Here is a 115343-nt window from a genome sequence, read left to right as displayed (position 1 = left end):
TGTTTTAACAAAAGAGCTTAAACTAGCAAACGCATTATCTATAATATCCATTGGGTAAGTTGCCCAATCAAAAATTCCTTGGAAAATGAAAAGTAGAATTGCAGCAAAAATTAAATACCCAAAAATTTTATGTGTTAATACCCTATCTAAAATACCTCTTAAATCGGTTGCCTTTGACGCATCAATATGAAAGCTTTCATTTAAAACTTCGTTTATTATTTGATACCTAAAAATGGTTTCTTTATGCTGATAGCGTTTAATGCATTCTAAATTTTCTCTAAATTTTAAAACTAATTTTTTTTGCTCATCACTTAAAAAATCAAATTCATTTTGCTGAGTTATTAATAACCATGATTTATATAAAGGAAATTCTTTAAAGGCATTTTTTAAATTCGCGAAATATTCTTTGTCTATTTTCTCCGAAATTTTTCCAACAGGTGTTGTATCAACACTTTTATAATCTAAAATAGCTTCTTTTAATAAATCAACTCCTATTTTTTTTCTAGCACTTGCTAAAACTATTTTAGTTTTTAAACTTTTTTCTAATTTTTCAATATCAATGTTAATACCTTTTCGCTTCATTTGATCAATCATATTGATCACTAAAATTGTTGGTATTTTTAAATCTTTAAGTTGTGTAAATAATAATAAGTTTCGTTTAATATTTTCAATATCAACTACAACTACTATAACATCGGGAAATGCTTCGCTTTTTTCATTTAATAAGGTCTCTAACACCAACGTTTCATCCATTGATGTTGGGTTAATACTATAAGTACCTGGTAAATCGGTAACCTCTGCTTTTACTGTTTCACTTAACTTACAAAACCCTTGTTTTTTTTCAACAGTTATGCCTGGGTAGTTACCTACTTTTTGTTTTAAACCAGTAAGTTGATTAAATAATGATGTTTTTCCTGTATTGGGATTACCTATTAAAGCAACTTTTACGACATTGTCATTACTCATTACTATAAATTACTTAACAAGAGTTATTTTTTCGGCGGTTTCAATTCTTATTGCTAAATGACTTCCATTAACCTTAATATATAATGGATCTTGCATTGGAGCTTTTTGAATAAGTTGCACCTCAATTCCTGGTAAACAACCCATTTCTAAAAGTTTTAAAGGAATATTGTCTAAACAAAGTTTTTCTATAAAAGCTTTTTCTCCAATTTTTAAATTTGCAATAGTTTTAAACATTATTAAGACTGATTATAAATAATACATGGCAAATATACTAAATTAGAATGATTCTAAACAATGACATTTATCATTTATCACTTGAATTGTGTTGAAGTATTTTTATATCGTCAATTAATCGTTGAATATCTTCATTATCGGTTCCATCATAAAAACCCCTAATTTGTTGCTTTTTATCAACTAATACAAAATTTTCTGTATGAATAAAGTCCTGTAATCCTCCATCTCCTTCGTCCAAAACTGCAAAATAACTTTTTCTAGCAAGTTCATAAATATGTGCTTTTGGGCCTGTTGTAATATTCCATTTTTTATCTACAACACCTTTTTTAATGGCGTATTCCTTTAAAACTGATACGCTATCTATAACAGGAGTTACGGAATGTGATAAAAACTTTACATCATCATCGTTTAAAAAAACTTCTTGTAGTTTACCAATATTATTAGTCATTACAGGGCAAATGGTCATACACCGTGTAAAAAAGAAATCTGCTACATAAATTTTATTCTCATAATCTGCCTGTGTAATTGTATCTCCATTTTGATTAATAAGTTTAAAATCAGCAACTTTATGGTTTCTTCTAACGTGCACAATACTTTCATCAACCAATTTTGGATTTACATCTGATGGATTAAAAACTGGTAATCTCTTTTCAGGAGTTAATAATGAATAAATAGCATAAATCATTATTACAGAAAAAACAGCCATCACTAATAGAGTTGGAATCGATTTTTTAAAAAATTTTAAATCCATTTTTTATTTCAAAATTAAATACAAATTTAATATAATATGCAATGATAGTTGCGTAACTATTTTAAAAGTTTGTTAAATAAAACTCAGGCTCTTCATTTGGTTTTTACAAGTATATTAAAAACCGTACATTTGTGCGATTTTAGATTTTTGAAAAAATATTTATGGAGATATTAATTAAAGCTTCCCAATTTATATTAAGCTTATCATTTTTAATTGTTTTACACGAACTAGGGCATTTTATACCTGCTAAGTTGTTTAAAACACGTGTTGAAAAATTTTATTTATTTTTTGATTACAAATTTTCGTTGCTTAAAAAGAAGATTGGTGATACTGAATACGGAATTGGTTGGATTCCTTTAGGTGGATATGTAAAAATATCTGGAATGATTGATGAAAGTATGGATACCGAACAAATGAAACAACCAGCTCAGCCTTGGGAGTTTCGATCCAAACCCGCTTGGCAACGTTTAATAATAATGCTTGGTGGTGTTGTGGTAAATTTTATCTTAGGTATTTTAATTTACATAATGATAACCTTTGTTTGGGGAATTGATTTTGTAAAACCAGAATCTGTAAAAGATGGTTTTGCTGTTCACGAAACTTTTAAAGCCTATGGATTTAAAGATGGTGATAAAATTACCAAATTTAATGGCGAAACTCCTTTAGATGTAACCGATGTTAACAAACACCTATTTTTAAGAGGAATTACCTCATTAGAAGTGATACATGAGGATGGAAATACTGAAACTATTGGAATTCCGGAAGGTATTGGTAGTACTATGTGGGAAAAAGGGGTTATGGAACCTTTCACTGTAAGAACACAACCAGTAATAGATACTGTTGTAGTAGATTCACCTGCAGAAAAATATGGAGTATTAAAAAATGATAAAATAATAGCTGTAAACAATACTCCTGTAAAATATTGGCAAGATTTTTCTCGAATTGCTTCGAATACAAAAGAAGATAAAATAACACTTACAGTTGAACGAAATGGAACAACCGAGATACTTTCAATTGTGCCAAATGAAGATAAAACTATTGGTGTTTCAAATTATAGACAAAGAGGAATTACTATTGACCATAAAGATTTTTCTTTTTTAGAAAGTATTTCCAAAGGAAACTCTTTGGCTATTTGGACCTTAAAAGATTACATAACACAATTTAAATACGTTTTTACTAAAAAAGGAGCAACAAGTATTGGTGGATTTATAGCAATTGGAAATATTTTTCCAGCAACTTGGAGTTGGCAATCATTTTGGGCTATAACAGCATTTTTATCAATAATGCTTGGGTTTATGAATTTACTTCCAATCCCTGCATTGGATGGTGGACACGTGGTATTTACATTATATGAAATAGTAACTGGTAGAAAACCGAATGATAAATTTTTAGAATATGCTCAAATAACTGGTTTTATTCTTTTAATAGCATTACTATTGTTAGCCAACGGAAATGATATTGTAAAACTATTTACAAATTAGAATTAGTTTTAAAATTATATAAATAAAAACACCCCCAAATAGCTAAACTATTTGGGGGTGTTTTTTAAAGTGCGTTTAAAATTTGATTTAAATAAATCCTATTTCACTTCAAAAGTAATTTTAACCGTTACTCTAAATTCATCTATTTCGTTATCTTTTACAACTACACTTTGAGACTGTACAAAAGCAGATTTAATGTGATTTACACTATTAGAAGCGTGAGCCACTGCCTTTTTAGTAGCATCTTCCCAACTTTTGTCAGAATTTGCCATTACTTCAATTACTTTCATTACTGCCATAACATTTTGATTTAAAAATTAATACCAATAAATATACAATTTTTCAATTAAAACTGATAATATTCAGTTGTTCCTTTTTCAATAATTGTATTTTTGCATCTTCAAAATTGAATACCTGATATGAAAAGAGTTTTAATTATATGCTTTCTTATTATTGGAATAAATTCTACAGTTGCTCAAACTGAAGTTTTAAAGGGTAACGGTAGTTGGTTAACTTTTATTAGTAAAATTAAACTTTCAAAAAAGGTTTACCTTACCAATGTTACACAACAACGACGAGCTAGTTTTTTAAAACATACAAAGGCCTATTTAGTTGCTCCAAGTATTAATTATACCGTTTTAAAAAGTTTAAGTTTTGGAGCTGGTTACTTGTTTTACAAAAGTTTTCCAAATGGTGTATCTCACGCTTCAATTCATAAAAATGAAAATCGATTTTTCCAACAGATTTCATTAAATACTAATTCCGGAAAATTTAAAATAGGTCAGCGACTTATGTTCGAAGAACGTTTTATTGAATCCATTAACACTTCAGTAACTCCTAATGTTATTGATGGAAACAAATATGCGAATAGACTTAGATATAGACTTAGGGCTTCAACCAATTTAGTTAAATTGCATAATGGCCATTATATAATGGGAAGGCTTTCCAATGAAGTAAGACTTCGTTTTGGCGGCGGAATGACAGATCCTGATTTTGATCAAAATAATTTTGAAGCATTACTTGGTTATAAACTGTTAAGAAATTCTACTATTTGGACTGGATATGGGCGGTATTATTATAGAAAAAACACAACAAATTATGTTTCGAATGACCTTTTACATGTTACTTTAAGCTATAATATTGATGTGTCTAAAAAGAATTAATTTAAGTTATATCCAAACGAATAAATGTATTACTCGTTTGGATAAAAACTAATAAATTATTCTTCAATAATTGTTAATTTAATAATTGTAAATGACTCATACTCCTCGTTATTATCATCCATTTTTAACTCCATTTTATAAGTTACTTCAAATGATTTTCCTATGTAACTTGAATCTTTAAGATTGTATTTCTCAATTACTTCTTCATCTATAGATTCAAAATAAAAATTAATGTCATCTTCATCTGTAAAATAATAATACCCATCTTCAAAACCATCAAAAGAGGCGGTCATTGTAATTGTTTCTTGTGTGTTTTTACCAAATGCTAATGATGCAACAGTAAAAAGTAATAAAAGTGTTTTCATTTTTTTAAGTTTTTAATTATTGTGTTAAATAATTTTTTTAATCACATTTATTTAGGTAATTACAAGTTTGATAAACAAACTTTATTACAAATAGATCAATTTTAAAAATTGAAATTATTATTTAAAAAATGTGATTTTTAACATTCAATAATAGTTTTAAACTATTTTGAATAATTGCTAGAAGTTAACTTTTGATTCAAGACCTAAGAAGTAGGTCGCTTTTGAATATGACTTCTTAATTTTCAAAAGATTGAATCTAAATTCTATTTTATTTCATCCAATAAAACTAGTTACCTATGTTCTGTAACTACAAACAAATATAATTTAATTTTCAATAGCTTTTTCATAAAATTTTCAAAAAATATTATACAAAAAAAAAGGCTTTTCATTAAATGAAAAGCCTTTTTTAAAACTATTTAATTTGTAAAATTATGCAACTGCTTTTTTAATTCTACTAATTGCTTCTCTAATTTGTTCTTCAGAGGCAGCATAAGAAATTCTTATACAGTCTGGAGCACCAAAAGCCTCACCAGTAACTGTTGCAACATTTGCATACTCTAATAAGTATAATGCAAAATCCGACGCATTATTAATTTTAACGCCATTTAATTCTTTTCCAAAAAATGCAGAAACATCTGGGAATACATAAAATGCTCCTTGAGGTACATTTAATTTAAAACCATCAATTTCGCCTAATAATTCCAAAACAATATCTCTTCTTTTATGGAATTCTTCAACCATATAATCAATTTTAGAAACAGGCGCTTCTAATGCTGCTATTGTAGCACGTTGTGCAATACAATTTGCACCAGAAGTAATTTGACCTTGCATTTTATTACAAGCTCTTGCAATCCACTCAGGTGCTCCAATATAACCAATTCTCCACCCTGTCATAGCAAAAGCTTTTGCAACTCCATTAACAGTAATTGTTCTATCATACATACTAGGTATTGCAGCAAAACTAAAAATTTCAGCTCCATAGTTTATGTGCTCATAAATTTCATCTGAAAGTACATAAATATTAGGATATTTTTCTAAAACAGCAGCAAGTGCTCTATAATCTTCTTCACTGTAAATAGTTCCACTAGGGTTATTTGGTGAATTAAATAAGATTAATTTTGTTTTAGGTGTAATTGCAGCCTCTAATTGCTCTGGAGTAATTTTAAAATCTGTATCAATTGAAGAAGGTATTTCCTTGTAAGTTGCCTCAGATAAAATTGCCAAAGCAGAATAACTTACCCAATATGGTGCAGGTAATAAAACTTCATCTCCAGGATTTAATAAAACTTGTAATGTATTTGCAATAGATTGTTTTGCTCCTGTAGAAACTACAATTTGACTTGGTTTATATTCTAAATTATTATCTCTTTTAAATTTATTGATAATTGCGTCTTTTAAATCTGCGTATCCATCAACAGGACTGTACGAATTATAGTTATCGTCTATTGCTTGTTTAGCTGCATCTTTAATAAAATCAGGAGTATTAAAATCTGGCTCTCCTAAACTTAACCCAATAATGTCTTTCCCTTGTCCTTTTAATTCACGTGCTTTTGCGGCCATTGCCAAAGTTGCTGAAGCAGGTAAATTGTTAATTCTGTCTGATAGTTGGTTGCTCATCTTTTTTAATTTTTACAAATGTACTGGTTTAACTCCCAGTGTTTTAAGTTGATTAAAATGTTCTATTATTGCTGTTCTAAAAGTTTTATACTCGTTATAAGGAAGATTAAATTCCTTTGTTGTCTCTTTTACAATTTTTGCAATTTTTCCATAATGAATATGTGAAATATGTGGAAAAATGTGATGTTCTACTTGGTGGTTTAATCCTCCGGTGTACCAAGATATAAATTTATTGGTTGGCGCAAAGTTAGAAGTTGTATACAATTGATGTACTGCCCAGGTATGTTCTAAATTCCCTTCTTTATCAGGTTGAGGCATTTCTGTATTTGGAACAACATGAGCTAATTGAAAAATAACACTCAATATCATTCCTGCTGTATAATGCATAACAAAAAATCCTAATAACACCTTCCACCAAGCAATGTCTAAAACTACTAATGGTAAAACTATCCAAAGTAAGTAGTAACAAATTTTTGTAATTATTAAAACCGTCCACTCCTTAGTTGGGTTTGGAAATTTCCCATAAGATAATTTACGCTTTAAATACCTACGCATTTGCTTAAAATCAGTAGTAATGGCCCAATTAATAGTTAATAATCCATATAAAAGAAATGAATAGTATTTCTGAAATTTATGAATTCCTAACCATTTTGCGTGTTTTGAAAATCGAATAATTCTACCCGCATCAATATCTTCATCGTGGCCCTTAATATTTGTAAAAGTATGGTGTAGTACATTATGCTGCACCTTCCAATTATAAACATTTCCGGCTAGAATATAAATACTGCTTCCCATAATTTTATTAACCCATTTCTTACTAGAAAAAGATTCGTGATTACTGTCATGCATTACATTCATTCCAACACCTGCCATTCCAATTCCAATAACAACTGTTAATAAAAGTAACACCCATTGTGGCATTGAAACCGTTAAAATTAAAATTAACGGAACTAAAAATACACTAAACATAATAACTGCTTTGGTATATAGCTTCCAATTACCAGTACGTTTAATCTTATTCTCTTTAAAATAAGTATTAACTCTTTTATTTAGGGTTCGAAAAAATTTAGCTTTGTCTATTCTAGAAAAGCTTATGACCTTATTATCCATGATACTAATTATATATTAAAAAATATATGCGCCAAAATTACGCCAATTTAAGTTTCTTAAAGAAATTTTGGGAAAAATATAACAATTTTTGAAAAGATGTTAATTTAATTTTTGAAATAGTAATTTAGCAAATTAATAATTTTAGCAAACTAATGGAAACTATTTTAAGTCATTTTTCTAATTTATCCGATATTCAAATTGAGCAATTTTCGAAGCTTGAAGCTCTTTATAAAGATTGGAATTCACAAATTAATGTAATTTCTAGAAAGGATATAGATGAACTTTACACAAAACACGTATTGCACTCATTAGGCATTGCCAAAGTTCAAGAATTTAAACCAGGGGCAAACATTTTAGATGTTGGTACTGGAGGTGGATTCCCCGGAATTCCTTTGGCAATATTATTTCCAAAATCTAATTTTTATTTAGTTGATTCTATTGGAAAAAAAATAAAAGTGGTTAATGAAATTGTTAATGAGCTAGGTTTAAAAAATGTAAAAGCCGAACAAATTAGAGCGGAAAAAGTTAAAGGTGAATTCGACTTTATAGTTAGCAGAGCAGTGACAAAAATGGATGATTTTATTAAATGGGTGCGAAAAAAAATTGCCAAAAAGCAACTTCACAATATAAAGAATGGTATTTTATATTTAAAAGGAGGTGATTTAACAGAAGAATTGGCAAATTTTAAAAATGCAACTCTTTATAACTTAGCCGATTATTTTGAAGATGATTTTTTTGAAACCAAAAAAGTAGTTCATATTCCTTTAAAGAAACGATAATATGACATTTGTTATTTTTTTATTTAAATTTAAAAGATAATTTTGTCTTAAATAAAAAAATATAATTATGAGTACTACAAAAGAATGTTTGGTTTGTAAAAAACCATCAACCGAAATACCTGTTACTAAATTTTATTATCAAGAAAGTGAATTTTTTATATGTCCACAACATATGCCTACAATTATTCACAACCCACAAGAATTAATAGGATTATTACCAGGTGCTGACAAATTACAAGGAGGATAGAGCATTTATTTTTATGTATTAATTTATCATAAAAACTAGATCTGTTACCTTGGTTACATTTTTATAAAAATTAATGTTTAAATTCGTTCAACATTTTAGTTTATTATAGAAAAGTTTAAAGTATATCATTGTTTCAGAAATATCTTAACCCCAATATAATGAAGTTTTATTGTCCCCGAAATCAAATTTTATTTTAATCCGGAACAATGTTTTAATTTTAATACATAACCCCAAATATTAATTTTAAAATTTTATCGCGATTTCCCAAAATGAAAAATAACGGATAATAAAATAAAAAAAGCGCTCCAGTTGGAGCGCTTTTTCATTTACATGTTTTTTTAAATCAATTTATGCTTTTAACCTAAAAAAGGATATCTATAATCGGTTGGAGGCACAAAAGTTTCTTTAATAGTTCTGTTACTTACCCAACGAATTAAGTTATAAATTGAACCTGCTTTATCGTTAGTTCCTGATCCTCTTGCTCCACCAAATGGTTGCTGCCCAACAACGGCTCCCGTTGGTTTATCATTTATATAAAAATTACCAGCTGCATTTTCTAATTTATCAGTTGCTATATCAATTACATAACGATCTCCACTAAAAATTGCTCCAGTTAAAGCGAATTCTCCCGTTTTATCAACTAAATCTAACGTTTCCATCCAATTTTCATCTTCATAAATATAAATTGTAATAATTGGACCAAACAACTCAGTACACATTGTTTCGTACATAGGGTTTGTAGTAACAATTATTGTTGGCTCAATAAAGTACCCTACAGAATCGTCGTAACCACCACCTACAATAATTTCTGCATCAGCATCTTTTTTAGCTTGTTCTAAATAACCAGATAATTTTTTAAATGCTCTGTTATCAATTACGGCATTAATAAAATTTGATGTATCTTGAGGAGAACCCATTTTAAAAGATTTTACATCTTTTATAACAGATTCTTTAATTGCTGGCCACAAACTTTTTGGCAAATATGCTCTTGATGCTGCAGAACACTTTTGACCTTGGTACTCAAATGCTCCTCTTGAAATTGCAGTTGCAACTTCTTGCGGGTTAGAACTTGGATGTGCCCAAATAAAATCCTTCCCACCTGTTTCTCCAACAATTCTTGGATATGTTTTATAGGTAGACATATTTTTACCAATAGTTTCCCAAAAACTATTAAATACAGGCGTTGAACCTGTAAAATGCACTCCCGAAAAGTCAGGACTATTTAATAAAACATCAGTAATCATTCCTGAGTTTCCTGTAACCATATTTATAACACCATCAGGTAATCCAGCAGCTTTAAATAATTCCATAATTACTTGAGCCGAATATACTTGAGACTGTGCAGGTTTCCAAATAATAACATTACCCATTAAAGCAGGTGCAGCAGGTAAATTACCAGCAATTGCTGTAAAATTAAATGGAGTAATTGCATATACAAAACCTTCTAATGGACGATATTCCGTACGGTTCCATATTCCCGGTGAAGATTGTGGCTGGTTGCTATAAATTTCGGTCATAAACTGTACGTTAAAACGTAAAAAGTCAATTAACTCACAAGCTGAATCAATTTCGGCCTGAAAAACATTTTTAGACTGCGCAATCATAGTTGCCGCATTCATTTTGTATCTAAAAGGTCCGGCCAATAAATCTGCAGCTTTTAAAAATATAGCAGCTCTATGCTCCCAACTTGTTGCTGCCCATTTTACACGCGCTTCTGCAGCTTTTTCAACAGCTAATTCAATATGCTCTTTATCTGCTGTATGGTATTGACCTACACAATGCTTATGGTCATGTGGTGGGTGAATATCTACAGTATTTCCAGTTCTATATTCCTTTCCTCCTATATAAAAAGGGATATCAACCTTTTCATTATACATTTTCTTGTAAGTATCCAATATAAGTTTACGTTCTGGTGATCCCGGAGCGTAAGATTTTACTGGTTCATTTACTACCTTTGGTACATTATAAAATCCTGAAGCCATATTAATATTATTTTATAAATTTTTAGTTTAAATTTGCCTACAAAGTTACAAAATAGTATCGTATTTTTTTTTTGAATACTGATACTGATTAATCAAATTTTGATAGTATGTGCACCGTTACCTTCATTCCATTGCTAAATAAGGGATTTGTTTTAACATCTAATAGAGATGAATCAAAACTGAGAGAAACCCTTCCTCCAGAAAAATATTTAGAAAATGGTGTAGAATTAATATATCCAAAAGATAAAATTGCTGGTGGTACTTGGATTGGAACAAGTTCAAAGCAACGGTTGATTTGTTTATTAAATGGAGCCTTTGTTAAACATTCAAGAAAAGCGCCATACAAAAAAAGTAGAGGTGTTATTGCAAAAGATATTTTAGTTCAAGATAATTTTGAACTATATATTTATAAATTAGATTTAACTAACATTGAACCATTTACCATTGTTATAGTTGATTGGAATGAAGATGATTTAAAGTTGTACGAACTAATTTGGGATGGAAACCAAAAACATATTACGAAACTTAAAAACGAACCTAAAATTTGGTCTTCTTCAACTTTGTATAATTCAGAATCGAAAGCACTCAGAATTACTTGGTTTAATAATTGGCTATTAAAAGGTGATTTTAGCACAACATCTATTTTAAAATTCCATCATTCAAAAATTGGTGATCTGGAACAATCAATTTATATGAAACGTTCCTATGTAGAAACTGTGAGTATTACATCTGTAAAAATGAAAAATAATGCTTTAGAAATTAATTATGAAGACTTAGTTCACTCAACAAAAAAAATAATAAACACTAACCAAAAGTAAAAGAAATAACTGCTACAATTATAAAGCCAATCATTCCTAAAAATAAATAATAACTATTTAATAAAGTTAATTTTATTAAAGTTTTAGCCCTTTCTTGCTCGTAAAAATAGCGCATTGCTTTGTAGAGATAAAAAAGAAACAATAAGGTAAAAACCCAACCAATGTTGTCCATATTTACAAATAAGTTACACAAATAGAATATTGTTAGCAATAAGAAAAATACTGTTTGTGTATTAAAAACAAAAACTAGATGTTCCATATATGTAAACTTTCGTCTTATATAAATTAATCGTAAAAACAGTGTAAATACCGGAAGAAAAATAAATAATGAAACTGAAATATAGGATGTCAATTTTTTAAAATAAGTACGCCCTCCATCTTCTTTAATTGTTTTATAGTTTTTTTCCATATTCAAAACCTGCTGAATATAAAACTTATTCCAAAAAGTTTTTTTATAACCTAAACTGTCTAAAATTTGTAGGCTAGAAAGTTTTGGATTTTTCTTATGAAAATGGTAAAAATCATTCATTCTGTTAAACATGTTTATTTTTTTAACAGTGTCAGAATTTATATTATATATATAATCTTTTTTTCGTTTTTCATTTTTGGTTTCATTTAAATTAATTATGGTTCCTAAAGTTGAGATTACTTTTGCTTTAGCAGAATCTTTTGGCAATTGATCAAGTTCTTTTGTTTTCGCGTCGCTAATTATAGAATCCAATTGCTTCTTATTTACTTCGGACAATGAATCTAAACTTTTTGTTGTTTTTGCAATTTCTTTATTAATTGTATTAGAATCAATTTTATTAGAAATCCCTAACACTAAAAAGAAAACAATTGATACATTTAAATATAATTGAAATGGATTAACAAATCTTGCTCGTTTTCCTTCAATAAAATCTTTAGACACTTTACCTGGTTTTGTTAACAGAGGTATAAATGTTCTCCAAAACCTAGAATCGTACGATAAAAAACCCGAAAAAAGACTATTTAAAAAATTTCCAAAAGATAGTTTATTAGTTGCGTTTTTTTGTCCGCAGTATGAACAAAAATTTTCACTTCCATTTAATGGCATCTCACAATTTAAACACTCCAAACCTTTAACTTGTTTTGTTTTGGGTTTAAATTTTATTAATGAAAATTTCATAATATTAATTACTAATATTTGGAACCATTAATTGAAATGTAGGTATAAAAACTTTAAAATTTTTCGAAGTTGTAAAATTAATCATATTGTAATATCCCTTCATAGAGCCAATGGCAGAAGTTAAAAAACAATTTGAACTGTAGGTGTGAATTTCTGAAGGTTTTATAATTGGTTTTTTACCAATAACTCCTGCTCCCTCAACAATTTCGGTATTGTTTAATGAATCGAATATTTTCCAATGACGTTCTAATAATTGAACCGTTTCATTGCTTTGATTCTCAATTGAAACCTGGTAACTAAAGACATAATACAACTTGTAATTTCGATAACGTGTGCCTTCGAAATTAGAAATAACCGAAACTTTTATTCCATTTGTTACTTGTTGTACCATAACAACTTAGTATTATGTTTATTTCAAAGATACTAAATTTCTTAAATTATTAATTAATTGTTTAGTTTTTTAGAACTTCCAAAGCCAACTCCAATAACTCTAGTGTACCTTGCCCCAAATTTTTTATAATAAACTAGTACGGTATAATCATTTTCAGTTTGATAAAATGACCCATCAATATCACTGTTACTAATTATGCCTTCTTCATTTTTTGTAACATATTGATAATTATAAAAACCTTGCTTTAAAAGCAACTTACCATCATATAAACCCGTTTCGGTATTATAAATTAATTTGTTAGTTTCATTTAACTTCCAATTATTAAAACTTCCATGGATGTAAATATCCTTTCCATCTAAATTTTCTAGGCAACTTAAATTAAAATGAACCCAACCATAATCGGCATCAACATTACTGTTTTGTCCATCTAAGGTTCTAATTACAAAGTTTCCATTAATATCTTCGAATAAGGTATATGGGTTATCAATTCGCTCTTCGTTCGTATACAAATATGCATGGTAAAGCTCTGTACCAAGTTCAACTTTAGCAATGTTTAGTGTTGTATTTCTAATAGATTTTGTATCGAAATAAAGAAATTCGTTTCCTGCTAAAAAATTTGTTTCCTTATTGTATTTGTAAATTAGTTGTGTACCTCTATAAAATTGAGGTTTTAAACCTTCTATTGCAGTTTGCCAATTATTATTTTGCAGTACAACTGGTAGAATTTCAGCCTTTGGATTGTTAATTCTAAAATCGGGATGATTTATGATAAACTCTACAGACTGAGTTGTATTTATTGTTGAAATATCTCTACTTTTATAAACCGATACACCAACAGTAACCTTCGATTCATAAACAACAAATTTTCGTTGAAAAACTACATCTTCATCTTCATTTAAAACCGAAATAATGTAATTACCAGAAATTTTTAATCTTGTATTTTCATTTGGAATAGTTAACGAATAATTTGTATAAGGTTGAAGCGTATTGAAAGAGTTTTCAAAATCTCTAATTCTATCCTCCGCATATCCATCCACAAATTCCGAATCCAGAAGATTAGAAAGGTTCCAATTGTAATCACAATGTTCTATTTTATAGGTATAATTGTGTTCATCAGCATTTAAATCGTCAAAACTAAGTGTTAACCTATCATTTAAACGAACAATTGGTGCATATAAATTTGTTGTTGCAGATCTTAAAATAATTGTTTTAATATTTTCAGAATCAACTACTTCTCTTTGCGAAAAAGCATCAAAAAAAGAACAAAAGAATAAAAGAAAGAGAAAAAAATGTTTCAATTTTAATAAAATTTAGGGTTTATACAATTCAAATTTTATACCAAAAATAGGAATGTAATTCTAATTACAACGTTTTCGTACACAAAAGTAACATACGGTTTCGTAAAAAAAATATAAAAACCTCAAAATTAAGGTAGAAATTCTTACTTTTGCACCGTTTTTAAAGACTTTTAAATAAACTTAAAATATGTCACAGGACATCCGTATTAAAAAAGGTTTAGATATAAAGCTAAAAGGTAAAGCTGAAAAGGTTACCAATGATGCTTCATCTAGTAGTATATATACTATAAAACCTGAAGATTTCCACTCAATTATCCCAAAATTATCAGTTAAAGTTGGCGAAAAAGTAAAAGCTGGAGAAGCCCTTTTTTACAATAAAGCTAATGAAGACATGAAATTTGTTTCACCCGTAAGTGGTGAATTGGTTGATATTATTCGTGGTGAGAAGAGAAAAATTTTAGAACTTAAAGTTAGCGCTGAATCATCTCAACAATTCAAAGATTTTGGAACCAAAAATCCAAATGAAATGAACGGAGAAGAAGTTAAGGCTCATTTGTTAGCAAGTGGCTGTTGGCCATTTATAAAACAAAGACCTTATGATGTAGTAGCTAATGTTGCAAAATCACCAAAAGCAATTTTTATTTCTGGTCATTCAAGTGCTCCTTTAGCCGCCAATTACAATTATGTATTGAACGGTAAAGAAAAAGAGTTACAAGCTGCAATTACAGCAATTAGTAAACTTACAAGTGGATCAGTTCATGTTTCTGTTGGTAAGGAGGGGAAATCTCCACTAGAAGGCTTAAACAATTGTACAGTTCATAAAGTATCGGGGCCACACCCATCTGGTAATGTTGGAACGCAAATTGCTAAAATTGATCCTATTAATAAAGGCGAAGTAGTTTGGATAGTAACACCTCAAGATTTGGTAATTATTGGTGAATTACTTTTAACTGGTAAATTTAATGCAGAACGTATTATTGCATTAGCTGGTTCTTCTGTTAAAGATCCACAGTATTATACCACAAAAATTGGAGCTAGTATTGATTCAATTACAAAAGGTAAATTAAAAGATAAAACAAATAGAATCATTAGCGGAAATATTTTAACTGGTAAAGCACAAACATCTAAAGGAGCTTTAGGTTTTTACGATAATATTGTAACAGTTATTCCTGAAGGAAATGATTACGAATTATTTGGATGGACAACTCCGGTTTTCAAAAAAATATCTACTACAAGAGCATTAACTTTTTCTTGGTTATCTCCAAAGAAAAAATACAATTTAAACACCAACACAAACGGTGAGCATAGAGCATTTGTTGTTACGGGTCAATATGAGGAAGTTTTTCCTTTAGATATATTCCCTATGCAAATTTTAAAAGCTTGTATGTATAGTGATCTTGATGAGATGGAAGCTTTAGGAATGTACGAAGTTGCACCTGAAGATTTTGCCTTAACTGAGTTTGTTTGTATTTCTAAACAACCACATCAAGAAATTATTAGAAAAGGCTTAGACTTAATGTTAAAAGAAATAGGATAAGGTTATGGGATTAAAAGAAAAATTACATAATATTAAAGAAAAGAATAAAGACAAAAAGTGGTTACCTGCTTTTAGTGCTATTCATACTTTTTTATATACACCTAACGAAACTACTCACTCTGGAGGACACGTTAGAGCGGCCGACGATTTAAAAAGAACAATGAATATGGTGGTATTAGCACTAGTTCCTTGTCTAATTTTTGGAATGTTCAATACAGGATTTCAACATTATGCTGCTTTAGGTGAAGCTGTTGAATTTTTATCTTGGGATGCTTTCTTAATAGGTTTAATTAAAATTATTCCATTAGTAATTGTATCATACGTTGTTGGTTTAGGAGTAGAATTTATTTTTGCCATAATAAAAGGACACGAAGTTGAAGAAGGTTATTTAGTAACGGGTATGCTAGTTCCTTTAATTGTTCCTGTTGATATTCCATTATGGATGTTAGCAGTAGCAGTTATTTTTGGTGTTGTAATAGGTAAAGAAGTTTTTGGTGGAACTGGAATGAATATTTTAAACCCTGCTTTAACTATTCGTGCATTTTTATTCTTTGCATATCCTACTTGGATGAGTGGAGATAAAGTTTGGGTACATGGAGCAGTTGCAAAAGCTGGAACTCCAGATGCTATTTCAGGTGAGACAGTTTTAGGTAGTTTAGCTCAAGGAAATGAACTGGCTTATTCAGTATCAGATATGTTCTTTGGATTTATTCCAGGTTCGGTTGGAGAAACATCAACCTTTTTAATTTTGCTGGCTGGTTTATTCTTAATATTTACTAAAATTGGTAGCTGGAGAATTATGTTATCATCTGTTATTGGTGCATTGGTAATGGGATTATTATTTAATGGTGTAGTAAGCTCTGGTTGGATTACCGAAAGTAGCAAGTTTTATGCCTTAATGAATACTGAATTTTGGCATCACCTATTAATTGGTGGTTTTGCTTTTGGTGTTGTATTTATGGCAACTGACCCAGTAACGGCTTCACAAACTAATAAAGGTAAATGGATATATGGTTTCTTAATTGGATTTATCTCAATTATGATTCGTGTATTTAACCCAGCATATCCAGAAGGTGTAATGTTAGCAATTTTATTAATGAACGTATTTGCACCAACAATTGATCACTATGTTGTTCAAGGTAATGTAAAAAGAAGGTTAAAACGTTTAAAAGCAAAAACCGCATAACAATGGCAAAGAATACTGATAGTAATACTTATACAGTTTTGTTCGCAACAGGTATGGTACTTGTTGTAGGAACTTTATTAGCTTTTTTGGCTTCTTCATTAAAAGAAAAAATAGCAGAAAATAAGCGTATTGAAAAACAACAAAACATTTTATACGCTATGGGCGTAAACGAAAATGAGGACGGTGGACTTGCTTTTGTTTCAAAAGAAAATGTTGAAAGTGAATTTTCAAAATACATAACTAAGCAAGTAGTTATTGAGGGTGAAAAAGTTACCGAAAATAACGAAGCTTATTTAATTGATCTTAAAAAAGAAGCAGAAGCTGCAAAAAGCACTTCTTATAAAAGAAAACTACCTTTATTTATTGGAAAAAAAGACGGTAAAGATTTTTACATAGTTCCAATGAGAGGTAAAGGTTTATGGGATGCCATTTGGGGGTATGTAGCTTTAGACAATCAATTAATTGTTCAAGGTGTATTTTTTGATCACGCCGGTGAAACTCCTGGTTTAGGATCAAATATTAAAGAACGTTTTTTTATGGACGATTTTGCTGGTGAGCATATTTTAGATGGCGATACATTTAAAGGAATAACTGCTGCAAAAGGAAATGCAGATCCAAAAAACGAAACTAAAACCGATTTTGAGGTAGACGCAATTGCCGGTGCAACAATTACTGGAGATGGTCTTTCTGCAATGTTAAAGAAAGATTTAAAAATGTATTTACCATATTTAAAAACATTAAAGCAATAATTTATGGGACTTTTATCAAAAAAAGACGCAAAATTAATTTCAGATCCATTAGCGGACAATAATCCAATTACTATTCAAGTACTAGGTATTTGTTCTGCTTTGGCAATTACTGCAGAGTTAAAGGCATCAATTGTAATGTCTGTAGCCGTATTATTTGTATTAGGATTAGGAAATGTTGTAATATCGTTAATGCGAAATATTATTCCTTCAAAAATTAGAATTATTGTTCAACTAATTGTAGTTGCAACTTTAGTAATTATTGTTGATTTAGTGTTAAAAGCATTTGCATACGAACTAAGTAAAACTTTATCCGTTTTCGTAGGATTAATTATTACAAACTGTATAATCATGGGACGTTTTGAAGCATTTGCATTAGCAAATGGACCTTGGAGATCATTCCTTGACGGAATTGGGAACTCATTAGGATACGCCGTAATTTTAATTATAGTAGGTTTTTTCAGAGAATTATTAGGTTCTGGAAGCTTATTAGGTTTTAAAGTTTTAGGTGATCCAATTGAAAAAACAGGTGTTTATGCTTTTGGTTATGAAAACAACGGATTTATGTTGTTAGCTCCAATGGCATTAATAACAGTTGGTATAATTATTTGGGTTCAACGCTCAAGAAATGAAGCATTAATAGAAGATAACTAGAATATGGAACATATAGAATTATTTTTTAAGGCAATATTTGTAGATAACATGGTTTTTGCAACATTCTTAGGAATGTGTTCTTACTTAGCAGTATCTAAAAAAGTATCAACAGCAGTAGGTTTAGGAGCAGCTGTTATTTTTGTAATGGCAATTACAGTTCCTTTAAACTGGTTGTTAGACACATATATATTAAAAGACGGAGCTTTAGTATGGCTAGGCGAAGAATACGCTTCATATGATCTGAGTTTTCTTTCTTTTATTATGTTTATTGCTACCATTGCAACTATGGTACAATTAGTAGAAATAATAGTTGAGAAATTCTCACCTTCTTTATACAATTCACTGGGTATATTTTTACCGTTAATTGCTGTAAACTGTGCTATTTTAGGAGGTTCATTATTTATGCAATCTCGTGAAATTCCAAATTTAGGTTTAGCATTTAACTATGGAATAAGCTCAGGAATTGGTTGGTTTTTAGCAATTTTAGCAATTGCTGCAATTCGTGAAAAAATCAGATATTCAAATGTTCCTGCACCTTTAAGAGGTTTAGGAATTACTTTCATAATAACTGGTTTAATGGCAATTGGGTTTATGAGCTTTGGAGGAATGTTAACCGGTGGTGAAGAAGAAAAACCAGCTGAAGAAACTGCACAGGTTGAAACTATTGAAAAAGCTAATGATTTAGCTAGTAACGAACTTGAAATAAAAGAATAAAGAATGATATTAGCAGTAAATACCGTAGGTACAATTGTTGCAACAGTAGTAGCCTTTTTAGTTATAACACTATTATTAGTAGCTTTATTATTGTATGTAAAACAAAAATTATCACCATCTGGACCTGTAAAGATTAAAATTAATGGTGAAAAAGAAATAGAGGTTGCCTCTGGAAGTTCTTTATTAACAACCTTAGGAAACGAAAAAATATTTTTACCATCAGCTTGTGGTGGAGGTGGAACTTGTATCCAATGTGAATGTCACGTTCTTTCGGGAGGTGGTGAAGCATTACCAACTGAAACACCTCATTTTACACGTAAAGAATTACAGCATGGTGCTCGTTTAGCATGTCAGGTAAAAGTAAAGCAGGATATGGATATTACAATTCCTGAGGAAGTTTTTGGAATTAAAAAATGGGAAGCAACAGTTGTACGTAATTATAACGTAGCATCTTTTATTAAAGAATTTGTTGTTGAAATTCCTGAAGATATGGGCTATAAAGCAGGTGGATATATTCAAATTGAAATTCCTGAATGCGAAATAGACTTTAAAGATATTGATATTACAGCACATCCTGAAGAACATGAGACTCCTGATAAATTCCAAATGGAATGGGATAAATTCGGTTTATGGGATTTAAAAATGAAGAATACAGAATTAGTTGAACGCGCATACTCAATGGCTTCTTATCCTGCAGAAGGAAGAGAAATTATGCTAAATGTTCGTATTGCAACTCCACCATGGGATAGAGCCAAAAACGGATGGATGAGTGTAAATCCTGGTGTTGCTTCTTCATACATTTTTTCTCGTAAAAAAGGTGATAAAGTAGTGATTTCTGGTCCTTATGGAGAATTCTTCATTAATGAGTCTGATGCTGAAATGTTATATGTAGGAGGTGGAGCAGGTATGGCACCAATGCGTTCGCACTTATATCACTTATTCAAAACATTAAAAACAGGAAGAAAAGTTACATATTGGTACGGAGGTCGTTCTAAACGCGAATTGTTCTATTTAGAGCATTTCTATGAGTTAGAAAAAGAGTTCCCTAACTTCAAATTTTACTTAGTACTTTCTGAACCAGCACCAGAAGATAATTGGGTGAATAAAAAAGATGCCAATGATAAAGAAGGTGACGGATTTACTGGTTTTGTTCATCAAGCTGTAATTGATGAATATTTATCTAAACACGAAGCTCCAGAGGATTTAGAATTATATTTCTGTGGACCTCCATTAATGAATAAAGCTGTTCAAAAAATGGGTGAAGACTTTGGTTTAGCCGATGAGAACATTAGATTTGATGACTTTGGTGGATAATTAAAGTTTCATTCAAAATGAATAAAAAACCCGATACGCATGTATCGGGTTTTTTTTTGAACATTTACACCTTTTGTAACATTTTTAAAAATATTTAATAAAATAATACCTCAATTTTAAAAATTTGTAATTTTGTAGCATGAGTAAAAAACGGCTTTCAGAACAAGAATTACACAATTTAGCCATGAATATAGTTGGCAAAGATTTAAAAGCTCAAGGCTTCGAATTTTTGGCCGTTAACAGCCAATTAAAAAGGCATCCGCAATTCGTATGCATTGACAATAAAAATCAACGTTATTTTGTAATTGTAAAAGCCGGAAACATATCCGATTTTTCTATACAATATGATGTTATTTGGATGGAAACAATTAAAGAACACGCAAGAAAAAACCAAGCCAAGGTAATTTTTGCTGGAGTTGGCTTAGGTGATAAAAACAACAAAACTAAACCTCCTCGTTTAAATGAAGAATATCTATTACAGTATGAAGGTTTAAATTATCTCGATATTGAATTAAACTAAAAAACCACGCAAAAGCGTGGTTTTTTTAAAATAAATAATTTATTTAATTATTTTACTTTCTTTTCTAATAAATCAAAGAATTGCTCTAATTGTGGCATTAAAACAATACGTGTTCTTCTGTTTCTAGCTCTTCCTTCAACTGTATCATTCGTTTCTAAAGGCTTATACTCACTTCTACCCGCTGCAATTAAACGTTCAGGTGCAATATTGAAATCATTTTGAAGTACTCTAATTACCGATGTAGAACGTTTAACACTTAAATCCCAGTTATCTTTGATTCCAGCTGTACTAATTGGTTTATTATCTGTGTAACCTTCAACCATTACTTCTAAATTCTCTTGAGCAGAAATAACTTCAGCAACTTTTCCTAACACTCGTTTAGCATCAGCTGAAATTGTAGCACTTCCACTTTTAAATAATAATTTATCCGCAATAGAAATGTAAACTACTGTTTTTTCAACATCAACCTGAATATCAGTATCATTAAATCCATCTTTCAACACACTTTTTAATTGGAAACCTAAAGCCAAGTTAATTGAGTCTTTACGCGTCATTGCTTTTTGAATATGTTGAATATACTCATCCTTTTTACCCATTTGAGCTAAAGTTTCTTTTATATTATCCGATGCAGACTTCGATAACACAGTTAAATTATCAACATATTCCAATGTTTTTTCCTTGTCTTTTCGCAAGTCATCCACTTGTTGTTCTAAAGCCGTAACTTTACTTTCACTTTCAATTCTACATTTCATCAAATCAGCTTTAACATCCACCAATTCTTTACTTTTTAATGTAAAACTATCTTCTAATTCTGTGTATTTTTTTTGAGACACACAGGAGCTCAACACAACTGATATTACTAATATCAATACAAAACTTTTTTTCATAATACTATCTGATTTTAAAGACGTAAAGTTAAAAAAAAACAAATCAAAATCCATGCAAATTATCCCTTTTATGATGATTTTAAGAAATAATTATATTATATCTTTGAACACTTAAAATATTCTGCATAAATTATTTTTAATAATGAAAAATTGTGTATTTAGTATCATTTTTTTATTGCTAATTTCCTGTTCAAATGGTCAATCAGATGTTAATTTAATTAAAGGAAATGCAATTGGGACAACATTTACCATTAAATATCTTGGTAAAGAACATAAAAATTTGAATTCAAAAATTGACAGTCTTATTAAAGCTATCAATAAATCAACCTCCACATATATTTCAACTTCAGATATCTCAAAAATAAATAACGGAGACACAACCATAGTTGTTGACACAATTTTTAAAGAAGTTTTTCAAAAATCTGAAAAAATATATAATGAAACTAATGGCGACTTTGATCCAACTGTTGGTATATTAGTAAACGCTTGGGGATTTGGAGCTGGTCCAAAAATTGAAAATTTAGATTCTACACAAATTAAAGAATTACTAAAATTTGTTGGATTTAATAAAGTGAAGTTAAAAAATGGAAAGATTGCTAAAAAATACCCCGAAATTTATTTCGATTTTAATGCTATTGCAAAAGGATTTTTAGTTGATATGGTTGGTCGGTTGTTTGAAAAAAACAACATTAATAATTATATGGTAGAAATTGGTGGGGAAATTCGAGCAAGAGGTGTAAATAAAAAAGGAATTGCCTGGACAATTGCCATAGAAGATCCAAATTTTGATGGAACACGATCATTTGCTACTACAATTCAACTTAATAATGAATCTATTGCAACCTCAGGTAATTATAGGAAATTTCGAACACTTGAAAATGGTAAGAAATATGTGCATACGATTAATACTAAAACGGGTTATGCAACTGAAAGTAACTTGTTAAGCGCATCTGTAATTTCAAAGTCTGATTGTGCTGATGTGGATGGTTATGCAACAGCATTTATGGCAATGGGATTACAAAAAACAAAACAGTTTTTAGATAATCATAAAGAATTAAAAGCTTTTTTAATTTTTGCCGATGCCAACGGACATCTTCAAACATTTAAATCGGCAAACTTTGAAAATTAATTTTTAGTACAAACAGGTAATATTTCACCTTTAACTAAACAATATTTAGTAATTAAATCTTTCGAAATTGTTTTTGAATAATCGACTTCATCTACAGTAAAACCAACATTTCTTAATCGGTCAAAATAATCTTTACCATAAACTCGTACATGATCATATTGCCCAAAGTGTAATGCTCTTTCTTCTGGACTTACAATTGAAAAATCTTCATAAGTTTCTTCCCTGTTCAAGTCTTGAGGAATTTGAAAAATACCAAAACCTCCCTTTTTTAAAACACGATACAGCTCGTTCATTGCTTTTTTATCATCCTGAATATGTTCTAATACATGATTACAAAAAACCACATCAAAAGAATTATCTTCAAAAGGCAAATCACAAATATCGGCTTTTACATCAGCAATTGGAGAATACAAATCGGCAGTTATATAGTCTAAGTTTTTTTGTTTTTTGAACAGTTTTAAAAAACATTGTTCTGGTGCTATATGCAAAACCTTTTGAGGCGTACTAAAAAATTTTGTCTTTTCTTTTAAATACAACCAAAGTAATCTATGTCGTTCTAATGAAAGCGTACTTGGAGAAAGCACATTTGGACGTTGTTTTCCGTAACCATAGGGCAAAAATTTTCGAAAACTTTTTCCATCAATTGGATCGGTAAATTTTGAGCCTTTATAATAAATTGCAATTAATGGTGCAATCCAATAACTAACTTTTATAAGAATTGGACGAGGAACCGCATTTAAAAAAAATTTAAACAATTTACTTAGCATTGGTTTACACTAAAGTTGTTGTCTAAACTCGTCCTCTTCATTGCTCTCAATACCCAAAGCATCATAAATGTACTTAAATGTTGAAAGTAATTCAGGTTTTCCATTAACTATTGCTACATCATGTTCAAAATGTGCACTTGGCTTATTGTCTTGAGTTAAAATAGTCCAACCATCATTTAATTGATTAATTTTATGAGTTCCTAAATTAACCATAGGTTCAATTGCCACAACAAGACCTTCAACAAACTTCTTACCTCTACCTCTTTTTCCATAATTTGGCATTTCTGGTCCTTCGTGCATTTCTTTTCCTAAACCATGACCTACCAATTCACGTACAATTCCATAACCTCTTTCTTCACAGTATTTTTGAATAGCATACCCAACATCTCCTACTCTATTTCCTGCTTTAAATTCTCTTATTCCAACATACAAACTTTCTTTTGTAGTTTGCAATAATTTTTTAGTTTCTTCGGCTACTTCTCCTACTTCAAAAGTATAAGCGTGATCACCATAAAATCCATTTTTTAAAGCACCACAATCAATTGAAATAATATCGCCGTCCTCTAGTGGCTTATCATTTGGAATTCCATGCACAACCTGAGCGTTTGGGCTCATGCAAAGGGTATTTGGAAAATCATACAAACCTAAAAAACCAGGAATTGCTCCATTATCTCTAATAAATTCTTCAGCAAGCTTATCTAAATATAAAGTTGAGACTCCAGGTTTTACTTCTTTTGCCAGCAAACCTAAAGTTTTTGACACTATTAATGCGCTTTCACGCATTAATTCAATCTCCTCACGTGTTTTAATACGAATCATTTCATTATTTATTAATGCTGCAAAGGTAAATCAAAAAATGAAAACATACATTATTGAATTGAAATATAAAGATTTTATGAATAATATAAATTATACAACTTTTATCATTTGTTTTTTATTATATTGTTACTATTTTTATAAAACAAACAAATATATAATAACATGTATAAGTCGGTAACAGCAGAAGAAGCAGTAAAAGTTATAAAATCTAATGATAGGGTATATATTCAAGCTGCAGCCGCGGCACCTCAAGTTTTAATAAATGCCATGTCTGCCAGACATGAAGAACTTAGAAATGTAGAAGTTTGCCATTTACATATAGAAGGAGAAACTCCATATGCCGACCCTAAATATAGAGATAGTTTTCATGTAAACTCCTTATTTATTGGTAAAAATGTACGTCATACTATTAAAGCTGGTAATGGATCCTATACTCCCGTTTTTTTAAGCGAGGTTCCTAACTTATTTAAAAGAAATGTATTACCTGTAGATGTTGCCTTAATTCAGGTTTCTACACCAGATAAACATGGGTATTGTTCGTTAGGTGTTTCTGTTGAAGCAATTTTAGCCGTAATAACCAACGCAAAACACGTAATTGCACAAATAAATGATAAAATGCCAAGAGTTCATGGTGAAGGATTAATTCATATTTCAGAACTAGATACTTTTGTTGAGGAAAGTGCTCCAATCCACGAATTTCATATTTCCGAACCAACAAAAATTGAAAGCAAAATTGGCGATTATATAGCACAATTAATAGATGATAGAAGCACTTTGCAAATGGGAATTGGCTCTATTCCTAATGCTGTACTGTCTCGTTTAGGAAATCATAAAGATTTAGGGTTACATACCGAAATGTTTTCAGATGGTGTAATTGATTTAATTTTAAAAGATGTAATAAACGGCAACTATAAAGGCGTTAACGCAGGTAGAGCTTTAACAACCTTTTTGGGAGGGTCCAAACGCTTATATGAATATGTGGATGACAATCCTTTTATCGAAATGCGATCTTGCGATTATACAAATAATGTTGTAAACATTAGACAAAATCCAAAAATGGTTGCAATTAATTCTGCAATTCAAGTTGATCTAACCGGTCAGGTTTGTGCAGATTCTATCGGTGCAAGCATGTATTCCGGTGTTGGTGGGCAAATGGATTTTATTAGGGGAGCTTCTTTAAGTGAGGGCGGTAAAGCAATTATAGCTCTACCTTCAGTTACAAATAATGGTATTAGTAGAATTGTTCCTTTTTTGAATAAAGGTGCTGGCGTTGTAACAACCAGAGCACATGTTGAATATATTGTAACAGAATATGGTGTAGCAAATTTATACGGTAAAACAATTAGTCAGCGTGTTACGGAATTAATAAAGATTGCGCACCCAAATCATCAAGAAAAAATAGAAAGAGAATATTTTGAAATACTTAAATAATTTTATTGAAATTGTTTTGATAAAATGATACAATTACGTTAAATTAAAAATCAAAATACCAATTAAACACATCTGTTTTTAAACCCAAAGTAATCCAAGTTGTATTTGAAGCTTTAAAATTTGTTGAAGGATTTACAGGTTCAAAATTCCTGGCAGTAACTCCTGCAAATAATTTTAAATTTGTTGCTGGATTTACCAAATAACCCAATTGTAAATCAGCTATAGCAATAGAAGCTTCATTACCTTGGCCTATTTCATTTCCATAATCAGAAACTCGATTATCATTATCTCTGTAAATATTTCCCCCGTAGCTAAAATTATCGGTGCCATCCGAGAAATCAAATCCTTTTTTACCAATCACAATCTTTGCATTTGCAAACCATCTACCCTTTGTATACTGTGCAATTGCAATAGTTTCATTAAAATTTGAACCCCACAAATGACCTAAGGGCTGATTATTATGTCCATAATTATAATTCAATTCATCATGAGAATAAGTATATGGTTTTACAGCATTATGTTCAACTTGTAAAAATAAATTTTCAACCTTAAAAGCATTATAAAACTTAGCTCCAATTTGAAGTCCATTTTTATTTCCCCACCAACCATTAGAACTAGTTACTTCTGAAATTCTGAATTCATCAATTAGAAACTGAGAATACAGTGACATATTTTTATGCTTATATTTTAAACTTAATCCTAATAATGAATTTCCTGCTCTAGAACCTGTTCCAAATTCCACGGCTGTATAAAAAATTAACGGATTTAAATAGCTCGCATCAAACCCTCTATCGTTGGCATTATCCCAAATTACAGTTTCAAACAAACCTAAATTTAGTTTTTTTGAAACATTCCAACTCAAGTAATGCATTGCCATATATTTTTTTTTATACGCTCCATCAACTGTTAATTCTGGTCTTACATCTTGTAAAGACATAAAAATATTGGTGTATTTAATTTTCCAAAAACTTGTGTTGATTTTAAAATAGGTATAAGGAGAAGCCACGTCAGATAAAAACAAAGATCGGTAACCATCACCAATAAAGTTCTTTCCATTTCCAAGTTGAAAATTAAAATACTTACTTGGAGTATATGATAAATATGCTTCAGCTACTGGATAATCGTAGGCATCTTCTTTAAATCTTTTCGCAATTCCTCTTCCCGGAATTATTGCTGGGTTTCCACCATCTGGTTTAATTGATTCGGCATACTCATTAAAATAACTAGCAAATCTTCCCTGACTCTCATAAAAGCTTGTCGAAAAATTTAGATTTTTTCCTAAACCTCCATTTATTTGTATCCCGCGTGTATTGTTAAATGTTTCTATATCATCACTATCTTTTCCAACTTGTAAATCTACAATAGGATCTACTGTAAACCAATAATCTTTTCCTATTACATTGGCCATATGTTCATTTAATAGCTTTTTACCAAACCACGTTGATTTTGATTTTAAAAGCTGACTCTTTTTAGCATCTAAATTTACATAATTACCCGCTTCAGAATAGGTGTAAGGCTTCATTGAAGTATGTGAATTTTCTGCTTGATCCAAAATATTGGAATATTTAAAATACTCCAATTGAGTTAGTGGAATATTTAAACCACTTTTATGCTCAGGAAATAAGCTTTTTTCTGTTGAAATACTTAATTCTTCTTTATTTCTTAAAATTTCAACTTCTTTTCTATTTTCTTCAACAACTTGTTCCTCTTCTTCAATTAAATTATTTTCTATTGGAATGGTAATAGGAAGTACAAACTGCATTTCAATAGCGTGATTGTTAAATTTTGCAGGAGTAATTTTTGGTAAGGTTTTAAAAACACGTTCAACCTCTGCCTTTAATTCTTTATAAGGAGAATTTACATAAATAACTCTAAAATTTCCTTCAACATCTACTAAAAAAACAACATTTATATTACCCTTAAACTTTTCCTTTAAAATTTTTTCAGGGACCTTAAATTCCTTTGATATTTTCTCTTTTAAGCGACTTTTAAAGCATCCTGGAATTAAAGAAATTTCTTCGGATTCACATTCCTTAAAAACTGGATGTTTTTCAGATTGAGCTAATACTGAAATTGAATATAAAAATAGAAAACAACCAAAAATAATTTTTTTCATACAGCTCAATTTACGATAATTTTAAAACTTTATTATTTTGTAGCTGATACTTATCTCCGCTTTCTTTACAAGTAGCAAAACCCTCATTATTAAATTCCAATCGATGTCCATATTCGCTAATCCAGCCTATCTGCTTTGAAGGGTTTCCAACCACCAATGCAAAAGGTAAAACTTCTTTAGTTACAACAGCACCAGCACCAATAAATGCATATTCACCAATAGTATTACCGCAAACAATTGTAGCGTTTGCTCCAATGCTGGCACCTTTTTTTACGGTTGTTTTTTGGTATTCATCCCTTCTTATTATAGCGCTTCTGGGATTTATTACGTTGGTAAAAACCATTGAAGGACCTAAAAAAACATCATCCTCACAAATTACACCTGAATATATTGAAACATTATTTTGCACTTTAACATTTCGCCCCAAAACTACATTAGGAGAAATAACTACATTTTGCCCAATATTACATTTTTCTCCAATTTTAGAATTTGGCATTATATGGCTAAAATGCCAAATTTTGGTGCCACTTCCTATTTCGCAGCCTTCGTCAATAACTGCTGTTTCATGTGCAAAAAAATCTTTCATATTAATATCCTTCTTTCGCTATGTTTCCATCGGCAATTGCTAATGCAGATGAAGTTCCAATGCGCCTTACACCTATTTCTATCATTTTTAGTGCATCTTTAAAACTCTTAACACCTCCGGCAGCTTTAGTTGGTAAAGGCTTAGCATTTTCTATTATTAATTTCATTCCTTCAAAAGTTGCTCCGTTTGGTTTGTTGCCCTCAGTTTTATAAAAACCTGTTGAAGATTTTACAAAAACCTTTAACGCTTTTTCTTCACCAAAATTATCTAAAACAACATCTCTTATTAATTGGGTAATCTCAATAATTTCTTCATCGTTTAAAGCTGCAATTTCAATAATCCATTTGGCCACTTTATTGTTGTCTAAAACCAATTTAGTGCATTTGAAAATTTCAGATTTAACTAAATTTATTTTCCCATTCTTAAAAGCTTCATAATTTGCAACAAAATCCAATTCATCTACCCCATCCGCAATTGCTTTTTCAGCTTCAGCAATTTTTTCTTCTGTTGAATACGTTCCTTCATGAAAACCAATTACGGTTCCAACGGAAGTGTAAGAATCTAAATTTGCAATCATTTCTTTTGCTAATGACACATAATCCGGACGAATCATTACCAATTTAAATTTATTGTTAACAGCCTCGTGAATAAGCTCTTCCACTATTTTTTTTGTAGCCTCAGGTGAAATTCCTGCCTGAATTGGAGTTTTAAGATATGTAGATTCTAAAAATTGATTGACATTAACTTCGCACATAATTTTTTAATATAGGTTGAAGTAACAAATATAAACTTTTAATTTCCTCAATACCATAAAAAAATCCTGCTTTAACAGGATTTTGGTTTAACCACTAAAATGGTTAATTAACTTTAAAGACTATAGGTAATCCATAACTTACTGTAACTGGCCGACCTCTTTGTTTACCCGGTGTCATTTGAGGTAATGAGCTTACAATATTTATGGCTTCTTCTTGTAATTTTTTATGTGGAGCTCTTGCCTTAACACTTACAACATTTCCTTCGCTATTAATTTTAAACATTACAAATATTCTTTGAATACTACCAGCTTGTAATCCCAAATCACTTGCCAATTCCGGATTAAACTTTTTAAGTACAAATTTTGAAATTTGATTAGAAAAACAATTTCTTAATTGTTCCTTATTTCCTGTACAACCTGGATAAACGGGAACATCTTCAATTATTACAAAAGGAACATCTTCAACAACTACCTCCTCTTCCTCAACGGTCATAATTTCCTTATTTAAATCAACAATAATTGCCTCAGACTCATCGGTTTCGGTACTTTCAATAACTGTTTCTTGAATATCAACCTCATCTTCAACCTTTATAATTCTATCTGGAATAACTGCTTGTGGTGTTTGAGGTGCTTGCACTTCTATTGGTTTAATTTCAACAAGCTCCTCCGAATCATCTTCGCCTAAAACGGTTGCCGACAAAGCTTTTATTGGTTTTGGATATGATTTAATTCTTATAAACTCATATACTATGAATAGTGATAGCACTAAGCCTAAGAGCATTAAAATTTTACTATAATTTTCAAGTACGGCATTAGGATATTTTTTTATTTCCATAACTACCAATTTTAATTTGAACAAAAAGAAATTATAAACTGTTTAACAGCCACTTTTATAATGTAAGAAAATCAGAATATATTTTTGTAAAACTGATTACTCCTACAAGATATTCATCCTATTAAATTTACAAAAATGGCTGCTCAAAAACAAGTATTTGTTTCTCTTTTTTTATTATTGAACTTTAAAAACAATTGGCATTGAGTATCTAACTTTTACTGGGTTACCTTGTTGTTTACCGGGTTTCATTTTTGGTAATAGATTTATAACTCTAATAGCTTCTTCTTTTAGTTTTACATGTGGAGCTCTTGCCTGAATATCTATAATATTTCCGTTTTTATCAATCTTAAACATTGTATGAATTCTTTGAATTCCGGGAGAAAGGCCTAATTGCTCGGCCAAACCTGCATTAAATTTTTTGCTAATAAATTTATTTATTTGCTTTGAAAAACAAGCTTTTAGTTCTTCTTTTGTTCCTTTACATCCTGGAAATAATGGAGCTTCTTCTAAAAAAACCATATCAAAAACTTCATCTTTCGGGTCAATTTCATCATTTTCTTTTACATTTTCTAACTTTGAAATATCAACTGGAGCATCTACATCAACTGTTTCAAATAAAGTTTCATCAATATTCTTGTTATCATCTACTTTTTCAATAATATCAAGGATTACTTTTTTGGGAGGATTGGATGCTGGTTTTGGCTTTTCAATGTTAAACTCAATCAACGAAACATCCTCATCAATTAAATTCCGATCTTCACCAGAAAAAAGGGCTATTTCATTGGTAAAAGTTTTACTCTGAATTAACAGATAAACAACAAACAATGATAATACTAAGGCTAATTGTGCAAATAACTTACTGTAATTCTCTAAATTTGCTTTTGGGTGTTTTTTTCTCATAATAATTAAGTTTTGTATCATCCAATATCTACAATAACAAAAATTGAATCCTATTGAGTGGAATTGAGAAGGTTCAATTAATAAAGTAAGTACTGGATAAATGTTAAAATTATGTTAAAGCAAAAAACATACCAAAAAAAGAAGCTGTCCAGTTGGACAGCTTCTTTCATAACAATTCTCCTTTTTTAAAATATATTTATGGCAATGCATTAATTAAACTCTCTAATGCTGGTTGTGTAATTGGACTTAAACTTGAAATTACTTCAATATGATTATCAACAATTGTAGTTCCTTGCATTGCGTAATGTAATTCACCTTCAATTTCAGCAACCATTATTATGTGAACTTCTAAACCAATTGGAATTAATCCGTAATGTTCTGTAAACATTTGTTCGGTTTCACTCCAAGTATCCATTCGTGCAACAGCAGTATTTTCTCCGTCGTAGTATAAATAAACAGCACAATTATCACCATTATAACCTTCTGGAACATCCACAAAAAGTTGTGTTTTTGGACCAGCAAAACTATACCATCTGTCTAAATTAGACCAACCAAAACTTCCTATACCAAAATTATATGTTACAATTACTCCTGTTGTTCCTTCAGCTTCTTTAAAATTTACATCATCTTGTTCTCCATTATTATCTTCATCAGCTTCTACCCAATCTTCTGTACTTTCTAATGTTTCACCAGCTTTAAAAACTTTCATTCCCCAGTCCACATCATCAGAATTTACATCTTTACTTGTAATAGTTGCCATTTCCAACAATTCTAATTCATTTGCGCCTTGTTTTGCGCCTACAAAAAATTGTCCTGCTGATTTTAAAGCTTCTTTATCTCCATTTGGTTTTTCTCCTAAAGTTGAACGATTTTTAAGAACCATAGATGCTTTATCATAAATTTCAACCATTTGAATAATTACATTTCCAGTAACTGGTGTTCCATTTATTCCAAAAGAATTTGGTGGAAACGTAACTTTTGTTCCTTGAGAACCCGTAATTATACCACCAGTTGCGGCATCTAAAGTAAATTCTTCAACAGCATTAATTCTATTGTTTTCAAATAGTTCTGCTAGTGCTAAACCATTTGGTTGTGGTTGTTGATATGGCTCCGTAATTGGATCGTCAATACAACTTACTATTATAGTCATTAATAATAATCCTAATACACTTTTAAAAATGTTTTTCACAACTTTACTATTTTTTAAGTTTGTGAATTTTTGTCTTTGTGTTTTCATAATATCTTAAATTTTGTTGTTTTTAATTTTGTTTTACATTTATATATCAACACAATTAAAAATTGTTACCCTCTTTTTTTGAAAAAATTTTAAATAAAAAAAAGACTATCATTTTTTGATAGCCTTTCCCCAGTTATTAACCTATTTCTAACTGTTCACCAATTGTAATATTTTAAGGTAATCCGTTAATTAAACTCTCTAACGCAGGTTGTGTAATTGGACTTAAACTTGATATAACTTCTATATGATCTTCAACTATTGTTGTTCCTTGAATTGCGTAATTTAAAACACCATCAATTTCAGCAACCATAATAATATGAACTTCTAATCCAACAGGTATTAATCCGTAGTGCTCTGTAAACATTTCTAAACTTGTGTTGTAAACATCCATTCTTGCTAAAGCTGTTGGCTCTCCATCATAAGATAAGTATATTGCACAATTATCTTGATTAAATTCTGCTGGAACATCAATAAATATCTCAGTTTTTGCTCCTGCATAACTATACCATCTATCAAGGTTTGTCCAACCAAAACTTCCTATATCGTAATTATAGGTTGCAAATGCACCATCGGCACCTTGCGCATCTCTAATTTGAGCATCATCTTGTTCCCCATTTTTATCCTCATCAGCAGGTACCCAATCACAATCATCATCAATACCGTCACAATCTTGATCTGGTCCTCCTCTAAAAATTTGCATTCCACCATCTAAATCCGCAAAATCTATTGGACGACTTTCAACTGAGGCTGCACTTAATAAATCCAACTCATTTGATCCTTGCTTTGCGTTTATAAAAAACTCTCCGGCCGATTTTAATGCTTCTTTATCTCCGTTAGCTCTCATTCCTAATGTTGATCTATTATTTAGCAACATTGAAGCTTTATCGTAAATCTCAATTAATTGTACAGTAACATTTCCAGTGACTGGAGTTCCGTTTATTCCAAAAGAATTTGGTTGAAAAGTTACATTTGTTCCTTGTGATCCTGTTATTATACCACCAGTTGCTGCATCTAATGTAAATTCTTCTAAAGCATTAATTCTATTATTTAAAAATCTATCATTTAAGGCAATTCCATCTGGTAAGGGTTGTTGATCTACAATTACTGGATCGTCAATACAACTTCCTAAAGATGCAATTAATGATAATCCTAATACGCTTTTAAAAATGTTTTTCACTACTTTACTGTTTTTTAAGTTTGTGAATTTTAAGTTTTGTGTTTTCATAATATTGTAATTTTCGTTGTTTTTAAATTTGTTTTACACTAACATATCACCACAACTAATAATTTGTTACCCCTTATTCTGAAAAAAATTTTAAATTAGCCTTATCTAACAATTCTAAATGAGTCAAAAACCACACGCAGATAACATATATATAGAAGCTTTGCTAAAAAACGACAGCAGAGTTCTTTCTAAATTATATGAGCGCTTTTCGCATAAGATAGTTGCTTATGTTAGAAACAATAACGGAAATGCAGATGATGCCCAAGACATTATTCAGGAAACATTAGTTACTATTTATCATCAGGCAAAAGAGAAGAATTTTATCTTAACATGTCCGTTTGATGCTTACTTTTATCTATTATGTAAAAGACGTTGGCTAAATGAACTTAAAAAAAGAGGAAATAATAGGGTAACAATTTTAGAAGATGAAGCATCTATTAAAGACGAGCATTTAGAACAAGTTGAAGAAACTGAAATTTTTGAACAACAAAGTCAGCTTTTTGAATCGAAGTTTAAAGAATTAGGCCAAAAATGCCAAGAATTATTAAAAGCTACATTCAAAATAAAAAAGATGGAAGAAGTTGCTGAATTATTAGGTGTAACTTATGGTTATGCTCGTAAGAAGAAATCGCAATGTATGGGAAAATTAACCCAGCTTGTGAAAGATTCGAATGAATTTCAACAACTAAAAGACTATTAAAATGGAAGAATTAAAATACATAAAATTCGATAACTACCTTAATAAGGAACTTACTGGTGAGGAGTTATTATCTTTCGAAAAAAAATTACAATCTGATGCTGATTTTAAACAAGAGTTTGAAATATATAAAGCGTTAAATTCTTCCTTATCTTCAAAGTATGAAAATGAAGAGGAAGAAACAAAGCTTAGAAATACCTTATCAAATCTTGGTGCGACGTTTATAAAAGAAGAAAAGAAAGAAACCAAAGTAATTTCGTTAATGCGTTATCGAAAGTTAATGGTTGCAGCAAGTATTGCTTTGTTAATTGGTTTTTTTATATTTAAAAATGGGGATCCGGTTTATAGCGATTTTTCAAATCATGGTAATTTAGAATTGGTTGTTAGAGGAGATTCTAATGAAACATTATTAAAAGCGCAAGATGCCTTTAATAACAAAAACTATAAAACTGCCTTTGCCCAACTTATTGTTTTAGAAAAGGAGTTTCCAAATGATATTGAAATAAAATTATATAAAGGAATATCTCTTTTAGAATTAGATAAATTTCAAGAAGCCGAAACTATTTTCGATTCAATTTCTAAAGGAAATTCTGTTTTTAAATATAAAGCCACTTGGTACAAAGCTTTAAACTTGCTTAAACAAAAACAATTTGAAACTTGCGAAGAAGTGTTAAAAACAATTCCAGAAAGTGCTGAAGAATATGATTTAGCCAGTAAATTATTGAGAAAATTATAACTGCTATTTTAATAACAATTATAATTTTTTTGTAATTTCTATTTCTACACGTCGTGCTTTTGATGCATCCTTTGTATTATAATCAACTCCAAAAGAAGCGCTCTTAATAGCTTCGGATTTTACACCTTTTTCAATTAGGTAATTAAATACAGCTTGAGATCTTTTGGTAGATATAATTTTATTGTAGTTAACATTTCCAGAGGCGCTTGCAAATCCTTTAATTGTAAACAAAGCATTTGTAGTTGAACTATTTAAATACAACTCATCTAAAATAGCTTTATTTATTTCGTTTAAATTGAATTCGTTATTAAAAAAATACAGTTTTAAAGCAGTAACTTCAGTTTCCTTTTTAATTTCAACTGGAACAATTTTTTCTTTCTCCAATAATTGGATTTTTAGTGAATCTATTATTAATTGCTGATTTTTTAATTCGTTATTCTTTACCGCCAACAATTTCATATTTAATGAATCTATAGATTTACTTCCATTAAGTTCTTTTAAAACATATATTGTATCTGTTTTTAAAACTGTTTTTTCAATAAATACAGGTGGCGCTTTAACAAACGTTTCAACCACTTTACTTTTAGGAGTAGCATTTAACAACTTTAATTGTTCTTCAAAACCTTTTGAAATTTTCTTTTCTAAAGCAATAATTTCTTGTTCAAGTTTAGCTAATGCCAAAACATTAGTATCTGTTACATTTTCACTTATTTTTTCTTGCCTAGAAGTTGTACTATTTTTTTTAACTTCAATAGGCTCTTTAGGAAATACCAATACCATTTTATGGTTAACTGTATCTCCAACAACTTCCAATAGATTCTTATTACTGTTTAAATTAGATTCTTTATATAAAGAAAGTAATTTAGTTAATTTATTTATTCTTTGGTTTAGAGAATCTAGCACATTATCCCTAACAATTGCATTATTTAAAGCACTTGTTTTACTATACTTTTTCAAGGTTTTTGTAAGCGAAATTATCTCCGACTCAGAAATAACCACTTTACTTTCTTGCTTTTTAATTTGCGCAAAATTAGCAGTTGTAATAAAAAATATTACTACTAAAAAAACTACTTTATTTTCAATTTTCATCTAATATTTTTTTTTCGCAAATGTATATACAATTTATCAAATTTAGCAATAAAAAATAATTGTTAAACCAATAAAAAAATACATTACTTTTACGAGCAATTTTTTAAAAATCAGAAACATAGAAACAATTAAAAAAATAATTAAATGAAAAAAATATCAGTTGTACTAACAATAATTTTGTTGATTACTTCAAAGTTTACAGCTCAAGTAAAGGACATTAGTTTTACACTTTCACCTGCTGCCGAATATACTTGGTGGGATAATCAAGCTGGACTAAAAAATGATGTTTTGGTTGGTGGAAAGCTAGGATTTGGATTTGGAGAGTATATAGAGCTTCGCGCAGTATATTTACGCTCATTAGATTTACAAACAGATTTTTCGAAATTTGGAATTACCAATTTCGATGAAAATTTATTCAACAGTCAAAATGTATTTCTTACTCGTTGGGGTGGTGAATTTAAGGCCAATATTGGAACAAAAAAATTTAAACCTTATTTTACTATTGGCACAGGTATTCAAAATATTGAGGCAAATTCAAAAGATTTTGAACAAATTTACGCAAGTTTAGGCCTAGGATTTAAAGTTAATTTAGCTAAAAGAGCTATTTTATCTATTGAAGCAAAGAACACTACCTACAACTTTAATGCAGCCTCTAACCTATTAAGTGCTACCGATAAAACAATCTATAATATTGATGATGCTACCACAACAACAGACCGTTTGAGTAACTGGGGTTTAATGGGATCGCTTCAATTTTATTTGGGAGGAAGAAAACCTGGTACTCTTACTGAATTAGATGAAGCATATTTAAATAAAATTAAAGGTGGGCTTAGAGGAATTCAGTTAATAATAGAACCAAGTATTGCTCATATATCATTTGACGACAAATCGTTATTCAAAGACACCTACATGTTAGGTGGTTATGCTGGATTTGATTTTAATGAATATATAGGCCTAAGAGGATTTTATTTTAACGCAACAAATAACAACGAAATTTCCTTAGATTTTGATAAATTATCTATGTATGGATTAGAATTTAGAGCACGTTTAAATGATGGTAATGGAGTAACTCCTTATTTAATTTTAGGAGGCGGATACTTAAATTCTGATAATTTATATGTTGGCAAAACAAATTTAGAAGTTCCAAGTGGCGAATTTGCAACTGGTGGTTTAGGTTTAAACATTCCTTTAGGAAGAAGAATCCTTATTTCAGGTGGTTTACGTGCTATGTTTACAACTGGAGAAGATATTGCTAATATTTCTATTCCTAATGAGATTCAAACACATTTAATGTACAATGCTGGAATTAAATTTACAATTGGAAAAAACGCAAAAGAGGCTTCAATAACCAATGAAGAGTCTCATTCAAATAATGTAAATGCTCAAGCAAACACCAACAATATTGAAAAATTTAATGCACTTAAAAAGGAATATCAAAGTACTTTATCTTCATTAGATGATAAATTAAAAAAAGCATACGACACTAAAGATGCTGATACAGCCATATTGTTATTAGAAGAGAAAAAAGATGTATTATTAGCTTTAAAGGAAATTGAAAAATTTTCGGCAATTGAAAGTCAAAAGGATACTGCTTCAACAAATAATACAGTTATCCAAATGAATCCTACTGAATTTGAATCGTTAATTGATAGAATTTTAAAAGGTCTAAGTCAAGAATCAACTTCTCAAAACGCAGTATTAAATGTTTCTGATAGCCTTCACAACAATCAATTAGATTTATTAAACGCACGCATTAAAAGATTAGAAACGTTGCTTTTAGAAAATAAAAATGAGCAAAAAGTAATAGAAACTAACAAAAAGAATCAAAAAGAAGTTAAAATTGAAAAAGCTACAGCTATAGAAACAACTTCTACATCAAAAAAGGAAGTTAAAACTAAAAAGTCTGATAAACCGGAAAAACAGCTTAAGAAATTAAATAAAAAAACCTTAAAAAATATTGAACCTGTTGAGAAAGACAATAACAAAGTTAAGGAGGAAACTAAAATAGTTGATGTTGCTACAATTGACAATTCTGAGGAATTAACATCAGAACGGTTTTTAACATATAAAAATGCTTCAATTGAAGGAGGTTACCAATTTAACAATTCTGGATATCCTGTAATTGGAGCAAAAGCTTATTTTACAATGGGCAATTCTCCTTTTAAATTTGCGCCAGAAGTATTTGTGGGATTTAACGATAATATTCTGTTTGGAGCGTCCGGAAACATAATTTACCCGTTCTTAAAAGAAAATAGAAAAATACAACCATATATTGGAGCTGGACTAGGAGCATTATTAAATAGTGACAACACCAAAGGATTTTATAATGCAGTATTAGGCGCTTATTTACCTTTTATTTCAGAAAATTTATTTATTGATTACACAATGAGAAACACATTTGATTTGAATCAAATTTCTGTGGGATATAAACTACCATTTTAAGACAAATTTAAAAAAATTAATCCAGCTTATAAAGGACCTTTGTTTGTTCTTTATAAGCTGGATTTTCATTTTCAATTTTTTATAAATTAATATAGAAAATTGGATGTTTTATTTATATGAATATTATTTTCTACTCGGATTTATGTACTTCTAGTTCAATTTCAATCATAAATTCTGGTATTGCCAATTCTTTCACTCCAAGCCAAGAACCTGTTGGAAATTGTTTTGTATAAATCGAATTTCGATAACCGGCATTTTCAAGAAACAGCGGCATATTTGTAGTAAAAATATTTTCCACAATTACATCATCAAAAGTACAACCATAATGTTTTAATATTTTATCCAAATCGTCATAACAATTTTTCATTTGTTGCTTAAAATCTCCAATAGCAGTTGGGTTTCCTTCATTGTCCATACTTACGGCTCCTGATATTTTTATATCGTTTCCAATTTTAACGGCATGCGAATACCCATAGGCTTTTTCCACTTCCGGACGAAGCTGAAAATATTCAGGTTTTTCGACCTCAACTATTGGTTCGTGTTCAGGTACATGTGTCGATTCTTTTGCTTTTTCTTCACAACTTTGGAATACAAAAGTGAATGAAATAAAAATTGAAATTAAAGTAAATTGATTGATAATGTTAGTTAGTTTTTTCATAATAATTATTATTTAATGCCTACTTTTTTCGGTTTTCGGCTTTCCCGTTTACTTATAATTTATAGTCATGAGTTATTCAATTTAAGCCACTACTTTATAATAGATAAATAAATATTACTTTTTAATTTTAAGTTATAAAAATTAACTCATTTCGTGTAAAATTTACATTCAATAGCTAAAAAAGGGGTTGTTTAAAAATATTAAGTACTAAACAGTAATTTTAGAAAAGTAATTTTTCTTATTAAAATTAATTTTATTAGTTAGTAATAGCTAAATGTAAGTAAAATAAACGACAAACAACAAATGTAATGTACTGTCTATATAACTGTTAACATATTTTATCCCTAAAAAACAACTTATTTTTTTTGAGCCAAATAATAAGGTAACAGTTTATTCCTTCCGTGAAGAAACCTAGAATGACAATTAGTAATATCACCTTCAAATTCTAACTCCTTTGAAACAGCTAAATTAAATATTCCTTTCCCCTTTGCAATCCTTTCTAACCTATATAGGGCTTTAAATGAAAGTTTATTATATAAGGGTTCTAAAACCTGACATTGCTCAATAGTACCATTTTTAATATCCCAATTTTTAGCTTTTTCGCCTATTAAAATATCTTCAGAAAAATAAATTTCTTTCAACAATGGAAATCCAAATGCTAACACTTTTTTAGAACCTTCATTTGCAAAAAGTACTATTTCTTTATTTCTAACAATAAAAACTTTAATAAATCCATTATCCATATTAGATAATTGTGCAGCAGCTATTGAAGCCACTCCAACTCCATTTATTTCATGTCCTTTTAACTTAATGGCATTATCAAACCAATTATAAAAATCGCAAATCTCACTTATAGAAGTATACTTTAAACTTCCATTTTCTGCTCTCAAATTAAAAACATTAGCATTTTTCCAAACCTCTGTTTTTCTTTTTCTATCTTTTTTTAGCCAACAACCAGATTGTAAAATTTTGTTATTTGTAGTTTTTGTATAAGTTCTCATATTCCTATATTCCTGGGCATAAACACTTTTAAAAATGAATACAAAAAACAATATAAAACCAATCCTACTATACATTCTTAAACATCTTATTTTTACTAAACTAATGTAGGTATTAATTACTTAACAACTCTGTTATTTAAAACAGTTTTTAATTACTTTTGCCCTATGATTTTAACCGATACTCATACGCATTTATATAGCGAACAATTTGATAATGATAGAAATGAAATTGTACAACGAGCAATAGACTCTGGAGTTTCTAGAATGTTTATTCCTGCCATAGATTCTACTTATTTACCTGCAATGTTAGATTTGGAAAAGGCATTTCCAAAAAATACTTTTTTAATGATGGGATTACATCCTACTCATGTAAAAGAAAACGTGGCAGAAGAATTGGCTTTTGTAAAAGAATGGCTGGATAAACGAAATTTTTATGCTGTTGGCGAAATTGGTATTGATTTGTATTGGGATAAAACTTTTTTACAACAGCAACAAGATGCTTTTAAACAACAAATTGTTTGGGCAAAAGAGAAAAATTTACCAATTGTAATTCATTGTAGAGATGCTTTTGATGAGATTTTTGAAGTTTTAGAGGAAGTGAAAGACGATAAACTTTATGGTATTTTTCATTGTTTTACCGGAAATTTAGAACAAGCTAAACAAGCTATATCTTATAATATGAAATTAGGAATTGGTGGAGTTGTTACTTTTAAAAATGGTAAAATAGATAAGTTTTTAAACGAAATTCCGTTAAATCAAGTTGTTTTAGAAACCGATGCTCCTTATTTGGCTCCAACTCCTTATAGAGGTAAACGCAACGAAAGTAGTTATATCTTAAATGTATTGAATAAATTGGTGGATATTTATGGTTTGGCACCAGAAGAAATTGCTAAAATTACTACACAAAACTCTAAAGACATATTTGGAATTTAGTTATTATTCAACCCTATTAAAAGGAAAATCTGAATAATCATTTAGAATTAATTGTTCATTATTAATTGAAATAGACGTTGAAAACACCTCATTAAGTTCTATTAAATTCAAATTATCATTAACAATATTCCAATCAAATGAAATTAATGAAGAAGTAATGTTCGTTTCCTTAGTCCCATTTTTAACAATTTTATAACCTGTGTTGTTTGTATTAAATATAAGTCTAAATTCAAAATCCTCCCTAGAATCAGTTCGCAACCATTCACCTATTAAATGATCTGATGTATTAAATTCTTCGTTACTTTCACAAGAAAATATTGAAGAAATAATTAAAAATAATAGAAAAAACTTGGCTTTATTCATACGTTATAATATGGAATCTGATTTCATAGCTAGGCAAAGATAATTTAAAAAACACTGTTAAACAGCTAATTACAAATGATTTTAACAATTGGCAAGTTTCTTTAATTAAATGTATCTTTAAATTTAACAAATGAATTTATTAATAATTGGAAAATCTTGAAACTACATATTACAAAACCCCTATTGGTACAGCTAAAATTATAGGTTCAGTTCTAGGAATTTCAAATATTTCCGTAATTGATGAAGATATTGAGTCTTCAACTAATATTCCTGAGTGTTTAAAAGATTGTGTTCAACAACTTGATGAATATTTTAATAATAAACGAAATAACTTCTGCTTAAAGCTAAATCCAAAAGGAACAAAATTTCAGCAAAAAGTTTGGGTAAAACTACAAGAAGTACCTTTTGGTAAAACTAGAACCTATTTAGAACAAAGTAAAGCTTTGGGAGATGTTAAAGCAATACGCGCAGTTGCCTCCGCAAATGGAAAAAACCCTATTTGGATTGTTATTCCTTGTCACCGAATTATTGGAAGTGATGGTTCGTTAACGGGTTACGCAGGTGGAATATGGCGTAAAAAATGGTTATTACAACACGAAAGTCCTTCCAAACAACAATCATTATTTTAAACTATTTTTGTTGAAAATACGATTGTTTAAAAAATGAAAAAAGGATTCTTCTTATTGTTTCTTTTAATTAGCTCCATTGCTAATGCTCAATTTCAATCGAAAAATTTACATAAGAAATCCTTTATCGTTAAAAACGACACTGTAAATATAGATTCTGTAAGTATAACTCCTTTTAATTTTAAGGTATTTTCAAATTCAACATCCGAAATTGACTCAACAAAATACACTGTTGATTTTCCAAAATCATTACTGATTTTCAACTCAAATAATACTAAAAAATATAATGAAGTTGTAATACAATACACTTCATATCCAGCATTTTTAACCAAAAAATATTTCGATTTTGATGAAAAAAGAATTGTACCTAATACTTCAACTGAAGGACCTTTATATAGTTTAACAACTAACGAGCAAAAAATACCATTTAAACCTTTTGACGGATTAAAAACAACTGGAGATGTTACCCGAGGACTTACGGTAGGTAATAATCAAAATGGTGTTGTAAATTCTTCCTTAGATTTACAAATTGCAGGAAAATTATCGGATAAAGTAACATTAAAAGCATCAATAATTGATACCAATTTACCAATTCAAGAAAATGGAAATACATATAAAATAAACGAATTTGATCGTGTTTTTATGGAACTTTTTAGTGAAAATTGGAATATAAATGCTGGAGACATTTATTTAAACAACCAGGAAACTTCATTTTTAAGATTTAATAAAAAGGTATCAGGATTGCGTGTGCAGGCTAAAATTAAAAATGAAAATTCAGAAATAAATTTACAAGCATCCGGAGCCATTGTACGTGGTAAATACAACAGAATTCAAATTATTGGGCAAGAAGGAAATCAAGGTCCTTATTTTTTATCTGATTTTAATAATAAGTACATTCTAATTCTTTCGGGAACAGAACAAATTTATGTAAATGGACAGCTTCTAAAACGCGGTGAAAGTAATGATTATACAATAGATTATAATACTGCTGAGGTTACATTTACAACAACATTTCCTATAACAGGAAATATGAGAATTACTGCCGAATACCAATATAACGACCGTGTTTATAACCGATTTACAACCTATAACAACGTAACTTATAAAAGTGATAAATTATCTGTAAGTGGTTATTTTTATAATGAAAACGACCTAAAAAACCAATCTCTCGAACAAGATTTATCCAATGAACAAAAACAACAGCTTTCAAATGCGGGGAACGATAGCAATAAAATGGTATCTCCCTCGGCATATATTGATGCGTATTCTGAAGATAAAATTTTATATAAAAAAGTAAATTTTGGAACTATTGAAATTTTCGAATATTCTACCAACGAGAATGATGAATTATACAATGTTTCGTTTTCATATGTTGGAGAAAATTTAGGAAACTATATATTAAAAGATGTTATAGCTCTTGGAAAAATTTATGAATATGCCGGTGAAAACCTTGGAAATTATAACCCATTAATTCAATTAGTAGCACCAAACAAATTGCAAATTGCAGTTTTTAAAGCAAGTTATAATCCATCTTTTAAAACAACTATAAATACCGAAACTGCATTTAGTGTTTTTGATCAAAATTTATTTTCAAGTATCGACGATTCCAAAAATGATGGTTTGGCTTCAAAATTTAGTTGGGACCAACTAATTTTTCAAAAAAAATGGCAATTAAAAAGTAATGTGAAATTTGATTATATAAATGATCGTTTTAAAAGCGTTGAACGCGTTCAAAACATCGAATTTAATCGCGATTGGAATATTGAAAATACAATAGGAAATCAAAAACTTTTAAGTAGTTCATTAGCATTTTCAAACCAAAAAAATAATGCCATAAATTACCTATTTGAAAAGTTAGAATTTAGCGATTCATTTAAAGGAAACAGACACCATATTTTTGGAGATATTAATTATAAAAACTTTTTGTTAAATTTTAATGGAAGTGTTTTAAATAATGAAAATATAATGGACAAAGGAACTTTTTCTAGATATACTATAAACACTAAATACAATTTATCGAAAAGCTGGTATGGAGTTCTATTTAAAGGAGAACATAATAATCGTGTTGAAATTGAATCGAAATTACCTTTAAATTTAAGTCATAAATTCAATGAATATGAGGCTTTTTTAGGAATTGGAGATTCAACAAACGTATTTACTCAATTTGGAGCTAGTTTTCGATCAACCGATAGTATTCAAAATAACCATTTCGAGCGTGTTAATAATTCGAAAACCTTTTATTTAAAATCTACACTAGTAAATACTAATAACTCTCAACTTAACACTTATATCAATTATAGAACTGTTGAAAACAAAAATTTTAAAAATGAAGAATCGTTAAATTCAAAAATTACCTATAAACAGCAATTATTTAAACAGTTTTTAAACCTAAGTACAGTTTACCAAAACCAATCGGGAACTTTACCTCAGCAAGACTATTCGTATATAAAAACAGAACCTGGACAAGGATTTTATACTTGGATAGATTACAACAATAATGATATAAAAGAATTAAACGAATTCGAAATTGCTCAATTTACCGATCAAGCAACCTATTTAAGAATTATTTTGCCAACAGTAAATTATATTGCAACACATCAAAACAAGTTTTCACAAAGTGTTTCAATAAATCCGCAACAATGGAATTCTAAAAATGGGTTAAAAAAAATTATTTCTCAGTTTTATAACAACACTTATATAATGGTTGATAGTAAACAGAAAAAAGACGGAAACTCATTTAATTTAAACCCATTTAATACATCGAGTAATAACTTATTAGGATTAAATTATAACTTAAACAATAGCTTCTTTTTTAATAAAGGAAGAAAGAAATATTCAACTACCTACAGTTATATTCAATCTAAGAACAAAAACACTACAACTATTGATAATTTAGAAAATGATTTAGAATTACATAAAGTACAATTTGAACATAAAATTGGATCGTTTTGGCAATTTAACTTTACATTAAGTAATTCTTTAAATAACACAAATTCATTAAACTTTAACAATAGAAATTATAAACTAAAAAATAATTCAATACTTCCAAAAATCTCATATTACTATAATAGTAACACGTACTTTTCTATTTTTTATGAAGCCGAAAACAAAAAAAATAGAATTGGTGATTTAGAGGCTCTAGATTTACAAAAAATTGGTTTTGAAATAAATTATGCATCCCACAATAAAAACCTCTTAAAAGCCGATTTAAATTTGTTCAATAACAATTTTAAAGGCAATAGTAATTCTCCTATTGCATATCAAATGCTTGAAGGGTTGCAACCTGGAAAAAACTACACATGGAGCTTATTATTTTACAGAAAAATAAATTCGTTCCTAAATTTAAACATCAATTATTTAGGTCGAAAAAGCAAAAATTCAAAAACAATTCATACCGGAACTATTCAATTAAAAGCACTATTTTAAGGCTTTTAAAATTATGGTTCGGTTTTTGTAAACAGTTATTTAATTAATTAAAACATTATGAAAAACATTGCATTTACAATAATACTCTTATTTAGTTTAACGGTATTTTCACAAGGTTATAAAGGTTCATATCGAATTAATAAAAACCAACTACAAAACAACTATAGTAACCCTCCTTCTAATTTAAGTGAAATAAAAATAGATGGTGCCAAGTTAGCAATAGGAGGAATTATTGAAGCTAGTTACGAATTTGTAGGAAACGACTCGTCAGGTTATGGAGTTTCTGTTTTAATAAATCCAAGAGAAAACGACGCCTATTTCGAAAAGCTTTCTATAACTCCTTTTTACAGAATGTACTTTTTAAATCGTCAAGATTTTGGGGCTAGAGGCTTATTTATAGAGGGGTTTTCCAAATTTTCATTTGGAACACATGATGATTATTTTTATGACAATTTTGAAGATAATGACTATTTTGATACAGCACTAGGATTGTCTATTGGTAAAAAATGGGTAAATCACAATGGATTTGTTCTCGAAATTTTTGCCGGTGGAGGAAGAACCCTAGGTTTAAGTGATGTCTCTCCTGAAGGTTTTTTTAGAGGCGGAATATTTATAGGGAAACGATTTTAAAATAAAAAACGCCCAGCAAAATAGCTAGGCGTTTTTTATTTTTATTTTATTTGAAATTAATCAACAAGAATAATAATCTTGTTTTCTTTCATTTCAATTGTTCCACTTTTTATTGGTAATGAAAACTCACCTTTAGTATCAGTAAATTTATTTTCAAAACCTTCTTCAAGTTTAATGTTTGCACCTTTAAATTTTACATTTCCTTCAACTAACAAAGAAACAACAGGCGCGTGATTATTTAACATTTGAAACTCTCCATTAACACCAGGAACTGAAACTAATTCAACTTCTGAATGTAATAATGTTGCTTCTGGAGAAACTATTTCTAAAATCATATTTTTTAGTTTTAAGTTTAAGCCTCAGCTAACATTTTCTCACCAGCATCAATAGCATCTTGGATTGATCCTCTTAAGTTAAATGCTGCTTCAGGATATTTATCTAACTCACCATCCATAATCATATTAAATCCTTTAATAGTGTCTTTAATATCAACTAATACACCTGGTATACCTGTAAATTGTTCTGCTACGTGGAAAGGTTGAGACAAGAAACGTTGCGCTCTACGAGCTCTATGTACAACTAATTTATCTTCTTCAGATAACTCTTCCATACCAAGAATTGCAATAATATCTTGTAATTCTTTATAACGTTGTAATAACTCTTTTACATTTTGAGCACAATCATAATGTTCTTTTCCTAAAATATCAGCTGTTAAAATTCTTGATGTAGAATCTAATGGATCTACCGCAGGATAAATACCTAACTCAGCAATTTTACGAGATAATACTGTAGTTGCATCTAAATGCGCAAACGTTGTTGCTGGCGCTGGATCTGTTAAATCATCCGCAGGTACGTATACCGCTTGTACTGATGTAATAGAACCATTTTTAGTTGAAGTAATACGTTCTTGCATTGCTCCCATCTCTGTTGCTAATGTTGGTTGGTAACCTACCGCAGATGGCATACGACCTAACAATGCCGATACCTCAGAACCTGCTTGTGTAAAACGGAAAATATTATCCACGAAGAATAATACATCTTTTCCTTGCCCTTCACCTGCACCATCACGGAAATATTCAGCAATTGTTAAACCAGATAAAGCAACACGTGCACGTGCTCCAGGTGGCTCATTCATTTGTCCGAATACGAAAGTAGCTTTAGACTCTTTCATTCCAGCTTTATCTACCTTTGTTAAATCCCATCCTCCATCTTCCATAGAGTGCATAAAGTCATCTCCATATTTGATAATTCCAGATTCTAACATCTCTCTTAAAAGGTCATTCCCTTCACGAGTTCTTTCACCTACACCAGCAAATACTGATAATCCACCGTGACCTTTTGCAATATTATTAATTAACTCCTGAATTAATACGGTTTTACCTACTCCGGCTCCACCAAATAATCCAATTTTACCACCTTTTGCGTATGGTTCAATAAGATCAATTACTTTAATTCCTGTAAATAACACTTCTGTAGAAGTTGATAAATCTTCAAATTTTGGAGCTTGACGGTGAATTGGTAATCCATTTTCTCCTGCTTTTGGTAAATTTCCTAAACCATCAATTGCATCACCAATTACGTTGAATAAACGACCATAAATATCAGCTCCAACAGGCATTTGAATAGCACTCCCAGTTCCAACAACCTCAGTCCCTCTACTTAATCCATCCGTTGAATCCATTGATATAGTTCTTACAGTGTCTTCTCCAATATGAGACTGAACTTCTAATACTAAAATAGAACCATCTTCTCTATTAATTTCTAATGAATCGTATAATTTTGGAAGTTCTGCTCCAGAGTCAAATTCAACATCTATAACTGGACCAATAATTTGTGCAACTTTACCTGTAACCTTTGTCATTACTTTAAGTGTTTATATTTTAGATAATTAATCTTTTTAGTTTAACCGCATTTCGCAGGTTGCAAAGATAGTTTTTTGATTTTATTTTGAAAATAATTATATATATTTTTTAAAAAAGAAGCGCCCTAACATAATTAGAGCGCTTTAAAATCTTTTTATTATTTAGAATTATTATGGATTAATAGTCCATGATACAAAGTATTGCGAACCAATTTTCCCATTACCTGGCGCACTAAAATATTCTTTTCCTCCAAGGTTGGCTCCACCAATTTTAAAAGTAGATTTCCATTTTGGAATAGTATAGTTAACCTGAGCATCTACCACCGTTCTTGCATCTATTACAGCATCAACAAATGAAGATTGCCAAAAGTATTCATCACTCCAACGAACATTAACATTAAATCCTAAATTTTCTATTACCTCAGTATTTCCAATTGAAAATTTCACTTTATGTTCAGGTGTGTTGAATCCTGCTTCATAATCTGGGTCACTTGCCTGATCAAAATCAAATTTAGCAAAAGTATAACTTAAACCTAAACTATAATTTCCAGAAACTTTAGTCGACATTCCAATACTACCACCATATGATGCTATATCTGCTGTTGAATTTGTATACACTTGGAATGGTTGCCAATCTCCATTACCAATTGCAATTAATGCAGCCGGTGTTGGTCCTCCTAATTGTGGTGGAAGTGCAACTATATCCGAAAAATCAACATTTCCATAATGTGGTACTACCACTGTTTTATTTCCAATAAAATCTTCGTACTTATTATAATAAGCACTCGCATCTAAAGACAACCTTCCAAATCCTGCTCTATAACCAATTTCATAGGCAGTAACTTTTTCTGGTTTCACATAATCAAAATTACCAACTTTTAACAATGCTGGGTTAACAGTTCCTTGTGCAGCACTTGCTCCAAATTCACGAAGCGAAGCTAAAGTAAAAGCGTTTTCATAAGCAGCTCTACCTGTTAATTGTACTGCTTCAGGAAAACCTAATTGTTGTGCTGCTGCACTATTACCAATAGGATTAGACGTATATCTATCTAAGTTATCTGGTGCCGAACCCACCAAAATTGCTTGTGATGCATCTAAGCCAATATATTGATCTTGTGTTGTTGGATTTCTAAATCCAGTTTGAAATGACGCACGTAAATTTCTTGTTTTTCCTTGTCCTAATGAATAAGAAAGTGAGATTCTTGGTGAAACATTTCCATCAAAATTTTTAGCTTTATCATAACGGATGGATCCCGTAAATTTAAGACGATCATCTAAATATTTCTTTTGTATTTGTGTATAAGCACCGTATTCGTTATAATGAATTGGACCATCATAATCTGTAAAAATGGTTCCGCTAGAATTTAAAGAATATTGTCTCCATGAACCTCCCACTTGAATGTTTGCAAAATCAATTAACTTATGAAAGTTATAGTTTGCATCTGCATGATAAAGTTTTGTTTGGTCTTGAAATTTAGCTCCAGTTGCTAAATCTGGGTCGGAAGCTGTTGCATCTAAAGCTGCTTTAAATTCTGGTGTTCCCGGTTGCAAGGTCACAGTTGCATCTGCAAATTCTCTTGCTCCAGCATGTAATTGTGAAGAAGCTGCAGCAACATCTGTTGGTGAACCTCCTCCGTCTAAAATTTGCTTCGCTCCAAGTGCATATGCCCCTGCATAGGTTCCAAACCATTGTTGGGCATCTGCTTTATTCATATTAATACCAGCAAAACGCATATCATAAGAGTCTCCTGCATCTTCATCTGTCATATATGCTCTTACAAAAAAGTTATCGTTTTTAACTTCAATTTTATGCTGCTGCATAAAAAAGTTTTTTATGTTATATCTATTAGCTCCTTGGTAAATAGTATTTCCTTTACCAAATTTAGCATTATAAATAAGTTCTAAATCGTCTCCGTTTGGTCTATAATGGAAAGCTACATCAACTTTAGCACTTTCTGCTTCATAATCTGTTAAATCTCTCTCTTTATAACCTGTACGAGATACATTATCCTTAGGGATTAAAGAAACCAAAGGAGCTAGTTCAGGATTGGTAGTTGAGGCTAAAAAACCAGCCACACCTTGTAAATCTCCAAAAGGAGTTTCTGATAATTGTACTTCATCTCCATATACATTTAATCTATCAAATGACGTTTGTCCTGTTTCAGGAACCAATTTTGAAGGCTCACCAGATACACTATTAAGGTGGTCAAAATCTCTATAATCTGTTGCATACCATTCTGTTCCTTTTAAGAATGAAAAAGATGCTTTAGCTGCAAATTTATCACTAAATTTATGAGCTACTCTAATTCCAGCATCCACAAAATTATTATCTCCGGCTTCTTTTGAAGAAGTGATTCCTGTTTTACCATAAACACTAATTCCTGCAGAATCGAAAGGATTTCTACTGGTCATAAATAAAATTCCGTTAAAAGCATTTGCACCGTATAATGCTGAAGATGCTCCAGGCAATAATTCTACTGTATTTACATCTAATTCAGACATACCTAAAAGATTCCCTAAATTAAAATTAAGAGCTGGCGATGAATTGTCCATACCATCAACTAATTGCATAAAACGGGTATTTGCAAAAGTTGCAAAACCTCTAGTATTAATTGATTTAAACGTTAAACTATTTGTATTAACATCAACACCCTTTAAATTTTCTAACCCATCATAAAAAGTTGGAGAGGATGTATTTTTTATCTCTCTAATATCCATTCTTTCGATAGTTACTGGAGATTCTAAAACTCTTTCTGGAGTTCTTGATGCTGAAACAACAACTTCATCTAAAGCAGTTGCAGATTCTTCCAATAAAATATTTAATGATTGATTGTTTTCTGAAACTTCCACTGTTGTTGAAGAGAAGCCAATTAATGAAACCTCTAAAGAAAAAGGTGGATTTTGGGCTATTTTTAATGTAAAATTCCCATCGAAGTCGGTTGTTGTTCCTATTGATTTTCCTACTACTTTAATATTAGCACCTGGAATAGGCTCACCAGTTTTTGCTTCCTTTACAGATCCTGAAATTGATGTCTGGGCGACCATCACAAAACCCGTAAAAAGTGCAAAAAAAACACTTATTACTGTTTTCATAATTACGTATTATTAAAATTGATTAACTATTAACTTAATTGCAAAGTACAATTTTTTTCGATTTATCCTAAAAAATGCATTATAATTTTTGAATTTAGTTTAATATTACCCCTAAAAAGGTGAATAATTTTCATATTCGCAGTAAGACCTTATTTTTAACATTCTTGCATTTCCAAAAATAAAATCAATTTTATTTACCTAAATTTGTCGGAACTAAAAAAACAAACAATTATGATTAAAACAATTCATTCTTATTGGGCTTACGTTGTTTTGGCAATTTTAATTATTGCTACCATAAACGCAATAATTGGTTTAACTTCTAAGAAAAAATTTGAAGCAAAAGATTTACGAATTTCATTATTTGCCCTTATTACGTCTCATATTCAACTTATAATAGGGTTTATTGCATTTTACACTTCTTCATTTTATGAAACCATGAGAGGAATTGGAATGGGAGAGGTTATGAAAAATAGTGAGTTGAGAAAAATTTTAGTAGAACACCCTATAGTAGGTATTATTGCAATTACTTTAATTACTATGGGTTTCTCTAAACACAAAAAGAAAACAACTGATAATTCTAAATTTAAAACAATTGCAGTATTTTATGCAATTGCATTAATTTTAATATTAAGTCGCATTCCTTGGTCTCAATGGTTTTCAAATTAAAATAATACAATCCTAAGCTTATTGCTTGGGATTTTTTTTAGAGAATTAGCATGAAAAAAATTATATCTTATATACTATCAGTAATATTCTATCTTTTTTACGGAATTTTTTTAGTGTTTTTTCATGGTCTACAATGGTTAGGTTTTAATATTGGAAAATATAAAGGGCATAAAGCAATTGTAGATATTATGAATTGCACACTAACCTATCTACTTTATGTATTAGGTACAAAAATCAAATTTATAAGCAATTATCCTATACCCAAAAACGTTCCTTTAATAATAGTATCAAATCACCAAAGCATGCATGATATTTGTCCGCTTGCTTGTTTTTTAAAAGATTATCACCCTAAATTTGTTTCAAAAATAGAACTAGGAAAAGGAATTCCAAGTGTATCTTATAATTTAACTCATGGTGGATCTGTATTAATTGACCGAAAAGATCCTCGCCAATCACTTGCTGCTTTAAAAGATTTTGGAAAATATATTGAAGCAAACAACTATGCAGCTGTAATTTTTCCTGAGGGCACTAGAAGTAAAAATGGTGAACCAAGACGATTTTCGGAAAACGGATTAAAAATGTTAACCAAATTTGCACCTTCAGCTTATGTAGTTCCTGTAACAATTAATAATTGCTGGAAACTAAATAAATATGGAATGTTTCCTTTAGAAGTTGGCGTAAATGTTACTTTAGAATTTCACGAAGCAATTGAAGCAAAATCAATGAAATTTGAAGAGCTATTTCAAAAAGTTGAAAGTACTATAAAAAATTCCGTAGTTTAGTAGCCTACTAAACTAAAAAAAACGAACATGTCATTACACAATATCCGGTTAGAGGTAATGCTAACCCTTGAAAAAAATATAGATACTTTTGTAGAAAAGTTTTTAATTACACCTGAAAAAATTTGGCAACCTACAGATTTTTTACCCAATTCTCAAAGTGAAAACTTTTTAGAAGAAGTTAAAGAGATTCGAGAATTATCAAAAGAAATGGATGATGATTTTTGGGTTGTTTTAGTTGGCGACACTATAACCGAAGAAGCTCTACCCACTTATGAATCTTGGCTTTTAGACGTAGAAGGAATTTCTCAACACAGCAATGAACAAGGAGATAATGGATGGGCAAAATGGATTAGAGCCTGGACAGGTGAAGAAAATAGACACGGAGATGTTTTAAACAAATACTTATATCTTTCTGGAAGAGTTAATATGCGCGAAGTGGAAATTACCACTCAACATTTAATAAGCGATGGTTTTGACATTGGAACATCTCGTGATCCATATAAGAATTTTGTGTATACCAGTTTTCAAGAATTGGCAACTTATGTATCGCATAATAATGTCGCTAAAATAGCTCGAAAAAATGGTCACAAATTATTAGCTAAAATGTCTAAAATAATTGCCGGAGATGAAATGCGTCACCATTTAGCTTACACAGAATTTGTGCGTCAAATATTTCAACATGACCCAAGCGAAATGATGCTAGCTTTTCAACATATGATGAAACATAAAATTGTAATGCCTGCAGTGCATTTACGTCATTCTGGGGAAGCAAAAGGAACATTGTTCGATCAATTTTCGACCGTAGCACAAAGAGCTGGAGTTTATACTGGTTTTGATTATGTAGATATTATTAAAAAACTAAACTCTACTTGGGAAATTGACAAAATCACAGGTTTAACCTCTGAAGGAGAAAAAGCTAGAGATTATTTAATGAAATTACCGGATAGAATGTACAGAATAACAGAACGAATAGTTGTACCCGACACAAAATATAACTTTAAATGGATGAATCCATTAACCTAAAAAGTTTATTCATTCAAAAGCTCAAGTGCATATTTAATTTTCACTTGAGCTTTTTTTTAATTTCTAAAGTACATTTCTAAAATATACTTGTACTTTTTTATTTTTCTATAATGAAAATTGTACTTCTTAAAATAAAACTAATTAATTTGAAAAGAGTCTCTGTCGTTTAAAAAATTTAATTTCTTTCGTGTATCGATAATATGGCTTTTGTTCAATTCAATTTGTTGAACTAAACTTTTCTCTTCATCTAAATTACTTTGAATTTCACCTAAACAATTGTACACTGCTGAATGACCATTGTATTCTAAATTATTTGCATCAGCGCCTATCCTATTAACTCCAATAGTATAACACATATTTTCAATGGCACGTGCTTTTAATAAAGTATCCCACGCTAAAATTCTTAATTTAGGCCAATTTGCAACATATAGTAACACATCATATTCTTCAATGTTTCTGGAAAACACCGGAAAACGTAAATCGTAACAAACTTGCGGGCAAATTTTCCAACCTTTATAATTTATAATTACTTTTTCTTCTCCTGCAGTATATACTTTCTCCTCGCCAGCCAATGTAAATAAATGCCTTTTGTTATAAAATTCTATTTTTCCTGATGGGTGCACAAATAAAAACCTATTATAAAATTTACTTTCATCTTTTATAATAACACTTCCTGCAACAGCTGCTTGCTTTTTTAAAGCTAATTTTTGCATCCATTGAACCGTTTTACCATCCATAGATTCTGCAATTGCATTTGGCTGCATACTAAACCCAGTGGTAAACATTTCAGGAAAAACAATTAAATCAACGTCTTTAGAAATGTTTTTTATCATTTCTATAAAGTTAATTCTATTAAGTTCTGCATTTTGCCAAACTATTTCAGATTGAATTAAAGCTATTTTTAAATGTTGCATAATATTTCTGCTGCTTGTTTTAAGGTATCATTTGTTTTAGCAAAACAAAAACGTAATACTTTTGTATCTAAGTTATTTTCGTTAAAAACCGAAATTGGAATTGAAGCAACTCCATATTCTTTTATTAATCTTATCGCAAAATCAACATCGGCTTCGTCTGTTATATTTTTATAATTCATTAATTGAAAATATGTACCATTTGATGGCGCAAAACTAAAACGAGAATCTTTCATTAAACTTAAAAAAAGGTCTCTTTTTTCTTGATAAAAATCACCTAATTTTAAATAAGTTTGCGGATTTTGTATATATTTTGCCAACCCAACTTGCATTGGATGATTAACGCTAAACACATTAAACTGATGCACTTTTTGAAATTCTTTCATTAATTCTTTCGGAGCCATACAATACCCTACTTTCCAACCTGTGTTATGAAAAGTTTTTCCAAATGAGGCTGTTATAAACGTTCTTTCTGCTAAACCTGGAAATAAGGCAGCCGATTGGTGTTGAGTTCCATCAAAAATAATATGTTCGTAAACCTCATCGCTTAACAAAATAATGTTAGTTCCAACTAACAATTTTTCAAGAGCTATCATATCTTCTTTAGAAAATACCTTTCCCGAAGGATTATGAGGCGTATTAATTAAAATCATTTTGGTTTTGGGAGTAATTAACATCCTCACCTCATCCCAATTCACTTTAAACGTTTCTGGATTTAATTGATAGGAAACAACTTTTCCTCCAAACAATTCAATAGTTGGCTCATAACTGTCATAAGCTGGCTTAAATATAATTACCTCATCAGCCCTATTTATTGTTGCCGCAATAGCTGTAAATATGGCTTGAGTTGCTCCGGCTGTTATGGTTATTTCATTTTCTGGATTATAATGTATTCCATATAAATTTTCTGTTTTCTCAGAAATAGTTCTTCGCAAACTAAATATGCCTGCCATTGGAGCATATTGATTTTTCCCATTTAACATGGCATTATTTACCATTTTTTTAAGTTCTAAAGAACTTTCAAAATTTGGAAATCCCTGGGATAAATTAATGGCTTTGTGTTTAAAAGCCAAACCACTCATTACTGAAAAAATGGAGCTTTCAACATTTTGTAATTTAGACTGAATACTCGATTTATAAGTTGGCATTTATATATTTTAATTTTTATTCTAGTTAACTAGTTCATATTGTTTTTTCAATGGAACTCCATAATGAGATTCTAATTCAGATTTAATTTTTCTAAAAAACTCAGTATCTGGTGGTACATTAAAATTCTTCCAAAATTCTGCATTGTAGGGAACTTTCATATCTCCCATATCCATTACCTGGTTATAATGTTTTCCAAATTTTATTTTTTTTCTATCAGTTTCAATATTCATAACAAAAGCCTCGTGTCTATAAGCAACTTTAACTTTTGTACCTTCTGGTTTTTTGGCTAGCTTTCGTTGAAATTCTGGCAGCAACTCCTCAGATTCCCATACACGATTATGATAACTTAAATATAGTTTTCCATCTTTATTCTTTTTATAAACATACACAGCATCCAAATCGGAAGTCTCAATTTTATATATACCATAGGTATCAACCCCTATATACAATCTAATAAAATTCCATTTACCTTTTCGACCTTCCATTATAACTACATCTTCGCCATCATAGGATGTATCCCCTTTTTTTGTCCATTTATACTGTTTAAGATTAATTCCATTTCTTATCGGGTTTCTAGTAGCCATCACCTTAATATTATGAATTGGAAACTTCTTTTTTATAAAACGATAATCGGCTGATTTTCTACCTTCAACAATTTCAATATTATTAAACCCACTTGTTCCGGGTCCATAATCAATTACATTTAAGTAGTGTTCTACAAAAAATCTTGATTTACCCTCTTCTTCTGAAGCTCTTCGATAAAGAATTTTTAATTGATGTCTAGAGCTTACACTATTTTGACGTACATTTTTAATTGCTCTTTTTACGTAATCTATATTTTTAATGATTTCTACTGTACTTAAAGAAGTTACGTGCTCTTTAATAATAATATTTTTATTTTTATTATTGATAAAATCTTGAATTTTAAGCTTTAAAGATTCAAATCCAATACTTGATATTAATAAAGAATCTTTTAAGTTTTCTTTTGAAACGGATAGACTAAAACCACCTTCTTCTGTACTTGAAGTACCATTATTTTTATTGATAATAGTAATTGAAGCATAAGGAATTGTCATATTATTTTCATCTATTATAACACCTTCTAATATAATTTTCTCCTGCTGTGCATTTATTGATACAACTCCAATAAAAAAAACAATAAATAAGGTCCAATTTTTAAATAATTTCATTTCAGGTCTTTTATATAATCTTTTAAATATACATAATTTTCTTATTTACATAAATTACCTTGTCTATTTAGAATATTTGTGGCACAAAAAAACCTGTTTCTTGTAAGAAACAGGTTTTATATATTATTTCTAAAATAAATTTAGATAATGCTAGCTTTTAAATATTCACGATTCATTCGTGCTATATTTTCTAATGAAATTCCTTTTGGACATTCAACTTCACAAGCACCAGTGTTAGTACAGTTACCAAAACCTTCTTCATCCATTTGTTTTACCATATTTCTTACACGGTCTGCAGCTTCAACCTTACCTTGAGGTAATAAAGCAAACTGAGATACTTTTGCAGAAACAAATAACATTGCACTTGAGTTTTTACAACTAGCAACACAAGCTCCACAACCAATACAAGCAGCGGCATCCATAGATAAATCTGCATCTTTCTTTGGAATTGGAATTGCGTTTGCGTCTTGCGTATTTCCTGAAGTATTAACCGAAATATACCCTCCCGCTTGTTGAATACGTTCAAAAGCCATTCGATCTACAATTAAATCTTTTATTACAGGGAATGCTTTAGCTCTCCATGGCTCAATATAAATAGTATCACCATCTTTAAACATACGCATATGTAACTGACAAGTTGTTATTCCTCTATCCGGACCGTGTGGTTCACCATTGATATGTAAAGAACACATACCACAAATACCTTCTCTACAGTCGTGATCAAAAGCTATTGGCTCTTCGTCTTTCGCAACTAAACTTTCGTTTAATATATCCATCATTTCTAAGAAAGACATATGTTCTGAAATATCAGTTACTTTATATTCGACCATTTGACCTTTATCTTGAGGCCCTTTTTGTCTCCAAATTTTTAACGTTAAATTCATAATCTTTCTTATTTGTATGAACGAGTTTTTAATTCAATATCTTTAAATTCTAATTCTTCTTTATGCAAAATAGCTTCACTTGGTTTTCCTGTGTATTCCCAAGCAGCAACATAAGCATAATTTTTATCATCACGAAGTGCTTCTCCATCTTCAGTAACATACTCTTCACGGAAATGACCTCCACAAGATTCGTTTCTTTCTAAAGCATCTTTAGCAAATAATTCTCCTAATTCTAAGAAATCTGCAACTCTACCCGCTTTTTCCAGTTCAACATTCATTTCATTTAAACTTCCTGGAACTTTTACATTTTTCCAGAAATCTTCACGAATATCTTGAATTTCTTTGATAGCTTCTTTTAATCCTTTTTCATTACGAGCCATTCCTACTTTATTCCACATTACTAAACCTAGTTTTTTATGGAAATAATCTACAGAATGTGATCCTTTATTACTAACGAAGAATTCTAATTTATCCTTAATCTCTTTTTCAGCTGCATCAAACTCAGGAGAATTAGTTGAAATTTTTCCAGTTCTAATATCATCTGCTAAGTATTCACCAATAGTGTAAGGTAATACAAAATATCCGTCAGCCAATCCTTGCATCAAAGCAGAAGCTCCAAGCCTGTTTGCTCCGTGATCTGAAAAGTTAGCTTCACCAATACAGTATAAACCAGGTACTGTTGTCATTAAGTTGTAATCAACCCAAATACCACCCATTGTATAGTGTGTAGCTGGATAAATCATCATAGGTGTTTTATACGGATTCTCATCAACGATCTTCTCGTACATTTGGAACAAGTTACCGTATTTAGCTTCAATAATAGCTTCTCCTAATTCTGTAATAACTTCTTTTGAAGGATTAGAGATTCCTTGAACTTTAGCTTTTTCACTTCCATAACGAGCAATGGCCGATGCAAAATCTAAATATACCGCTTCACCCGTAGCATTTACTCCATAACCAGCGTCACAACGTTCTTTTGCGGCTCTAGATGCAACATCACGAGGCACTAAGTTACCAAATGCAGGGTATCTTCTTTCTAAGTAATAATCTCTATTTTCTTCTGCAATTTGTGTAGGTTTTAATTTACCTTCTTGAATTGCTTTTGCATCTTCAATTTTTGCAGGAACCCAAATTCTACCATCATTACGTAATGATTCTGACATTAACGTTAATTTAGATTGGTAATCACCTGAACGTGGAATACACGTTGGGTGAATTTGTGTAAAACAAGGATTTGCAAAATATGCTCCTTTTTTATGAATTTTCCAAGCTGCAGTCGCATTAGATCCCATTGCATTAGTAGATAAGAAATATACATTTCCATAACCACCTGTTGCAATAACTACTGCGTGAGCTGAATGACGCTCAATTTCACCAGTAATTAAATCACGTGCAATAATACCTCTTGCTTTTCCGTCAACTTTTACAACGTCTAACATTTCGTGACGATTGAACATTTCAATCTTTCCACGAGCAATTTGACGGTTCATTGCAGAATAACAACCTAATAATAATTGTTGTCCTGTTTGTCCTTTAGCGTAAAAAGTACGAGATACTAATACACCACCAAATGAACGGTTATCAAGTAATCCACCATAATCACGTGCAAAAGGTACACCTTGTGCAACACATTGATCTATAATAGCTCCTGATACTTCAGCCAAACGAAAAACGTTAGCTTCACGTGAACGGTAATCTCCTCCTTTTACAGTATCGTAAAATAAACGATAGTTAGAATCTCCATCATTTTGATAATTTTTTGCTGCGTTGATACCTCCTTGTGCTGCAATTGAATGCGCTCTACGCGGAGAATCTTGGTAAGCAAAAGCTTTTACGTTATATCCTAATTCTGCCAGCGATGCCGCCGCAGAACCTCCTGCTAATCCAGTTCCAACTACAATAACATCTATATTACGTTTGTTTGCTGGGTTAACAAGATTTACATTTTCTTTATAAGTTGTCCATTTATCTTTTATTGGACCCTGTGGTACTTTTGAATTTAAAGTCGTCATAGTTTTCTAAGATTAATGGTTTAAGTGGTGAAATAATGCTACAATAATAAAACCTAAAGGAATTACAACAGAATAAATTTTTCCAAATGTTTTTACACAACCAGAATATTTGTTGTTAAAGCCCATTGATTGAAATGCAGATTGAAAACCATGCATTAAATGCAATCCTAATAATACAAACGCTACAATATATGCAGCAACTCTCCAAATAGGAACAAATTTGTGTTGTAACTCTTCAAAATACCTGAATTCTCCATTGTGTAAACCAGACATATCCCCAAGAACATATTTAGTGTTTAATTCTGGAATCCAGAAATCTAAAAAGTGAATAACAATAAATGCTAAAATTACACCTCCAGAAATAATCATATTTCTAGATGCCCAAGAAGAACTTGCAGCTCCATTAAATTTAGCATACTTTACATTTCTCGCTCCCTTATTCCTTAGCTCTAAAATAAAACCCATAACAAAGTGAAATACAACTCCAAAAATTAATACTGGCTGCATTGCAAACTGTATTAATGGATTTGTACCCATAAAATGAGACGCCTCATTAAAAACGTCTGCACTAAATAAGGATGTTAAATTAACTGCTAAATGAATAATTAAGAAAATGATAAGGAAAAGTGCTGACAAAGCCATTGCTACTTTCCTTGCAATTGATGATGATAAAACGCTCATTTTTTATTATTTTTTTTGAAGCCACAAAGATACTCAATTCTCCTTTTTAATTAAAGAATATTTATTCTTATTCCGCTATTTAGAATGATTATAAAATAAATGTATGAAAAAATTAATAAATCAACAATAAATACAGCAAATTCAACAATTTTACACATAAAAAAAGCTCTTTTATTTTCAATTTTCCACCTTTTTTTACGGATTAACATTTTATTGAGAAAAATTCAAAAATAGGATAATTAGCCTATAGAAATATGGCTAGAAACTTTAATTAGAAATTAATGAGCAGCAAACCAATAAATTTTCCTAAAAAAACTAATTTTTAAAGGTACAAGTTTAAAAACTAAACCTAGGATTTACAATGGTATTGTACATAGAACCAAAAGAATAATTTAACCCAAATCTAAGTGCATATTGAAAACCCGATTGAGACTGTTTTTGTGCTAATAAAAGCTCTTCAATAGTTAAATCTCCTCCAGCTAAGTTAATTTGATTATCTGTAATATCATAACTTCCATTTACACTTAACGAAAATCCTTTAAACAATCGAAAGTTTGTACCTAAATCAAATGTAAATGCCCTTAGTGAGGTGTCATGCAAATAACTTTCGTAAGATATTTCCCCTGAAATATTTCCCCATTTTTGTTGAACCGCGGCCCCAAGATTTAAGCCATGCTCCCACAATAATTCTTTATCCTTATTAAATAATGTAGTTTCTATATAATCGTTTTGAATTCCACCAATTCTATAAGAAAGGATTAATTGCTTTTTTGAAGATTCCTTATAATCGAAAAAATTATATTCAATTCCTGGTTTTAGCCAAGCCGAATAATCATAATTTCTATAAGTTGATTCATGAAATGCTCCAAAAAAACCCGCAGACCAATGACTATTTAAACTAAAAACATCAGAAAAATAAAATGTGGTTGCTTCCTGATTTGTAACCGTATTACCATCTTCTTTTTTAAATGTTTTTTTATCCTTACTTCTGCTAATTCTTAAAAATAATTTATTTTTTTCAGTCACTCTTTTTGCTGAAGCATTGTAATTTAAATACTTGGTTTCTTTCACTTCTTCACCGCTAAAATTTCCTCTAAAACCAATATTAAACACCCATTTATTCCATAGGTCAATTACTTCTTCTGCCTCAATTTTATTATCATCTTCTTTTAATTGAATAGAAATAACATCATCGTTACCACTTCTAATCCAAAATTTTACCAACCCTAATTTTAAATACTCAAAAACTAAATCTCTTACTTCATTTCGAGTATCATCTGTTTTTGTAGAGAAACTCAATCTATTTCTCATTTTTTTATATTTGTGTTGGCCTTGAAACTCAAATTCATATTTTACTCCTCCACTTCCATTTCTTTGAGTTCTAACTAAAATATATACATCTGCAAATTTTTGATCTCTAACAAAGTTTACATGGCTAAGGTTTTGCTTAATGTATGCGTGATCACATTTACTACAATCCAAATAAACATTTAATTCCGCTGGTCTTTTATCGTTTGCTGATACCTGAAAACAAAGCAATAATAATAGAATTGTAAATAATTTTTTCATTTTTTTAAAATATTTTTAACCAGATGCCACAATCATTATACCGAACAACAAAGATAAGCGTTAAAAATACATTTATGAAAATTATTTATATCCAATTATTTACCAAATTAGTTACAAAAAATACTATTTATTTGAAGAAACAAGACACTTGTCATTTCTCCAACCTTTAACTTCAATTAAATTTAAGCGTTGCCCTTTACAATTTAAAAAATTACCAAATGAATCCTTTTTTAAAATTTTAAGTTTCCCGTTTTTAATTGCTTGTACAATAATAATTATCAACTCATTTTTATTAATAATTTGATTTCTTTTTACTAAACTCAAACCTACTTTATTATTGAACAAATCCATCTTTTTTGAAGGTTTATCATAAAATGATGTTGTTCCTTTTCTATTACTTCGTTTAAATGTTCTTTTATTACTTCTTTCGTAAGCTTTTCCTAAACTTTGAGCAGCACACTTGCCAATTTGCTGACGAAGTGTTGCCATCCAAAAAGCATGTCTAAAGGCATCAACACTTCCGCCAAATTTGTCGTTACTAAATAAATTTGTAGCTGCAATTGAGTCTGAAATTTTTAATGCTTTTTTCGATAAAATTTCAGCCTTTTTTGCTTTCAAAGGATGAAAAATAATCCACTTTTTAATGGGAAAATCTTGCGACTTAAATTTTTGATAATTTGTTTGAGAAAATAGTTGAGCTCCTAAAAATAAAATAGTTAGTGTTATAATTATTTTCATTTAAACTGTTTGCTAAATTTATCAAAAATTGGATTGGTGCAAAGCTAAGAAAGGTGTTTTTGAGTAATAATCTAAACGTTCGGTTTTTGGCCTAAATAAAATTTGTTCAAATAAATTTAGGTTTTTAGCCGCTAAAACAACAATATCTATTTTCTTTTCTTCAATAAATTTTTGCATTGAAATTTCTAAGTTTGGATTTACTTCAGAATGAAAAGAATGTTCTTTATTAATATAATAATCGTGCAATGTTTCTTTGTTCCAACTTTGCTCTTTATTTAATTTATCATTTTCTTTACTAAGGTATAGAAAACGCAGGGCCGAATTGCTATAACTACCTCTATTTGTTAAGTCTTGTAATAATTTAGCTTCATAAAAATTAGTAAAATCTGTTGGAACTCCAATTTGAAATAACCCCGTAAACCTTGCTTCTTCTGGAACCACCAGTACAGAACATTTAACTTTTGTAATTACATCTTCGGAAATAGAGTTTTTATTAATTTTACCTTTTAGCGTCATATCATCTGCGCCAATAACAATTAAATCTATTTTATTATTTTTTATTTGATTTCTTGCCGCTTCAACTATATTATTATTGTCTAAAACAGACACAAATTTATGATTTCCTTTTAGCGAAAGAGTTTTTAACTTTTGCAATAACACGTCAAAAGCCCTTTTGGTGTCTCGCTTATTAAAAACTTTAACCATTTGAAATTGGTCATAAATTTCATTCTCAACTTCATTTTCGTTTCTCTTACCAGCATGTAACAAATGAAAGGTACATTGTGTGTTTTGAAATAAACCAAGAGCATACTCAATAGAGTTCCATGATTTATCAGAAAAATCAGTTAAAATTAATACGTTCTTCATGTTTCCTAATATTACTGCAAACATATAGAATGCAGTATTAATAAGAAATGACATAAATCAGTGAAATTATGATTTGAAAACTTATGATTTTGAAATGAATAAATCAGAAATTAATAGATAGCTTCCAATTTTTCTAAATCGATAATTCTAATATTTCTTCCTTCAATTTCAATAACTCCTTCTTTTTTAAGATCGGTCAAAGTTCTAATAAGACTTTCGGTTGCAATTCCGGCAACACTTGCTAAGTCTCTTCTGGAAATATTAATACTATTTGTGGTTTTTTGCCTCATTTTATGGGCAAATTTAATAATTGTTTTAGCTGTTTTTCTTCGCATTGAACCATAGGCCATTTGAAGTAACTGATCTTTTATTTCTGTTAAATTTTCATTTATCAATTGAAAAATATCTAACGAAAGTTGATAATTATTTTTTAATATTGATTGAATAGTGTTTTTAGAAACACTCATAATTTCCACTTTCTCCATGGCAATTGCAGATTCATAATTTCTTGCCCCTTCAAATAATGCCGAAAATCCAAAAAGGTCATCATCTTTGTTGACAGTAATTATTAATTCTTTTCCAAATTCATCAATTTTTACTCCTTTTACTTTTCCTTTATATACTAAATAAACGTAATTCGAATTTTCTTGCTCCTTGTATATATATTCTCCTTTTTTATATGTTCTTGCTGTACCATAATCGCAAAAATAATTTTTTAAATCGTCCAAATTTAAAATATTCTCAAGCGTTTCATCTACCTCTTCCTCAGCCTCTTCTTCAATAATTTCAGCCTCGTTTAACAATTCAGATTTCGCAAGTCGACTTTCTATTGCGCTTAAAAGCAATTCTTCTTCAACTGGTTTAGTTAAATAGTCATCTGCTCCTAAATCCATTCCCTTTCTTACATCTTTCATTTCAGTTTTGGCCGACATAAAAATAAAAGGTATTTTTTTTGTTTTGGAATCTTCTGAAAGTAATTTAAACACATCATAACCATCAAGCTCTGGCATCATTATATCACAAATTATCAAATCTGGTAACATTATTCGAGCTTGTTCTACACCTCTTTTTCCATTGGCAGCAGTAACTACTTTATAATTTTCTAATTCTAAAATTTCGGCCGTGGTTTCTCTTAAAACTGAGTCGTCTTCAATTATTAATATTTTTTTCATTCTTTGCTAATTAATGGTAGTTGAATTGTAAATGTAGTACCTTCATTAAATATACTTCTAAATTCTATTTTTCCTCCTAAACTTTCTAAATGTCCTTTTACAATGTTTAAACCTATACCTGTTCCTTGATTTGTTAAAGCATTCTCAGCTCTAAAATAACGATTGAAAATATATTTTTGATCTTTTGGAGGAATGCCTATTCCTTGATCTGATATTTGAAATAAAATTTTATCGGTTGTTTCTTTAATTTGAAAATCGATATTTGTGTTTTCTGGTGAATATTTTATAGCGTTGCTTAATACATTTGATAAAATAAGTTCTAGTATTTTTTCATCCTGATAAAGATCTATGTTGTCTATATTTTTAGGGTAATTAATATGTTGCCCACTTTTTAACATTAGATTTGCATTGTAAATAACTTCATTTACTACTTTGCTAAGTTTAAAATTTCCATATTTATATGTAACTTTCCCCGACTCCATCCTTTCTACCGATAAAAAATCATTTAAAATACCGTCTAAATAATGCACTTTATTTTTAATTGTTAATAAATGTTTTTCTCTTTTGTCTTGCATTTCGGTGAGCTTGTATTTCCCAATTAATACGGCTGCATTTAAAACTCCGCTTAATGGTGTTTTAAACTCGTGAGAAACAAGCGACAAAAACTTTGTTTTTAATTCATTTAACTCTTTCTCTTTTTTAAGGGCCTTCCTTAATTTAGATTCAGCTTTTACCCTTTTTTCAATCTCCTCTTTTAGGTTGGTTACTGTATTATTTAACTCTATTGTTCTTTTGGAAATTTTCCCTTCTAATAGGCTATTTAATTCTAAAATTTTAGCTTCTGATTTTTTTCTAATTGTAATATCAATAACTATAGACATTACATACTTTTTCCCTTCAATTTCAAATGGATTCAACCCAACTTCTACTGGTATATTTGCTCCGTTTTTATGTGCTCCATATAAATCGGTATTCTGACCCATTTGACGTGTTTCAGATTTTTTATAAAATGATTTAAAATGGCCACCATGATTTTTATGATACCTTGTTGGAATTAATAATTGTAAATGCTGGTTTACTAATTCATCTTTAGAATATCCAAACATTTTTTCTGCAGCAGCATTTGTTACAACAATTGTCTGATTTTCATCAACAACTATTACTCCTTCTGAAACTGCTTCAAATAAAACATTGAAAACATTAAGGTTTTCATGAAATAGAATAGGCAATGCGGTGTCTTTTTTTAGTTTTAGTGTTTCGAAAATAACAAAAAATATTAACTGTATTGTTAAATTTAACACTATTTAATTATTACTTAATTTGGAAAACAGGTCTTAACTAGTATGTTTTAGTCATATTAACAGGAACTATAATTATAAAATCGGCCTTAAATTTATAATCTTTATTAAACTTTTTAATTTTTTCTTGCTCTACAACACTAATAGTTACAATAGATAATGATTGGTTTTGCTGTTTTAAATACCAAAAAATTCCTTCATAATTATCTGAATGATATGAGCCGTTATAATGCACAAATAATTTATTTAACGGTTTATTTTTTAAAATAAAATAAGCCATTGTTGCATCTTTTATGGCTTGTGCTTTTGGTAAATTATCTCCACCATGACCGCCCATCATTTTTTTCATATTAACATATCCTGGCAATGTTGCATCATATTTAATTGGCAATGGGGCAATCCATTCTTTTTCTTTTGAAGGTAATTTATCTAAAACTTCAAAACCGCCTCTAAAAACTTTACTAGCGTAGCGCCTTGGAATGTTTGTAGCAATAAAGTTTAATTTTTTTTCTTTTGCAAAATCAACCAACGGTTTGTAATCTGTTGAATAATTATTCCATAACCTGGCTAAAGTATCAAGTGCACGCTGGGAAATTTCTCCAGCTAAATATTTATTTAACTCCTGCTGATTGTCCGTCTCAATCATTTCAGCTCCTAAAACTAAATTTCGCTTATTTTCCAAATCTTTAGTAGCTTCAAGTTGCAACCAATGTACAATAGGATTGTTATGATGTTCTCCAAATAAAATAACATCAGCTTTTTCCATTTTACCAAGCATTTTTTTATAGGATACTTTTTTTCCTTTTGCTGTATATAATTTGTAAGCTGGTTTATTTTGAGAAAGAATACTTGCTGAAAATGAGATTACAAGTAGAAATACTATTAGTTTTCGCATAAATAATATTGAATTTTTAAGGTTTCAGTCCGAACAAATTTATAACTTTGTTACTAATTATTTCCATTATTTATTAATAATGAAAAATGAATCCTTTTTATTTTAAATAATTAAGACTTTTATAACCTAAAAAACATTTAAAAATGAAATACGCTCCCATAAATAATCAACTTTTTATAAAAAACAGAGCAAAATTCACAGCTCAAATGAAACCAAAATCAATAGCAGTTTTTAATTCTAACGACACTTTTACAACTGGCGCAGATAGCACAATGCCTTTTGAACAAAGTCGTGATTTGTTTTATTTAAGTGGCGCTGATCAAGAAGAAAGCATTTTAGTACTTTTTCCTGATGCAATTGATCCAAATCATAGAGAAATATTGTTTTTAACTGAAACAAACGAACATATTGCAATTTGGTACGGAGCAAAATATTCAAAAAAAGAAGGAGCCGAAGTGTCTGGAATTAAAACAATTTATTGGTTATCAGAATTTGATAAAGTTTTTTATGATTTAATGACTGAAGCCGAAACAGTTTATTTTAATACAAATGAACATTATAGACAAGCTGTTAAAATTGAAACACGAGAAGATAGATTTATTAAAAAATGTAAAAAAGATTTTCCTGCTCACAAATGGGAAAAAAGTGGGCAAATAATGCAAGCTATTAGAGGTGTAAAAGAACCTGAAGAAATTGAACAAATGCAAACTGCCTGTGAAATTACTAATAAAGGATTTCGTAGAATATTGCCTTTTGTAAAACCTGGCATTATGGAATATGAATTAGAGGCTGAATATATGCACGAATTTTTAAGAGCTCGCTCAAAAGGTTTTGCATATACACCAATTATTGCTTCTGGGTATAGCGCTTGTGTTTTGCATTATATTGAAAATAACAAAATGTGTAAAGACGGAGATATGTTGTTAATGGATGTGGGCGCCGAGTATGCAAATTACTCAAGTGATATGACTAGAACTATTCCAGTTAATGGACGTTTTTCTGACCGTCAAAAAGCAGTTTATAATGCAGTTTTAAGAGTTAAAAATGAAGCTACAAAAATGCTAACTCCAGGAACTCTTTGGGGAGAGTACCACAAAGAAGTTGGTAAACTAATGACATCGGAACTGTTAGGTTTAGGATTGATTGATAAAAATGATATTAAAAATGAAGATCCTAATTGGCCAGCATACAAAAAATACTTTATGCATGGTACTTCCCATCATTTAGGTTTGGATACGCACGATTATGGAGCGTTAAAAACTCCTATGAAGGCTAATATGGTTTTTACAGTTGAACCTGGAATTTATATTCCAGATGAAAATATGGGAATAAGAATAGAAGACGATGTTGTTATTCAAGAAAAAGGAGAACCGTTTAACTTAATGAGAAATATTCCTATTGAAGTTGAAGAAATTGAAGATTTAATGAATAGTTAATCTACAAAATACATTACATAAAAAAACCTCGAATTAAGTAATTCGAGGTTTTTTTTTAACCAATAAATTTATTCGTAAAACTTATTTTGAAACTGCCGTATCAAACACATATGTGTTTAACTTTTTTAAGGCAGTAATTTTGTCGTCGGTATTTACCAATAATGATATATTATTATTACTTCCTCCATAAGATATCATCCTTACCGAAATATCTTTCAATACTTCAAATAATCTATGCGTATCTGCATGTTTAACTATTGAATGACCTGCTAAACAAATAATCGTTTGTTTACTATCAACCTCAACAGTTGAGAATTTCTCCAATTCTTCAGTAATTGAATCTAAATTTGAAGCATCATCAATAGTTAATGATACTGCAATCTCTGAGGTAGTAATCATGTCTATTGAAGTTTCATATTTTTCGAAAATTTCAAATACTTTTTTCAAAAATCCATGAGCTTGAAGCATTCTTGCAGATTTAATTTTAATTGCAGTAATACCATCTTTTGCCGCTATCGCTTTAATTCCATCTCCTTCTGTTTCTTGAGAAATTAATGTTCCATACGATTCTGGATCCATAGTGTTTTTTAAACGAACAGGAATGTTTGCTTCGCGCGCAGGCATTACCGTTTGTGGATGCAAAATTTTAGCTCCAAAATAAGCTAACTCAGCAGCTTCATCAAAACTTAAATTTGAAATTGCGTGAGTATTTTCAACAAATCTCGGGTCATTATTATGCATTCCGTCAATATCCGTCCAAATTTCAACTTCATCAGCTTCAACAACTGCACCTATAATTGTAGCCGTATAATCACTACCTCCACGTTGTAAATTGGCAACATTTCCGTAAGCATCTAAACAAATAAAACCTTGAGTAATGTAAATATCTGCTGGTAAAGCTTCATCTATAATACGTTGTAAATTTTGTTTGATATAAAAATCGTCTGGATCGTTAGATTTGTCAATACGCATAAATCCTAAAGCTGGAAGCAAACGTGCATTAACTCCTTCTTGATTTAGGTATTTTGTAAACATATATGTAGACATTAATTCTCCCTGAGAAACAATTTTATTATATAAAAATTCATTGTGTTTTTCAGAAGTTAAAGATTTTAAATAATCAAAAACCTGATCAATATAATTACTTACTTCTTGCTTTAATTCAGAAGCTTCAAATAATTCATCAATTACAACCTGATATTTGGCATATAAAGTGTCTATGTTTTTTAAAGCCTCATCAACTAAAGCTTCTTTTATATTTTCAGAAACTTCGACCAATGCATTTGTTGTACCTGACATTGCCGATAAAACAACTATTTTTTTGTCTCCATCAGTAATAATCTCTTTAACACGCTTAATATTTTCTATTGAACCAACCGATGTTCCACCGAATTTTAAAACTTTCATTTTCTTAATTTTAGAACTACAAATTTAAAATGATTTTAAACTTTGCGTGCATATTTAAAAATTATAAACTAATTTTGCACAAACTGTTAACTATTTAACATAGATGAGAACAATAGCCACTTGTGTAGAAGAAATTTTAGTTTCCCAACCTTTTTTAGAAGATGCTTTAACACGAAATATTTTAAATTATAGTGCTTTAGCTGAAGAACTTAGAGATCCTATATCTAAAATGTTACGTAAACCTGTAAAATCTGGAGCCATAATGATGGCTTTGAGACGATATAGCCCGCCAAAAGAAATGGCTAATAAAATTAAATTGAATAAAGCTCTTCAAAATTTAGGAGATATTACAGTTCGATCGGATTTATCTGATTACACGTTTAAAAATTCACCAACTTTAATTCAAGCTCATTTAAAAACTTTAGAAATTATTAAAGATGATTCTCATATTTTTTACACTTTTACACGCGGTGTTCATGAGAGTAATGTTTTAATAACTACAGCTTTAAAAGAAAAAATTGAAGAATTTTATAAAAATGAAGTTTGTACAGCCGTACAAGATCATTTATCGGCTATAACAATTGGCTTACCAAAAGACAACACTAAAATTGCCGGTTTATATTATCAATTTTTTAAGCGTTTAGCTTGGGAAGGAATTTCATTATACGAAGTAGTTTCTACAACCAATGAATTTACAATATTAGTAGAAGAAGATGTTGTTGACAAGGCTTTTTCAGCAATAAAAGGTTTAAAAAACTAAACAAAATATTTTCTATTTTTTAAAATTGAGATATGCCTATATTTCATAAAAACATAAAAGTTTATTTTTCTGAAACTGGAAAAGGAAGTTCCATTGTATTATTACATGGTTTTCTCGAAAACAAAACAATGTGGAACTCCACAGTGAGCATTCTTTCAAAAAATTATAGGGTTATTTGCATTGATTTATTGGGTCATGGAAAAACTGAAAGCCTTGGATACATTCATACAATGGAAGACCAAGCAAAAATGGTAAAAGCAGTTTTAGATAGCTTAAGATTGCGCAAATATATTCTTGTTGGACACAGTATGGGTGGCTATATTGCTTTAAGTTTTTCAAAACTTTTTCCTTCAAACATAAAAGGTTTATGTTTAATGAACTCAACTGCATTACCAGATTCGGAAGAGAAAAAGAAAAACAGAGATCGCGGTGTAATTGCTGTAAAACAAAATCATAAAACATTTATTCGAATTGCAATTCCAATGCTTTTTTCGGAAAAAAACAGAACAATTTTTACTGAACAAATTAAGGACATAACCAACCAAGCTTTACAAATTTCACCACAAGGTATTGTTGCTGCTTTGGAAGGAATGAAAATTAGAAAAGATCAAACTTCAATATTAAAAAATGCACAATTCCCAATTTTATTGATAATTGGTAAACAAGATCCAGCATTAGAATATACTACATTAATAAATCAAACCAAAAATACACCTGTGCAGATTGTTGAATTTCCAGACGGGCATATGAGTTATATTGAGAATAAAAACGATCTTATTCAAACGCTTTTAAAATTTGGAAAACAATGTTTTTGAAAATTTTATCCCTTCTTCTCTTGTGTTTATTGTTTATATCTTGTAACATAAATAAATTTAAATTAAAAGAAGGCGACATACTTTTTCAAGATCTAGATAAAGAAAATATTGATGATGCTATAAAAAAAGTAACAAAAACAAACCTAAATTACAATTTTACTCATGTTGGAATTGTGGTTAAAGATTCCAATGAATTAAAAGTTTTAGAAGCTATTACTACAGGCGTTCAATTAACTTCTATTGAAACATTTTTAAATAGAAACCAAATAAATGGCAAATCCAAAGTTGTTGCGGCAGAATTAAATACGCAATATAAACATCTTATTAAACCTGCTATTGAATATGGAAAAACGTTAGTTGGTTTGCCTTACGACAAAATTTATATTATTGGTGATGATAATTATTATTGCTCCGAATTACTTTATGTAATGTTTCATAAAATTAACTCAGAAACAAATCCTTTTCAATTAAATCCAATGACTTTTAAAGATCCTAAAACTAATAAAACATTAGAATTTTGGGATAATTATTATAAAGAATTAAACCATACTATACCCGAAGGCGAGCTTGGTTTAAACCCAAATGGCATGTCAGTTTCGTCAAATATTACTTTGTTATATGATTATTATAGAAAGAAACATTTAAATTAAGATTCGTTTTTCAAAGGATTCCAACCTTGAGCGGTAAGTTCAATTTTTTGCCCAGCTCTTGTAACTAAATTTGCACCAAAAGATTCATCTGTTATATGGCCAATAACGGTTAAATGTGGATTTGCTTTAATTTTTGGAAAATCTTCTTGAGAAATTGTAAACAACAATTCATAATCTTCACCTCCACTTAATGCAATAGTTGTGCTATTTAATTCAAACTCTTCACAAGTTGAAATAACCTGAGGATCTAAAGGAATTTTTTCTTCATACAAATCGCATCCAACTTTAGATTGCGAGCAAATGTGTAAAATTTCAGAAGAAAGACCGTCCGAAATATCAATCATTGATGTTGGTTTAACATCCAAATCTTTCAACAATTTAACAATATCTTTTCTTGCTTCTGGTTTTAATTGTCTTTCAATTAAATACGAATAATTAGTTAAATCTGGTTGTGAGTTTGGGTTCACTTCAAAAACTTTCTTTTCGCGCTCCAAAACTTGCAATCCTAAATAAGCCGCACCTAAATCACCCGAAACAACAAGTAAATCATTAGGTTTTGCCGTATTTCTTTTTACAACATCATCATTATTTATTTCTCCAATAGCTGTAATACTAATTACCAATCCGGTTACTGATGAAGTTGTGTCTCCACCAACCAAATCAATATTATAACCGTTACAAGCCAAATATATTCCCTCGTACAATTCTTCAACTGCTTCCAGCGGAAAACGATTTGATACGGCAATAGAAACCGTAATCTGAGACGCAGTTCCATTCATAGCATAAACATCCGATAAGTTAACCATAACAGCCTTGTAACCCAAGTGTTTTAAAGGCATATAACTTAAATCAAAATGTACACCTTCAATTAATAAATCGGTTGTTACCAATGCTTTTTTATCATTAAAATCAATAACTGCAGCATCATCACCAACACCAATTAATGTAGATTTTTGCTGAATTTTAAAGTTTTGAGTTAAGTGTTTTATCAATCCGAATTCTCCTAATTCTGATATACTTGTACGAGATTGGTTCTTATCTTCTATCATTTTGCAAAGATAAATTATAAATTTTGAATAGGTAACATCAATGACACTATCAATATTATTCATCTTAAATTAGTGTAAAAACTCGTTTTTTGTCCTATATTTGCACTAATTTAGAATTAATCTATATAAGGAATTATGATAAAAGTTTCGGAACTAGCAAAAAAGAAAGTAGTTGAGCTTATGAAAGATGATGGGTTTAACCCAGAAGTTGATTTTGTGCGAGTTGGGGTAAAAAGTGGCGGATGCTCTGGACTTTCATACGATTTAAAATTTGACAAAGAAAACCAAAATGATGATAAAGTTTTTGAAGATAATGGCATAAAAATTATTGTCGACAAAAAAAGCTTTTTATATTTGGTGGGCACAACATTAGAGTATTCTGGTGGATTAAACGGAACCGGATTTGTATTTAACAATCCTAACGCTCAACGCACTTGTGGATGTGGCGAAAGTTTTTCACTTTAAAAATTTGTAATGAATAAATTTACTGAAGACGATTTAAAAAAAGAACTCGAAACTAAAGAGTACGAATACGGTTTTTACACCGATATCGAGGCTGATAAGTTTCCTGTAGGTTTAAATGAAGAAGTTGTAATAGCAATTTCAAAAAAGAAAAATGAACCTGAATGGATGACAGAATGGCGATTAAATGCTTTTAAAGTTTGGAAAGAAATGACAGAGCCAGATTGGGCAAATGTTAATTACGAAAAACCAAATTTTCAAGACATAAGCTATTACTCAGCGCCAGTTCAAAAACCAAAATTAGATAGTTTAGACCAGGTGGATCCTGAATTATTAAAAACTTTTGAAAAACTTGGAATTTCTATTGATGAACAAAAACGTTTATCGAATGTTGCGGTAGATATTGTTGTAGATTCGGTTTCAGTTGCAACAACATTTAAAAAGACATTAAACGAAAAAGGTATTATTTTTATGCCAATTTCTGAAGCAATTCAAGAACATCCTGAACTTGTTAAAAAATATCTAGGTACTATTGTTCCAACAACAGATAATTTTTACGCTGCATTAAATTCAGCTGTATTTTCAGATGGATCTTTCTGTTACATACCAAAAGGTGTAACTTGCCCAATGGAACTTTCAACTTATTTTAGAATAAATGAAGGTGGAACAGGACAGTTTGAACGTACACTTGTAATTGCTGATAAAGGAAGTTATGTAAGTTACTTAGAAGGTTGTACAGCTCCAGCTCGTGATGAAAATCAATTACACGCAGCGGTTGTAGAACTAATTGCATTAGATGATGCAGAAATTAAATATTCTACTGTACAAAACTGGTTCCCTGGAGATGCTGAAGGAAAAGGTGGTGTGTACAATTTTGTAACTAAAAGAGGTTTATGCGAAAAAAACGCAAAAATTTCTTGGACACAAGTTGAAACCGGAAGTGCCGTTACTTGGAAATATCCAAGTTGTATTTTAAAAGGCGATAACTCGGTAGGTGAATTTTATTCAATAGCAGTAACTAATCACTTTCAACAAGCAGATACCGGAACAAAAATGATACACTTAGGCAAAAACACCAAAAGTACCATTATTTCAAAAGGTGTTTCTGCAGGAAAATCGCAAAACTCATATAGAGGTTTAGTTCATATAGGAGCACGAGCAGAAAATGCACGTAATTTTTCTCAATGTGACTCTTTACTAATGGGTAATCAATGTGGCGCACATACATTTCCATATATTGAAGCAAAAAATAAAACTGCTCAAATTGAGCATGAAGCTACTACAAGTAAAATTGGTGAAGATCAGTTATTTTATTGTAATCAAAGAGGTATTGATACTGAAAAAGCAATTGCACTTATTGTAAATGGATTTAGTAAAGAAGTACTAAATAAATTACCAATGGAATTTGCTGTTGAAGCACAAAAATTATTAGAAATAAGTTTAGAAGGGTCCGTAGGATAAAAAATATAAAAATGTTAGAAGTAAAAAATTTACACGCAAGTATCAACGATAAAGAGATTTTAAAAGGAATTAATCTTGAAATTAAACCTGGTGAAGTTCATGCTATTATGGGACCAAACGGTTCGGGAAAAAGTACTTTATCTGCAGTAATTGCAGGAAAAGAAGAATATGAAGTTACGGAAGGAGCTGTATTTTTAAATAATGAAGATTTAGAAGATTTAGCACCAGAAGAAAGAGCACACAAAGGCGTTTTTCTATCTTTTCAATACCCTGTTGAAATTCCAGGTGTTACCGTAACAAATTTCATTAAAACTGCCATTAACGAAACTAGAAAAGCTAAAGGCTTAGAAGAACTTCCAGCAAAAGAAATGCTGAAACTTATTCGTGAAAAAGCAGATTTATTAGAAATTGATCGCAAGTTTTTATCACGTTCTTTAAACGAAGGTTTTTCGGGTGGTGAAAAGAAACGTAATGAAATTTTTCAAATGGCAATGCTTGAACCTAAATTAGCTATTTTAGATGAAACAGATTCAGGATTAGATATTGACGCTTTAAAAATTGTGGCTAATGGAGTAAACAAACTAAAAAACAAAGACAATGCTGTTTTAGTTATTACACACTACCAACGTTTGTTAGATTACATAGTACCCGATTATGTACATGTTCTATATAATGGAAAAATTGTAAAATCTGGAGGAAAAGAATTAGCTTTAGAATTAGAAGAAAAAGGTTACGACTGGTTGAAATAATAAACTATGGAATTAAAAGAAAAATTAGTTTCTTCATTTTTAGCTTTTGAAAACAAAGGTGGTTTGGACTTAGATTCAAATGTACACTCAATACGCTCAAAGGCAATGCAAAATTTTGAAAAGGAAGGATTTCCTACAAAAAAAGATGAGGAGTGGAAGTATACAAGTTTAAGATCTATTCTAAAAAAAGATTTAGGTTTATTTCCTTCAACAGATAAATCTATTGGATTTAAGGATATTAAGGAGTATTTAATGAATGATATTGAATCGTACACATTAATTTTTATTGATGGTGTATTTAATTCGTTTCTTTCAGATACCACACATGATGATTGTGATGTTTGTGTTTTATCTTCGGCCTTATCTCGTCCAAAATATAAAATGATTGTTGACAATTATTTTAATACAATAGCAAAAGATAATAATAGTTTAGCCGATTTAAATACTGCTTTTACTAAAGAAGGTGCTTTTATTAATATCCCAAAAAATACTATTGTTCAAAAACCAATTCAAATATTGAATTTTTCAACAGGTAATGAAAGTAATGTTATGCTTCAGCCTAGAAATTTAGTAATTGTAGGTGAAAATTCACATGTACAAATTATTGAGCGTCATCAAAATCTTTCTAAAAATACTACTTTAACTAATTCTGTTACAGAAATTTTCGTTCATAAAAGAGCTATTGTAGATTTTTATAAGATACAAGATGACACTAAAAATTCATCTTTAATTGACAGCACTTTTGTTTCTCAAAAGCAACAAAGTGTAGCTTCAGTGCATACATATTCTTTTGGGGGAAAAATTATCCGAAATAATTTAGAATTTTACCATGAAGGAGAACATATTACTTCTAACCTAAATGGAATCTCTATTTTAAACGAGAAGCAGCACGTAGACAACCACACGTTAGTAAATCATAAATATCCTAATTGCGAAAGTCATGAGCTTTACAAAGGTATTTACGATGATAAATCAACTGGTGTTTTTAATGGAAAGGTTATGGTACAACAAGAAGCTCAAAAAACCAATGCTTTTCAACAAAATAATAATATTTTAATAAGTGATGGAGCTACAATTAATGCTAAACCACAATTAGAAATATTTGCTGATGATGTAAAATGTTCGCACGGTTGTACCATTGGGCAATTAGATGAAAGTGCTTTATTTTACATGCAAACTAGAGGAATTCCTAAAAAAGAAGCCAAAGCGTTATTGTTATTTGCATTTGGAAATGATGTTGTAGAAAAAATTAAAATTCCAAAATTAAAATCTAAAATAACTAAACTTATTGCCCAAAACTTAGGTGTAGAATTAGGATTTGATTTATAATTAATTATTCTTTAAAATAAAAAAGCCGCATTTAAAATGTGGCTTTTTTATTTTATAACTTCAGGGTTTAAAACAACAAATTCCGTTCTTCTATTTAATTGATGCGCTTCTTCCGAACAATTTACACCGTTTGAACAATTGTTTACCAATTTTGTTTCACCATAACCTTTTCCCGATAATTGATTTGGAGATACACCTTTATTAAACAACCAAGACAGCACCGAATTTGTTCTTTTTTCAGACAATTCTAAATTATAATCGTCATTTTCCCTAGAATCTGTATGTGATCCTATTTCTATCTTAAGTTTTGGATACATTTTTAATAAAGATTGTATTTTAGTCAACTCTAAAACTGCATCGTTTCTAATATCAAATTTATCTCTATTAAAATAAATTGGGTTGGTGTTAACTTTTAAAACCCCTCTAGATTTATTTAAAACTTCTTTAGACCAAGATATGATAGTATCTTCTTTAAAATCAATTTGCTCTACTTTTTTACACTTTGTGTAAATTGGCTGAGCAATTGGGTAATCATCATTTAAATCAAAATCTTTTAAATATCCTTCATTTGCATAATTTTCAAATTCGACATAAGTTACATTTATAAAATCAAACATAACTCTGCTAGTGGGACCTTCGTTCTCTTCTAAAGAACCTACCGCATCAATTGTTGGAGGGTTTATATTTAAAATTAAATTAGTTTCAACTGAAGTACCAATAGCCTCTAAACATTCATTACAATATGTAGACAGCGCCTCATTATTTGGCCCGTCAATATCATTAATAATAAATCTAAAATTTGATGGTGGAATTACTGATACAGCATCAGTTTGCAAAAAGGTAAAACGAATTTTACTTAAATTATTTGGAATACCTTTTATTTTTGATAGCGAAACATATCTTATATTATCTTCATGAATTGTAAATATTCCATTTTGAGGACCTTTAACTTTTTGAGCTCTAATGTAAGACAACGAGGGAATTTGGGTTGATTGCGCTTTAAATAAAACATTGTTAGTATCGTTTCCAGAAATAACTTCTGTAACCGTCACTAATTGATGATTTTGTGCAACACTTGAAACTATAAAAACAAGAAGCGAAAAAGCAGGTAAGTATACTTTTATTTTCCCCATGATATTGCAATTTACAATTAATATAGAAGAATAAAATATTTTGTAAACAATAAATATTTAATTTGTTGCAACGGAGTTGCATACTTCTTTCAAAAATTTATCTGTGTTAAAAATCGGATTCTCTGCCAAACCAAAACGAACAATAACCAGTTCTTTTGATGGAATAATAAAAACATATTGCCCTTGGTAGCCATTACACGAATACAAATCTTTAGGCGCATTTGGATAAATACCACCTGCATTTAACCAAAATTGCGCTCCATATTCTCCATTTGAAGTATTTGTAGGGGATTTAGTATAATTTATCCAATTTTCAGATAAAATTTCTTCTCCATTCCAATTTCCATTGTTTAAATACAACAATCCAAATTTAGCCCAATCGCGTGCAGTTGCCCAACCATAACTAGAACCTATATAATTCCCAGATACATCTGTTTCAATTAGCATAGAATTCATTCCAATTTTATCAATTAATTCATTATACCAAAAATCTAGATAATCCTGATGTGAATTAAATTGATTTCTAATAAATTTCGAAATTAAATTGGTAGTCCCTGAAGAATAATTCCAACTATTATTTGGTTTACTTATTAAAGATTTTTCCAATTGAACCTTACCCATATCTTTTTCTAAAAACAACATTTTAGTAACATCTGAAATGGTATTGTAATCTTCTACCCATTCCAATCCACTATTCATTTGCAATAAGTTATTTAAAGTAATTTTTGAACGCTCATCCTGTTCCCATTCAGGGAATAGATTGGTTTGATTTATATTTATTTTACCTTGTTTTTCCAAAACACCCAAAACAGCACTTGTAATGCTTTTAGTCATAGACCAACCCAATAATTTTGAGTCTTTTGAAAAATCTTCAGCATATTTTTCACCAACAATAACCCCTTTATATAGCACTAAAACAGCTCTAGTTTTCTTAATGGAATCACCGGCTTTATCAAATGCATTTTCAACAGCCTGTTGTAAGGATCTATAATTTATATTGCCGAAAATTGTATCTTTTTGAGGAAGATTTCCATAGGGGTAAGGAAGCTTATTATTACTAAATTTACGTTTTGGCTTAAATAAAATTTCATCATTAAAATTTTCGGGAACCAAAACACACCCTATTCCTTCTTTGTAGATAGCTGTTCTTTTTTTCAATCCAAAAATTGATGATGTTACCGATTTGTGTTCGTAATCAATTTCATTCTTTGCAGTATTTATTGGGCTAAAACCATTATCTCCTTTTTCAATAGATTCCAAACTTCTATTTGCTTCAAACGTGCAAGAACAGACACTTTTAGCTGAAAAACCAGTAATAATATTTAATCTGGGATAATTATAAATTACAATTCCAACAATAATTATCAGCAAAGGAATTACCCCAAATTTTACTATTTTTTTCATTTCAATTATATTAAATATTAGGCTAAAATTACTATTTATTTTGTCAGTTCAAAAAAAGATTTTACATTTGTTAACCATTTGGTTAAACCATATAGTTAAATAAAATGAAAAAAACTAAAGACGATTCAACAGAATCTAATATTTTAAATGCTGCCAAAACTATTTTTCAACGCAAAGGAATGGACGGTGCACGTATGCAAGAAATTGCTGATGAAGCTGGCATAAACAAAGCGCTACTACATTATTATTACAGAAGCAAACAACTACTTTTTGAAGCTGTTTTTAAAAGTGTTTTTTCATTACTTGCTCCACAATTAAACAAAGCATTAAATAACGATGATTCGTTAATGGATAAAATTAAAAATTTTACAAAAAACTACATTTCATTTATAATTAAACATCCGTATTTACCAAGTTTTATAATAAACGAACTGAATAGAAATCCAGAATTTGTTCAAAAATTAATTACTGAAAAACATTTTCCAAATATTGAAAAATTTAAAAATCAAATAAATGAAAATATTGAAAAAGGGAAAATAACATCTATTAAACCAGAACAACTTTTTATTAATATTATGGCTCTAAATATTTTTCCTTTTATAGCATCACCACTTTTAAAAGGATTTTTAAAAATTAGTGATGAAGATTATAATAAATTATTAGAAGAACGAGCCACTGAAGTTTCAAACTTTATAATTAACGCTTTAAAAGTTTAGTATAAATTCCTGTTTACACAAGAACTACACAACACTATGTTTAACCTACAAAAGTTAGGTATTTAAAAAAGAATAAAAATGAAAAAAATACAAACTTTACTGCTCCTATTTCTTTCTATAACACTTTTTTCACAAGAAAAATTAAGCTTAGAAACCTGTTATTCTTTACTGAATAAAAATTACCCTTTAGCAAAACAAAACGCTTTACTTGCAAACCAGAATGAACTAGATTTAGCTTCCATTGCAACAAAAAAATTACCTAAAATTGAATTAGCTGCACAAACAACATATCAATCAGATGTTACGCAAATGCCTATTTCCATTCCTAATTTAACAGTAGAACCGCCAAATAAAGACCAATACAAAGCAACACTTTCAATAAATCAACTAATTTACAACGGAGGATTAATTGATGCAACTACTAAAGTAAGTGAAGCCAATTTAAAAGCACAACAAAAACAAGTTGAAGTAAACTTATACCAACTTAAAAAGCAGGTAAATTCATACTATTTTTCAATTTTACTATTTAATGAAAAATTAGATTTATTAACTTCTAAAGAAACATTGCTTAAAGCAAAATTAAAAGAAGTACATGCAGGTATAAAATTCGGTGTTTTATTACCAACTTCAGACAGTGTTTTAGAAGCCGAATTATTAAAAATTAAACAACAATTTGAAGAAATAAATCTAACAAAAAATAGTTTAATTAAATCTTTATCTCAACTTATTGGGGCTCCAATTTCAACAACTTCTGAATTTGAAACACCGATAGTTTTAACCGACTTTAATAGCAACATAACAAGACCTGAACTTGAATTATTTGAACTTAAAAAAGAATCAATTAAAACCTCAGAAAATCTTATTTCAAAACAAAATGTACCAAATTTAATGGGTTTTGCAACAGGTGGCTATGGAAATCCAGGTTTAAATATGTTAGACAATTCGTTTCAAACATTTTATCAAGTTGGGATAAAATTAAACTGGAATATTTTTGATTGGAATTCCAATAAAAAGCAACGAGAATCTTTACTAATTAATAAAGATATTGTAACCAATGAACAAGAAGTTTTCCAGTTAAATACTACAATTGAACTTCAACAAAAACAAACTGACATTAATAAATTTTCAAGCTTAATTAATTCGGACAAAGAAATTATTGAGTTAAGAAAAAAAATACTAAAATCTGCTGAATCTCAGCTAAAAAACGGGGTTATTACTTCCTCTGCATATATTACCGAAATCACTAATTTATTTGAAGCTGAAAATAGCTTAAGTACTCATAAAATTGAAATGCTTTTAGCAAAAGCAAATTACAACATTATAAAAGGAATTTAACAATGAAAATTACGAATCAATTTATTGCAATAATCATACTCACAAGTGCTTTAATTTCTTGTAAAAACAACGAAAAAGCCGATGGTTATGGAAATTTTGAAGCTACAGAAATTACAATTTCAGCAGAAAATAATGGCAAGCTTTTACAATTTGAAGTTGAAGAAGGAAAGCATTTAAAAACAGGTGAATTTGTTGGATATATAGATACTATTCAACTAGCTTTAAAAAAACATCAATTACAAACTTCAAAAGAAATAATTTTTTCTAAATCTAAAGGAGTTTTATCGCAAATAAGCGTTTTAAAAGCTGAATTAAAAACTGCTAATATTTCAAAAAATAGAATTGAAAACTTACTTAAAGAAAATGCAGGAACACAACAACAATTAGATGCTATTAATGGTAAAATTGATGTATTAAACCAGCAAATTAGAAGTATTGAAATACAAAATGCACCTGTTGTAAATGAAATAAAAAGTTTAGATATTCAATTAAAACAATTGGAAGATCAACTATACAAAAGCAATATTATAAATCCAGTTCCAGGAACAGTTTTAGTAAAATATGCAGAACCTAATGAAGTAGTTTCTTTTGGAAAACCACTTTATAAAATAGCAGATTTAACTACTATGGAATTGCGTGTTTATGTAAGCGAACCTCAATTGGCAACCATTAAAATAGGACAAGAAGTAACTGTAAAAATTGACGAGGGCGAAACTATGAAAAATTATTCAGGAATAATTTCTTGGATAGCTTCCGAAGCAGAATTTACACCTAAAATAATACAAACAAAAGAAGAACGCGTAAACTTGGTTTATGCCGTAAAAATTAATGTAAAAAATGATGGTAGTTTAAAAATTGGAATGCCTGCTGAAATGTGGATTTCAGAAAATTAATAATTATGAAAAATGTGTTTAAAATAGCTTCAATACTTGCATTTATAATAGGAATAATGTCTATAGTTGCAGGTTCAAAAGTTTTGTTGGGAATTGATACAAAAAACTATACAGTACTCAATTGGTTAGTAACTTACAATGTAATATATGGGTTTATTTCAATAATTGTAGCTTATCTTATTTGGACAACAAATAAATTTACTAAAAAAGCCATTATTTTTATTTTAGCATCACACATTACGCTGCTTTTTTATCTATCCTTTTTTAATGAAAATGTTGCTTCAGAAAGTATAAAAGCTATGGTTTTTAGAATAAGTATCTGGAGTATAATTGCTCTTCTAACTTTAAATTTAAAAACTCAATCCAAATGAAAAATTTTAAACAACTTTTATTAGTAATTACACTATTATTTTTAGCAATTTCTTGCAAAAATACTGCTGAAAAAAAGTCAGATTCAGAGCAAATTCAACAAACTGAAAAACAACACCATAACAAAGCCGAAAAACTACAATTAAACAACGGTAAACTTTGGAAAGCGAATCCTGAAACTACTAATGGAATTAACGCTATGCTTCAAATAATGTCTAATTTTTCCGAAAAAGAAAATGCTGATGCATACAAAACTTTAAAACTAAATTTAGAAGGCGAGTTTAATTCTATTATTCAAAAATGTACTATGACAGGGGAAGCACATGAAAATCTACATGTATTTTTAATTCCTATGAATAATTTATTTAAAGGTTTAACAGCTTCAAATATTGAAACTAGCAAAGAAAATTTCAACAAATTAAACATTCATTTAAAAGAATATAAAAACTATTTTGAATAATTACTAATGAGTATTTCTCTTAAAAATATTAGCAAATCTTATAATAAAGTTAGCGCTTTACAAAACATTACTTTTAATGTTGAAAAAGGTGAATTATTTGGTTTAATTGGACCAGATGGCGCAGGAAAAACAACATTATTTAGAATTTTAACAACCCTTTTAATCGCTAATAAAGGAACAGCTTCTGTTGCCGGTTTTGATGTTTTTAAAGATTATAAACAAATTAGAAATAATGTAGGTTATATGCCTGGTAAATTTTCACTGTATCAAGATTTAACGGTTGAAGAAAACTTAAACTTTTTTGCTACTATTTTTGGGACAACAATTGAAGAAAACTACGATTTAATTAAAGATATTTACGTTCAAATTGAACCTTTTAAAAATAGAAGAGCTGGAAAATTATCTGGCGGAATGAAACAAAAATTAGCTTTGTGTTGTGCTTTAATTCACAAACCAAAAGTGTTGTTTTTAGATGAGCCAACCACTGGAGTTGATCCTGTTTCTAGAAAGGAATTTTGGGAAATGTTAAAACGGCTTCAAAAAAAGGGAATTACTATACTAGTATCTACTCCGTATATGGATGAAGCCGCATTATGCGATAGAATTGCATTGATTCAGGATGGTGAAATTTTAGAAATTGACACTCCTAAAGAAATTGTAAAACATTACCCTAAAGCAATTTATAATGTAAGCGCTAATAATATGTACAAACTTATAAAATGCTTAAAAAATTACGAATTTATGTACAGCGTTTATCCTTTTGGTGAATTTGTACATTATACCGATAAAAGAGACCTTTTTAAACCTAATGATTTAATTGAGTTTTTAAAACAAAATGAATTACAAAACATTGAAATAAGCGAAACGCAACCCACCATTGAAGATACTTTTATGGAATTGGCTAAGTAAGTTAAACTAATATAATGGTTAATTTTCGTCAACCTGAACTTGTTTCAGGTTCTTATAATAATTGAAAATCAACACAATAAAATTCCGAATCAAGTTCGGAATAACGGATTTAATAATAAAATAAATGAAAGAAGAAACTGTAATAAAAGTTGAAAATTTAACCAAACAATTTGGTGATTTTACCGCAGTAAATGCAATTTCTTTTGAAGTTAAAAAAGGGGAAATTTTTGGTTTTTTAGGTGCCAATGGTGCAGGAAAAACAACCGCAATGAAAATGTTGATTGGTATTTCTAATCCAACTTCAGGAGAGGCAGAAGTTGCAAGTTTTAATGTATATAAAAACCCTAACAGTATTAAAAAAAACATAGGATATATGAGTCAAAAATTTGCCTTATATGATGATTTAACTGTTAAAGAAAATATTACTTTTTTTGGAGGAATTTACGGCTTAACTCGCAAACAGATTAATGAAAAAAGACAGCTGTTAGTTGAAGAATTAGGTTTACAGGAAATTGTAAATAATCTGGTAAGTTCACTGCCATTAGGTTGGAAACAAAAAATAGCTTTTTCAGTTGCTTTGCTACACAACCCTAAAATTGTTTTTTTAGACGAACCCACTGGTGGCGTAGATCCAATTACACGACGCCAATTTTGGGAAATGATTTATAAAACAGCCAACCAAGGAACTACAATTTTTGTAACAACGCATTATATGGATGAGGCAGAATATTGCGACAGAGTTTCAATTATGGTTAATGGTAAAATTGAAGCATTAGATACTCCAAAAAATCTTAAAGAAAAATACAAAGCTAAAAGTATGAATGATGTGTTTTTAAAATTAGCTAGAGGTTAAAAAATAGTTAGACAATAAATGGAAAAAAGTTAGAAATCAGAAGAGCAAAACTTAATCACAATTAATAATGAAAAATTAACTGTGATTACAAAATTTTAGTCACAAAATTGTGGCAATCGCTCCTCTTTTTAACAACAATATATATGAAACGATTTATAGGATTTATAGAAAAAGAGTTTTACCATATCTTTAGAGATAAACGCTCATTATTCATTTTATTTGGAATGCCAATAGTACAAATAATGCTTTTTGGTTTTGCAATTACAAATGAAATTAATAATGTAGATATTGCTATTTTAAATAATTCAAAAGATACAAAAACAGAAGAAATTATAAATAAAATAGCTTCTTCAAAGTATTTTAGTGTAGAAGATTTTATTCAAAATGAAAATGAAATAGAAGCTATATTTAAAAAAGGTAAAGTAAAAGCTGTTTTAAATTTTGAAACTGATTTTAGTAAAAAATTAATTACAGAAAATAACGCTACAGTTCAAATAATAACAGATGCCACAGATCCAAATACAGCAAATACAATAAGTAATTATGTGAGCGCAATTTTACAAAACTATTCAAAAACCAATAACAAAAATATAAAATTAGCTTACCAAATTGTACCAAAAACACGTATGGTTTACAATCAGGAATTAAAAAGTGTTTTTATGTTTGTTCCAGGGGTTATGACTATTATTTTAATGTTAGTTTCGGCCATGATGACTTCCATTTCAATAACGCGAGAAAAAGAATTAGGCACTATGGAAATTCTATTGGTTTCGCCATTAAAACCATTTCAGGTTATTATTGGTAAAGTGGTTCCATATATTTTCTTATCCATTATAAATGCAATTGTAATTATTGTACTAAGCATGTTTGTTTTTAAAATGCCAGTAGAAGGAAGTTTGTTTTTGCTAGGTGCCGAAAGTATTTTATTTATAATTACATCCTTGTCTTTAGGAATTTTAATTTCAACAGTTTCAGCAACACAACAAACCGCAATGATGATTTCTTTAATGGCTTTAATGCTGCCTGTAATTTTACTTTCGGGGTTTATTTTTCCAATTACAAGTATGCCTGTACCGCTTCAAATTTTAAGTAATATTATTCCTGCAAAATGGTTTATTATAATTATAAAAGGAATAATGTTAAAAGGAATTGGACTCACTTTTATTTGGAAAGAAACACTCATTTTAGTTGCAATGACACTGTTTTTTATTGTAGTTAGTATTAAAAAATATAAAATTAGATTGGAATAATTTAGTTAGCAAGAAAATTAAAAAATGAATACAATTCTATACATAATTCAAAAGGAATTTAGACAAATCTTTAGAAATAAAGGAATGCTTCCTATTATATTTGTGCTACCAATAGTCCAACTAGTAATTCTTTCAAATGCAGCTACGTTTGAAGTTAAAAACATTAAATTCTCTTATATAGATACTGATAATTCTTCATTTTCTAGAGAGCTTATCTCAAAATTTGATGCTTCAACATATTTTAATGTACTTGCCAAATATCCTTCAAACAAAATAGCAAATTCAGCAATGCTAAAAGGTGATGTTGATGTAATTTTAGAAATTCCTTCAAACTTTGAACGCAATTTACTAAAAGATAAAAAAACAGACGTAGGTGTAACCATAAATGCTATTGATGGCGCTGCAGCTGGCGTTACAAATGTGTATATTAATCAAATATTGCAATCATTTAATAAAAATGCACAATCAAATTTAATTCAACCCTCAAACACATCTATAAAATACCAAAACATAACAAGCATACCTTCTTTTTGGTTCAATAAAACATTAAATTATAAAACTTTTATGGTGCCTGGAATTTTAGTTTTATTAGTAACAATGATTACGCTTTTCCTATCTGGAATGAACATTGTTAGAGAAAAAGAAATAGGCACTTTAGAACAAATAAACGTTACTCCAATTAAAAAACACGAATTAATTATTGGTAAATTATTTCCATTTTGGTTACTGGGATTAGTGCTTTTATCTGTCGGTTTATTAATTGCTAAATTACTTTTTAATGTACCTATTGTTGGTAGTTTATTATTAATGTATTTATACACTTCCATTTATATTTTAGTAATTTTAGGAATAGGATTATTTATTTCAAACTTTACAGATACACAACAACAAGCAATGTTTATTTCGTGGTTTTTTATGGTAATTTTTATTTTAATGAGTGGTCTTTTTACACCTATTGAAAGTATGCCAAATTGGGCGCAATTAATTACAGAATTAAATCCTATAAAATATTTTGTTGAAGTAATGCGTATGGTAATGTTAAAAGGCGCAGGTTTTAATGAAATTTTACCACAATTAACAAAAACACTAATTTATGCCATTGCTATGAACGGATTAGCCGTTTTAAGTTATAAAAAAACCACTTAAAATTAACTTTTACTTATTTAGAAGTATTTAATAATCTCAATTTTGTAATTTTGTATTTAGAATGATTCTAAAAAGCACATATGATTGATATTGAAAAAATTCGAGCCGATTTTCCAATTTTAAAAGAAAAAGTTAATGGAAAACCACTCGTTTATTTAGATAATGCCGCTACAAGTCAAAAACCTCAGATTGTAATTGACAGCATTGTAAATTACTACTCAACTATAAATTCAAATATTCATAGAGGTGTTCATACTTTAAGTCAGCTTGCAACTGACGCTTATGAAGAAGCACGTATAAAATTACAACATCATTTCAACGCTAAAAACAGCTACGAAATTATACTAACAGCTGGCACAACACACAGTATTAATATTGTAGCAACAGGATTTACTTCCCTTTTAAAAGAAGGAGATGAAATTATTGTTTCAACAATGGAACATCACTCTAACATAGTTCCTTGGCAAATGTTATGCGAACGCACTGGAGCTATATTAAAAGTAATTCCAATGAATTTTGAAGGAGAGTTATTAATGGATAAATATGACCAACTTCTTTCAAATAAAACAAAACTAGTATTTGTAAATCATGTTTCAAATGCTTTAGGAACCATAAACCCAATACAAGAAATTATTAATAAAGCGCATAAATTTGGAGCAGCAGTATTAATTGATGGCGCTCAAAGCTGTCCACATATTAAACCTGATGTTCAGGCTTTAGATGTCGATTTTTATGTGGCATCTGCTCATAAATTATGCGGTCCTACAGGTGTAGGTATATTGTATGGAAAAGAAGAATGGTTAAATAAGTTACCTCCATATCAAGGTGGTGGTGAAATGATAAAACAAGTAACCTTTGAAAAAACAACATACGCCGATTTACCTCATAAATTTGAAGCAGGAACACCTAATATAGCGGGAGGAATTGCTTTTGGAACTGCCATTGACTATATGAATAGTATTGGTTTTGATGAAATTGAAGCTTATGAAAATGAGTTATTAAAATATGCCACTAAAAAATTATTGCAAATTGAAGGCTTAAAAATTTATGGTACCGCTAAAAATAAAACTGCAGTAATTTCATTTAACATAGGAGATATTCATCCTTTTGATATTGGAAGTATTATAGATAAATTAGGAATTGCTGTAAGAACAGGTCACCATTGTGCGCAACCAATTATGGCATTTTATAACATTCCTGGTACAGTTAGAGCTTCATTTGCTTTCTACAACACTTTTGAGGAAATTGATATTTTATATGACGCTTTGATAAAAGCAAAAACAATGTTGAGTTAACTTTTATTTAATCAATTACGGTTTTCCCTTTCATAAGTAAGTTTTTTCATTTTTTCTTTAATATCTATTTGATAATAATTATCAAATAGATGCTTTTTAACATTTTTTTAATATATTCGACCATCTTATTTAAGATAAACATCAATTTTTTAACAAAATTTTTAAACTAACATGAAAAAATTAATTTTATTTTTTGCAATTCTAGCCTTAGCAATAGTAGCCTGTCAAGATAATACTGATGAAGTATCTCCAAACCAAGAAATAACGGAAATTGACATGAGTGATTTTTACGTATACACTGATGATGATGTTGCTGCTAAAAGCTCTCAAGGTTCTCATGGTGATAAATGCCACAGTATGAAAGTATTGAATAGGCAATTAAATGAAAATCCGGGATTGTATAAAAAATTATATAATGTAGAAAAACATACTAGAACATATATTGCTTTTAAGGGGAAACCAACTAAACCAGGTAATGGTAATGGTAATGGTGGAGGAACAACTCCTACTCCTTATACTGGAACAATTACAATTCCTGTGGTAGTAAACATTCTTGAAGACCCTGCGCATCCAGTAACTGCAGCTCATATAAATTCTCAAATCGCAATTTTAAATGAAGATTTTAATAACAATAATCCATTAACATCTCAAGTTCCAGCTGAATTTGCTGGTTTAGTTGCCGATACCGATATTACGTTTGTATTAGATCAAGTTATAAGAAAAGAATCAACTAAAAGTTCTTGGGGAACTAATGACGCAATGAAAGATTCTGAACAAGGAGGAATTGATGCCTCAGATCCTGCCAACAAATTAAACTTTTGGGTTTGTGAAATAGGCGGTGGAATTTTAGGGTACGCACAATTTCCTGGAGGAAGTCCAGCTACAGACGGTGTTGTTATTGGATCTGATTTCTTTGGAGAAAATACAGCCGGAGGACAATATGGGCACGGTAGAACAGCAACTCACGAAGTTGGTCACTGGTTAAATTTACGTCATATTTGGGGAGACGGAAGATGTAAACAAGATGATTTTGTATCGGATACTCCAAGTTCAGATGGACCAAACTATGGTTGCCCTTCTTATCCAACAGTTAATTGTAGATCTAATGATATGACTATGAATTATATGGACTATGTTAATGACAATTGTATGTATATGTTTAGTGAAGGTCAAAATGATAGAATGAGAGCAATATTTGCCACAGGAGGAACAAGAGAAAGTTTTGTACAATAAAAAATATATAAACTAGGGATTAAAAAAAGGAGCTATTAGCTCCTTTTTTTAGTATTTTTAATTTAAACTAATTATAAATGAAACCTTTAAACTTTCTAATTTTAGCAACCATATTAACAATTTCATGTTCTAGCCAAAAAGTTTCAGATGAAATAATTATAACATACAATGCATCTACACGTGGAAAAACCATTCAAGTTAAAATCAGCTCAAAAATTATAGAAAAAAATGAAAATGAGAATAAAATTAGAAGAGAAACACCTACTACTTATTGGAATGAAATTAAACGTTTAATAAATAAGTTAAATCTAGAAGATATAAATTCGTTTAAACCCTCTTCAGATAAAAGATTATATGATGGGGCTTTGCACGCCACTCTTAATATTAATTTAAAATCAAAGGTTTATGAATCACAAACATTTGACCATGGTAACCCACCGAAAGAACTAAAGGAAATTGTAGAAAAAGTACTGAACTTAAACATTGAATAACCAAAAGTTAATTTTTAATATTTATTTTCTTCCAAAATCAGCCGGAATTTCACCCCAAACTTTAGTTTCCCATTTTAATATTTTTGTTGTGTAGGTATTTTCTTTCAACCACTTCTCTGCGCGTTTTACAAAATCGAACAATTCCTTGTTTTTAGATGTAATAGGTAAATTCGTTCTACATTGACCTTTTTTAACCCAACTAATTGCAATTCGAGAGTCGGAATATATGGGAATATTTAAATTTCGCTGTTTTAAAAAGCCCAAACCATGCACCAATGCTAAAAATTCACCAATATTATTTGTGCCTTCTTCAAAAGGACCTTGAATAAAAAATTGTTTTTTTGTTTTAGCATCTACTCCTCTGTATTCCATTTTTCCTGGATTTCCAGAACACGCAGCATCTACGGCTAAAGATGGAAATAAAGGATTACCTATTTTTTTAAGCTCGTCTGAAGACAACTGAACTTTCTTGGTATCTTTACCTTTATAGTCCTCATATTTACCTTTAAATGCTTCCTCTGCATCCTTTTTTGATGCAAAAGATTTGTATTGAGCACCCTTAAAATTGGCAATATATTTTTTACAAGTATTCCACGAACTGAAAATACCCGTTTTTTCACCTTTCCATATTACATAGAATTTTTTCTTAGCCATTTTCTGAAATAACTTGCTCTATAACTTTAGGAAAATATTCATATTCCAATTTATGCACTTTATTTGCTACATCATCTGCAGTATCTGAAGGTAGAACTTTAAACTTTTCTTGAAAAATAATTGCACCTTCATCATAATTTTCATTAACATAATGAATTGTTATACCAGATTCTTTTTCTTCATTTTCTACAACTGCGTTATGAACATGCATTCCATACATCCCTTTTCCTCCAAATTTTGGCAAAAGTGCAGGATGAATATTAATTATTTTATTAGGAAAAGCATTAATAATTGATTCTGGAATTTTCCATAAAAAACCTGCTAAAATTACATAATCAGCATGTTCTTTTAGTAATTCTAATATTTTATCCGACTTTGAAAAGTCATCTCTATTGAAATATGAATTGCTGATTTTTAACCTTTTAGCACGCTCTAAAACTTTGGCATCTTTCTTGTTAGAAAGCACTTGAGTAACAGAAACAGATTTATTATTATTAAAGTACTTTATAATGTTCTCGGCATTTGACCCAGAACCTGAAGCCAGTATTACTATACGATTCATAATTAAAACTTGTTGTTCACAAATAAAATAAATAATTAGCAACAATTACTTAAAAAAAGATAAAAAAACATATTTATTATGCGTGCTTAGCATCTTTTATGGTTTAAAAGATTTTGAATTCATAAAAGTTTTATATTTTTGCCGAGTAATTAAATTTAAAAATTAAAAAATTATGTCAGACATTGCATCAAGAGTAAAGGCCATTATCGTAGATAAATTAGGCGTTGACGAAAATGAAGTAACAACAGAAGCTAGCTTTACTAACGATTTAGGAGCAGACTCACTTGATACTGTTGAGTTAATCATGGAATTTGAAAAAGAATTCGATATTCAAATACCAGACGATCAAGCAGAAAACATTGGAACTGTAGGTCAAGCAATTAGCTATATCGAAGAAGCTAAAAAGTAATCTTTATATGGAATTAAAACGAGTAGTAGTTACTGGACTTGGAGCATTGACTCCAATAGGAAATAATATTGAAGAATATTGGAATGGGCTTGTTAACGGTGTTAGCGGGGCAGCTCCAATTACACATTTTGATGCATCCAAGTTCAAAACTCGTTTTGCTTGCGAGGTTAAAAATTTCGATGTTCGAGATTTTATAGACCGAAAAGAGGCTCGTAAAATGGATAAGTTTTCTCAATATGCTATGGTAGCATCTGATGAAGCCATAAACGACGCCAATTTTGATTTAGAAAACATTGATAAAGATAGGGTTGGTGTAATTTGGGGTGCAGGTATTGGAGGTTTAGAAACTTTCCAAAACGAATGTATCAATTTTGCCAATGGTGACGGAACACCAAGATTTAATCCTTTCTTTATCCCAAAAATGATTGCAGATATTGCACCTGGTCAAATTTCTATTAAATATGGATTTAGAGGACCAAACTTTGCAACTGTATCAGCATGTGCATCATCATCTAATGCTATAATAGATGCTTTAAACTATATTCGTTTAGGGTATTCAGATGTAATGGTAACCGGAGGTTCGGAAGCAGCTGTTGCAATAGCAGGTATGGGTGGTTTTAATGCACTACAAGCACTTTCAACAAGAAATGATGATCCGGCAACTGCATCGAGACCTTTTGATAAGGATCGCGATGGATTTGTTTTAGGAGAAGGTGCAGGCGCTCTTATTTTAGAAGAATACGAACATGCAATAGCTCGTGGAGCAAAAATATATGCAGAAGTTGGTGGTGGAGGTCTTTCGGCTGACGCACACCACATTACTGCTCCTCATCCAGAAGGATTAGGCGCAAGAAATGTAATGTTAAATTGTTTAAGAGATGCTAATATGAAACCAGAAGACATTGATGCAATTAATATGCACGGTACTTCTACTCCACTTGGAGATATAGCTGAATCGAAAGCAATTTTAGAAGTTTTTGGCGAACACGCTTATAACTTAAATATAAATTCAACTAAGTCAATGACTGGTCACTTATTAGGTGCTGCCGGAGCTATTGAAGCTATTGCTTCAATTTTAGCTATAAAAAATGGCATTGTACCTCCTACAATAAATCATTCTACTAGTGACGATCAAATTGACAGTAAATTAAATTTCACGTTTAACAAAGCACAAAAACGTGATGTAAAAGTTGCAATGAGCAACACATTTGGCTTTGGAGGACACAATGCTTGTGTACTCTTTAAAAAATTTGAATAAAACAACTGAATGAACTTCATTCGAAAAATTATTGAAACTCGTTCTGAAAAGGATGAGGTATTTTATGTTGATTTAAAAAAAATTATTGGTTTTAAACCAAAAAATTTACATTTTTATAAAAAAGCATTTATTCATCGTTCAATAAAAGAATTTGACAAAAATACTGGACTTCCAATAAATTATGAACGTTTAGAATTTTTGGGAGATGCTATGCTTAGTGCAGTAATCGCATCGTACTTATTTCAAGAAGTTCCATCTGGAGACGAAGGTTATTTAACTCAAATGAGATCTAAAATTGTTAGCCGAGAACACTTAAATGAACTTGGTAAAGATTTAGATTTATTTCGTTTTGTTCGCAGTAATGTTTCAAAATCTAAATTTGGAGAAAATATTCATGGTAATATTTTTGAGGCACTAATTGGCGCAATTTATCTAGACAGAGGTTATAATTATTGTAAAAAATTTATTTTTAAAAGAGTTATTTACCCTTATGTTGATGTTCCAAAACTTGAAGGTAAAATAACCAGCTACAAAAGTATTTTTATTGAGTGGTGTCAAAAAGTTAAAAAAGATTTTGTTTTTGAAGTTTATGAAGATACCGGAAAAGACACTTTAAAACACTTTAGTGTTAAACTCTTTTTAGATGGAAAAATAATTTCAAAGGGAAGAGCCACTTCTAAAAAGAAAGCTGAAGAAACGGCTGCAAAAAGGGCTTATTATTCTTTTCAACAAGAGATTTCAAATATTTAGAAATGTATTATCGAATACGATTTCGTAAAATAATTAGTTACTGTAATTAAACAATAGTATTTTTGCAACTTTAATTTTCATCGATATATGCAACATTTAACGTTTGACTTGGAAGATGATTATTTATTAATTGGAATTCATTCAACTGAAGACGATTATAGATTGGCATATTTAATTAATAAAAATTTAAATTCTCAATTTAAAAGATATAATGAGAGTTTAGATTTTAAAGATTCGGATGCCGAATTTCCTCTATTTGAATGGAAAGATGAAAAAACATTCATGAATTATTATCTAATTAATAACAAATTCTTAAATGTTATTAATGAACAATATGCAGATGGATTATTTGGAGGCAACTATAGTACAACTTCCTATTTAATACCTGAAAAAAAGAAAGTTGATTTCTTGTTAAAAATTGAGGGATGTAATGAGTATTTTTTAATGAATATAATTGAAAAATTAAACAATATTGATCAAATTATAACTTCATACCAAATAGAAACTAACAGTTTAAAATCAAAAAATAACCTAATTTTTTAATTATGGCACAAAACAGAAAACGCACCAAGATAGTAGCAACTTTAGGTCCAGCATGTGACACTAAGGAAGTTATAGAAACAATGATAGACGCCGGTGTAAATGTATTTAGAATAAACTTTTCGCACGCGGAATATCCAGATGTTGAACGACGTGTTAATATTATAAGAGAAATTAATAAGCGCCGCAATTTTAATGTAGCAGTTTTAGCCGATTTACAAGGACCAAAACTACGAGTTGGAATGATGCAAGATGGAGTTGAACTAAATATTGGAGATACTTTTACTTATACTACCGAAAAATGTGAGGGAACCAAAGATAAGGCATATATGACTTATACTAACTTCCCTAAAGATGTACAAGTTGGTGAACATATTTTAGTTGATGATGGAAAATTACTTTTTGAGGTAACTGCAACAAATAGAATTGATTCAGTAACTACAAAAGTATTAAGAGGTGGACCATTAAAATCTAAAAAAGGAGTTAATTTACCTAACACAAAAATATCTTTACCTGCTTTAACAGAAAAAGATCAAAAAGATGTTGTTTTTGCCATTGGTTTAGATGTAGACTGGATTGCACTATCATTTGTTAGAACTCCAGAAGATATTATTCAATTACAAGATGTAATTAAGGAATTATCAGATCATAAAATTCCAATTATTGCTAAAATTGAAAAACCTGAAGCAGTTCATAATATTGATAAAATTACGCCAGTTTGTGATGCTTTAATGGTTGCTCGTGGAGATTTAGGTGTTGAAGTACCTATGGAAAAAGTACCACTAATTCAAAAAAGATTGGTATTAGCTGCTAAAAAGGCTCATATACCAGTAATTATTGCTACTCAAATGATGGAAACTATGATTGAAAATCAGGTTCCAACTAGAGCTGAAGTTAATGATGTTGCAAACTCAATAATGGATGGTGCCGATGCCGTAATGCTTTCTGGTGAAACATCTGTTGGTAAATTTCCATTACAAGTAATTCAACAAATGAGAAGAATTATTGAAAATGTTGAGAATTCACCACTAATTTCAATTCCAGAAAAATATATTCAATGTGTTAATGAGCGTTTTATTTCAAAAACTATTTGTCATCAGGCTTCTCTTATGGCAAACTCTATTAATGCAGAAGTTATAACTACATTAACCGATTCTGGTTATACAGCTTTTCAAATATCTTCTTGGAGACCGAAATCTAATATTTTAGTATTTTCATCAAATAGAAGAATTTTAGCAATGCTAAATTTATTGTGGGGTGTTAAAGGTGTTTATTACGATCGTTTTGTAAGCACAGACCAAACAATTGAAGATATTAATAATTTAGCAGCCGAAAGAGGTTATTTACAAGAAGGAGATTTTGCAATTAATATTACCTCAATGCCTGTTAAGGAAAGAGGTATGGCAAATACAATGAAAATTACCCAATATCAAAAATCTTAATTACTTTTAAGTATAGCATATAGCGCAAAAGACGCTAACCAATGGGCTCCGGCATATTCGCCAGAGTCCATTTTTTTATAGCTATATTCAAAATGCTTCGTTGCTAAATTTAGCATTTTTGCATTGTCTAATTCTAAGCCAATTTCGTATAAACACCAAGCTCTACTAAAATTTAAACCATCTAAATGAGCTAGTTTACCATCCGATCTATCAGTAACTTCTGCAACTTCTAGATAACTATCTGGGTTTTCTCTAAAATCAGGTAAAAATTGATCTAACCAAATTACAAAGTCTTCTTTTGGAAGCACTTTTAACATAAGTGAAGCTTCTTGTAAACATGGTGATAAAAAATCGAATCCTCCAGGTTCCCAAGTTATAGGACACCCTTTATCGTTTAAATAATATTCTTTTGCTTTTTCATTAATAATTTGCGCTAACTCTGGCGAATATTTTTTTGCATAGTCTAACGCAAACGACATTCCAAAAGCGGTGTTTGGATGCTCACCTACCCTAATTGGGTACTTTAATTTTGGTAAAAATTCAATATATTTTTGTTCAATTAATTTTACAAGTGGTTCTAAATTTTGATATAGTTCGTTGGTTTCTGGAGTATTCCAATCTTGTAAAGTTTCAGCAACTTTTAACAACCAGGCCCAACCATAAGTTCTTTCAAAAGTTTTATTATGTTCGTCATCAAAATACAATACCTCTTTTAAAATATTTTCTTGAGTAATATTCTTTTGAATTTTTTTAAAAATTTCATCCTTCTTTTCAAAATTAGGAATATTACGAATAATATTTAGCAAAGTCCAATGTCCATGAACTGAGGAATGCCAATCAAAGCATCCATAAAACGCCGGATGTAATTCTGAAGGCTCTTTTAAATAGGTAGCATCGCCTAAAACTTGACCCAATTTATTTGGATATTCTTGATCAATACAGTCGAAAGCAAAATGGTATAAATAAGTGGCGCTTTTATTAGTTAATTGAGGTTTTGAATAAACAACTTCTTTTTCAACAACCTGTTTCTGTTCTACTTTTTTACATGAATAAATAACTAATAATGGTAAAATAATTAAAAATACATTTCTCATAACTAAAATTTCATTGTTGTTTTTATTAAGGTAGCATCATTTACTACAAATGGCATTGGCATCATAATTTCTGATCTTGGTTGAAATTTAAATAGTGAATTTGAAAGTAAATCATATTTAGTTTCTAAAATGTCTATATCAAATTTCTGATCCTTGTCTACAATCATCTCAATATTAATAATTTCATTTTTACTAGTTCTATAATAAGTTATTATAGTTCCAGTATTTACTTCAAATTTAAAATTATTCTGCATATTATTTGCAATAGATTCATTATTAATTATCAAGTCTTTAAACTTAATTGGTTTATTAGCCATTAGACTAATTCTATTGGCATTTCTATTTGATTTAACACTTAAACAAATGCTTCGATTATTGTTTACTATTGTATCAGAAATTATTGATATTTCTGGTTTTTGAAGATTTCGAATATTTGTTTTTGTGTATAATTGAATTTTTGTTTTATACTTACTTGCATAAGTACTGGTATCATAGCTTCCAACTATTGGTTTAGTTCCTATATATTGTTCTGTAAAATTATCTGTTTTAGTATTGTATGTTGCAAAATATGCTTCATTTTTAAGAACATCATGCACATAAATTATACTGTTTGGTTGTTTTCGATCTTCAGAATAAGAAGCCTTTAAACTTGCCGAAACATAAGCCATTAAACCAATTAGTAAAAACAGCCTCATTAACTTGTTATTTTTAGTATACTTTTTAAATATTGGAACTAAAAAACCAAAAAGTAATACTGTAAAAATTGAAGCAACGCTCAACATTTTTAATCCCAACCCAACGGGAAACATTTTTATAAAAGGCACAAATAGTATTAATACAGGTATTGACAATATGGTAAACACTAATGTATGGTCTTTATTTAAGCTAGAAAAAATTAAAATCGCCAGCATTACTAGTAATAATAGCACGGGAATAATAAAAAAACCAGCTCCTTTTAAATAAAAAACAATTAACCCATTTATTAACAACCAAATAATTAGCGGAGCTACTAATAAATCTTGTCCGGTTCTTTTTTTAAAAAAACCTTTATAAAACCAAAAACAAATTGCCAAACTAAAAGATACAAACATGGCAATATAATAATATCCGTTATATGTAAAACCGTGTAAAACATCATTGTACTGTGGATGAATTTTTAGCAATAGTTGCCATCCATAATAAGTAAAAAACACAGAAAACAACATTGAAAAAACCAAAGGAATAAATCCTTTTAGCATCCCAATAATAGTGAGCTTCTTTTTTAATATTCCAATAGTAATTAAAACTATAAAAAAAAGTACACAAATTACAAACATTGGCAATACCCAAGCAAATGGGTAATAAACCATTCCTAAATAAGGAAAGTTAAAAAACACAAAATCTTCTTTAGCCTTTAAATTACTTAAATTGCTATTTGCAAAATAATTTAAACAAGCAACCAAATAAGTAGCTTGGTGGTTAAGAGATTTTAAATCCATTCTTTCAAAAGAATCTTGTGCGGTGTGATAATCAAAATGATCGCCAATAAAAGCAAAATTAAACCCATCAATATTTCCATCTTCTCTAAAAACGGTTAAATCGGTATCATTAGGCAACATTTTATAAATACTATACATTAACGAATTTCCAACAGGAAAAGGAGTTTTTGCTTCTTGGAAAGCTTCTATCAGTTTTTTATTTCCGCTATTGGTTTCGAGCAGCATATAACTTGGGCCACCACTACCACGTGCCTCAAAATTTAAAACCAAACCTACGTCTTTTGCCCAAGGGTGATGGTTTACAAAAGCATTTGCGCCCAATAACCCAAGTTCTTCAGCATCGGATATACAAATAATTATGTCATTTTTTGGGGTTTGGTTTTTAGCCAAAAAAGCACTAACACCTTCTAATATGGTAACAACTCCACTTGCCGCGTCACTTACACCTAAAGAAGAATGCGGATTAGAATCGTAATGCGAAAGCAACAGTAACGCCTTTCCATTTTCACTTCCTTTAATTTTAGCAACAATGTTTCTACAGTTTGTTGCTGACTTCCATTTTTTATTAACAGCTACTTGTTCTTGAATTTCAACCTGAAGTCCTAATTTTTTAAATTCTGAAACTAAATAGTTCCGCACATTATTATGCGCTATAGAACCTGTATAATGTGGTTCTTTTGAAATTTCTTTTAAATGATGAACCGCATTTGAAGTTGAAAACTTAGAATTAGTTAAATTTAAATTTTCATCGGTAGGAGTTAAAGAATAAAAACTAAAATAAACGGTGGCAACTATAATTAATAAGGAAACAACTTGAAGGTATTTTTTTGGAATCATTTTTTAAAATATTGTGCTGTATTAATTTTTGCTTGCTTTTTATTTTGGTTTTATAAACTAAAAGCAACGATTGTTCAAGTAATTTTTCATAAAAAAGTGTATCAAAACTATTGTTCTTTAATAATAGCAATCATTTAAACAGTATATCATTCTTTTTTTATTAATAAGTAATAATCATTATCCAAAGCCAAATAACCTTGGTTATATATATAATAATAGGTGTTCCCTGTTTTGGTTGTATATATTGAAGTAAAAAAATTAAAATCGAAATTTCCGTCTAATAATTTTGTTCTAGTAACTTTTGTTTTTCCTGTGGTATTTAGATCGGAAAGTAATTTGTGATTTTTTCGAAGTCTGTTATTTACATTCCTTATTAAATTTTTACTGTCTTTGTTAATTTTATTGTTGTAAGAATTTCTGCAATAATCCGAACAGAATTTTTTATCTATTCTTCCATTGAGTACTTCACCGCACTCCAAACAATTTTTTTTCATATTTATAAGCTATTCTTTTTTATCATCAATTTTTACATTACCCCAATTTTCTCCCGATTTTATTCTATACAATTGCATTTCTGAAATGCCAAATTGTTTTGCAATCATTTTTAATCTAGTTTTTCTATTAGGATCAAAAATTTTCTTTTTTATTAACCGAACTCTTCCTTCAGTTAATTTAGAATAAGTTCTCTTTCCAAATCGCTCTAATTTTTTTGGATTTTTTTTATGATGCAAAAACATTTCAGATTTTGTTACCCATTTTAAATTACTTGCCTCATTATTAAGCTTATCAAAATTTAAATGGATAACATATAATTGATTTTCTTCTTTTTCACAAAACAATTCTGCAACAACTCTATGTGTATAGCAATAACTAGAACGGTCTTTACCTTTTTTACGCACCCAAAATGTGTCGTAACCACTAACTAATGACGATTTTGAAAATTCCCAAACATCATTAAAACTCTTTTTACGTTGAACCCTTCCATAATTAGAAATTAAATATTCATCTTCTTCAACAAATAAATCATTTATATACCGCTTCCAAATTTCATTTCTAAAATTAATCATCTCGTCACATTTTAATTAGTAGTTACGTAAATATACAAAAAAATAATCGTTTACAAACGACTACACATAACCAAACTCATTAATTAGCAGAACATTAACTACTAAATAACAGCTAATAACATCATTATTCTATCTTGTAAACTAATTTAAACTTTATATAGTTAAAAAGTACGGTATTGTTATTTATAAAATTCCGTTATAACATTATACTAATTAATAAAGCAATACTCTAAAAAATAGTTTAATGCTTAATAATAATTAAAAAACACTAAATGCATTAAATTACAACCTATATTAATAGGAGTATTATTACACTACTAAATGTTATAATTAAAAAATAACTAAAAACTATAATTTTGCTATCCCAATAAACATTAATTAAAAAGCAACTTTATGATAATCAGCACTAATAACTTAAAAACTAAAGTTAAACATATAATTTAGTTTAATATATAGTAATACTTATTACTAATTAAATTTAACCATATTTGGTTGTACTTTAACTTATATTGCATCAACTTTTAGTATTTTTTTAATTAAATGCAAAATTACCTTTGTCCCTAGTTAATTTCTCTCATAAAAAATCATTTCTTGCTCTTTAACAAGACAAACAAGTAGATTTCTATTACCTTTTTAGGTTAAAACTACCAATAATCAACATTTTTTTTAACCAAATAACACAAAATATCCCAAAATTATTTTCAAAATTATTTTGTTATACTTAAATTTAATCTATTGTTTTTTAACATATTATACCACTTTAATAATAAAATAATGATATATACATCAAAAAAACATTAGTTTTAGCAAATCAATTATTGCATAATAAAATTTTTTATGTAGTTTTGTTAACTAATTGTAATAACACAAGTTTATTAACCTATTTAAATTTTAAAGAATATTAATTAAAAAGTTACAAAATGAAACATTTAAAAAAATTGTCGGTAGTTCTGTTGGCAACTACCTTATTTAGTGCCAGTTTTACGTCTTGTATTGAGAACGAAGTTTCTCCAGTCGTAGAAGCTATTTACGAAGCACAAGCAGACTTAATTGCTGCACAAGCTGCAGTACAAGATGCTGAGGCTACCTTATTACTTGCAGAAGCAAATGCACAAGATGCTCAAGCGGCTGTATTAGAAGCTCAAGCAGCTCAGTACACTGCATTGGCTGCACAAATTGATGCTAATACTGAAACTGTCAGTATTGCAAACGCAAACCAATTATTAGTTAACGAGCAAAATTTATTAAAATTAGCTGCTGAAACTGCATTAGCAGTTCAAAACGCTCAAAATGAATTAGCTGTTGCAAACGCTAACTTTAACATTGAAATGGCTGAATTAGCTGCTGACTTAGAAGCTTTAGGAGCGCAAATTGCTACTGAATATGCTTATGCTTACAGAAATGCTATGAATGCTGCTAACTCAATTCTTAGTGAAAAATTAACTGCTGAAGCTGATTTAGCTGAAGCTGAGTTAATGTTAACTGACTATGGAATGGACACTTTTTCTTGGGCTTACGTTATTGCTAAGTTAGAAGCAAATATTGCTACTGCTGAAGCTGAGAAAGCTGCTTTAGAAGCTGAAATTGCAGATTTAGAAGCTGTTATGGCTGATCCTACTTCTATGGAAGCTATCCGTTCTCAATTAGATGCTGACGAAGATGCTATTGATGACATGATTGATGCTAAAGAAATTGAAATCGCTGAGCAATACAACAAAATTATGGCTATCTACGCTGAAAATGATGTAGCTGACGAGTTTGTTGATAGATACGAAGAAGCTTTAGGTGACTTAGAAGATGCTCAAGATGAAAAAGAAGGTTTAGAAGAAGACATCGCTGACGCAACTGCTGATATCGCTGATTGGACTGCTGATTGGACTACTTATGACGCTGATGAAGCTGCATTAGAAACTGCTGTAGCTGATGCTGAAACTGCTTTAGAAGCTGCTGAAGATGCTGCTGTTGCTGCTCAAGAAGTTGAAGATGATGCTTTAGTTTTAAAAGATGAAAAAGAAGCTGCTTTAATTCTTATTCAAGATGATATCGCTGATTTATACGCTAACTTACAAGCTGCTATTACATTGCTTGCTACTTTAGAAGCTGGAGAAGCTCCTTTATTAGCTGATTTAGCTGCTGCTGAAGCTGCTTTAGCGGTTGAAGTTGCTGCAGAAGTTGTAGTTCAGGCTGAATATGATTTAAGACAAACAAATTTCGAAGCTTCACCTGCTGGTGTAACTTGGTTTGCTGGTCCTGATATGCTTATGGGTAACCATGCTGATGCATTAACTACTTACATTTATGTTGCTACTCCAGTTCCTGGAGGTCCTAACACTACAGGTAATGTAGATATGGATCCTGTTGATGCTGGTACTAGTTCTCCATTAACTGGTGCTGCTGTACCTTTAATCCAAGTTACTAATACTGATGGTAATGATGTTGCTGCTGCTGGTGACTACTATGACTTAGAAGTTGATGATACATCTGAAACTAACGAAGATTTATACAATGATGCTGTTGCTGCTTTAGATGCTCAAAAAGCTCTTACTGCTGCTGCACAAGCTGATGTTGATGCTGCAAATGCTGCTCTTGATACTTATGCTGATGATTTATTAGCTGCTCAAGAAGATTACGAGTACAAAAAAGGATTATACGAAGATGGTGCAACTGTAGAAGCTGCTGCTCAAGCTGAATTTGATGCTGCTGAAACTGCTTACAATGATGCAGTAGATGCTTCTGATGCTGCTGATGACGCTGAAGTTGATGCTTCTGATGATTTAGATGAGGCTGAAGATGATTTAGCTGATTTCCAAGCTACTACTAAAGAAGATTTAGAAGATTGGATTGCTGATGCTGAAGCTGATATTATTGTATGGGAAGCTGCAATTGTTGCTATCCAACCTATTATAGATGCTAAACAAGCTGTTGTTGATGCAATGGTAGCTGAATACGATGCTTATATTGCATCTGAAGGTTACTTAAGTTCTTTACAAGCTGATTTACACGCAATGATTATTGCTGAATGGCAAGTATACTGGGTTCTTGAGCAAGAATTAGCTGCTTTAGAAGTTGAAGAAGAATTAGCAATTAACTTAATCAACGCTTACGGTGGTTGGGGAGCTGATAACTTAGAAGATATAGCTGATTACATTGAAGATTTACAAGAAGATGTAGCTGACGCAATGGATGATATTGAAGCTGCTACAGTTGCTTTAGCTGAAGCTCAAGTTGAAGAAGCTGCTGATACTGCTTACTTAGCATACCTTCAAGCTTTAATTGACACTTTAACTGCAAGACATGCAAACGCAGTAGCAATTGCTGCTGAATACAAAGCGTTAATGGATGCTGCATTAGCATCTTAAGATCTTTAGGAATAAAAACAATAAAGGGCTGTTTAACGGCAGCCCTTTATAAAAACAAATTTTAACTCTTAAAGAACTAAAACATATGAAAAAATATTTAATTTTATGCTTTATTTTTGTATTAACACTTAGTGTTAATGCACAGGATAAAGATTCAGACCATGTCTGCACAGTTAACTGTTGTGATGATGCTGCAAGTAAATTTGCGCCACAAAAAGGAGACTTTACAGCGGCAATGGTTTTTGGACGAGGAGCATATCTAAATGGTGGTTTAGTTGTACCTAGTACTCTTGTTGTTGATGGAACTGCGGCGTATGATAATACCGTAAACAATAACAGCAATAGTATTACAAATATGATAGGAGCTGAAGGTAGATATTATGTGGGTAAAAAATTCGCTTTAACCTTAGCTGGTGGAGCAATTTTAAGAAATACCCCTGGAGTATTACCTGTTCCTGGAGTAACAAACACTAACGTACCTGCTTATGCTGGAGTTGATGCTTCTGAAGATGTAACAGTTAATGCTACAATTGGAGCTCAATGGATGTTTACAACAAAAAATGATAGATTATTTCCTTATTTAGGATTTGCTTTACCATTTGATTATGCTAGACAATCTTACTATACTGAAATGACACTTGATAACAATAATAATTTAGTTTCACCTGCTTTATTAGGTACTCGTCAAGCTGATATTACAGCTTTTGGTGTACAAGCAGTTGCTGGAGTTGATTATTATGTTGCCAAAGATGTTTTCTTCGGTTTTGATATCAAACCAGTTTCGTATACTTATATAGCAAGTGTAAAAACACCAGGTTCTGGATTATTAAATCTACAATCTGAAAACAATACTGTTTCTTTCTTTGCTCAATTTTCTTTCAAACTTGGGTTTAAATTTTAACTTGTAGATTATTATAAGAAACTAAAAAGAGGCTATTTTATAGCCTCTTTTTTTTATATAATATGTTTGTTACTTTACAACATCAATTATTAATACCTTTTAAACTAAGTTGAATACGTTTTCTTGCCACATCAACTTCTAAAACTCGTACAATTACTTGTTCGTGCAAGCTAACAATAGATCTTACATCACTTACAAATTTATCGGCTAAATTAGAAACGTGCACCAAACCACTTTCTTTAATTCCAATGTCTACAAAGCAGCCAAAATTGGTTATATTATTAACAATTCCTGGTAATAACTGACCTTCATGTAAATCGGTAATAGTTCTAATATTTTGGTTGAAGGTAAACACCTTGGCTTTTTCACGAGGATCTAAGCCTGGTTTTTCAAGTTCGGCAACAATATCTTTTAAAGTAGGTAAACCTACACTCGAAGAAATATATTTTTCTAAATTTATTTGTTGAAGTACCACTTTATTTCCAATTAAATTTTCAACTGTTGTTTTCTCATCCTTTGCCATTTGTTCAACAATTTTATAACTTTCAGGATGCACAGCCGAATCATCTAACGGGTTTTTAGCGTTTTTAATTCTCAAAAAACCTACACCTTGTTCAAATGCTTTATTACCTAAACGAGCAACTTTTTTAATGTCATTTCTACACAAAAAAGCTCCGTTTTCATCTCTATGTTTTACAATATTTTCAGCTAATTTTGGACCAATCCCCGAAACATAACTTAGCAAAGATGTACTTGCCGTATTTATATTTACACCTACCGAATTTACACAACTTTCTACAACAACATCTAACGAATTTTGTAGCTTAGTTTGATCCACATCGTGTTGATATTGTCCAACTCCAATAGATTTTGCATCAATTTTTACCAATTCTGCCAACGGATCGGCTAATCTTCTACCAATTGAAACTGCTCCACGAACAGTAACATCGTAGTTTGGAAACTCGTCTCTTGCAATTTTTGAAGCCGAATAAATACTTGCACCAGCCTCACTTACAACAAAAACTTCTACATCTTTATTAAATCGCATTTTTCTAATTAATTGTTCCGTTTCTCTAGATGCCGTTCCATTTCCAATAGCTATAGCATCAATTTTATAAGCATCAACCAACGAATTAATTTTTTTCATAGCGCCAATTGAATCGTTTTTTGGAGCGTGCGGATAAATTGTTTCGTTATATTCCAATCCTCCTTGGGCATTTAAACAAACTACCTTACAACCAGTTCTAAAACCTGGATCAATAGCTAAAATGTTTTTTTCACCTAAAGGAGCACCCAACAATAATTGTTTTAAGTTTTTAGCAAAAACTTGTATTGCATTATCGTCTGCTTTTTCCTTTGCATTATTAAGAGCTTCATTTGATAAAGAAGGAAACAACAAACGTTTATACGAATCTTGAATTGCCAACCTAATTTGTTGGCTACATTCATTATTTGAACGAATAATTCTATCTTCGATTTTAGTCAATGCGCGTTCATTATCTATTTCAATCTTAACTCGAATAAAGCCTTCTTTTTCGGCTCTTAAAATAGCTAATAACCTGTGAGAAGGACAGCGGTTTAAACTTTCGGACCAATCGAAATAATCTCTAAATTTTTGCGCTTTTTCTTCTTCTTTTTTTGCCTTAACAATTTTGGTGCTAATAGTTGCAAAACGTTCTAACTGATAACGAATGTTATTTCTAATATCTGTACGTTCATTAATCCATTCCGCAATTATAAATCGTGCACCTTCTATTGCTTTATCTTCATTTTCTACCTCTTCACTAATATATTTTGAGGCGGTATATTCCAAATCATTCACACGCTGGCTCATTATCATTTTAGCAAGCGGTTCTAATCCGTTTTTTCGAGCAGTTTCAGCCTTTGTCTTGCGTTTTTTCTTAAAAGGAAGGTAAATATCTTCTAAAACCGTTAAATCCGTTGTAGCCTCAATTTTTAGTTTTAATTCACCCGTTAAAACTTCTTGTTCAGCTAAAGCTTTTAAAATAGCACCTTTTCTTTTCTCCAATTCTTCAAATTGACTTTTATATTTTACTATATCACCAATTTGAACTTCGTCTAAATTTCCTGTTCGTTCTTTTCTATAACGAGAAATAAATGGAATGGTACAATCTTCATTTAATAATTGAACCGTGTTTTCAATTCCTTTTATTGGAAGATTTGTGTTGTTTTGTATGAAGTTTAAGATTTGCATTTGTTGGTAAGCTTATTTTTTACAAATTTAAACTTTCAAATTGAATGTTTACTGTAAATTTGAAGTGTCTTATTCTAAAATTTTTATATGAAAAATTTAATTGTTATAATATTATTTTGCTTTTTTAGTACAAATTCATTCTCTCAAATTATACTTCTTGGAGATAATGCTCCACACGCAAATGTAAATGATGGCGATTTTGAAGCTGTTCGTGGTAATTGGCGTCAGTCTAAACAATCTCCATTTTGGAAAACGTATAATGTAAAAGGACTTGGAGAGTATAAAATGGGATTGCATTATGGAACTATGTTTAGCATTAACGACATTGGAATTGCAGAATCTAAAATTTTAGATACAAATCCAGATTATCAAAACCCAAAAGCTGGAGATATTATTAACTGGAGTTTTGGAGCAGATTTAGAATACATAAGTAGCGGAAGTATATCGTTAAGTCTTGTCTTTGGAAAAAATGAACATATTGTTGCCGAAAAGGTAAAGTTAATTGGCTCTGATAAAGTTGTAGAACATTTTAAAGGAACTTATAATGTTACTGAAGAAGATGCTAAAGCTGGTTTACCTTTTGTTAGAGCTACATTTTATAGCGAAGATGAAATTAAAGTATTTTTACATTATGTAAATATTAGTGTTGTTGACAACAATAAAACTGGACCAAATATTTCTGCTGAAGTACAAAACGATGGTATTAATTTAACTTGGAAAGATAATTTAGCCAATGAACATAGTACATTTTACATATACCGACAATTTAATGAAAAGCAACCTTATGAAAAGCTTGGAGAAACTTTAGAAAAAAACTTTTTAGATACTACTTTAATTAACGGCGTAAAATACACATATGTTGTTACACGATTTAATCAATTAGAATCTGGTGCTTCTAACAAAATAAGCATTGCTAAAAAAGATACTATTGCTCCTGCTCCTCCAACCAATTTAAAAGCCGAAATATATGATTCTGAAATTAAAATTTATTGGGAAAAAAGTATAGATAAGGATGTTAAAAATTATTCGATTTACAGAGGTGATGAGTATGGAAATAATTTACAAGAAATTGCACACAACATTACCAGAAACTTTTATTTAGATTTTACGCCTTCTAAAGATATTAAAAACACCTATGTAGTTTTTGCCGAAGATTTTAGCGGAAATAAAAGTATAGCATCAAAACCATTAAAAGCAAAAGTGAAAATGGTCTCGGGAGCATCATTTAGCGATTTAATTTTACCAATGTCAATTCATAAAAAACTGACTTCAAATGTTTGGGGAGCCAATGGTGTTTTACCTCGTGATGCTGAAAATGGAATTGAAGATCCTGAATGGAGTTATTGGGGAGGACGCCCAGTAAAAGATACGGATGGAAAATTTCATATGAATGTAACGCGTTGGCCTGCAAATGCAACAAAAGGTCATTGGGAATGGCCAAGGTCAACAGTTACTCATGCAGTTTCAGAAAAACCAGAAGGACCTTATATAGTTGAAAAAGATATTGCCTATGAATTCAATAATGGACTTGGTCATAATCCTGATATCATTATTTTAAATAATGGAACTTATTTAATGTATTCTCTTATTAATTGGGAACCAACTTTGTTTTCATCAAAATCTATGAATGGACCATGGAAACGATTAGGAATTATGCAAGTTGATACAAATACAACTTTAGAAAAACCAGAACGTTTTTATCGTTTTGAAAGAAATCTATCAGGTGTTCAATTAGATGATGGCCGTTTTTTGTTTGTAACCAAAGGAGGTGCAATGATGCTTAGCGAAGGAACAAACCCTTTAGGAATCTATAAAATAATGACAGCTCCTTTGCAAGGAAATTCTATAATTCCAGAAAAGTATAGAAATTCAAATTTTGAAGATCCAGTACTTTGGAAAGATGAAATTCAGTTTCATATGATGATTAACGCGTTTATAGATTACCGAGCTATCTATTTACGTTCACCAGATGGAATTTACTGGAAATTTAATCCAGGAACAGCCTATACACCTAATAATACGTTTTATGAAGATGGAACGCAAACACACTGGTACAAATTAGAACGTCCACATGTTTTAACCGATAAATTTGGACGTGCAACTCATTTATCATTGGCCGTTATTGATGTTCCAAAAGCTGATGATTTAGCAAAAGACAAGCACAGTTCTAAAAACATAGTGATGCCACTTACAGTTCATAAACGTTTAAAAATGTTGAATAAAAAACCAGTTACTAAGAATACAAAATCTATTAAAATTTTAATTCTTTCTGAAAATGGTTTTGATGCTCAAAAAGATTTAGACATTAAAAGTCTACGTTTTGGAGCTGCAGAAGAAGTTGATTACGGACGCGGTTGTAAAGCTGTTAAAACTAAGAAAAAAGGCGCAAATTTATTAGTTGAATTTAACGGCTTAGGAAATGGTATTACATCAAAAAACTTTGCTTGTAAATTATTGGGGAAAACCAAAAAAGGTAAATTAATTATTGGGTTTTCTAAGTTGCAAGCAGAATAAAATAGTGATTACCTTTATAGAATTTTAAAAAAAAACTAAAAAAAAATTTAGGTTTTTTTATGTATAGTTAATTGTGTTTACATCCTATTTCTAGCACAGTTTAGAATTTAATTGCTCGCGTTTAACAAATTATTTAATCAGTAAACTTACGTAAAATGTATGTTTTATCTTTGGTTATGTAATTTCCTAATATAAAGTAATCCTTATAACTAAAAACAGTTTCACCATTATTAGAAACATGTTCTTTTTCTTCAAAATTGTTTATTTTGTCAAAAGCATTCATTTCAATCTCACCTTTAATATGATTAAAATTTAAATCAAATAACCCTTTTATATGCGTTGATTTTGTAGCTGTATAAGAATTATAAGCAAAATATGTAGGACTAAAAAAAACTGATACCGAGCCCACAGATGCTATAGGCATTCCAAAACCTCCCATGGGCATCATCATACCACTACTTCTTTTGATATCTTTTTTTCCTCCTAAAGTTACTTGAAATGTATTGTTTTTTCTGTAAACAGAAACTCCAATATCTCCACTTGTAATTTTTCTTAAAAACTTTTTAGTTTTCTCCATTTCTCGATATTTTTCAAAAGTCCCGCCTTCTTGAATGATTGGTGTATTTTTAAAAGTAATTGAATCGTTATTAGAAACCGTATACTCTTTAATCATTTGGTGAGTATTAAAATTTTTAACTGCAAAAGAAAAATCGTTATGGGTAGAACTGATTATAAATAAGTTATCACCATTTAAATAAGAATTGGTTGATTTTGAAATTCCATCGCTGATGATTGTTCTTTCAACCGGCTTTTCAAGATCACTTTTAAAGCTTGGTTTTTCTATATGTTCTACCTTTTTTTCAAAAGTATTTAAATTTATGGTTAGTATTTGTGTAAATTGTTTATTCTCATCAAATGTAAATACCACCTTGTTATCTCTTAAATATAGTTTTGATAATTCTGAAGTTACTTCGATAGAATTAGGGATATTTCCATTAATTTTTTTTAAATTAATCATTTTCTTAAAACCATATGCTCCCGTACCTTCAGTAATTAAACTAAATATTGAAGTGTTTTTATCGTATCGATTAATAAAATTGTTTGAAGTGAAGTCCAATTCTGTTCTAGTGTAATTCCCATCAACATCAAATTTATACACATTTAATTTGGAAGTATTTTTAAGAATGGAAATCAAATAGAACTGATTATTAAAAGTTACTGTTTGAACCAACATTTCTTTTTTAGAAGTTAATTCAAACTCTTTATAATCAATATTTTTTGTGTCAAATGAAAATTTTACAGAAGCAAATTTATTTTCCCTATTGTTTGTAAAATAAATTCTATAATCATTATTATCTGAAATACCCTTGCCAATTAAAACTTTGTATTTCCGATTTTTATCATCTGAGGAAAGACTTTTTACTAGTTTAAATTCATCATTTAACAAATAACCATAAACTTTAGTAGCATCCATTAGAAAAAGTGCTATATCACCAGTTTTATCATTAACAATTGGGATTACATCCTTTAATGAAGATGACGATTCTAAAAGACTATTTTCAAATATGGCTATTTCTTTTTGTGAATATGAGTTTAATGCAAATATTAACATTAAACTCATTAAACTTTTTTTTATCATTTATTTTTGCATTTAAAACTTTAACTCACCTGTTCACCATTTTTTACAGAATCGTTTCCTGGCTCAATAAATGCCAATTTTCCATCGGGAGTATCAGTCATTAAAATCATACCTTGACTTTCAACTCCACGTAATTTTCTTGGTGCTAAATTCACTAAAACAGTTACTTTTTGACCAATAATATCTTCTGGTTTAAAGCTTTCTGCAATACCAGAAACTATAGTGCGTGTATCAATACCAACATCAACTTTAAGTTGCAATAACTTTTTTGTTTTTGGTACTTTTACAGCTTCAATAATAGTTCCAACACGCATATCTAATTTGGTGAAATCATCAAATTCGATGGTGTCTTTTTGTGGCTCTACCACTTTATTTTCTGCTTCGTTAGCTAATTTTGTTGCCTCTAATTTATCTAATTGCGCTTGAATTTCAGCATCTTCAATTTTAGCGAATAATAATTCAGCTTTACCAATTTTATGATTTGCTTCAATTAACACTTCTTTTTCTTCAACATCATTCCAAGTAAGAGATTTTTCACTATCGTTCAAAATGACATCTTGATTGTCATTCTGAGCAAGGCGAAGAATCTGTTTTAATTTTTCAGCGGAAAAAGGCAAAAATGGCTCTGCAACAACCGATAATCCCGCAGCTATTTGCAGTGCTACATACATAATTGTTTTTACACGTTCTGGATCCGTTTTTACTTGTTTCCAAGGTTCTTCATCAGCTAAATATTTATTTCCTAAACGCGCTAAATTCATTAATTCTTGCGATGCTTCTCTAAAACGGTAACGCTCAATAGAATTTGCTATAATGCCAGGATATTTTTGAAGTTTTTCTAGTGTTTCTTCATCAACATCAGAAAACTCATTAGGTTCTGGAATTATACCTTCATAATATTTATTTGTAAGTACAACTACTCTATTAATAAAGTTGCCAAAAATGGCAACCAACTCGTTGTTATTTCTAGCTTGGTAATCTTTCCATGTAAAGTCGTTATCCTTAGTTTCAGGTGCATTTGCCGTTAAAGCATAACGTAATACATCTTGCTTTCCTGGAAAATCTTCTAAATATTCGTGTAACCAAACTGCCCAGTTTTTAGAGGTTGAAATTTTATTTCCTTCTAAATTTAAAAACTCGTTTGCAGGTACGTTTTCAGGTAAAATATAACTTCCTTCAGCTTTTAACATTGCAGGGAAAATAATGCAATGAAAAACAATATTATCTTTTCCAATAAAGTGAACTAACTTGGTGTTTTCATCTTTCCAATATGGTTCCCAATCTTTACCTTCACGAGCTGCCCATTCTTTTGTTGATGAAATATAACCAATAGGCGCATCAAACCAAACGTATAACACTTTTCCTTCTCCACCTTCAACTGGTACTGGAATTCCCCAATCTAAATCTCGTGTAACAGCTCTTGGTTTTAAACCATCATCTAACCACGATTTTACTTGACCTAATACATTTGTTTTCCAATCGTTTTTATGACCTTCAACAATCCATTCGCGCAGCCATTTTTCGTATTTATCTAAAGGCAAATACCAGTGCTTTGTTAATTTGGTTGTTGGTACGTTTCCTGTAATTGCAGATTTTGGGTTGATTAAATCGGTTGCATTATGACTTGTTCCACAGTTTTCACATTGATCTCCATAACTTTCTTCATTTCCACATTTTGGACAAGTTCCAATTACAAATCTATCTGCTAAAAATTGCTTAGCCTCTTCGTCATATAATTGTTCTGTAGCCTCTTCAATAAACTTACCTTCATCGTATAATTTTTTAAAGAATTCTGAAGCTGTATCGTGATGAATTTTTGCTGAAGTACGAGAATAATTATCAAAAGAAATACCAAAATCGCTAAACGATTGCTTAATAATAGCGTGGTATTTATCTACAATATCTTGTGGCGTAACACCTTCCTTCTTCGCCTTTAAAGTAATTGGCACACCGTGCTCGTCAGATCCACAAATGTATAGCACATCGTTTCCTGTATTTCTTAAATAACGTGCGTAAATATCAGCTGGCACATAAACACCTGCTAAATGCCCAATATGAACTGGTCCATTTGTGTATGGTAAAGCAGCTGTAATGGTATATCTTTTTGAATTGCTCATCAACATAAAATTTTGAAAGTGCAAAAATACGGATTGTTTGTTAGAAAAATGAATAGTTCAATGGCTTTTCGTAATTTGCAATTAGATTTAAAAAGAAAAAAATTGATTCAACCAACTTTTTTACAAAAAAACGACACTGTTGCTATTGTTTCAACTGCTAGAAAAATAAGTTTAGAAGACATTAAACCAGCTATTAATTTACTTGAAAGTTGGGGGTTAACTGTTGAAATTGGAAAAACAATTGGATTAGAAGACCATCAGTTTGCAGGAAGTGATGAAGAACGTGCAAATGATTTTCAGAAAATGCTAGATGATCCAAAAATTAAAGCCATTTGGTGTGCTCGTGGCGGTTATGGAACTGTTAAAATTATTGATAAATTAGATTTTAACAATTTTAAAAAGAATCCGAAATGGATTATTGGCTACTCAGATGTTACTGTGTTACATAGCCATTTACATAATTTAGGTTTTCAAACATTACATGCTACTATGCCGTTAGATATTTTAAAAAACACTGTTGAAGCAAAAAATACTCTAAAAGCTAGTTTGTTTGGACAAGCCTTTTCTTTTAAAATAGCTACTTCCAAAGAAAACAAAATTGGTATCGCTGAAGGTGTTTTAGTTGGTGGAAATTTATCTATGTTTTATAGTTTATTAGGAAGTAAAACATCGATTAATACTGATGGAAAAATTTTATTTATTGAAGATTTAGATGAGTATTTATATCATATAGACAGAATGTTAATGAACCTTAAACGAAATGGTTATTTCAATAATTTAAAAGGGTTAATTGTAGGTGGAATGACTAGTATGCACGATAACGCCATTCCGTTTGGAAAAAACGCGAAAGAAATTATTTTAGACATTATTTCAGAAAAAAAATTCCCAGTTGTTTTTGATTTTCCTGCTGGACATTTAAATGATAATAGAGCTTTGGTTTTAGGGAAGAAGGTTGAGTTGGAGGTTGGAAAAAAAGACACTTCATTGTCATTCTGAATGAAGAGCAACGGAATGAAGAATCTTTAGCCAATCAAAACTTGAGATTCTTCACTATTGATCAGAATGACACTCGCAACTTGTCATTCTGAATGAAGAGCAACGTAATGAAGAATCTGTTCTCAATCAAAACGTGAGATTCTTCACTATTGTTCAGAATGACAATTGAAATCTGTCCTTCTGAATGAAGAGCAACGTAATGAAGAATCTGTTTTCAATCAAAACGTGAGATTCTTAACTATTGTTCATAATGACAATTAAATAAAACGCTATGAAAACTATTGGAACACATAATTACTACGTTTATATTCTAACAAATAAAAATAAAACGGTTTTATATATTGGTGTTACAAATAATTTGAAAGATAGAATAGAATATCACAAAACATCAAAATCATCATTTACTTCAAAATATAATTGCTTTAATTTGATTTATTATGAACGTTTTGAAGATGTAAATTTTGCGATTAAAAGAGAAAAAGAACTCAAAGGTTGGAATAGAAACAAAAAAGAAGAATTAATAAATAGTTTTAATGCTGAATGGAAATTTTTAAACAATGAAATATAGTTTAGCAATAAAACGTGAGATTCTTCCTATTGATCAGAATGACACTCGAACTGTCATTCTGAATGGAGAGAAACGAAATGAAGAATCTTCTGCTAAGCAATACATGAGATTCTTCGCTACCGCTCAGAATGACACTTGTAATCTGTCATTCTGAATAAAGAGCAACGAAATGAAGAATCTTCTGCTAAGCAATACATGAGATTCTTCGCTACCGCTCAGAATGACACTTGTAATCTGTCA

107 protein-coding genes (1 of these 107 running past the window's edge) are annotated in these 115343 nt (G+C 29.9%); 54 read left to right on the top strand and 53 right to left on the bottom strand.

Translation table 11 applies throughout. The annotated features are described in order from the left end of the window. From feoB to Q0776_RS04190, 3 genes are all read right to left on the bottom strand, one after another. Window positions 1-966, bottom strand: the start of a protein-coding gene (gene feoB / locus Q0776_RS04200) for a ferrous iron transport protein B (RefSeq protein WP_298365345.1). Its footprint begins 1146 nt before the window's first position; the window shows 966 of its 2112 coding nt (coding positions 1-966); its start codon is at window positions 964-966; its stop codon lies off the left edge, out of view. Between the two features lie 9 nt (window positions 967-975). Continuing rightward, a complete protein-coding gene (locus Q0776_RS04195) occupies window positions 976-1200 on the bottom strand; it encodes a FeoA family protein (RefSeq protein ID WP_298365343.1) in 225 nt (74 codons plus the stop codon). Window positions 1201-1270: 70 nt separating this feature from the next. Further along, window positions 1271-1951, bottom strand: a complete 681-nt coding sequence (locus Q0776_RS04190; protein ID WP_298365341.1) for an SCO family protein — start codon at window positions 1949-1951, stop codon at window positions 1271-1273. Window positions 1952-2112: 161 nt separating this feature from the next. Here Q0776_RS04190 and rseP point away from each other — a divergent pair, with 161 nt between their 5' ends. Continuing rightward, entirely contained in the window at window positions 2113-3432 is a 1320-nt protein-coding gene (gene rseP / locus Q0776_RS04185) for an RIP metalloprotease RseP (RefSeq protein ID WP_298365340.1), read from the top strand. A 98-nt stretch (window positions 3433-3530) separates the two neighbouring features. Here rseP and Q0776_RS04180 read toward each other — a convergent pair whose 3' ends face one another. Further along, the gene (locus Q0776_RS04180; RefSeq protein ID WP_298365338.1) at window positions 3531-3731 is read right to left on the bottom strand and encodes a dodecin family protein; all 201 of its coding nucleotides are present in this window, start codon (window positions 3729-3731) and stop codon (window positions 3531-3533) included. A 120-nt stretch (window positions 3732-3851) separates the two neighbouring features. On the opposite strand from Q0776_RS04180, the gene Q0776_RS04175 reads away from it, so the two are divergent. After that, complete coding sequence (locus Q0776_RS04175) at window positions 3852-4595, top strand: DUF2490 domain-containing protein (protein ID WP_298365336.1); 744 nt, start codon at window positions 3852-3854, stop codon at window positions 4593-4595. A 56-nt stretch (window positions 4596-4651) separates the two neighbouring features. Here the strand turns inward: Q0776_RS04175 and Q0776_RS04170 are convergent, their stop codons facing one another. From Q0776_RS04170 to Q0776_RS04160, 3 genes are all read right to left on the bottom strand, one after another. Continuing rightward, on the bottom strand, window positions 4652-4960 hold the full coding sequence (locus tag Q0776_RS04170) for a hypothetical protein (protein WP_298365333.1): 309 nt from the start codon (window positions 4958-4960) through the stop codon (window positions 4652-4654). A 429-nt stretch (window positions 4961-5389) separates the two neighbouring features. After that, window positions 5390-6577 (bottom strand): pyridoxal phosphate-dependent aminotransferase, encoded by a 1188-nt coding sequence (locus Q0776_RS04165; RefSeq protein ID WP_298365331.1) that lies wholly within the window; start codon window positions 6575-6577, stop codon window positions 5390-5392. A gap of 12 nt (window positions 6578-6589) precedes the next feature. Continuing rightward, window positions 6590-7687: an acyl-CoA desaturase gene (locus tag Q0776_RS04160; protein WP_298365329.1), complete on the bottom strand. Its 1098-nt coding sequence runs from the start codon at window positions 7685-7687 to the stop codon at window positions 6590-6592. Between the two features lie 152 nt (window positions 7688-7839). Between Q0776_RS04160 and rsmG the strand changes: the two genes are divergently transcribed. Together rsmG and Q0776_RS04150 are read left to right on the top strand one after the other, a co-directional pair. Beyond that, window positions 7840-8466 (top strand): 16S rRNA (guanine(527)-N(7))-methyltransferase RsmG, encoded by a 627-nt coding sequence (rsmG, locus tag Q0776_RS04155; protein WP_298365327.1) that lies wholly within the window; start codon window positions 7840-7842, stop codon window positions 8464-8466. Between the two features lie 67 nt (window positions 8467-8533). Then, window positions 8534-8713 carry a hypothetical protein gene (locus Q0776_RS04150; RefSeq protein ID WP_298365325.1) on the top strand — a complete coding sequence of 60 codons (180 nt, stop codon included), beginning with the start codon at window positions 8534-8536 and terminating at the stop codon, window positions 8711-8713. 356 nt (window positions 8714-9069) lie between these two features. On the opposite strand, the gene pruA is transcribed toward Q0776_RS04150, so the two are convergent. Beyond that, window positions 9070-10695: an L-glutamate gamma-semialdehyde dehydrogenase gene (gene pruA, locus Q0776_RS04145; protein WP_298365322.1), complete on the bottom strand. Its 1626-nt coding sequence runs from the start codon at window positions 10693-10695 to the stop codon at window positions 9070-9072. Window positions 10696-10802: 107 nt separating this feature from the next. Here pruA and Q0776_RS04140 point away from each other — a divergent pair, with 107 nt between their 5' ends. Further along, window positions 10803-11513, top strand: a complete 711-nt coding sequence (locus tag Q0776_RS04140) for an NRDE family protein (RefSeq protein WP_298365320.1) — start codon at window positions 10803-10805, stop codon at window positions 11511-11513. Here Q0776_RS04140 and Q0776_RS04135 read toward each other — a convergent pair. The 3 genes from Q0776_RS04135 to Q0776_RS04125 are packed head-to-tail and all read right to left on the bottom strand — an operon-like array spanning window position 11500 to window position 14349. Then, window positions 11500-12660, bottom strand: a complete 1161-nt coding sequence (locus tag Q0776_RS04135) for a DUF3667 domain-containing protein (protein WP_298365318.1) — start codon at window positions 12658-12660, stop codon at window positions 11500-11502. The genes Q0776_RS04140 and Q0776_RS04135 overlap by 14 nt on opposite strands. Window positions 12661-12664: 4 nt before the next feature. Beyond that, the gene (apaG, locus tag Q0776_RS04130; protein ID WP_298365316.1) at window positions 12665-13051 is read right to left on the bottom strand and encodes a Co2+/Mg2+ efflux protein ApaG; all 387 of its coding nucleotides are present in this window, start codon (window positions 13049-13051) and stop codon (window positions 12665-12667) included. Between the two features lie 53 nt (window positions 13052-13104). After that, window positions 13105-14349 (bottom strand): DUF5103 domain-containing protein, encoded by a 1245-nt coding sequence (locus Q0776_RS04125; RefSeq protein ID WP_298365314.1) that lies wholly within the window; start codon window positions 14347-14349, stop codon window positions 13105-13107. A gap of 187 nt (window positions 14350-14536) precedes the next feature. Between Q0776_RS04125 and Q0776_RS04120 the strand changes: the two genes are divergently transcribed. The 7 genes from Q0776_RS04120 (at window position 14537) to Q0776_RS04090 (ending at window position 21020) form a co-directional block, all read left to right on the top strand. Next, window positions 14537-15886: a Na(+)-translocating NADH-quinone reductase subunit A gene (locus Q0776_RS04120; protein WP_298365313.1), complete on the top strand. Its 1350-nt coding sequence runs from the start codon at window positions 14537-14539 to the stop codon at window positions 15884-15886. A gap of 4 nt (window positions 15887-15890) precedes the next feature. Continuing rightward, window positions 15891-17072 carry an NADH:ubiquinone reductase (Na(+)-transporting) subunit B gene (locus Q0776_RS04115; RefSeq protein ID WP_298365310.1) on the top strand — a complete coding sequence of 394 codons (1182 nt, stop codon included), beginning with the start codon at window positions 15891-15893 and terminating at the stop codon, window positions 17070-17072. Between the two features lie 2 nt (window positions 17073-17074). After that, entirely contained in the window at window positions 17075-17821 is a 747-nt protein-coding gene (locus tag Q0776_RS04110; protein ID WP_298365308.1) for a Na(+)-translocating NADH-quinone reductase subunit C, read from the top strand. A gap of 3 nt (window positions 17822-17824) precedes the next feature. Beyond that, on the top strand, window positions 17825-18472 hold the full coding sequence (locus Q0776_RS04105) for an NADH:ubiquinone reductase (Na(+)-transporting) subunit D (RefSeq protein WP_298365306.1): 648 nt from the start codon (window positions 17825-17827) through the stop codon (window positions 18470-18472). A gap of 3 nt (window positions 18473-18475) precedes the next feature. Further along, window positions 18476-19186 carry an NADH:ubiquinone reductase (Na(+)-transporting) subunit E gene (nqrE, locus tag Q0776_RS04100; protein WP_298365304.1) on the top strand — a complete coding sequence of 237 codons (711 nt, stop codon included), beginning with the start codon at window positions 18476-18478 and terminating at the stop codon, window positions 19184-19186. A 3-nt stretch (window positions 19187-19189) separates the two neighbouring features. Further along, the gene (gene nqrF, locus Q0776_RS04095) at window positions 19190-20500 is read left to right on the top strand and encodes an NADH:ubiquinone reductase (Na(+)-transporting) subunit F (protein ID WP_298365302.1); all 1311 of its coding nucleotides are present in this window, start codon (window positions 19190-19192) and stop codon (window positions 20498-20500) included. Window positions 20501-20639: 139 nt separating this feature from the next. After that, window positions 20640-21020 (top strand): Na(+)-translocating NADH-quinone reductase subunit F, encoded by a 381-nt coding sequence (locus Q0776_RS04090; RefSeq protein ID WP_298365300.1) that lies wholly within the window; start codon window positions 20640-20642, stop codon window positions 21018-21020. Between the two features lie 47 nt (window positions 21021-21067). On the opposite strand, the gene Q0776_RS04085 is transcribed toward Q0776_RS04090, so the two are convergent. Next, entirely contained in the window at window positions 21068-21907 is an 840-nt protein-coding gene (locus Q0776_RS04085; protein ID WP_298365298.1) for an OmpA family protein, read from the bottom strand. 142 nt (window positions 21908-22049) lie between these two features. Here Q0776_RS04085 and Q0776_RS04080 point away from each other — a divergent pair, with 142 nt between their 5' ends. Further along, window positions 22050-23036, top strand: coding sequence for an FAD:protein FMN transferase (locus Q0776_RS04080; protein WP_298365296.1), 987 nt, complete (start codon window positions 22050-22052; stop codon window positions 23034-23036). Here Q0776_RS04080 and Q0776_RS04075 read toward each other — a convergent pair. Next, the gene (locus tag Q0776_RS04075; protein WP_298365294.1) at window positions 23033-23803 is read right to left on the bottom strand and encodes a class I SAM-dependent methyltransferase; all 771 of its coding nucleotides are present in this window, start codon (window positions 23801-23803) and stop codon (window positions 23033-23035) included. The genes Q0776_RS04080 and Q0776_RS04075 overlap by 4 nt on opposite strands. 9 nt (window positions 23804-23812) lie before the next feature. After that, a complete protein-coding gene (gene map, locus Q0776_RS04070; protein WP_298365292.1) occupies window positions 23813-24622 on the bottom strand; it encodes a type I methionyl aminopeptidase in 810 nt (269 codons plus the stop codon). A 162-nt stretch (window positions 24623-24784) separates the two neighbouring features. Here map and Q0776_RS04065 point away from each other — a divergent pair, with 162 nt between their 5' ends. Beyond that, a complete protein-coding gene (locus Q0776_RS04065; RefSeq protein ID WP_298365290.1) occupies window positions 24785-26053 on the top strand; it encodes an acetyl-CoA hydrolase/transferase C-terminal domain-containing protein in 1269 nt (422 codons plus the stop codon). Window positions 26054-26096: 43 nt separating this feature from the next. On the opposite strand, the gene Q0776_RS04060 is transcribed toward Q0776_RS04065, so the two are convergent. The 7 genes from Q0776_RS04060 to Q0776_RS04030 form a co-directional block, all read right to left on the bottom strand. After that, window positions 26097-28169 (bottom strand): gliding motility protein RemB, encoded by a 2073-nt coding sequence (locus Q0776_RS04060; RefSeq protein WP_298365288.1) that lies wholly within the window; start codon window positions 28167-28169, stop codon window positions 26097-26099. A gap of 10 nt (window positions 28170-28179) precedes the next feature. Then, the gene (locus Q0776_RS04055) at window positions 28180-28755 is read right to left on the bottom strand and encodes an acyltransferase (RefSeq protein ID WP_298365285.1); all 576 of its coding nucleotides are present in this window, start codon (window positions 28753-28755) and stop codon (window positions 28180-28182) included. Window position 28756: 1 nt separating this feature from the next. After that, window positions 28757-29509, bottom strand: coding sequence for a deoxyribose-phosphate aldolase (gene deoC, locus Q0776_RS04050; protein ID WP_298365282.1), 753 nt, complete (start codon window positions 29507-29509; stop codon window positions 28757-28759). 103 nt (window positions 29510-29612) lie between these two features. Continuing rightward, window positions 29613-30344, bottom strand: coding sequence for an energy transducer TonB (locus Q0776_RS04045; RefSeq protein ID WP_298365280.1), 732 nt, complete (start codon window positions 30342-30344; stop codon window positions 29613-29615). 174 nt (window positions 30345-30518) lie between these two features. Then, window positions 30519-31244: an energy transducer TonB gene (locus tag Q0776_RS04040; protein WP_298365277.1), complete on the bottom strand. Its 726-nt coding sequence runs from the start codon at window positions 31242-31244 to the stop codon at window positions 30519-30521. A 196-nt stretch (window positions 31245-31440) separates the two neighbouring features. Then, on the bottom strand, window positions 31441-32481 hold the full coding sequence (locus tag Q0776_RS04035) for a hypothetical protein (protein WP_298365275.1): 1041 nt from the start codon (window positions 32479-32481) through the stop codon (window positions 31441-31443). Window positions 32482-32653: 172 nt separating this feature from the next. Next, the gene (locus Q0776_RS04030) at window positions 32654-33706 is read right to left on the bottom strand and encodes a hypothetical protein (protein ID WP_298365273.1); all 1053 of its coding nucleotides are present in this window, start codon (window positions 33704-33706) and stop codon (window positions 32654-32656) included. A gap of 118 nt (window positions 33707-33824) precedes the next feature. Between Q0776_RS04030 and Q0776_RS04025 the strand changes: the two genes are divergently transcribed. After that, window positions 33825-34406 carry a sigma-70 family RNA polymerase sigma factor gene (locus Q0776_RS04025; RefSeq protein WP_298365271.1) on the top strand — a complete coding sequence of 194 codons (582 nt, stop codon included), beginning with the start codon at window positions 33825-33827 and terminating at the stop codon, window positions 34404-34406. A gap of 1 nt (window position 34407) precedes the next feature. Next, complete coding sequence (locus Q0776_RS04020) at window positions 34408-35139, top strand: CDC27 family protein (protein ID WP_298365269.1); 732 nt, start codon at window positions 34408-34410, stop codon at window positions 35137-35139. Window positions 35140-35157: 18 nt separating this feature from the next. On the opposite strand, the gene Q0776_RS04015 is transcribed toward Q0776_RS04020, so the two are convergent. Next, window positions 35158-36228 carry an OmpA family protein gene (locus tag Q0776_RS04015; protein ID WP_298365267.1) on the bottom strand — a complete coding sequence of 357 codons (1071 nt, stop codon included), beginning with the start codon at window positions 36226-36228 and terminating at the stop codon, window positions 35158-35160. A 144-nt stretch (window positions 36229-36372) separates the two neighbouring features. On the opposite strand from Q0776_RS04015, the gene Q0776_RS04010 reads away from it, so the two are divergent. Then, complete coding sequence (locus Q0776_RS04010) at window positions 36373-38670, top strand: hypothetical protein (protein WP_298365265.1); 2298 nt, start codon at window positions 36373-36375, stop codon at window positions 38668-38670. 130 nt (window positions 38671-38800) lie between these two features. Here Q0776_RS04010 and Q0776_RS04005 read toward each other — a convergent pair whose 3' ends face one another. Both Q0776_RS04005 and Q0776_RS04000 read right to left on the bottom strand, forming a co-directional pair. Beyond that, entirely contained in the window at window positions 38801-39328 is a 528-nt protein-coding gene (locus tag Q0776_RS04005; protein ID WP_298365262.1) for a RidA family protein, read from the bottom strand. Between the two features lie 356 nt (window positions 39329-39684). Beyond that, window positions 39685-40329 carry a hypothetical protein gene (locus tag Q0776_RS04000; protein WP_298365260.1) on the bottom strand — a complete coding sequence of 215 codons (645 nt, stop codon included), beginning with the start codon at window positions 40327-40329 and terminating at the stop codon, window positions 39685-39687. Between the two features lie 165 nt (window positions 40330-40494). Between Q0776_RS04000 and Q0776_RS03995 the strand changes: the two genes are divergently transcribed. Then, on the top strand, window positions 40495-41262 hold the full coding sequence (locus Q0776_RS03995; protein WP_298365258.1) for a TatD family hydrolase: 768 nt from the start codon (window positions 40495-40497) through the stop codon (window positions 41260-41262). A 3-nt stretch (window positions 41263-41265) separates the two neighbouring features. Here the strand turns inward: Q0776_RS03995 and Q0776_RS03990 are convergent, their stop codons facing one another. Beyond that, entirely contained in the window at window positions 41266-41625 is a 360-nt protein-coding gene (locus Q0776_RS03990) for a hypothetical protein (RefSeq protein ID WP_298365256.1), read from the bottom strand. Window positions 41626-41771: 146 nt separating this feature from the next. Here Q0776_RS03990 and Q0776_RS03985 point away from each other — a divergent pair, with 146 nt between their 5' ends. The 3 genes from Q0776_RS03985 to Q0776_RS03975 are packed head-to-tail and all read left to right on the top strand — an operon-like array spanning window position 41772 to window position 46307. Continuing rightward, window positions 41772-42254: a methylated-DNA--[protein]-cysteine S-methyltransferase gene (locus Q0776_RS03985; RefSeq protein ID WP_298365253.1), complete on the top strand. Its 483-nt coding sequence runs from the start codon at window positions 41772-41774 to the stop codon at window positions 42252-42254. A gap of 33 nt (window positions 42255-42287) precedes the next feature. Further along, entirely contained in the window at window positions 42288-45677 is a 3390-nt protein-coding gene (locus Q0776_RS03980) for a hypothetical protein (protein WP_298365251.1), read from the top strand. A 57-nt stretch (window positions 45678-45734) separates the two neighbouring features. Continuing rightward, on the top strand, window positions 45735-46307 hold the full coding sequence (locus Q0776_RS03975) for a hypothetical protein (RefSeq protein ID WP_298365249.1): 573 nt from the start codon (window positions 45735-45737) through the stop codon (window positions 46305-46307). Between the two features lie 56 nt (window positions 46308-46363). Here the strand turns inward: Q0776_RS03975 and Q0776_RS03970 are convergent, their stop codons facing one another. The 3 genes from Q0776_RS03970 to Q0776_RS03960 form a co-directional block, all read right to left on the bottom strand. Next, complete coding sequence (locus tag Q0776_RS03970) at window positions 46364-46642, bottom strand: F0F1 ATP synthase subunit epsilon (protein WP_298365248.1); 279 nt, start codon at window positions 46640-46642, stop codon at window positions 46364-46366. 17 nt (window positions 46643-46659) lie between these two features. Further along, window positions 46660-48168: a F0F1 ATP synthase subunit beta gene (atpD, locus tag Q0776_RS03965; RefSeq protein WP_298365247.1), complete on the bottom strand. Its 1509-nt coding sequence runs from the start codon at window positions 48166-48168 to the stop codon at window positions 46660-46662. A gap of 171 nt (window positions 48169-48339) precedes the next feature. Continuing rightward, a complete protein-coding gene (locus Q0776_RS03960) occupies window positions 48340-51261 on the bottom strand; it encodes a TonB-dependent receptor (protein WP_298365245.1) in 2922 nt (973 codons plus the stop codon). A gap of 231 nt (window positions 51262-51492) precedes the next feature. On the opposite strand from Q0776_RS03960, the gene Q0776_RS03955 reads away from it, so the two are divergent. Genes Q0776_RS03955 through Q0776_RS03945 form a run of 3 tightly spaced genes read left to right on the top strand, consistent with a single transcriptional unit; the run spans window position 51493 to window position 53732 of the window. Beyond that, window positions 51493-51927 carry a hypothetical protein gene (locus tag Q0776_RS03955; protein WP_298365244.1) on the top strand — a complete coding sequence of 145 codons (435 nt, stop codon included), beginning with the start codon at window positions 51493-51495 and terminating at the stop codon, window positions 51925-51927. A 50-nt stretch (window positions 51928-51977) separates the two neighbouring features. Then, complete coding sequence (locus tag Q0776_RS03950) at window positions 51978-52709, top strand: lysophospholipid acyltransferase family protein (protein ID WP_298365243.1); 732 nt, start codon at window positions 51978-51980, stop codon at window positions 52707-52709. Between the two features lie 27 nt (window positions 52710-52736). Next, window positions 52737-53732 (top strand): acyl-ACP desaturase, encoded by a 996-nt coding sequence (locus tag Q0776_RS03945; protein ID WP_298365242.1) that lies wholly within the window; start codon window positions 52737-52739, stop codon window positions 53730-53732. A 137-nt stretch (window positions 53733-53869) separates the two neighbouring features. Here Q0776_RS03945 and Q0776_RS03940 read toward each other — a convergent pair whose 3' ends face one another. From Q0776_RS03940 to Q0776_RS03885, 12 genes are all read right to left on the bottom strand, one after another. Continuing rightward, the gene (locus Q0776_RS03940) at window positions 53870-54646 is read right to left on the bottom strand and encodes an amidohydrolase (protein ID WP_298365241.1); all 777 of its coding nucleotides are present in this window, start codon (window positions 54644-54646) and stop codon (window positions 53870-53872) included. Beyond that, window positions 54634-55791, bottom strand: a complete 1158-nt coding sequence (locus tag Q0776_RS03935) for a methionine aminotransferase (protein WP_298365239.1) — start codon at window positions 55789-55791, stop codon at window positions 54634-54636. The genes Q0776_RS03940 and Q0776_RS03935 overlap by 13 nt, the downstream gene beginning before the upstream one ends. Window positions 55792-55812: 21 nt before the next feature. Next, window positions 55813-56982 carry a carboxypeptidase-like regulatory domain-containing protein gene (locus Q0776_RS03930; protein ID WP_298365238.1) on the bottom strand — a complete coding sequence of 390 codons (1170 nt, stop codon included), beginning with the start codon at window positions 56980-56982 and terminating at the stop codon, window positions 55813-55815. A 140-nt stretch (window positions 56983-57122) separates the two neighbouring features. Next, complete coding sequence (locus tag Q0776_RS03925; protein WP_298365236.1) at window positions 57123-57866, bottom strand: succinate dehydrogenase/fumarate reductase iron-sulfur subunit; 744 nt, start codon at window positions 57864-57866, stop codon at window positions 57123-57125. An 8-nt stretch (window positions 57867-57874) separates the two neighbouring features. Further along, window positions 57875-59878, bottom strand: coding sequence for a fumarate reductase/succinate dehydrogenase flavoprotein subunit (locus Q0776_RS03920; RefSeq protein ID WP_298365235.1), 2004 nt, complete (start codon window positions 59876-59878; stop codon window positions 57875-57877). A 12-nt stretch (window positions 59879-59890) separates the two neighbouring features. Next, a complete protein-coding gene (locus tag Q0776_RS03915; RefSeq protein WP_298365233.1) occupies window positions 59891-60559 on the bottom strand; it encodes a succinate dehydrogenase cytochrome b subunit in 669 nt (222 codons plus the stop codon). A 336-nt stretch (window positions 60560-60895) separates the two neighbouring features. Further along, a complete protein-coding gene (locus Q0776_RS03910; protein ID WP_298365231.1) occupies window positions 60896-62128 on the bottom strand; it encodes a DUF481 domain-containing protein in 1233 nt (410 codons plus the stop codon). A gap of 123 nt (window positions 62129-62251) precedes the next feature. Next, window positions 62252-62866 carry a hypothetical protein gene (locus tag Q0776_RS03905; protein WP_298365229.1) on the bottom strand — a complete coding sequence of 205 codons (615 nt, stop codon included), beginning with the start codon at window positions 62864-62866 and terminating at the stop codon, window positions 62252-62254. A gap of 21 nt (window positions 62867-62887) precedes the next feature. Beyond that, the gene (locus tag Q0776_RS03900) at window positions 62888-63733 is read right to left on the bottom strand and encodes a universal stress protein (protein WP_298365228.1); all 846 of its coding nucleotides are present in this window, start codon (window positions 63731-63733) and stop codon (window positions 62888-62890) included. 110 nt (window positions 63734-63843) lie between these two features. Then, window positions 63844-64905, bottom strand: a complete 1062-nt coding sequence (locus tag Q0776_RS03895; protein WP_298365225.1) for a response regulator — start codon at window positions 64903-64905, stop codon at window positions 63844-63846. Next, window positions 64902-66206, bottom strand: coding sequence for a PAS domain-containing sensor histidine kinase (locus tag Q0776_RS03890; RefSeq protein ID WP_366138758.1), 1305 nt, complete (start codon window positions 66204-66206; stop codon window positions 64902-64904). Before Q0776_RS03890 ends, Q0776_RS03895 begins: the two co-directional genes overlap by 4 nt. A gap of 37 nt (window positions 66207-66243) precedes the next feature. Beyond that, on the bottom strand, window positions 66244-67098 hold the full coding sequence (locus tag Q0776_RS03885; RefSeq protein WP_298365223.1) for a ChaN family lipoprotein: 855 nt from the start codon (window positions 67096-67098) through the stop codon (window positions 66244-66246). Window positions 67099-67241: 143 nt separating this feature from the next. Here Q0776_RS03885 and Q0776_RS03880 point away from each other — a divergent pair, with 143 nt between their 5' ends. Beyond that, window positions 67242-68534: an aminopeptidase P family protein gene (locus tag Q0776_RS03880; RefSeq protein ID WP_298365221.1), complete on the top strand. Its 1293-nt coding sequence runs from the start codon at window positions 67242-67244 to the stop codon at window positions 68532-68534. A gap of 81 nt (window positions 68535-68615) precedes the next feature. Here Q0776_RS03880 and Q0776_RS03875 read toward each other — a convergent pair whose 3' ends face one another. Beyond that, complete coding sequence (locus tag Q0776_RS03875; RefSeq protein ID WP_298365219.1) at window positions 68616-69941, bottom strand: aspartate kinase; 1326 nt, start codon at window positions 69939-69941, stop codon at window positions 68616-68618. Between the two features lie 103 nt (window positions 69942-70044). Between Q0776_RS03875 and Q0776_RS03870 the strand changes: the two genes are divergently transcribed. Genes Q0776_RS03870 through Q0776_RS03860 form a run of 3 tightly spaced genes read left to right on the top strand, consistent with a single transcriptional unit; the run spans window position 70045 to window position 72166 of the window. After that, window positions 70045-70701 (top strand): hypothetical protein, encoded by a 657-nt coding sequence (locus tag Q0776_RS03870; protein ID WP_298365218.1) that lies wholly within the window; start codon window positions 70045-70047, stop codon window positions 70699-70701. Between the two features lie 32 nt (window positions 70702-70733). After that, the gene (locus Q0776_RS03865) at window positions 70734-71516 is read left to right on the top strand and encodes an alpha/beta fold hydrolase (RefSeq protein ID WP_298365217.1); all 783 of its coding nucleotides are present in this window, start codon (window positions 70734-70736) and stop codon (window positions 71514-71516) included. After that, complete coding sequence (locus tag Q0776_RS03860; protein WP_298365216.1) at window positions 71513-72166, top strand: YiiX/YebB-like N1pC/P60 family cysteine hydrolase; 654 nt, start codon at window positions 71513-71515, stop codon at window positions 72164-72166. Before Q0776_RS03865 ends, Q0776_RS03860 begins: the two co-directional genes overlap by 4 nt. Here Q0776_RS03860 and thiL read toward each other — a convergent pair. Then, window positions 72163-73215, bottom strand: a complete 1053-nt coding sequence (gene thiL, locus Q0776_RS03855; RefSeq protein WP_298365214.1) for a thiamine-phosphate kinase — start codon at window positions 73213-73215, stop codon at window positions 72163-72165. The two genes, Q0776_RS03860 and thiL, sit on opposite strands and share 4 nt — an antisense overlap. Before the next feature lie 135 nt (window positions 73216-73350). Here thiL and Q0776_RS03850 point away from each other — a divergent pair, with 135 nt between their 5' ends. From Q0776_RS03850 to sufD, 4 genes are read left to right on the top strand one after another with little or no spacing between them, the layout of a single operon-like run. Further along, window positions 73351-73680 (top strand): iron-sulfur cluster assembly accessory protein, encoded by a 330-nt coding sequence (locus Q0776_RS03850; RefSeq protein ID WP_298365212.1) that lies wholly within the window; start codon window positions 73351-73353, stop codon window positions 73678-73680. Between the two features lie 9 nt (window positions 73681-73689). Then, window positions 73690-75138, top strand: a complete 1449-nt coding sequence (gene sufB, locus Q0776_RS03845) for a Fe-S cluster assembly protein SufB (RefSeq protein WP_298365210.1) — start codon at window positions 73690-73692, stop codon at window positions 75136-75138. A gap of 11 nt (window positions 75139-75149) precedes the next feature. Beyond that, the gene (sufC, locus tag Q0776_RS03840) at window positions 75150-75887 is read left to right on the top strand and encodes a Fe-S cluster assembly ATPase SufC (RefSeq protein ID WP_298365208.1); all 738 of its coding nucleotides are present in this window, start codon (window positions 75150-75152) and stop codon (window positions 75885-75887) included. A 6-nt stretch (window positions 75888-75893) separates the two neighbouring features. Continuing rightward, on the top strand, window positions 75894-77216 hold the full coding sequence (gene sufD / locus Q0776_RS03835) for a Fe-S cluster assembly protein SufD (protein ID WP_298365206.1): 1323 nt from the start codon (window positions 75894-75896) through the stop codon (window positions 77214-77216). Between the two features lie 47 nt (window positions 77217-77263). On the opposite strand, the gene Q0776_RS03830 is transcribed toward sufD, so the two are convergent. Both Q0776_RS03830 and Q0776_RS03825 read right to left on the bottom strand, forming a co-directional pair. Further along, window positions 77264-78349 carry an OmpA family protein gene (locus Q0776_RS03830; protein ID WP_298365204.1) on the bottom strand — a complete coding sequence of 362 codons (1086 nt, stop codon included), beginning with the start codon at window positions 78347-78349 and terminating at the stop codon, window positions 77264-77266. A 57-nt stretch (window positions 78350-78406) separates the two neighbouring features. Further along, window positions 78407-79753 (bottom strand): serine hydrolase, encoded by a 1347-nt coding sequence (locus Q0776_RS03825; RefSeq protein ID WP_298365203.1) that lies wholly within the window; start codon window positions 79751-79753, stop codon window positions 78407-78409. Window positions 79754-79857: 104 nt separating this feature from the next. Here Q0776_RS03825 and Q0776_RS03820 point away from each other — a divergent pair, with 104 nt between their 5' ends. The 12 genes from Q0776_RS03820 (at window position 79858) to Q0776_RS03765 (ending at window position 90703) form a co-directional block, all read left to right on the top strand. Next, window positions 79858-80469 (top strand): TetR/AcrR family transcriptional regulator, encoded by a 612-nt coding sequence (locus tag Q0776_RS03820; RefSeq protein WP_298365202.1) that lies wholly within the window; start codon window positions 79858-79860, stop codon window positions 80467-80469. A 78-nt stretch (window positions 80470-80547) separates the two neighbouring features. Further along, window positions 80548-81804, top strand: a complete 1257-nt coding sequence (locus Q0776_RS03815) for a TolC family protein (RefSeq protein WP_298365201.1) — start codon at window positions 80548-80550, stop codon at window positions 81802-81804. 2 nt (window positions 81805-81806) lie between these two features. After that, a complete protein-coding gene (locus Q0776_RS03810; protein WP_298365199.1) occupies window positions 81807-82697 on the top strand; it encodes an HlyD family efflux transporter periplasmic adaptor subunit in 891 nt (296 codons plus the stop codon). A 5-nt stretch (window positions 82698-82702) separates the two neighbouring features. Further along, window positions 82703-83068, top strand: a complete 366-nt coding sequence (locus tag Q0776_RS03805; protein ID WP_298365197.1) for a hypothetical protein — start codon at window positions 82703-82705, stop codon at window positions 83066-83068. After that, window positions 83065-83526, top strand: a complete 462-nt coding sequence (locus tag Q0776_RS03800) for a hypothetical protein (protein ID WP_298365195.1) — start codon at window positions 83065-83067, stop codon at window positions 83524-83526. The genes Q0776_RS03805 and Q0776_RS03800 overlap by 4 nt, the downstream gene beginning before the upstream one ends. Window positions 83527-83532: 6 nt before the next feature. Next, on the top strand, window positions 83533-84435 hold the full coding sequence (locus tag Q0776_RS03795) for an ABC transporter ATP-binding protein (protein ID WP_298365193.1): 903 nt from the start codon (window positions 83533-83535) through the stop codon (window positions 84433-84435). A gap of 124 nt (window positions 84436-84559) precedes the next feature. Further along, on the top strand, window positions 84560-85288 hold the full coding sequence (locus tag Q0776_RS03790) for an ABC transporter ATP-binding protein (protein WP_298365191.1): 729 nt from the start codon (window positions 84560-84562) through the stop codon (window positions 85286-85288). Between the two features lie 143 nt (window positions 85289-85431). Continuing rightward, complete coding sequence (locus tag Q0776_RS03785; RefSeq protein ID WP_298365189.1) at window positions 85432-86538, top strand: ABC transporter permease; 1107 nt, start codon at window positions 85432-85434, stop codon at window positions 86536-86538. 24 nt (window positions 86539-86562) lie between these two features. Next, the gene (locus Q0776_RS03780) at window positions 86563-87684 is read left to right on the top strand and encodes an ABC transporter permease (protein ID WP_298365187.1); all 1122 of its coding nucleotides are present in this window, start codon (window positions 86563-86565) and stop codon (window positions 87682-87684) included. Window positions 87685-87764: 80 nt separating this feature from the next. After that, on the top strand, window positions 87765-88979 hold the full coding sequence (locus tag Q0776_RS03775) for a cysteine desulfurase (protein WP_298365184.1): 1215 nt from the start codon (window positions 87765-87767) through the stop codon (window positions 88977-88979). Between the two features lie 171 nt (window positions 88980-89150). After that, a complete protein-coding gene (locus Q0776_RS03770) occupies window positions 89151-90212 on the top strand; it encodes a zinc metalloprotease (RefSeq protein WP_298365182.1) in 1062 nt (353 codons plus the stop codon). A 77-nt stretch (window positions 90213-90289) separates the two neighbouring features. Continuing rightward, window positions 90290-90703: a hypothetical protein gene (locus Q0776_RS03765; protein WP_298365180.1), complete on the top strand. Its 414-nt coding sequence runs from the start codon at window positions 90290-90292 to the stop codon at window positions 90701-90703. 21 nt (window positions 90704-90724) lie between these two features. Here the strand turns inward: Q0776_RS03765 and Q0776_RS03760 are convergent, their stop codons facing one another. After that, window positions 90725-91357 carry a ribonuclease H family protein gene (locus tag Q0776_RS03760; RefSeq protein ID WP_298365178.1) on the bottom strand — a complete coding sequence of 211 codons (633 nt, stop codon included), beginning with the start codon at window positions 91355-91357 and terminating at the stop codon, window positions 90725-90727. Beyond that, entirely contained in the window at window positions 91350-91919 is a 570-nt protein-coding gene (purN, locus tag Q0776_RS03755) for a phosphoribosylglycinamide formyltransferase (RefSeq protein ID WP_298365176.1), read from the bottom strand. Before purN ends, Q0776_RS03760 begins: the two co-directional genes overlap by 8 nt. 172 nt (window positions 91920-92091) lie before the next feature. Between purN and Q0776_RS03750 the strand changes: the two genes are divergently transcribed. The 5 genes from Q0776_RS03750 (at window position 92092) to pyk (ending at window position 96318) form a co-directional block, all read left to right on the top strand. Then, window positions 92092-92328, top strand: coding sequence for an acyl carrier protein (locus tag Q0776_RS03750; protein ID WP_068209181.1), 237 nt, complete (start codon window positions 92092-92094; stop codon window positions 92326-92328). A gap of 7 nt (window positions 92329-92335) precedes the next feature. Then, window positions 92336-93586, top strand: a complete 1251-nt coding sequence (fabF, locus tag Q0776_RS03745) for a beta-ketoacyl-ACP synthase II (protein WP_298365170.1) — start codon at window positions 92336-92338, stop codon at window positions 93584-93586. 9 nt (window positions 93587-93595) lie between these two features. Then, window positions 93596-94336, top strand: coding sequence for a ribonuclease III (rnc, locus tag Q0776_RS03740; RefSeq protein ID WP_298365166.1), 741 nt, complete (start codon window positions 93596-93598; stop codon window positions 94334-94336). An 87-nt stretch (window positions 94337-94423) separates the two neighbouring features. After that, the gene (locus Q0776_RS03735) at window positions 94424-94879 is read left to right on the top strand and encodes an IPExxxVDY family protein (RefSeq protein ID WP_298365164.1); all 456 of its coding nucleotides are present in this window, start codon (window positions 94424-94426) and stop codon (window positions 94877-94879) included. A 2-nt stretch (window positions 94880-94881) separates the two neighbouring features. Beyond that, entirely contained in the window at window positions 94882-96318 is a 1437-nt protein-coding gene (gene pyk / locus Q0776_RS03730) for a pyruvate kinase (protein WP_298365162.1), read from the top strand. On the opposite strand, the gene Q0776_RS03725 is transcribed toward pyk, so the two are convergent. The 4 genes from Q0776_RS03725 to Q0776_RS03710 all read right to left on the bottom strand — a co-directional run bounded on the left by Q0776_RS03725 (window position 96315) and on the right by Q0776_RS03710 (window position 100794). Continuing rightward, on the bottom strand, window positions 96315-97412 hold the full coding sequence (locus Q0776_RS03725; protein WP_298365160.1) for a DUF2891 domain-containing protein: 1098 nt from the start codon (window positions 97410-97412) through the stop codon (window positions 96315-96317). The genes pyk and Q0776_RS03725 overlap by 4 nt on opposite strands. A gap of 2 nt (window positions 97413-97414) precedes the next feature. Beyond that, entirely contained in the window at window positions 97415-99727 is a 2313-nt protein-coding gene (locus Q0776_RS03720; RefSeq protein WP_298365157.1) for a M28 family peptidase, read from the bottom strand. 146 nt (window positions 99728-99873) lie between these two features. Continuing rightward, a complete protein-coding gene (locus Q0776_RS03715; RefSeq protein WP_298365155.1) occupies window positions 99874-100221 on the bottom strand; it encodes a hypothetical protein in 348 nt (115 codons plus the stop codon). A gap of 9 nt (window positions 100222-100230) precedes the next feature. Then, the gene (locus tag Q0776_RS03710; RefSeq protein WP_298365153.1) at window positions 100231-100794 is read right to left on the bottom strand and encodes an HNH endonuclease signature motif containing protein; all 564 of its coding nucleotides are present in this window, start codon (window positions 100792-100794) and stop codon (window positions 100231-100233) included. Between the two features lie 920 nt (window positions 100795-101714). On the opposite strand from Q0776_RS03710, the gene Q0776_RS03705 reads away from it, so the two are divergent. Both Q0776_RS03705 and Q0776_RS03700 read left to right on the top strand, forming a co-directional pair. Continuing rightward, window positions 101715-104153, top strand: coding sequence for a hypothetical protein (locus tag Q0776_RS03705; protein ID WP_298365150.1), 2439 nt, complete (start codon window positions 101715-101717; stop codon window positions 104151-104153). Window positions 104154-104238: 85 nt separating this feature from the next. After that, entirely contained in the window at window positions 104239-105054 is an 816-nt protein-coding gene (locus tag Q0776_RS03700) for a BT1926 family outer membrane beta-barrel protein (RefSeq protein ID WP_298365148.1), read from the top strand. 82 nt (window positions 105055-105136) lie between these two features. Here Q0776_RS03700 and Q0776_RS03695 read toward each other — a convergent pair whose 3' ends face one another. Beyond that, window positions 105137-107269, bottom strand: a complete 2133-nt coding sequence (locus tag Q0776_RS03695) for a Tex family protein (protein WP_298365145.1) — start codon at window positions 107267-107269, stop codon at window positions 105137-105139. A gap of 87 nt (window positions 107270-107356) precedes the next feature. Here Q0776_RS03695 and Q0776_RS03690 point away from each other — a divergent pair, with 87 nt between their 5' ends. Then, a complete protein-coding gene (locus Q0776_RS03690) occupies window positions 107357-109783 on the top strand; it encodes a hypothetical protein (RefSeq protein WP_298365143.1) in 2427 nt (808 codons plus the stop codon). A 133-nt stretch (window positions 109784-109916) separates the two neighbouring features. Here the strand turns inward: Q0776_RS03690 and Q0776_RS03685 are convergent, their stop codons facing one another. Together Q0776_RS03685 and metG are read right to left on the bottom strand one after the other, a co-directional pair. Then, window positions 109917-111422 carry a hypothetical protein gene (locus tag Q0776_RS03685; protein WP_298365141.1) on the bottom strand — a complete coding sequence of 502 codons (1506 nt, stop codon included), beginning with the start codon at window positions 111420-111422 and terminating at the stop codon, window positions 109917-109919. A 20-nt stretch (window positions 111423-111442) separates the two neighbouring features. Beyond that, window positions 111443-113539 carry a methionine--tRNA ligase gene (gene metG / locus Q0776_RS03680; RefSeq protein ID WP_298365138.1) on the bottom strand — a complete coding sequence of 699 codons (2097 nt, stop codon included), beginning with the start codon at window positions 113537-113539 and terminating at the stop codon, window positions 111443-111445. Window positions 113540-113641: 102 nt separating this feature from the next. Between metG and Q0776_RS03675 the strand changes: the two genes are divergently transcribed. Next, window positions 113642-114535: an LD-carboxypeptidase gene (locus Q0776_RS03675; protein WP_298366381.1), complete on the top strand. Its 894-nt coding sequence runs from the start codon at window positions 113642-113644 to the stop codon at window positions 114533-114535. Between the two features lie 271 nt (window positions 114536-114806). After that, window positions 114807-115103, top strand: a complete 297-nt coding sequence (locus tag Q0776_RS03670) for a GIY-YIG nuclease family protein (protein WP_298365136.1) — start codon at window positions 114807-114809, stop codon at window positions 115101-115103. Window positions 115104-115343 lie beyond the last annotated feature (240 nt).

Source organism: uncultured Lutibacter sp. (assembly GCF_947495725.1).
GTDB lineage: Bacteria > Bacteroidota > Bacteroidia > Flavobacteriales > Flavobacteriaceae > Lutibacter.
This window is presented reverse-complemented; position numbering and strand designations above follow the sequence as displayed.

What these genes read in the sequence shown, in the direction of transcription:
- Q0776_RS03805 (WP_298365197.1), top strand. Translation starts at nt 82,703, where the DNA reads ATGAAAAATGTGTTTAAAATAGCTTCAATACTTGCATTTATAATAGGA.
- Q0776_RS04000 (WP_298365260.1), bottom strand. Translation starts at nt 40,329, where the DNA reads ATGAGAACTTATACAAAAACTACAAATAACAAAATTTTACAATCTGGT.
- Q0776_RS03685 (WP_298365141.1), bottom strand. Translation starts at nt 111,422, where the DNA reads ATGATAAAAAAAAGTTTAATGAGTTTAATGTTAATATTTGCATTAAAC.
- Q0776_RS03970 (WP_298365248.1), bottom strand. Translation starts at nt 46,642, where the DNA reads ATGATTTTAGAAATAGTTTCTCCAGAAGCAACATTATTACATTCAGAA.
- deoC (WP_298365282.1), bottom strand. Translation starts at nt 29,509, where the DNA reads ATGTGCGAAGTTAATGTCAATCAATTTTTAGAATCTACATATCTTAAA.
- Q0776_RS04060 (WP_298365288.1), bottom strand. Translation starts at nt 28,169, where the DNA reads ATGAAAAAAATTATTTTTGGTTGTTTTCTATTTTTATATTCAATTTCA.
- map (WP_298365292.1), bottom strand. Translation starts at nt 24,622, where the DNA reads ATGATTCGTATTAAAACACGTGAGGAGATTGAATTAATGCGTGAAAGC.
- Q0776_RS04110 (WP_298365308.1), top strand. Translation starts at nt 17,075, where the DNA reads ATGGCAAAGAATACTGATAGTAATACTTATACAGTTTTGTTCGCAACA.
- Q0776_RS04010 (WP_298365265.1), top strand. Translation starts at nt 36,373, where the DNA reads ATGAAAAAAATATCAGTTGTACTAACAATAATTTTGTTGATTACTTCA.
- Q0776_RS04150 (WP_298365325.1), top strand. Translation starts at nt 8,534, where the DNA reads ATGAGTACTACAAAAGAATGTTTGGTTTGTAAAAAACCATCAACCGAA.
- Q0776_RS03950 (WP_298365243.1), top strand. Translation starts at nt 51,978, where the DNA reads ATGAAAAAAATTATATCTTATATACTATCAGTAATATTCTATCTTTTT.
- Q0776_RS03925 (WP_298365236.1), bottom strand. Translation starts at nt 57,866, where the DNA reads ATGAATTTAACGTTAAAAATTTGGAGACAAAAAGGGCCTCAAGATAAA.
- Q0776_RS03935 (WP_298365239.1), bottom strand. Translation starts at nt 55,791, where the DNA reads ATGCCAACTTATAAATCGAGTATTCAGTCTAAATTACAAAATGTTGAA.
- nqrE (WP_298365304.1), top strand. Translation starts at nt 18,476, where the DNA reads ATGGAACATATAGAATTATTTTTTAAGGCAATATTTGTAGATAACATG.
- Q0776_RS04020 (WP_298365269.1), top strand. Translation starts at nt 34,408, where the DNA reads ATGGAAGAATTAAAATACATAAAATTCGATAACTACCTTAATAAGGAA.
- Q0776_RS04085 (WP_298365298.1), bottom strand. Translation starts at nt 21,907, where the DNA reads ATGAAAAAAAGTTTTGTATTGATATTAGTAATATCAGTTGTGTTGAGC.
- Q0776_RS04045 (WP_298365280.1), bottom strand. Translation starts at nt 30,344, where the DNA reads ATGGAAATAAAAAAATATCCTAATGCCGTACTTGAAAATTATAGTAAA.
- metG (WP_298365138.1), bottom strand. Translation starts at nt 113,539, where the DNA reads ATGAGCAATTCAAAAAGATATACCATTACAGCTGCTTTACCATACACA.
- nqrF (WP_298365302.1), top strand. Translation starts at nt 19,190, where the DNA reads ATGATATTAGCAGTAAATACCGTAGGTACAATTGTTGCAACAGTAGTA.
- Q0776_RS03975 (WP_298365249.1), top strand. Translation starts at nt 45,735, where the DNA reads ATGAAAAACATTGCATTTACAATAATACTCTTATTTAGTTTAACGGTA.
- Q0776_RS03710 (WP_298365153.1), bottom strand. Translation starts at nt 100,794, where the DNA reads ATGATTAATTTTAGAAATGAAATTTGGAAGCGGTATATAAATGATTTA.
- sufC (WP_298365208.1), top strand. Translation starts at nt 75,150, where the DNA reads ATGTTAGAAGTAAAAAATTTACACGCAAGTATCAACGATAAAGAGATT.
- Q0776_RS03905 (WP_298365229.1), bottom strand. Translation starts at nt 62,866, where the DNA reads ATGAAAATAATTATAACACTAACTATTTTATTTTTAGGAGCTCAACTA.
- Q0776_RS03825 (WP_298365203.1), bottom strand. Translation starts at nt 79,753, where the DNA reads ATGAAAAAAATAGTAAAATTTGGGGTAATTCCTTTGCTGATAATTATT.
- Q0776_RS03690 (WP_298365143.1), top strand. Translation starts at nt 107,357, where the DNA reads ATGAAAAATTTAATTGTTATAATATTATTTTGCTTTTTTAGTACAAAT.
- Q0776_RS03820 (WP_298365202.1), top strand. Translation starts at nt 79,858, where the DNA reads ATGAAAAAAACTAAAGACGATTCAACAGAATCTAATATTTTAAATGCT.
- Q0776_RS03760 (WP_298365178.1), bottom strand. Translation starts at nt 91,357, where the DNA reads ATGGCTAAGAAAAAATTCTATGTAATATGGAAAGGTGAAAAAACGGGT.
- Q0776_RS03990 (WP_298365256.1), bottom strand. Translation starts at nt 41,625, where the DNA reads ATGAATAAAGCCAAGTTTTTTCTATTATTTTTAATTATTTCTTCAATA.
- Q0776_RS03850 (WP_298365212.1), top strand. Translation starts at nt 73,351, where the DNA reads ATGATAAAAGTTTCGGAACTAGCAAAAAAGAAAGTAGTTGAGCTTATG.
- Q0776_RS03940 (WP_298365241.1), bottom strand. Translation starts at nt 54,646, where the DNA reads ATGCAACATTTAAAAATAGCTTTAATTCAATCTGAAATAGTTTGGCAA.
- Q0776_RS04170 (WP_298365333.1), bottom strand. Translation starts at nt 4,960, where the DNA reads ATGAAAACACTTTTATTACTTTTTACTGTTGCATCATTAGCATTTGGT.
- purN (WP_298365176.1), bottom strand. Translation starts at nt 91,919, where the DNA reads ATGAATCGTATAGTAATACTGGCTTCAGGTTCTGGGTCAAATGCCGAG.
- Q0776_RS04195 (WP_298365343.1), bottom strand. Translation starts at nt 1,200, where the DNA reads ATGTTTAAAACTATTGCAAATTTAAAAATTGGAGAAAAAGCTTTTATA.
- Q0776_RS04005 (WP_298365262.1), bottom strand. Translation starts at nt 39,328, where the DNA reads ATGAAAAAACTAACTAACATTATCAATCAATTTACTTTAATTTCAATT.
- atpD (WP_298365247.1), bottom strand. Translation starts at nt 48,168, where the DNA reads ATGACAAAGGTTACAGGTAAAGTTGCACAAATTATTGGTCCAGTTATA.
- pyk (WP_298365162.1), top strand. Translation starts at nt 94,882, where the DNA reads ATGGCACAAAACAGAAAACGCACCAAGATAGTAGCAACTTTAGGTCCA.
- Q0776_RS03785 (WP_298365189.1), top strand. Translation starts at nt 85,432, where the DNA reads ATGAAACGATTTATAGGATTTATAGAAAAAGAGTTTTACCATATCTTT.
- Q0776_RS04105 (WP_298365306.1), top strand. Translation starts at nt 17,825, where the DNA reads ATGGGACTTTTATCAAAAAAAGACGCAAAATTAATTTCAGATCCATTA.
- Q0776_RS04140 (WP_298365320.1), top strand. Translation starts at nt 10,803, where the DNA reads ATGTGCACCGTTACCTTCATTCCATTGCTAAATAAGGGATTTGTTTTA.
- Q0776_RS03810 (WP_298365199.1), top strand. Translation starts at nt 81,807, where the DNA reads ATGAAAATTACGAATCAATTTATTGCAATAATCATACTCACAAGTGCT.
- Q0776_RS03895 (WP_298365225.1), bottom strand. Translation starts at nt 64,905, where the DNA reads ATGAAAAAAATATTAATAATTGAAGACGACTCAGTTTTAAGAGAAACC.
- Q0776_RS03795 (WP_298365193.1), top strand. Translation starts at nt 83,533, where the DNA reads ATGAGTATTTCTCTTAAAAATATTAGCAAATCTTATAATAAAGTTAGC.
- Q0776_RS03815 (WP_298365201.1), top strand. Translation starts at nt 80,548, where the DNA reads ATGAAAAAAATACAAACTTTACTGCTCCTATTTCTTTCTATAACACTT.
- Q0776_RS04160 (WP_298365329.1), bottom strand. Translation starts at nt 7,687, where the DNA reads ATGGATAATAAGGTCATAAGCTTTTCTAGAATAGACAAAGCTAAATTT.
- Q0776_RS03930 (WP_298365238.1), bottom strand. Translation starts at nt 56,982, where the DNA reads ATGAAATTATTTAAAAATTGGACCTTATTTATTGTTTTTTTTATTGGA.
- apaG (WP_298365316.1), bottom strand. Translation starts at nt 13,051, where the DNA reads ATGGTACAACAAGTAACAAATGGAATAAAAGTTTCGGTTATTTCTAAT.
- pruA (WP_298365322.1), bottom strand. Translation starts at nt 10,695, where the DNA reads ATGGCTTCAGGATTTTATAATGTACCAAAGGTAGTAAATGAACCAGTA.
- Q0776_RS03910 (WP_298365231.1), bottom strand. Translation starts at nt 62,128, where the DNA reads ATGAAAAAATTATTTACAATTCTATTATTATTGCTTTGTTTTCAGGTA.
- Q0776_RS03780 (WP_298365187.1), top strand. Translation starts at nt 86,563, where the DNA reads ATGAATACAATTCTATACATAATTCAAAAGGAATTTAGACAAATCTTT.
- Q0776_RS03705 (WP_298365150.1), top strand. Translation starts at nt 101,715, where the DNA reads ATGAAACATTTAAAAAAATTGTCGGTAGTTCTGTTGGCAACTACCTTA.
- Q0776_RS04080 (WP_298365296.1), top strand. Translation starts at nt 22,050, where the DNA reads ATGAAAAATTGTGTATTTAGTATCATTTTTTTATTGCTAATTTCCTGT.
- Q0776_RS04175 (WP_298365336.1), top strand. Translation starts at nt 3,852, where the DNA reads ATGAAAAGAGTTTTAATTATATGCTTTCTTATTATTGGAATAAATTCT.
- Q0776_RS04190 (WP_298365341.1), bottom strand. Translation starts at nt 1,951, where the DNA reads ATGGATTTAAAATTTTTTAAAAAATCGATTCCAACTCTATTAGTGATG.
- Q0776_RS03800 (WP_298365195.1), top strand. Translation starts at nt 83,065, where the DNA reads ATGAAAAATTTTAAACAACTTTTATTAGTAATTACACTATTATTTTTA.
- Q0776_RS03775 (WP_298365184.1), top strand. Translation starts at nt 87,765, where the DNA reads ATGATTGATATTGAAAAAATTCGAGCCGATTTTCCAATTTTAAAAGAA.
- Q0776_RS03790 (WP_298365191.1), top strand. Translation starts at nt 84,560, where the DNA reads ATGAAAGAAGAAACTGTAATAAAAGTTGAAAATTTAACCAAACAATTT.
- Q0776_RS03830 (WP_298365204.1), bottom strand. Translation starts at nt 78,349, where the DNA reads ATGGGGAAAATAAAAGTATACTTACCTGCTTTTTCGCTTCTTGTTTTT.
- Q0776_RS03695 (WP_298365145.1), bottom strand. Translation starts at nt 107,269, where the DNA reads ATGCAAATCTTAAACTTCATACAAAACAACACAAATCTTCCAATAAAA.
- Q0776_RS03915 (WP_298365233.1), bottom strand. Translation starts at nt 60,559, where the DNA reads ATGAGCGTTTTATCATCATCAATTGCAAGGAAAGTAGCAATGGCTTTG.
- Q0776_RS03995 (WP_298365258.1), top strand. Translation starts at nt 40,495, where the DNA reads ATGATTTTAACCGATACTCATACGCATTTATATAGCGAACAATTTGAT.
- Q0776_RS04040 (WP_298365277.1), bottom strand. Translation starts at nt 31,244, where the DNA reads ATGAGAAAAAAACACCCAAAAGCAAATTTAGAGAATTACAGTAAGTTA.
- Q0776_RS04035 (WP_298365275.1), bottom strand. Translation starts at nt 32,481, where the DNA reads ATGAAAACACAAAGACAAAAATTCACAAACTTAAAAAATAGTAAAGTT.
- Q0776_RS04180 (WP_298365338.1), bottom strand. Translation starts at nt 3,731, where the DNA reads ATGGCAGTAATGAAAGTAATTGAAGTAATGGCAAATTCTGACAAAAGT.
- Q0776_RS03720 (WP_298365157.1), bottom strand. Translation starts at nt 99,727, where the DNA reads ATGATTCCAAAAAAATACCTTCAAGTTGTTTCCTTATTAATTATAGTT.
- rseP (WP_298365340.1), top strand. Translation starts at nt 2,113, where the DNA reads ATGGAGATATTAATTAAAGCTTCCCAATTTATATTAAGCTTATCATTT.
- Q0776_RS04165 (WP_298365331.1), bottom strand. Translation starts at nt 6,577, where the DNA reads ATGAGCAACCAACTATCAGACAGAATTAACAATTTACCTGCTTCAGCA.
- Q0776_RS03670 (WP_298365136.1), top strand. Translation starts at nt 114,807, where the DNA reads ATGAAAACTATTGGAACACATAATTACTACGTTTATATTCTAACAAAT.
- Q0776_RS03715 (WP_298365155.1), bottom strand. Translation starts at nt 100,221, where the DNA reads ATGAAAAAAAATTGTTTGGAGTGCGGTGAAGTACTCAATGGAAGAATA.
- Q0776_RS04065 (WP_298365290.1), top strand. Translation starts at nt 24,785, where the DNA reads ATGTATAAGTCGGTAACAGCAGAAGAAGCAGTAAAAGTTATAAAATCT.
- Q0776_RS03765 (WP_298365180.1), top strand. Translation starts at nt 90,290, where the DNA reads ATGAAACCTTTAAACTTTCTAATTTTAGCAACCATATTAACAATTTCA.
- Q0776_RS03960 (WP_298365245.1), bottom strand. Translation starts at nt 51,261, where the DNA reads ATGAAAACAGTAATAAGTGTTTTTTTTGCACTTTTTACGGGTTTTGTG.
- Q0776_RS04075 (WP_298365294.1), bottom strand. Translation starts at nt 23,803, where the DNA reads ATGCTAAGTAAATTGTTTAAATTTTTTTTAAATGCGGTTCCTCGTCCA.
- Q0776_RS04055 (WP_298365285.1), bottom strand. Translation starts at nt 28,755, where the DNA reads ATGAAAGATTTTTTTGCACATGAAACAGCAGTTATTGACGAAGGCTGC.
- Q0776_RS03885 (WP_298365223.1), bottom strand. Translation starts at nt 67,098, where the DNA reads ATGCGAAAACTAATAGTATTTCTACTTGTAATCTCATTTTCAGCAAGT.
- Q0776_RS04015 (WP_298365267.1), bottom strand. Translation starts at nt 36,228, where the DNA reads ATGAAAATTGAAAATAAAGTAGTTTTTTTAGTAGTAATATTTTTTATT.
- Q0776_RS04120 (WP_298365313.1), top strand. Translation starts at nt 14,537, where the DNA reads ATGTCACAGGACATCCGTATTAAAAAAGGTTTAGATATAAAGCTAAAA.
- sufB (WP_298365210.1), top strand. Translation starts at nt 73,690, where the DNA reads ATGAATAAATTTACTGAAGACGATTTAAAAAAAGAACTCGAAACTAAA.
- Q0776_RS03880 (WP_298365221.1), top strand. Translation starts at nt 67,242, where the DNA reads ATGAAATACGCTCCCATAAATAATCAACTTTTTATAAAAAACAGAGCA.
- rsmG (WP_298365327.1), top strand. Translation starts at nt 7,840, where the DNA reads ATGGAAACTATTTTAAGTCATTTTTCTAATTTATCCGATATTCAAATT.
- thiL (WP_298365214.1), bottom strand. Translation starts at nt 73,215, where the DNA reads ATGATAGAAGATAAGAACCAATCTCGTACAAGTATATCAGAATTAGGA.
- Q0776_RS03865 (WP_298365217.1), top strand. Translation starts at nt 70,734, where the DNA reads ATGCCTATATTTCATAAAAACATAAAAGTTTATTTTTCTGAAACTGGA.
- Q0776_RS04030 (WP_298365273.1), bottom strand. Translation starts at nt 33,706, where the DNA reads ATGAAAACACAAAACTTAAAATTCACAAACTTAAAAAACAGTAAAGTA.
- Q0776_RS03870 (WP_298365218.1), top strand. Translation starts at nt 70,045, where the DNA reads ATGAGAACAATAGCCACTTGTGTAGAAGAAATTTTAGTTTCCCAACCT.
- Q0776_RS04025 (WP_298365271.1), top strand. Translation starts at nt 33,825, where the DNA reads ATGAGTCAAAAACCACACGCAGATAACATATATATAGAAGCTTTGCTA.
- Q0776_RS03875 (WP_298365219.1), bottom strand. Translation starts at nt 69,941, where the DNA reads ATGAAAGTTTTAAAATTCGGTGGAACATCGGTTGGTTCAATAGAAAAT.
- Q0776_RS03770 (WP_298365182.1), top strand. Translation starts at nt 89,151, where the DNA reads ATGAAAAAATTAATTTTATTTTTTGCAATTCTAGCCTTAGCAATAGTA.
- Q0776_RS03750 (WP_068209181.1), top strand. Translation starts at nt 92,092, where the DNA reads ATGTCAGACATTGCATCAAGAGTAAAGGCCATTATCGTAGATAAATTA.
- Q0776_RS04135 (WP_298365318.1), bottom strand. Translation starts at nt 12,660, where the DNA reads ATGAAATTTTCATTAATAAAATTTAAACCCAAAACAAAACAAGTTAAA.
- Q0776_RS03920 (WP_298365235.1), bottom strand. Translation starts at nt 59,878, where the DNA reads ATGACGACTTTAAATTCAAAAGTACCACAGGGTCCAATAAAAGATAAA.
- Q0776_RS04115 (WP_298365310.1), top strand. Translation starts at nt 15,891, where the DNA reads ATGGGATTAAAAGAAAAATTACATAATATTAAAGAAAAGAATAAAGAC.
- Q0776_RS03945 (WP_298365242.1), top strand. Translation starts at nt 52,737, where the DNA reads ATGTCATTACACAATATCCGGTTAGAGGTAATGCTAACCCTTGAAAAA.
- Q0776_RS04090 (WP_298365300.1), top strand. Translation starts at nt 20,640, where the DNA reads ATGAGTAAAAAACGGCTTTCAGAACAAGAATTACACAATTTAGCCATG.
- Q0776_RS03980 (WP_298365251.1), top strand. Translation starts at nt 42,288, where the DNA reads ATGAAAAAAGGATTCTTCTTATTGTTTCTTTTAATTAGCTCCATTGCT.
- Q0776_RS03955 (WP_298365244.1), top strand. Translation starts at nt 51,493, where the DNA reads ATGATTAAAACAATTCATTCTTATTGGGCTTACGTTGTTTTGGCAATT.
- Q0776_RS03725 (WP_298365160.1), bottom strand. Translation starts at nt 97,412, where the DNA reads ATGAGAAATGTATTTTTAATTATTTTACCATTATTAGTTATTTATTCA.
- Q0776_RS03900 (WP_298365228.1), bottom strand. Translation starts at nt 63,733, where the DNA reads ATGAAGAACGTATTAATTTTAACTGATTTTTCTGATAAATCATGGAAC.
- Q0776_RS03735 (WP_298365164.1), top strand. Translation starts at nt 94,424, where the DNA reads ATGCAACATTTAACGTTTGACTTGGAAGATGATTATTTATTAATTGGA.
- rnc (WP_298365166.1), top strand. Translation starts at nt 93,596, where the DNA reads ATGAACTTCATTCGAAAAATTATTGAAACTCGTTCTGAAAAGGATGAG.
- fabF (WP_298365170.1), top strand. Translation starts at nt 92,336, where the DNA reads ATGGAATTAAAACGAGTAGTAGTTACTGGACTTGGAGCATTGACTCCA.
- sufD (WP_298365206.1), top strand. Translation starts at nt 75,894, where the DNA reads ATGGAATTAAAAGAAAAATTAGTTTCTTCATTTTTAGCTTTTGAAAAC.
- Q0776_RS03700 (WP_298365148.1), top strand. Translation starts at nt 104,239, where the DNA reads ATGAAAAAATATTTAATTTTATGCTTTATTTTTGTATTAACACTTAGT.